General features: G+C 39.6%; 94 protein-coding genes and 21 pseudogenes (2 of these 115 cut by a window edge). 48 read left to right on the forward strand and 67 right to left on the reverse strand.

Translation table 11 applies throughout. The features are described 5' to 3' along the window. Together CDG55_RS00445 and CDG55_RS00450 are read right to left on the reverse strand one after the other, a co-directional pair. A protein-coding gene (locus CDG55_RS00445; RefSeq protein WP_004201164.1) for a subclass B1 metallo-beta-lactamase NDM-1 crosses the window boundary here: on the reverse strand, nt 1–511 show its 5' portion. 302 nt of this gene lie to the left of the window's left edge; only the first 511 of its 813 coding nucleotides appear in the window; its start codon is at nt 509–511; the stop codon falls past the left edge of the window. Nucleotides 512–611: 100 nt separating this feature from the next. Next, nucleotides 612–1,580 carry an IS30 family transposase gene (locus tag CDG55_RS00450; RefSeq protein ID WP_005804963.1) on the reverse strand — a complete coding sequence of 323 codons (969 nt, stop codon included), beginning with the start codon at nt 1,578–1,580 and terminating at the stop codon, nt 612–614. A gap of 219 nt (nt 1,581–1,799) precedes the next feature. On the opposite strand from CDG55_RS00450, the gene CDG55_RS00455 reads away from it, so the two are divergent. After that, complete coding sequence (locus CDG55_RS00455) at nt 1,800–2,330, forward strand: hypothetical protein (protein ID WP_000172759.1); 531 nt, start codon at nt 1,800–1,802, stop codon at nt 2,328–2,330. A gap of 88 nt (nt 2,331–2,418) precedes the next feature. Here CDG55_RS00455 and CDG55_RS00460 read toward each other — a convergent pair whose 3' ends face one another. The 3 genes from CDG55_RS00460 to CDG55_RS00470 form a co-directional block, all read right to left on the reverse strand. Next, nucleotides 2,419–2,733, reverse strand: coding sequence for a BrnA antitoxin family protein (locus tag CDG55_RS00460; protein WP_004728120.1), 315 nt, complete (start codon nt 2,731–2,733; stop codon nt 2,419–2,421). Continuing rightward, the gene (locus tag CDG55_RS00465; protein WP_000438825.1) at nt 2,720–3,007 is read right to left on the reverse strand and encodes a BrnT family toxin; all 288 of its coding nucleotides are present in this window, start codon (nt 3,005–3,007) and stop codon (nt 2,720–2,722) included. Before CDG55_RS00465 ends, CDG55_RS00460 begins: the two co-directional genes overlap by 14 nt. 240 nt (nt 3,008–3,247) lie before the next feature. Beyond that, nucleotides 3,248–4,018, reverse strand: a complete 771-nt coding sequence (locus tag CDG55_RS00470; RefSeq protein ID WP_032073134.1) for a hypothetical protein — start codon at nt 4,016–4,018, stop codon at nt 3,248–3,250. A 58-nt stretch (nt 4,019–4,076) separates the two neighbouring features. Here CDG55_RS00470 and CDG55_RS00475 point away from each other — a divergent pair, with 58 nt between their 5' ends. Further along, entirely contained in the window at nt 4,077–4,415 is a 339-nt protein-coding gene (locus CDG55_RS00475; RefSeq protein ID WP_032073153.1) for a hypothetical protein, read from the forward strand. Between the two features lie 127 nt (nt 4,416–4,542). On the opposite strand, the gene CDG55_RS00480 is transcribed toward CDG55_RS00475, so the two are convergent. Then, nucleotides 4,543–5,247: an IS6-like element IS1006 family transposase gene (locus CDG55_RS00480; protein ID WP_001067784.1), complete on the reverse strand. Its 705-nt coding sequence runs from the start codon at nt 5,245–5,247 to the stop codon at nt 4,543–4,545. A gap of 63 nt (nt 5,248–5,310) precedes the next feature. Here CDG55_RS00480 and CDG55_RS00485 point away from each other — a divergent pair. Beyond that, nucleotides 5,311–6,141 (forward strand): annotated as a pseudogene (locus CDG55_RS00485) (IS91-like element ISVsa3 family transposase); the annotation flags it as partial. A gap of 235 nt (nt 6,142–6,376) precedes the next feature. Here the strand turns inward: CDG55_RS00485 and glmM are convergent. Together glmM and sul2 are read right to left on the reverse strand one after the other, a co-directional pair. Next, nucleotides 6,377–6,619: pseudogene (glmM, locus tag CDG55_RS00495) on the reverse strand (phosphoglucosamine mutase); the annotation flags it as partial. A gap of 86 nt (nt 6,620–6,705) precedes the next feature. After that, the gene (sul2, locus tag CDG55_RS00500) at nt 6,706–7,521 is read right to left on the reverse strand and encodes a sulfonamide-resistant dihydropteroate synthase Sul2 (RefSeq protein ID WP_001043260.1); all 816 of its coding nucleotides are present in this window, start codon (nt 7,519–7,521) and stop codon (nt 6,706–6,708) included. Between the two features lie 89 nt (nt 7,522–7,610). On the opposite strand from sul2, the pseudogene CDG55_RS00505 reads away from it, so the two are divergent. Further along, a pseudogene (locus CDG55_RS00505) lies at nt 7,611–7,958 on the forward strand (IS4 family transposase); the annotation flags it as partial. 78 nt (nt 7,959–8,036) lie between these two features. On the opposite strand, the gene CDG55_RS00515 reads toward CDG55_RS00505, so the two are convergent. Next, nucleotides 8,037–8,741, reverse strand: coding sequence for an IS6-like element IS1008 family transposase (locus tag CDG55_RS00515; protein ID WP_001067790.1), 705 nt, complete (start codon nt 8,739–8,741; stop codon nt 8,037–8,039). Nucleotides 8,742–8,803: 62 nt separating this feature from the next. Here CDG55_RS00515 and floR point away from each other — a divergent pair. Then, nucleotides 8,804–9,796: pseudogene (gene floR, locus CDG55_RS00520) on the forward strand (chloramphenicol/florfenicol efflux MFS transporter FloR); the annotation flags it as partial. A 27-nt stretch (nt 9,797–9,823) separates the two neighbouring features. Continuing rightward, the gene (locus CDG55_RS00525) at nt 9,824–10,090 is read left to right on the forward strand and encodes a LysR family transcriptional regulator (RefSeq protein ID WP_077170324.1); all 267 of its coding nucleotides are present in this window, start codon (nt 9,824–9,826) and stop codon (nt 10,088–10,090) included. A gap of 35 nt (nt 10,091–10,125) precedes the next feature. Here CDG55_RS00525 and CDG55_RS00530 read toward each other — a convergent pair whose 3' ends face one another. Then, complete coding sequence (locus tag CDG55_RS00530; RefSeq protein ID WP_005028420.1) at nt 10,126–10,830, reverse strand: IS6 family transposase; 705 nt, start codon at nt 10,828–10,830, stop codon at nt 10,126–10,128. 242 nt (nt 10,831–11,072) lie between these two features. Between CDG55_RS00530 and CDG55_RS00540 the strand changes: the two are divergent. Further along, nucleotides 11,073–12,164: pseudogene (locus CDG55_RS00540) on the forward strand (IS4 family transposase). 78 nt (nt 12,165–12,242) lie between these two features. Here CDG55_RS00540 and CDG55_RS00545 read toward each other — a convergent pair. Beyond that, nucleotides 12,243–12,554, reverse strand: coding sequence for a BrnA antitoxin family protein (locus tag CDG55_RS00545; protein WP_005155677.1), 312 nt, complete (start codon nt 12,552–12,554; stop codon nt 12,243–12,245). Continuing rightward, nucleotides 12,541–12,828: a BrnT family toxin gene (locus CDG55_RS00550; protein WP_005155676.1), complete on the reverse strand. Its 288-nt coding sequence runs from the start codon at nt 12,826–12,828 to the stop codon at nt 12,541–12,543. Before CDG55_RS00550 ends, CDG55_RS00545 begins: the two co-directional genes overlap by 14 nt. 302 nt (nt 12,829–13,130) lie before the next feature. Between CDG55_RS00550 and CDG55_RS00555 the strand changes: the two are divergent. Then, nucleotides 13,131–14,170 (forward strand): annotated as a pseudogene (locus CDG55_RS00555) (ISNCY family transposase); the annotation flags it as partial. On the opposite strand, the pseudogene CDG55_RS00560 reads toward CDG55_RS00555, so the two are convergent. The 5 genes and pseudogenes from CDG55_RS00560 to CDG55_RS00580 all read right to left on the reverse strand — a co-directional run. After that, nucleotides 14,167–14,361, reverse strand: a pseudogene (locus tag CDG55_RS00560) (IS4 family transposase); the annotation flags it as partial. The pseudogenes CDG55_RS00555 and CDG55_RS00560 overlap by 4 nt on opposite strands. A 28-nt stretch (nt 14,362–14,389) precedes the next feature. Beyond that, nucleotides 14,390–15,090, reverse strand: a protein-coding gene (locus CDG55_RS00565; RefSeq protein WP_416332994.1) for an IS1 family transposase whose coding sequence is annotated in 2 segments (ribosomal slippage) — nt 14,390–14,418 and nt 14,418–15,090 — 702 coding nt in all. Because the reading frame shifts where the segments join, the coding sequence is not laid out codon by codon here. Nucleotides 15,091–15,150: 60 nt separating this feature from the next. Then, nucleotides 15,151–15,387 (reverse strand): annotated as a pseudogene (locus CDG55_RS00570) (IS4 family transposase); the annotation flags it as partial. Nucleotides 15,388–15,513: 126 nt separating this feature from the next. After that, nucleotides 15,514–16,413: a ParB/RepB/Spo0J family partition protein gene (locus CDG55_RS00575; protein WP_005166156.1), complete on the reverse strand. Its 900-nt coding sequence runs from the start codon at nt 16,411–16,413 to the stop codon at nt 15,514–15,516. A gap of 18 nt (nt 16,414–16,431) precedes the next feature. After that, nucleotides 16,432–17,208: a ParA family protein gene (locus CDG55_RS00580; protein WP_005166158.1), complete on the reverse strand. Its 777-nt coding sequence runs from the start codon at nt 17,206–17,208 to the stop codon at nt 16,432–16,434. A 913-nt stretch (nt 17,209–18,121) separates the two neighbouring features. On the opposite strand from CDG55_RS00580, the gene CDG55_RS00585 reads away from it, so the two are divergent. The 7 genes and pseudogenes from CDG55_RS00585 (at nt 18,122) to CDG55_RS00610 (ending at nt 27,077) form a co-directional block, all read left to right on the forward strand. Next, a complete protein-coding gene (locus CDG55_RS00585; protein WP_005155758.1) occupies nt 18,122–19,294 on the forward strand; it encodes a replication initiation protein in 1,173 nt (390 codons plus the stop codon). A gap of 40 nt (nt 19,295–19,334) precedes the next feature. Next, a pseudogene (locus CDG55_RS15325) lies at nt 19,335–19,457 on the forward strand (type II toxin-antitoxin system RelE family toxin); the annotation flags it as partial. Nucleotides 19,458–19,725: 268 nt separating this feature from the next. After that, nucleotides 19,726–21,273 carry a type I restriction-modification system subunit M gene (locus CDG55_RS00590; RefSeq protein ID WP_074163985.1) on the forward strand — a complete coding sequence of 516 codons (1,548 nt, stop codon included), beginning with the start codon at nt 19,726–19,728 and terminating at the stop codon, nt 21,271–21,273. Next, nucleotides 21,270–22,481 (forward strand): restriction endonuclease subunit S, encoded by a 1,212-nt coding sequence (locus CDG55_RS00595; protein WP_074163986.1) that lies wholly within the window; start codon nt 21,270–21,272, stop codon nt 22,479–22,481. The genes CDG55_RS00590 and CDG55_RS00595 overlap by 4 nt, the downstream gene beginning before the upstream one ends. 53 nt (nt 22,482–22,534) lie before the next feature. Further along, nucleotides 22,535–23,563 (forward strand): DUF2939 domain-containing protein, encoded by a 1,029-nt coding sequence (locus tag CDG55_RS00600; RefSeq protein ID WP_074163987.1) that lies wholly within the window; start codon nt 22,535–22,537, stop codon nt 23,561–23,563. Between the two features lie 37 nt (nt 23,564–23,600). Continuing rightward, the gene (locus CDG55_RS00605; RefSeq protein ID WP_074163988.1) at nt 23,601–26,837 is read left to right on the forward strand and encodes a type I restriction endonuclease subunit R; all 3,237 of its coding nucleotides are present in this window, start codon (nt 23,601–23,603) and stop codon (nt 26,835–26,837) included. 48 nt (nt 26,838–26,885) lie between these two features. After that, entirely contained in the window at nt 26,886–27,077 is a 192-nt protein-coding gene (locus CDG55_RS00610; RefSeq protein WP_074163989.1) for a hypothetical protein, read from the forward strand. Between the two features lie 541 nt (nt 27,078–27,618). Here the strand turns inward: CDG55_RS00610 and CDG55_RS00615 are convergent. From CDG55_RS00615 to CDG55_RS00630, 4 genes and pseudogenes are all read right to left on the reverse strand, one after another. Next, nucleotides 27,619–28,572, reverse strand: a pseudogene (locus tag CDG55_RS00615) (type II toxin-antitoxin system HipA family toxin); the annotation flags it as partial. Between the two features lie 464 nt (nt 28,573–29,036). Further along, nucleotides 29,037–29,294 carry a hypothetical protein gene (locus tag CDG55_RS00620; RefSeq protein WP_004726728.1) on the reverse strand — a complete coding sequence of 86 codons (258 nt, stop codon included), beginning with the start codon at nt 29,292–29,294 and terminating at the stop codon, nt 29,037–29,039. A 349-nt stretch (nt 29,295–29,643) separates the two neighbouring features. Continuing rightward, nucleotides 29,644–30,240, reverse strand: a complete 597-nt coding sequence (locus tag CDG55_RS00625; protein WP_004826955.1) for a putative adenosine monophosphate-protein transferase Fic — start codon at nt 30,238–30,240, stop codon at nt 29,644–29,646. A 12-nt stretch (nt 30,241–30,252) separates the two neighbouring features. Further along, nucleotides 30,253–30,420: a YhfG family protein gene (locus tag CDG55_RS00630; protein ID WP_002125865.1), complete on the reverse strand. Its 168-nt coding sequence runs from the start codon at nt 30,418–30,420 to the stop codon at nt 30,253–30,255. Nucleotides 30,421–30,694: 274 nt separating this feature from the next. Here CDG55_RS00630 and CDG55_RS00635 point away from each other — a divergent pair, with 274 nt between their 5' ends. The 3 genes from CDG55_RS00635 to CDG55_RS00645 are packed head-to-tail and all read left to right on the forward strand — an operon-like array spanning nt 30,695 to nt 36,716. Then, nucleotides 30,695–31,159, forward strand: coding sequence for a hypothetical protein (locus CDG55_RS00635; RefSeq protein WP_032073110.1), 465 nt, complete (start codon nt 30,695–30,697; stop codon nt 31,157–31,159). Nucleotides 31,160–31,171: 12 nt separating this feature from the next. Further along, complete coding sequence (locus CDG55_RS00640; RefSeq protein ID WP_171287503.1) at nt 31,172–33,511, forward strand: hypothetical protein; 2,340 nt, start codon at nt 31,172–31,174, stop codon at nt 33,509–33,511. Nucleotides 33,512–33,515: 4 nt separating this feature from the next. Next, complete coding sequence (locus CDG55_RS00645) at nt 33,516–36,716, forward strand: site-specific integrase (RefSeq protein ID WP_111313892.1); 3,201 nt, start codon at nt 33,516–33,518, stop codon at nt 36,714–36,716. 327 nt (nt 36,717–37,043) lie between these two features. Here the strand turns inward: CDG55_RS00645 and CDG55_RS00650 are convergent, their stop codons facing one another. From CDG55_RS00650 to CDG55_RS15220, 5 genes are all read right to left on the reverse strand, one after another. Then, nucleotides 37,044–37,262, reverse strand: a complete 219-nt coding sequence (locus CDG55_RS00650) for a hypothetical protein (RefSeq protein WP_000550047.1) — start codon at nt 37,260–37,262, stop codon at nt 37,044–37,046. Nucleotides 37,263–37,266: 4 nt separating this feature from the next. Continuing rightward, nucleotides 37,267–38,562: a Y-family DNA polymerase gene (locus tag CDG55_RS00655; RefSeq protein WP_001190352.1), complete on the reverse strand. Its 1,296-nt coding sequence runs from the start codon at nt 38,560–38,562 to the stop codon at nt 37,267–37,269. A 14-nt stretch (nt 38,563–38,576) separates the two neighbouring features. Then, nucleotides 38,577–39,203 (reverse strand): LexA family protein, encoded by a 627-nt coding sequence (locus tag CDG55_RS00660; RefSeq protein ID WP_000038641.1) that lies wholly within the window; start codon nt 39,201–39,203, stop codon nt 38,577–38,579. Between the two features lie 111 nt (nt 39,204–39,314). Further along, nucleotides 39,315–39,956 (reverse strand): SOS response-associated peptidase, encoded by a 642-nt coding sequence (locus CDG55_RS00665; RefSeq protein ID WP_002046584.1) that lies wholly within the window; start codon nt 39,954–39,956, stop codon nt 39,315–39,317. Between the two features lie 246 nt (nt 39,957–40,202). Next, entirely contained in the window at nt 40,203–40,355 is a 153-nt protein-coding gene (locus CDG55_RS15220; protein WP_162620818.1) for a hypothetical protein, read from the reverse strand. A 100-nt stretch (nt 40,356–40,455) separates the two neighbouring features. Between CDG55_RS15220 and CDG55_RS00670 the strand changes: the two are divergent. Continuing rightward, nucleotides 40,456–40,866, forward strand: a pseudogene (locus tag CDG55_RS00670) (phosphoribosyltransferase); the annotation flags it as partial. A gap of 115 nt (nt 40,867–40,981) precedes the next feature. Then, entirely contained in the window at nt 40,982–41,728 is a 747-nt protein-coding gene (locus tag CDG55_RS00675) for an IS5-like element ISAba31 family transposase (protein ID WP_087662167.1), read from the forward strand. A 318-nt stretch (nt 41,729–42,046) separates the two neighbouring features. Here CDG55_RS00675 and CDG55_RS00680 read toward each other — a convergent pair whose 3' ends face one another. After that, nucleotides 42,047–43,765, reverse strand: a complete 1,719-nt coding sequence (locus CDG55_RS00680; RefSeq protein ID WP_061403634.1) for a GMC oxidoreductase — start codon at nt 43,763–43,765, stop codon at nt 42,047–42,049. A 114-nt stretch (nt 43,766–43,879) separates the two neighbouring features. Further along, nucleotides 43,880–45,325: a coniferyl aldehyde dehydrogenase gene (locus CDG55_RS00685; protein WP_061403633.1), complete on the reverse strand. Its 1,446-nt coding sequence runs from the start codon at nt 45,323–45,325 to the stop codon at nt 43,880–43,882. A 153-nt stretch (nt 45,326–45,478) separates the two neighbouring features. Between CDG55_RS00685 and CDG55_RS00690 the strand changes: the two genes are divergently transcribed. Further along, nucleotides 45,479–46,498: an AraC family transcriptional regulator gene (locus CDG55_RS00690; RefSeq protein ID WP_045796736.1), complete on the forward strand. Its 1,020-nt coding sequence runs from the start codon at nt 45,479–45,481 to the stop codon at nt 46,496–46,498. A gap of 101 nt (nt 46,499–46,599) precedes the next feature. Here the strand turns inward: CDG55_RS00690 and CDG55_RS00695 are convergent, their stop codons facing one another. The 3 genes from CDG55_RS00695 to CDG55_RS00705 form a co-directional block, all read right to left on the reverse strand. Then, entirely contained in the window at nt 46,600–46,845 is a 246-nt protein-coding gene (locus tag CDG55_RS00695) for a hypothetical protein (protein WP_052690212.1), read from the reverse strand. Between the two features lie 19 nt (nt 46,846–46,864). After that, nucleotides 46,865–47,611, reverse strand: coding sequence for an IS5-like element ISAba31 family transposase (locus CDG55_RS00700; protein ID WP_004645384.1), 747 nt, complete (start codon nt 47,609–47,611; stop codon nt 46,865–46,867). Between the two features lie 101 nt (nt 47,612–47,712). Continuing rightward, nucleotides 47,713–48,857 (reverse strand): IS3-like element ISAba14 family transposase gene (locus tag CDG55_RS00705; protein ID WP_099046175.1). Its coding sequence is split into 2 segments (ribosomal slippage): nt 47,713–48,593 and nt 48,593–48,857, totalling 1,146 coding nucleotides; the frame shifts between segments, so codons are not numbered across the junction. Between the two features lie 475 nt (nt 48,858–49,332). Here CDG55_RS00705 and CDG55_RS00710 point away from each other — a divergent pair. Both CDG55_RS00710 and CDG55_RS15365 read left to right on the forward strand, forming a co-directional pair. Continuing rightward, the gene (locus CDG55_RS00710) at nt 49,333–50,532 is read left to right on the forward strand and encodes a tyrosine-type recombinase/integrase (RefSeq protein ID WP_111313893.1); all 1,200 of its coding nucleotides are present in this window, start codon (nt 49,333–49,335) and stop codon (nt 50,530–50,532) included. Nucleotides 50,533–50,577: 45 nt separating this feature from the next. Continuing rightward, a pseudogene (locus tag CDG55_RS15365) lies at nt 50,578–50,897 on the forward strand (toxin-antitoxin system HicB family antitoxin). 159 nt (nt 50,898–51,056) lie between these two features. Here CDG55_RS15365 and CDG55_RS00720 read toward each other — a convergent pair. Continuing rightward, a complete protein-coding gene (locus CDG55_RS00720) occupies nt 51,057–51,308 on the reverse strand; it encodes a hypothetical protein (protein ID WP_004758991.1) in 252 nt (83 codons plus the stop codon). A 194-nt stretch (nt 51,309–51,502) separates the two neighbouring features. On the opposite strand from CDG55_RS00720, the gene CDG55_RS00725 reads away from it, so the two are divergent. Next, the gene (locus tag CDG55_RS00725) at nt 51,503–51,724 is read left to right on the forward strand and encodes a helix-turn-helix domain-containing protein (RefSeq protein WP_004658364.1); all 222 of its coding nucleotides are present in this window, start codon (nt 51,503–51,505) and stop codon (nt 51,722–51,724) included. Nucleotides 51,725–52,034: 310 nt separating this feature from the next. Here CDG55_RS00725 and CDG55_RS00730 read toward each other — a convergent pair whose 3' ends face one another. From CDG55_RS00730 to CDG55_RS00745, 4 genes are all read right to left on the reverse strand, one after another. Beyond that, nucleotides 52,035–52,364, reverse strand: coding sequence for a hypothetical protein (locus tag CDG55_RS00730; RefSeq protein WP_016165192.1), 330 nt, complete (start codon nt 52,362–52,364; stop codon nt 52,035–52,037). 69 nt (nt 52,365–52,433) lie between these two features. After that, nucleotides 52,434–53,598, reverse strand: a protein-coding gene (locus tag CDG55_RS00735) for an IS3-like element ISAba22 family transposase (protein ID WP_087537534.1) whose coding sequence is annotated in 2 segments (ribosomal slippage) — nt 52,434–53,337 and nt 53,336–53,598 — 1,167 coding nt in all. Because the reading frame shifts where the segments join, the coding sequence is not laid out codon by codon here. Between the two features lie 141 nt (nt 53,599–53,739). Beyond that, the gene (locus CDG55_RS00740; protein ID WP_001067783.1) at nt 53,740–54,444 is read right to left on the reverse strand and encodes an IS6-like element IS1008 family transposase; all 705 of its coding nucleotides are present in this window, start codon (nt 54,442–54,444) and stop codon (nt 53,740–53,742) included. A gap of 81 nt (nt 54,445–54,525) precedes the next feature. Next, nucleotides 54,526–55,593: a YeiH family protein gene (locus CDG55_RS00745; protein ID WP_087537533.1), complete on the reverse strand. Its 1,068-nt coding sequence runs from the start codon at nt 55,591–55,593 to the stop codon at nt 54,526–54,528. A 137-nt stretch (nt 55,594–55,730) separates the two neighbouring features. Between CDG55_RS00745 and CDG55_RS00750 the strand changes: the two genes are divergently transcribed. Beyond that, nucleotides 55,731–56,609 (forward strand): LysR family transcriptional regulator, encoded by an 879-nt coding sequence (locus tag CDG55_RS00750; protein WP_087537532.1) that lies wholly within the window; start codon nt 55,731–55,733, stop codon nt 56,607–56,609. Nucleotides 56,610–56,904: 295 nt separating this feature from the next. Here the strand turns inward: CDG55_RS00750 and CDG55_RS00755 are convergent, their stop codons facing one another. Then, nucleotides 56,905–57,138 (reverse strand): hypothetical protein, encoded by a 234-nt coding sequence (locus CDG55_RS00755; RefSeq protein ID WP_032882585.1) that lies wholly within the window; start codon nt 57,136–57,138, stop codon nt 56,905–56,907. Between the two features lie 238 nt (nt 57,139–57,376). Between CDG55_RS00755 and CDG55_RS00760 the strand changes: the two are divergent. Both CDG55_RS00760 and CDG55_RS00770 read left to right on the forward strand, forming a co-directional pair. Further along, nucleotides 57,377–58,309: pseudogene (locus CDG55_RS00760) on the forward strand (IS5 family transposase). A 385-nt stretch (nt 58,310–58,694) separates the two neighbouring features. Further along, nucleotides 58,695–59,474, forward strand: a complete 780-nt coding sequence (locus CDG55_RS00770) for a substrate-binding domain-containing protein (protein ID WP_004758163.1) — start codon at nt 58,695–58,697, stop codon at nt 59,472–59,474. A 302-nt stretch (nt 59,475–59,776) separates the two neighbouring features. On the opposite strand, the gene CDG55_RS00775 is transcribed toward CDG55_RS00770, so the two are convergent. After that, nucleotides 59,777–60,805, reverse strand: coding sequence for a transposase (locus CDG55_RS00775; protein ID WP_080632264.1), 1,029 nt, complete (start codon nt 60,803–60,805; stop codon nt 59,777–59,779). Between the two features lie 101 nt (nt 60,806–60,906). On the opposite strand from CDG55_RS00775, the gene CDG55_RS00780 reads away from it, so the two are divergent. After that, complete coding sequence (locus CDG55_RS00780) at nt 60,907–61,446, forward strand: DUF411 domain-containing protein (protein WP_228252550.1); 540 nt, start codon at nt 60,907–60,909, stop codon at nt 61,444–61,446. 443 nt (nt 61,447–61,889) lie between these two features. Then, nucleotides 61,890–62,237: a hypothetical protein gene (locus tag CDG55_RS00785; RefSeq protein WP_016165163.1), complete on the forward strand. Its 348-nt coding sequence runs from the start codon at nt 61,890–61,892 to the stop codon at nt 62,235–62,237. Between the two features lie 267 nt (nt 62,238–62,504). On the opposite strand, the gene CDG55_RS00795 is transcribed toward CDG55_RS00785, so the two are convergent. Both CDG55_RS00795 and CDG55_RS00805 read right to left on the reverse strand, forming a co-directional pair. After that, complete coding sequence (locus CDG55_RS00795; RefSeq protein WP_087537514.1) at nt 62,505–63,830, reverse strand: ISNCY family transposase; 1,326 nt, start codon at nt 63,828–63,830, stop codon at nt 62,505–62,507. Between the two features lie 267 nt (nt 63,831–64,097). Next, nucleotides 64,098–65,378, reverse strand: coding sequence for a cation transporter (locus tag CDG55_RS00805; protein WP_087537516.1), 1,281 nt, complete (start codon nt 65,376–65,378; stop codon nt 64,098–64,100). Between the two features lie 89 nt (nt 65,379–65,467). Between CDG55_RS00805 and cadR the strand changes: the two genes are divergently transcribed. From cadR to CDG55_RS00820, 3 genes and pseudogenes are all read left to right on the forward strand, one after another. Further along, on the forward strand, nt 65,468–65,860 hold the full coding sequence (cadR, locus tag CDG55_RS00810) for a Cd(II)/Pb(II)-responsive transcriptional regulator (protein ID WP_000550240.1): 393 nt from the start codon (nt 65,468–65,470) through the stop codon (nt 65,858–65,860). Nucleotides 65,861–65,953: 93 nt separating this feature from the next. Beyond that, nucleotides 65,954–66,115, forward strand: a pseudogene (locus CDG55_RS00815) (IS6 family transposase); the annotation flags it as partial. 125 nt (nt 66,116–66,240) lie between these two features. Beyond that, the gene (locus CDG55_RS00820) at nt 66,241–67,395 is read left to right on the forward strand and encodes an IS4 family transposase (protein WP_005003123.1); all 1,155 of its coding nucleotides are present in this window, start codon (nt 66,241–66,243) and stop codon (nt 67,393–67,395) included. A gap of 42 nt (nt 67,396–67,437) precedes the next feature. Here CDG55_RS00820 and CDG55_RS00825 read toward each other — a convergent pair whose 3' ends face one another. Then, the gene (locus CDG55_RS00825; protein ID WP_001140620.1) at nt 67,438–67,740 is read right to left on the reverse strand and encodes a helix-turn-helix domain-containing protein; all 303 of its coding nucleotides are present in this window, start codon (nt 67,738–67,740) and stop codon (nt 67,438–67,440) included. Further along, entirely contained in the window at nt 67,733–68,089 is a 357-nt protein-coding gene (locus tag CDG55_RS00830) for a type II toxin-antitoxin system RelE/ParE family toxin (protein WP_087537454.1), read from the reverse strand. Before CDG55_RS00830 ends, CDG55_RS00825 begins: the two co-directional genes overlap by 8 nt. A gap of 755 nt (nt 68,090–68,844) precedes the next feature. On the opposite strand from CDG55_RS00830, the gene CDG55_RS00835 reads away from it, so the two are divergent. Continuing rightward, entirely contained in the window at nt 68,845–70,500 is a 1,656-nt protein-coding gene (locus CDG55_RS00835; protein WP_087537455.1) for an HNH endonuclease signature motif containing protein, read from the forward strand. Between the two features lie 551 nt (nt 70,501–71,051). Beyond that, nucleotides 71,052–72,284, forward strand: coding sequence for an ATP-binding protein (locus CDG55_RS00840; protein ID WP_087537456.1), 1,233 nt, complete (start codon nt 71,052–71,054; stop codon nt 72,282–72,284). Between the two features lie 271 nt (nt 72,285–72,555). Here the strand turns inward: CDG55_RS00840 and CDG55_RS00845 are convergent, their stop codons facing one another. Then, on the reverse strand, nt 72,556–72,885 hold the full coding sequence (locus CDG55_RS00845) for a DUF4236 domain-containing protein (protein WP_000506885.1): 330 nt from the start codon (nt 72,883–72,885) through the stop codon (nt 72,556–72,558). A 208-nt stretch (nt 72,886–73,093) separates the two neighbouring features. On the opposite strand from CDG55_RS00845, the gene CDG55_RS00850 reads away from it, so the two are divergent. Genes CDG55_RS00850 through brxL form a run of 7 tightly spaced genes read left to right on the forward strand, consistent with a single transcriptional unit; the run spans nt 73,094 to nt 87,138 of the window. Beyond that, nucleotides 73,094–73,960: a WYL domain-containing protein gene (locus CDG55_RS00850; RefSeq protein ID WP_087537457.1), complete on the forward strand. Its 867-nt coding sequence runs from the start codon at nt 73,094–73,096 to the stop codon at nt 73,958–73,960. A gap of 10 nt (nt 73,961–73,970) precedes the next feature. Next, on the forward strand, nt 73,971–74,582 hold the full coding sequence (locus tag CDG55_RS00855) for a DUF1819 family protein (protein WP_087537458.1): 612 nt from the start codon (nt 73,971–73,973) through the stop codon (nt 74,580–74,582). A 16-nt stretch (nt 74,583–74,598) separates the two neighbouring features. Beyond that, on the forward strand, nt 74,599–75,174 hold the full coding sequence (locus CDG55_RS00860) for a DUF1788 domain-containing protein (RefSeq protein WP_002010699.1): 576 nt from the start codon (nt 74,599–74,601) through the stop codon (nt 75,172–75,174). A 41-nt stretch (nt 75,175–75,215) separates the two neighbouring features. Further along, on the forward strand, nt 75,216–78,896 hold the full coding sequence (gene brxC, locus CDG55_RS00865; RefSeq protein ID WP_087537459.1) for a BREX system P-loop protein BrxC: 3,681 nt from the start codon (nt 75,216–75,218) through the stop codon (nt 78,894–78,896). 46 nt (nt 78,897–78,942) lie between these two features. Continuing rightward, nucleotides 78,943–82,401 carry a BREX-1 system adenine-specific DNA-methyltransferase PglX gene (pglX, locus tag CDG55_RS00870; protein WP_087537460.1) on the forward strand — a complete coding sequence of 1,153 codons (3,459 nt, stop codon included), beginning with the start codon at nt 78,943–78,945 and terminating at the stop codon, nt 82,399–82,401. A 43-nt stretch (nt 82,402–82,444) separates the two neighbouring features. Further along, nucleotides 82,445–85,069, forward strand: a complete 2,625-nt coding sequence (gene pglZ / locus CDG55_RS00875; RefSeq protein ID WP_087537461.1) for a BREX-1 system phosphatase PglZ type A — start codon at nt 82,445–82,447, stop codon at nt 85,067–85,069. A gap of 29 nt (nt 85,070–85,098) precedes the next feature. Continuing rightward, nucleotides 85,099–87,138 carry a protease Lon-related BREX system protein BrxL gene (gene brxL / locus CDG55_RS00880; RefSeq protein WP_087537462.1) on the forward strand — a complete coding sequence of 680 codons (2,040 nt, stop codon included), beginning with the start codon at nt 85,099–85,101 and terminating at the stop codon, nt 87,136–87,138. Nucleotides 87,139–87,257: 119 nt separating this feature from the next. Here the strand turns inward: brxL and CDG55_RS00885 are convergent, their stop codons facing one another. From CDG55_RS00885 to CDG55_RS00910, 6 genes and pseudogenes are all read right to left on the reverse strand, one after another. After that, the gene (locus CDG55_RS00885) at nt 87,258–87,680 is read right to left on the reverse strand and encodes a hypothetical protein (protein WP_041922162.1); all 423 of its coding nucleotides are present in this window, start codon (nt 87,678–87,680) and stop codon (nt 87,258–87,260) included. Then, on the reverse strand, nt 87,652–88,380 hold the full coding sequence (locus CDG55_RS00890; protein WP_020753579.1) for a DUF6602 domain-containing protein: 729 nt from the start codon (nt 88,378–88,380) through the stop codon (nt 87,652–87,654). The genes CDG55_RS00885 and CDG55_RS00890 overlap by 29 nt, the downstream gene beginning before the upstream one ends. After that, on the reverse strand, nt 88,377–89,318 hold the full coding sequence (locus tag CDG55_RS00895; RefSeq protein WP_020753578.1) for an AAA family ATPase: 942 nt from the start codon (nt 89,316–89,318) through the stop codon (nt 88,377–88,379). Before CDG55_RS00895 ends, CDG55_RS00890 begins: the two co-directional genes overlap by 4 nt. Continuing rightward, the gene (locus CDG55_RS00900) at nt 89,315–89,830 is read right to left on the reverse strand and encodes a hypothetical protein (RefSeq protein ID WP_020753577.1); all 516 of its coding nucleotides are present in this window, start codon (nt 89,828–89,830) and stop codon (nt 89,315–89,317) included. Before CDG55_RS00900 ends, CDG55_RS00895 begins: the two co-directional genes overlap by 4 nt. 7 nt (nt 89,831–89,837) lie before the next feature. After that, a complete protein-coding gene (locus tag CDG55_RS00905) occupies nt 89,838–90,803 on the reverse strand; it encodes a CBASS oligonucleotide cyclase (protein WP_020753576.1) in 966 nt (321 codons plus the stop codon). Nucleotides 90,804–91,128: 325 nt separating this feature from the next. Next, a pseudogene (locus tag CDG55_RS00910) lies at nt 91,129–91,884 on the reverse strand (IS3-like element ISAba19 family transposase); the annotation flags it as partial. A 522-nt stretch (nt 91,885–92,406) separates the two neighbouring features. On the opposite strand from CDG55_RS00910, the gene CDG55_RS00915 reads away from it, so the two are divergent. Next, the gene (locus CDG55_RS00915; protein WP_000678311.1) at nt 92,407–92,973 is read left to right on the forward strand and encodes a recombinase family protein; all 567 of its coding nucleotides are present in this window, start codon (nt 92,407–92,409) and stop codon (nt 92,971–92,973) included. Nucleotides 92,974–93,190: 217 nt separating this feature from the next. On the opposite strand, the pseudogene CDG55_RS00920 reads toward CDG55_RS00915, so the two are convergent. Next, nucleotides 93,191–93,970: pseudogene (locus tag CDG55_RS00920) on the reverse strand (ISNCY family transposase); the annotation flags it as partial. Between the two features lie 63 nt (nt 93,971–94,033). Beyond that, a protein-coding gene (locus CDG55_RS00925; protein ID WP_099046175.1) for an IS3-like element ISAba14 family transposase occupies nt 94,034–95,178 on the reverse strand; the annotation gives its coding sequence in 2 pieces (ribosomal slippage) (nt 94,034–94,914 and nt 94,914–95,178; 1,146 coding nt in all). A gap of 421 nt (nt 95,179–95,599) precedes the next feature. Between CDG55_RS00925 and CDG55_RS00930 the strand changes: the two genes are divergently transcribed. From CDG55_RS00930 to CDG55_RS00940, 3 genes are all read left to right on the forward strand, one after another. After that, a complete protein-coding gene (locus tag CDG55_RS00930) occupies nt 95,600–96,280 on the forward strand; it encodes a DUF305 domain-containing protein (RefSeq protein WP_000680279.1) in 681 nt (226 codons plus the stop codon). 90 nt (nt 96,281–96,370) lie between these two features. Further along, on the forward strand, nt 96,371–96,709 hold the full coding sequence (fdx, locus tag CDG55_RS00935; protein WP_001124186.1) for an ISC system 2Fe-2S type ferredoxin: 339 nt from the start codon (nt 96,371–96,373) through the stop codon (nt 96,707–96,709). An 80-nt stretch (nt 96,710–96,789) separates the two neighbouring features. Continuing rightward, complete coding sequence (locus tag CDG55_RS00940; protein ID WP_000394310.1) at nt 96,790–96,978, forward strand: heavy-metal-associated domain-containing protein; 189 nt, start codon at nt 96,790–96,792, stop codon at nt 96,976–96,978. A 212-nt stretch (nt 96,979–97,190) separates the two neighbouring features. On the opposite strand, the gene cueR is transcribed toward CDG55_RS00940, so the two are convergent. Both cueR and CDG55_RS00950 read right to left on the reverse strand, forming a co-directional pair. Then, nucleotides 97,191–97,649 (reverse strand): Cu(I)-responsive transcriptional regulator, encoded by a 459-nt coding sequence (cueR, locus tag CDG55_RS00945; RefSeq protein ID WP_061403561.1) that lies wholly within the window; start codon nt 97,647–97,649, stop codon nt 97,191–97,193. 10 nt (nt 97,650–97,659) lie between these two features. Further along, entirely contained in the window at nt 97,660–100,146 is a 2,487-nt protein-coding gene (locus CDG55_RS00950) for a heavy metal translocating P-type ATPase (RefSeq protein WP_023187989.1), read from the reverse strand. A gap of 120 nt (nt 100,147–100,266) precedes the next feature. Here CDG55_RS00950 and CDG55_RS00955 point away from each other — a divergent pair, with 120 nt between their 5' ends. After that, on the forward strand, nt 100,267–100,581 hold the full coding sequence (locus CDG55_RS00955) for an ArsR/SmtB family transcription factor (RefSeq protein ID WP_023187988.1): 315 nt from the start codon (nt 100,267–100,269) through the stop codon (nt 100,579–100,581). A gap of 224 nt (nt 100,582–100,805) precedes the next feature. Here CDG55_RS00955 and CDG55_RS00960 read toward each other — a convergent pair whose 3' ends face one another. The 10 genes and pseudogenes from CDG55_RS00960 to CDG55_RS01015 all read right to left on the reverse strand — a co-directional run bounded on the left by CDG55_RS00960 (nt 100,806) and on the right by CDG55_RS01015 (nt 111,024). Next, complete coding sequence (locus tag CDG55_RS00960) at nt 100,806–102,494, reverse strand: hypothetical protein (RefSeq protein WP_023187987.1); 1,689 nt, start codon at nt 102,492–102,494, stop codon at nt 100,806–100,808. A gap of 40 nt (nt 102,495–102,534) precedes the next feature. Then, nucleotides 102,535–103,539, reverse strand: a complete 1,005-nt coding sequence (locus CDG55_RS00965; protein ID WP_023187986.1) for a cation diffusion facilitator family transporter — start codon at nt 103,537–103,539, stop codon at nt 102,535–102,537. 356 nt (nt 103,540–103,895) lie between these two features. After that, nucleotides 103,896–104,533: pseudogene (locus tag CDG55_RS00970) on the reverse strand (IS3 family transposase); the annotation flags it as partial. Nucleotides 104,534–104,611: 78 nt separating this feature from the next. Then, nucleotides 104,612–105,157, reverse strand: a pseudogene (locus CDG55_RS00975) (helix-turn-helix domain-containing protein); the annotation flags it as partial. 251 nt (nt 105,158–105,408) lie between these two features. Continuing rightward, nucleotides 105,409–106,293 carry an Mph(E) family macrolide 2'-phosphotransferase gene (locus CDG55_RS00985; RefSeq protein WP_000155092.1) on the reverse strand — a complete coding sequence of 295 codons (885 nt, stop codon included), beginning with the start codon at nt 106,291–106,293 and terminating at the stop codon, nt 105,409–105,411. Nucleotides 106,294–106,348: 55 nt separating this feature from the next. Next, entirely contained in the window at nt 106,349–107,824 is a 1,476-nt protein-coding gene (gene msr(E), locus CDG55_RS00990) for an ABC-F type ribosomal protection protein Msr(E) (protein WP_000052512.1), read from the reverse strand. Between the two features lie 493 nt (nt 107,825–108,317). Continuing rightward, nucleotides 108,318–108,590: a NadS family protein gene (nadS, locus tag CDG55_RS00995; protein WP_000369781.1), complete on the reverse strand. Its 273-nt coding sequence runs from the start codon at nt 108,588–108,590 to the stop codon at nt 108,318–108,320. Next, the gene (locus CDG55_RS01000) at nt 108,583–108,903 is read right to left on the reverse strand and encodes a type II toxin-antitoxin system RelE/ParE family toxin (protein WP_000897307.1); all 321 of its coding nucleotides are present in this window, start codon (nt 108,901–108,903) and stop codon (nt 108,583–108,585) included. The genes nadS and CDG55_RS01000 overlap by 8 nt, the downstream gene beginning before the upstream one ends. Nucleotides 108,904–109,029: 126 nt before the next feature. Continuing rightward, nucleotides 109,030–110,355 (reverse strand): ISNCY family transposase, encoded by a 1,326-nt coding sequence (locus CDG55_RS01005; protein ID WP_001280601.1) that lies wholly within the window; start codon nt 110,353–110,355, stop codon nt 109,030–109,032. Nucleotides 110,356–110,490: 135 nt separating this feature from the next. Then, nucleotides 110,491–111,024, reverse strand: a complete 534-nt coding sequence (locus CDG55_RS01015) for a LysE family translocator (protein ID WP_228252551.1) — start codon at nt 111,022–111,024, stop codon at nt 110,491–110,493. Between the two features lie 41 nt (nt 111,025–111,065). Between CDG55_RS01015 and CDG55_RS01020 the strand changes: the two genes are divergently transcribed. Next, nucleotides 111,066–112,156 (forward strand): IS4-like element ISAba33 family transposase gene (locus CDG55_RS01020; RefSeq protein ID WP_108565324.1). Its coding sequence is split into 2 segments (ribosomal slippage): nt 111,066–111,606 and nt 111,606–112,156, totalling 1,092 coding nucleotides; the frame shifts between segments, so codons are not numbered across the junction. A 15-nt stretch (nt 112,157–112,171) separates the two neighbouring features. On the opposite strand, the pseudogene CDG55_RS15430 reads toward CDG55_RS01020, so the two are convergent. From CDG55_RS15430 to CDG55_RS01040, 4 genes and pseudogenes are all read right to left on the reverse strand, one after another. Then, nucleotides 112,172–112,285: pseudogene (locus tag CDG55_RS15430) on the reverse strand (LysE family translocator); the annotation flags it as partial. Nucleotides 112,286–112,334: 49 nt separating this feature from the next. Beyond that, nucleotides 112,335–113,162 (reverse strand): AraC family transcriptional regulator, encoded by an 828-nt coding sequence (locus CDG55_RS01030; RefSeq protein ID WP_000073658.1) that lies wholly within the window; start codon nt 113,160–113,162, stop codon nt 112,335–112,337. A 173-nt stretch (nt 113,163–113,335) separates the two neighbouring features. Then, nucleotides 113,336–114,042 (reverse strand): annotated as a pseudogene (locus tag CDG55_RS01035) (IS1 family transposase). A gap of 90 nt (nt 114,043–114,132) precedes the next feature. Beyond that, nucleotides 114,133–114,975: a carbapenem-hydrolyzing class D beta-lactamase OXA-58 gene (locus CDG55_RS01040; RefSeq protein WP_002002480.1), complete on the reverse strand. Its 843-nt coding sequence runs from the start codon at nt 114,973–114,975 to the stop codon at nt 114,133–114,135. Between the two features lie 80 nt (nt 114,976–115,055). On the opposite strand from CDG55_RS01040, the pseudogene CDG55_RS01045 reads away from it, so the two are divergent. Next, nucleotides 115,056–115,343: pseudogene (locus CDG55_RS01045) on the forward strand (IS1-like element ISAba3 family transposase); its annotated part runs 81 nt beyond the window's last position; the annotation flags it as partial.

Consider the following 115,343-nt stretch of genomic DNA (forward strand, 5'->3'; position numbering starts at 1 on the left):
GTTCGACCCAGCCATTGGCGGCGAAAGTCAGGCTGTGTTGCGCCGCAACCATCCCCTCTTGCGGGGCAAGCTGGTTCGACAACGCATTGGCATAAGTCGCAATCCCCGCCGCATGCAGCGCGTCCATACCGCCCATCTTGTCCTGATGCGCGTGAGTCACCACCGCCAGCGCGACCGGCAGGTTGATCTCCTGCTTGATCCAGTTGAGGATCTGGGCGGTCTGGTCATCGGTCCAGGCGGTATCGACCACCAGCACGCGGCCGCCATCCCTGACGATCAAACCGTTGGAAGCGACTGCCCCGAAACCCGGCATGTCGAGATAGGAAGTGTGCTGCCAGACATTCGGTGCGAGCTGGCGGAAAACCAGATCGCCAAACCGTTGGTCGCCAGTTTCCATTTGCTGGCCAATCGTCGGGCGGATTTCACCGGGCATGCACCCGCTCAGCATCAATGCAGCGGCTAATGCGGTGCTCAGCTTCGCGACCGGGTGCATAATATTGGGCAATTCCATCAAGTTTTCCTTTTATTCAGCATTAAAAACCCCGCAAATGCGAGGCCTAGTAAATAGATGATCTTAATTTGGTTCACTGTAGCAAAAATATGGGGCGAATTCAAACATGAGGTGCGACAGTTTCAAAAGCCATATGATAATCAACAAGCTGAGCAAATTTCTCTAATGGTGTAAGCCAATCTAACGCCTTTCTAGGACGAGTATTCAGTGACATGGCAACTTGATTTAAATAATGCTGATCTGCCTGATTTAAATCAATCCCTTTAGGTAAATATTGCCTAATTAAACCATTCATATTTTCGCATGTGCCTTTTTGCCAGGGTGAATGTGGGTCACAGAAATATACATCTATGCCTAAATCTTCTTCGAGTATTTTATGTTCTGACATCTCACGTCCACGGTCATAGGTCAACGTTTTACGCAGTTCTGCAGGTAAATATTTCAGAGCTTCAGTTAAAGCCTTGCGCACTGATTCTGCCTTTGCATCAGGTAATGTTGCCAAGATACAGAGCCGTGTATTTCGTTCAATAAGTGTTGCTATCGAACTTTTATTGTCTTTACCTTTAATTAAATCAGCTTCCCAATGACCCGGTATTTTTCTTTCTTGAACTTCGGCTGGGCGCTCATGAATAGTTTTAATATCCTGTAATATAGAATCTTTTTTAGGTTCACCGTTAGCTTTTCGCTTTTTATTTTCATGACGTAGACAGGATAATAAGTCTTTTTTCAACTCACCCTTTGGTAATGCTCGTATCGTTGAATAAATCGTTGTATGGCTTACATTCATTGTTTGATCCAAATCAGGAAATGTCTTTAAACGCTTTGCTATTTGCTGAGGAGACCATAAACAACGGATCGCTTCAACAATAAATTTCCAGAGGATTGAATCGATTTTGAGTTTTCTGTGACCACGTCTACGTCTAGCGAAGGTGTTATCAGAAGCATATCGAGCTTGATAAACGTCATTGATGCTATTTCTTTTAAGCTCACGATAGATCGTACTAGGATGTCTTTTAATGAGTTCAGCAAATTTTCTGGCTGAAAAGCCTTCTTTTCTTGACTCAAGCATTAATGCAGTACGATCTTCAAAGTTAAGATGATGGTATGACAATTTTATATACTCCATAAACCCTTTAAATTAATTAGGTGGTTTATGTCGCACTTCAAGTTTTACTCTGCCAAACTTGATATTTGGGGCTCGAAACGGTGAATTTCGTATAACCGCCATTATGTTAAGTTAATCAAAATTCTTAATGCACCAAAACCTAAAAATTTAAATGGAGTAAAAATGACTTTAAAGGGGTTAGATATTCAAGAAGATTGTATCAAAGCTATTTCTAATGAATCTTTAATATTTGATATTAAGAATAAAGAGTTTTTAGAGGATATAGAAAATCTTTTATTACAGTATTTTCAAAATTTTAGTAATGATTTAAATGGAATTGAGTTTGATAATTTTTCTGTGGAGTTTTGGTTCGATGCAGGACAATTGATTATTTATCCTGAAAAAGATTTATTAGATCGTAAACCCTTTGAATCTGAATATGATTTAGATAGATTAGACCCTTATTTTTATCTAGTTTGTGAAGAATATAGGATATATTTTGATGACTTAATATCTCGAAAAGTAAGCGATCAAGTATCTGAAAAAGAAGCTATTTCTAAAACTAATGACGTAATTGATTGTGTAAGCAAAGCTATAAAAAATATAAATGATGAAAACAATCTTTTAAAGATGTTAGGCAGGCCTAAATTAGAAATAAGATATTTCGGTGTAACGAAAGAAGAACTTTTAGCAAAAGAAATTCTCGTGAAATGAAGTAGATATTTTTGTCGTATTAAGGAAAACTAAAATTAACATAATGGGCGTTATGCGAAGTCAAAAATGGGAGCTTAAGCTCCCATTTTTATTGATGATTTTTTAATTCTTTCAGCATAGCATCCCGTAAAATTTCATTCATTCGTGTTTGATAACCTTTGCCTTGTGCTTTGAACCAAGCAAGTACATCAGCATCTAACCGAATTGAAGTTTGTTGCTTCACTGGGCGGTAAAATTGATTTTGGCGTACAGCACTGCTCCAATCGGTAATTTCAGGAATATCTGATAGATCTAGCTGATCATCAGGAACCGTGCCTTTAGCAAGCAAGCGTTGAATTTCAGCATCTTGCTTCTCACCAAATTTCTCATTCAGCTCTTTGCGTGAGTATCTAACCATGCTCATATTTGTTTCGCTCCGCTTTAGTCACTTGCCTTGCACTAATGATTCGTATGATTTCACAGTCATCTTCATCAAAAATGGTGTGAGCCACCAATAACATTAGTACGCCTTTAACTCGTCCAATGGTTTGCCAACGTTCTTCACCATCGGTATGTCTGTCTTGGATTGAGATCCGTAATGGATCTTCAAAAACAAGGCTTGCAGTTTCGAAAGAGATATCATGCTTTTTCTGATTCTTTCGATTCTTAGCCTCATCCCATTCAAAATACTGTTCCATAAAAAACATTCAAATTTGTATATACAATAATGTATCACAAAATTGTATAACTCAAGTTGAGAAGCGTAATTTTTAGTCAAATTTATTGGCAAGAACTATCAAAACTGCTCATAAAAAAGCCGACTTGTTTCCAAGTCGGCTTTTGAACATCATCGAGCAAATAATTTATATCATAAGTTTTTGATTTTTATATTTTTCAATTTGTGCATTTCGTATAACGCCCATTATGTTAAATATATTTTAGTTAAGTAATTTATCTCTTATCAATTCTTTAAATTTTTCAGGATTTTGCTCCGCTTGATTATTAAAAATATCAAAGTAAGTTAAAGCTTGTTGTTGAATTTTTCCTTTATTTGGAACACGAGAAGCAGGATGAGGGAGTCGAATTACTAAAGTCTTTTTATTCCAGAATCTTACGCTAAATCCTTCTATAGATTCTTTGAAGTTAAGAATATCTTCGTCATTAACATAATTGAGTTTCAACTGTTCCCAATTTCCATGATATGCACCTAAGAAAAAAATATTTTTAGGTTCTAATCTATCAAGTTGATTTACTAAGTTTTCTATTGATATATCTTTAAGATGCTCATACAAATCTATACTTTTATTTTTTGAATTCAATAAGTTAAAAGATTTTTTATTATAATCAAAGAAGTAGAAGTTTAACCATTGTATATACTCGTTATTATTTTTTTCTTTGACTTTACCTAAGAATTTTAAGAATTGTGATCTCACAGGTGGCTTTTCATAAAGATTACGGTATCTAATTTTACTTTCAGAAATTAATTCATTTGTACTTAAATTTCCTAATATAAAGCTATCTAATTTCAATTTCCCCCATCCAGAAGTTTCTTGGCCAACAATTACTACTTTATTTTTGGATTGGTCAAAAGAACTATCTAAAAAATCTGGAATGAAAGGTAAGCTGATTTTTTGTAAAAGAGGGTGATAATCCTTATGTGTAATAAGGTTATTTTTTAATTTATTTAAATTTTCTGAGTATTCAATCATAGTATGTTTACTTGCTTAATTTTTTTTAAGTTATATATGAAAACTTAGGAGAATAACATTGAAAATAGGTATATTTTGGTTTTATAAAAATCAAGTTCTTGGTATTTCTCATGAGTTTGATATTAATAGCTCAGATTCTTTAGGTATGATTGATAGTGCCTACAACCATGTATCTTATTGGGATGAATTACGAAATAAATTTTCTGAGCTAAGGGAAATTGAATATGACGATGTACCTCGGGGAAGAGTAATATTCGATAAAAATAAAAATAAATTGATCATCTATCTAGATAAGAAATTATTAATTAAAGGTAAGGTATCAAAAATTTGTGATTTTTTTGATGCTGAATATGATGTGAATACAGTATTACGCTTAGATCCGCACTATAGAACTTAATAGAAAACTAAATTTCTGATTAGAAAGATTTTCTAAAATTAACATAATACACCTTATACGTAATGCGTTATAATTGGCACTGTTGCAAATAGAGATTTGAGTCGATGATGTTCCCTTTAAAAAGTACTTAGAGACCGAAAACCCTGTTGATTAGACACACTTCACCCTGAGGCTGACCATAATAAAATGACGATGCTTGTCCTTTACGTAGTGCACGCATGACTTCAATACCTTTAATTGTGGCATAAGCCGTCTTCATAGATTTGAATCCTAATGTGGCCCTGATGATCCGCTTTAGCTTGCCATGATCACATTCAATCACGTTATTTTTATACTTAATCTGCCTGTGCTCAAGGTCTGGTGGACATTTACCTTCCCGTTTTAACCGTGATAAAGCACGTCCATATGTGGGTGCTTTATCCGTGTTGATCACTTGTGGAATTTGCCACTTCTTCACATTATTTAAAATTTTTCCAAGAAAACAATATGCTGATTTGGTATTACGTCTAGAAGAAAGATAAAAATCAATGGTATCGCCACGTTGATCGACTGCACGATACAGATAAGACCATCGTCCATTCACTTTTACATAGGTTTCATCAATATGCCACGAGCTCAGATCTGTAGGATTACGCCAATACCAGCGTAAACGTTTTTCTATTTCAGGAGCATAACGTTGAACCCAACGGTAAATAGTCGTGTGATCAACATTCACACCCCGTTCGGCCAGCATTTCCTGCAGTTCACGATAGCTAATGCCATATTTACAATACCAGCGCACAGCCCAAAGAATGATTTCGCCCTGAAAATGCCGACCATGGAAAGGATTCATATGCTGCACCTTTAGCTAAAACAGTCTTCAGCTTACCATTCGTGGTTATTTGCAACAGTGCCGCTGACGCACACCATCGCCCACCGGGTGGGTCGCTATCTGGAACGGCAAGGCCTGCTGGAACGGGATGTCGAAAACAGCTATCTGGCCTCGGATGCGGTGGATGACGACCCGATGACACCCCTGCTGGGGCACTCGATCACTTACCGTATCGCTGTCGGTTCACAGGCGGGGCGAAAGGTGTTCACTTTGCAAACTCTGCCGACCAGTGGTGATCCGTTCGGTGACGGGATTGGCAAGGTAGCCGGGTCCAGCCTGCACGCCGGCGTGGCGGCCAGGGCCGATGAACGCAAGAAGCTCGAACGGCTGTGCCGGTACATCAGCCGCCCGGCGGTATCCGAGAAGCGGCTGTCGTTAACACGAGGCGGCAACGTGCGCTACCAGCTCAAGACGCCGTACCGGGACGGCACCACGCACGTCATTTTCGAACCATTGGATTTCATTGCAAGGCTGGCCGCCCTGGTACCGAAGCCCAGAGTCAACCTAACCCGCTTCCACGGGGTGTTCGCACCCAACAGTCGGCACCGGGCGTTGGTCACGCCGGCAAAACGGGGCAGGGGCAACAAGGTCAGGGTGGCTGATGAACCGGCAACACCAGCACAACGGCGAGCGTCGATGACATGGGCGCAACGGCTCAAGCGTGTTTTCAATATCGACATCGAGACCTGCAGCGGCTGCGGCGGCGCCATGAAAGTCATCGCCTGCATTGAAGACCCTATAGTGATCAAGCAGATCCTTGATCACCTGAAGCACAAAGCCGAAACCAGCGGGACCAGGGCGTTACCCGAAAGCCGGGCGCCACCGGCTGAGCTGCTCCTGGGTCTGTTTGACTGACGAGCCTGAAGGCCAACGATACCAATCAAAATGCTGCGTTCACAGCGCCGCGGCAGGGATCCGCCGTGCTGGTTGTCGGAAAAGGAGCCGCTAGTGGGAAAGAGGAGGGTAAATTTTCAGCGTTGCTGGCTCCCCGTCAGCCGGATTGGGTTGCATCGCAGGGGTGTCGAAAGAGTCAACTGCGGTCCAAAGCTGTTGGACTTGGGTGAAAAGGGCGTTTATTCTTCCTATACGTTGTCGGCAGCGGGCCAAAAAGGAATACGTCCATGCCCATCGAGGTGAAACCGGCTGTGAGCGCGGGTTCAAGCATATAGCCCGACAGGCGCGTATCCTTGCCGATCACGACACGATGGCGGTGGTCACCGCGACGAAAGACACGGCCAGCCGCCATGCCGACGCGCAAGGCGGTTTCCGCCGTCATCGCGCCTTCGTTGGCTTTGCCACGAATACCGTCTGTGCCGAAATATTTGCGCACCATAAGGTCGATTATCCTGTCGTCGGGTCGCCCTCAAAGGGGACATGCCTGCTGAACCGCGAATATAGAGAAATATCCCGAATGTGCAGTTAACGAATTCTTGCGGTTTCTTTCAGCGCCGCCAATACCGCCAGCCCGTCGCGCAAGGGGCGCGGCTCGTGTGTGCGGATGAAGTCAGCTCCACCTGCGGCGGCGGCAAGCTCTGCAGCGAGTGTCGCGGCCCCGACATCCCCCGGACCACGGCCTGTGAGCGCGCGCAGAAAGGATTTGCGCGAAACAGACAGAAGCACCGGCAAATCGAAGCGCAGCCGCAATTCATCGAACCGCGCCAGCACCGAGAGCGAGGTTTCGGGAGCAGCCCCCAGAAAAAACCCCATGCCGGGATCAAGGACAAGGCGGTTGCGTTTGATACCGGCACCCGTCAGCGCCGCGATGCGCGCGTCAAAGAACGCCGCAATGTGATCCATGATGTCGCCAGCGGGTGCCTCGCGCCGATCTGCCTGCCCGTCTTGCACCGAATGCATAACGACGAGTTTGGCAGATGATTTCGCCAATTGCGGATAGAACGCAGCGTCTGGAAAACCGCGAATATCATTGAGATAGGCCACACCACGCGACAAGGCATAGGCTTGCGTCGCGGGTTGATAACTGTCGAGCGAGACGGGAATGCCATCTGCCTTGAGCGCGTCCAGCACCGGCGCGATACGCGCGATTTCTGTGTCGGACGAAACAGGCGCGGCGTCGGGATTGCTGGATGCCGGACCGAGGTCGATCACATCTGCCCCCTCGGCCATCAGCTTACGCGCCTGCGCAATGGCTGCGTCTGGCGCCAGATACCGGCCTCCATCGGAGAAACTGTCCGAGGTTATGTTGACGATGCCGAAAATGATGAGCGATTTATTCATGGGGGCTTCTATAATAATCTCTGTACACGACAAAAATAGATAACTCATTGAAATAATGTCACAATAATTGTTTTCTAACGACGAATACTATGACACATCTCAATGAGTTATATCTTATCTTAAACAAATCTCTAAAATGGAACAAGTCACATTTAAAGTGCTTTGCGCTCATCATGCTTGTGATTATTTTAAAGCAAACATGTAATCTTTCTTCTGCATCTAAAGCCTTGCCCATCAAGTGTTTACCACAATCATTTTATCGACGTATGCAGCGCTTCTTTGCAGGTCAGTATTTTGATTATCGTCAAATTTCTCAGTTGATTTTCAATATGTTTTCATTCGACCAAGTGCAACTGACTTTAGATAGAACCAATTGGAAATGGGGAAAACGAAATATTAATATCCTGATGCTCGCAATCGTTTATCGTGGAATAGCGGGCACTGTTGCAAATAGAGATTTGAGGGCACTGTTGCAAATAGAGATTTGAGTCGATGAAGTTCCTTTTTAAAAGTGCTTAGAGACCGAAAACCCTGTTGATTAGACACACTTCACCTTGAGGCTGACCATAATAAAATGACGATGCTTGTCCTTTACGTAGTGCACGCATGACTTCAATACCTTTAATTGTGGCATAAGCCGTCTTCATAGATTTGAATCCTAATGTGGCCCTGATGATCCGCTTTAACTTACCATGATCACATTCAATGACATTATTTTTATACTTAATCTGCCTGTGCTCAATATCTACTGGACATTTTCCTTCTCGCTTTAACCGTGATAAAGCATGGCCATAGGTCGCTGCTTTATCTGTATTGATGACCCGTGGAATTTGCCATTTTTTCACCGTATTGAAGATTTTTCCTAAAAAACAATAGGCTGATTTACTGTTCCGTCTAGCGGAAAGGTAAAAGTCAATCGTATGACCACGTTGATCAACTGCACGATACAGGTAAGTCCATCGCCCCTTCACTTTGATATAAGTCTCATCCATATGCCATGAATGTAAATCTGTAGGATTACGCCAATACCAGCGTAAGCGTTTTTCCATTTCTGGAGCATAACGCTGAACCCAACGATAAATTGTGGTGTGGTCAACATTCACACCCCGTTCAGCGAGCATTTCTTGAAGTTCACGATAGCTGATGCCATATTTACAATACCAACGAACAGCCCAAAGAATGATTTCACCTTGAAAGTGCCGACCATGGAAGGGATTCATCTGCTGTATCTCGAAATAAATAAGATATTTAGCTTATCATGTCAGCCTATTTGCAACAGTGCCGAATCGGGCGACGGCCAATTCTACTTGCGGGCGCAACGGCTTTCGTCATTGCGTCTCTGGGAGCAGCTTGGTCTTCAACTGCACCGGCCTTTGTCGCTTTCCGTCTACTTCAAGCAGTGGGCGCGTCGGCCATGCTGGTGGCGACGTTCGCGACGGTTCGCGACGTTTATGCCAACCGTCCTGAGGGTGTCGTCATCTACGGCCTTTTCAGTTCGATGCTGGCGTTCGTGCCTGCGCTCGGCCCTATCGCCGGAGCATTGATCGGCGAGTTCTTGGGATGGCAGGCGATATTCATTACTTTGGCTATACTGGCGATGCTCGCACTCCTAAATGCGGGTTTCAGGTGGCACGAAACCCGCCCTCTGGATCAAGTCAAGACGCGCCGATCTGTCTTGCCGATCTTCGCGAGTCCGGCTTTTTGGGTTTACACTGTCGGCTTTAGCGCCGGTATGGGCACCTTCTTCGTCTTCTTCTCGACGGCTCCCCGTGTGCTCATAGGCCAAGCGGAATATTCCGAGATCGGATTCAGCTTTGCCTTCGCCACTGTCGCGCTTGTAATGATCGTGACAACCCGTTTCGCGAAGTCCTTTGTCGCCAGATGGGGCATCGCAGGATGCGTGGCGCGTGGGATGGCGTTGCTTGTTTGCGGAGCGGTCCTGTTGGGGATCGGCGAACTTTACGGCTCGCCGTCATTCCTCACCTTCATCCTACCGATGTGGGTTGTCGCGGTCGGTATTGTCTTCACGGTGTCCGTTACCGCGAACGGCGCTTTGGCAGAGTTCGACGACATCGCGGGATCAGCGGTCGCGTTCTACTTCTGCGTTCAAAGCCTGATAGTCAGCATTGTCGGGACATTGGCGGTGGCACTTTTAAACGGTGACACAGCGTGGCCCGTGATCTGTTACGCCACGGCGATGGCGGTACTGGTTTCGTTGGGGCTGGTGCTCCTTCGGCTCCGTGGGGCTGCCACCGAGAAGTCGCCAGTCGTCTAACCGACGACTGGTAGCAGGCCCGCTCCGATGCGGCGCACTAACCATCGAAACCTCGTGAATGTCGGTATCCTGTCTGGCAGGATACCGCTCATTTCCCTTGTTCAGTTCATCGCCGTCGCCGAGCATCTGAATTTTCGGCATGCGGCCAAGGCACTTGGTATCAGCCAGTCGAGCGTCAGCGCGCGTGTGAAAGCGCTGGAGGATAACCTTGGTGTCCTGCTATTTGAGCGCCATGCGCGGGGCGTTCGGCTAACAGACGCAGGCAGGCACTTCATGGGGCACTGTTGCAAATAGAGATTTGAGTCGATGATGTTCCCTTTAAAAAGTACTTAGAGACCGAAAACCCTGTTGATTAGACACACTTCACCCTGAGGCTGACCATAATAAAATGACGATGCTTGTCCTTTACGTAGTGCACGCATGACTTCAATACCTTTAATTGTGGCATAAGCCGTCTTCATAGATTTGAATCCTAATGTGGCCCTGATGATCCGCTTTAGCTTGCCATGATCACATTCAATCACGTTATTTTTATACTTAATCTGCCTGTGCTCAAGGTCTGGTGGACATTTACCTTCCCGTTTTAACCGTGATAAAGCACGTCCATATGTGGGTGCTTTATCCGTGTTGATCACTTGTGGAATTTGCCACTTCTTCACATTATTTAAAATTTTTCCAAGAAAACAATAAGCTGAATGGGTATTTCGTCTAGCAGAAAGATAGAAATCAAGAGTATGGCCACGTTGGTCAACTGCACGGTATAGATATGCCCATTTGCCATTCACTTTTACGTAAGTTTCATCCAGATGCCATAAATGTCGATCTGTAGGATTACGCCAATACCAACGTAAACGTTTTTCCATTTCTGGAGCATAACGCTGAACCCAGCGATAAATTGTGGTGTGATCAACATTCACTCCACGTTCGGCCAGCATTTCCTGAAGTTCACGATAGCTGATGCCATATTTACAATACCAACGAACAGCCCAAAGAATGATTTCACCTTGAAAGTGCCGACCGTGGAAGGGATTCATCTGCTGTATCTCGAAATAAATAAGATATTTAGCTTATCATGTCAGCCTATTTGCAACAGTGCCCTCGTGATTACCTTAGAGTGAGAAAATGAAACATTCCAGAAAACTAACTTTACTCAAAATTACAAAAAAAGTCTTAATATCTCCTGCAATTGATTAATTAATAAACATCTTTGTACACGACAAAAAAAGATAACTCATTGAAATAATGGCATAATACTTGTTTTCTGACGACGAATATGATGACACATTTCAATGAGTTACATCTCATCTTAAACAAATATCTAAAGTGGAACAAGTCACATGCAAAATGTTTTACACTGATTATGCTTGCATTAATTGTAAAACAGACATGTAATCTTTCTTCTGCATCTAAAGCCTTACCCATCAAGTGCTTACCATAATCATTTTATCGACGTATACAACGCTTCTTTGCAGATCAGTATTTCAATTATCGTCAAATTTCTCAGTTAATTTTCAATATATTTTCATTCGATAAAGTCCAATTAACTTTGGATAGAACCAACTGGAAATGGGGAAAACGAGACATCAATATCTTGATGTTAGCCATCGTCTATCGTGGAATAGCGATACCTATTGTTTGGACATTGCTCAATAAACGTGGAAATTCAGATACAAAAGAGCGTATTGCTTTGATTCAACGCTTTATCTCCATTTTTGGTAAAGATCATATTGTAAATGTGTTTGCAGACAGAGAATTTATCGGTGAGAAATGGTTTACATGGTTAATTGAAAATGACATTAGCTTCTGTATACGTGTTAAAAAAACTTTATTGTGACCAATCACTTAGCCAAGAATCATAAAATTAGTGATTTATTTCATCATCTTCAAGTTGGTCAAACTGAATGTCGTAAACGACGTATTTGGGTTGGTCGAGTGAAACTGTATATTAGTGCGCTACGATTAGAAGATCGAGAACTTTTACTTGTTGTTTCTCCTATGTTTAATGCTTCTGCTATTCGTGATTATGCATTACGCTGGGAAATCGAAACCTTATTTAGTTGTCTCAAAGGACGTGGATTCAATCTTGAAAATACTCGTTTAACAGACCCTAGACGAGTCAAGAAATTGATAGCAGTGCGAGCGATCGGTTTCTGTTGGTGCTATTTAACAGGTGAATGGCAACATGATCAAAAAAAAAGCGATAAAACGAAAGAAGCATGGACGACTTTCAGTAAGTTTATTTCGCTACGGTTTGGACTATGTTCAAATGGCTATTCTACGTTTGATTGGTTTTGGAAAAAAAGAAAAATTTAAGAAAGTGCTCGCAATTTTAAGGAAGAAAAAGCCTGATAGGACAAGGTCCCTATGAAATTTGTCGTTTACAGAGAAAATTAGCATAATACACGTTATACTAAATTAAAAATGGGAGCCTAAGCTCCCATTTTTATTAATGATTTTTTAAATCTTTTAGCATTGCTTCACGCAGAATTTTATTCATACGTGTTTGATAACCTTTTCCTTGTGCTTTTAACCATGCTAATACATCCGCATCAAGACGAACTGACGTTTGTTGCTTCACTGGACGAAAAAATTGCCCATGACGAATAGCATTACTCCAGTCTGTAATTTCAGGAATATCTGATAGATCTAGCTGATCGTCAGGAACCGTTCCCTTAGCAAGCAAGTGTTCAACTTCAGCATCTTGCTTGTTGCTGAAATTTTCATTCAGCTCTTCGCGTGTATATCTAACCATGCTCATATTGATTGCGCTCCGCTTTGGTTACTTGTCTTGCACTAATGATTCGTATGATTTCACAGTCATCTTCATCAAAGATGGTATGAGCGACTAATAACATCAGTACGCCTTTAACCTTACCAATGGTTTGCCAACGCTCTTCCCCATTGGTATGTCTGTCTTGGATTGAGATCCGTAGAGGATCTTCAAAAACAAGGCTTGCAGTTTCAAAAGAGATATCATGCTTTTTCTGATTCTTTCGATTCTTTGCCTCATCCCATTCGAAATACTGTTCCATAAAAAACATTCAAATTTGTATATACAATAATGTATCACATAATTGTATCGCTCAAGCTGAATAGAGTTTTTTTTGGTCAATTTTATTGGCTGAAAGTGACAATTTCGCTGAATAAAAAGCCGACTTGTTTCAAAATCGGCCTTTTGCTGTTTTTTAGGGTGGTTGAAATTTTTTAACTATATGAAAAACAATAATTTTTTAAAGAACTGTAACTCCAAAATAGAAATGTCCGGTTTCTCCAAAGTAAAAATGTCCGCTTTTAGAATATGCACTTCTGCAATTTCCTTAGCGGACGGTTTGATATGTTGGTGTCTATATCAGATAAAGAACTTAAACGATTGTCGGTCTTGCAGGAAATCTGCGATCAACGCATAACTCAATCCCAGGCTGCCTAGCTACTTCATATTTCAGAACGTCAGATCAGACGCTTACTGCAGAAATACAAAGCTCAAGGTCCATCTGCATTAGCCCATGCCGGTCGTGGCCAAATCAGCAATTCCAAACTTCCTGAAGAACTCAGACTCAAGTGCCTTAATATTGTTTCTGACCAACTCCATGGTTTCGGACCCACTTTAGCGCATGAAAAGCTCACCACCGTACATGGATTCGATCTTTCAGTAGAAACCCTGCGTTCTTGAATGATTGCAGCTGACTTATGGATTCCTCGATCCAAGCGCCTGAAACGCCCGTATCAGCCTCGTTACAACCGGGATTGCTTTGGTGAACTGATCCAAATTGATGGCTCACACCATGACTGGTTTGAAGGACGCGCTGCTAAATGCTGTCTGCTGGTGTTTATCGATGATGCTACAGGAAAATTGCAGCATTTACGCTTCTGTGAGTCAGAATCAACCTTTGACTATATGATTTCAACACGCTTATATGTCGAACAGCACGGTAAGCCTTTAGCATTTTACAGCGACAAACATTCAGTCTTTAGAGTGAATCAAAGCAGCAAGAAAGACACTAAGATTACCCAGTTTGGACGTGTACTCAGCACCCTGAAATCGATATCATCTTCGCTAATTCACCGCAGGCCAAAGGCCGTGTGGAACGTGCTAACAGAACCCTTCAGGATCGTCTGATCAAGGAGATGCACCTGAAATGTATCTGTTCGATTGAGCAAGCTAATGCCTGGCTACCCTGCTTCATTGAGCAGTTCAATCAGAAGTTCGCCAAGCTGGCTTTTAATCCTAAGAATCCACATCGGCCTATCACTGAAACAGCCGAAGAATTAGATGATATTTTTACTTGGCGTGAACCCCGCAGAGTCACGAATAGCCTGACGATTACTTATGATAAATGCGTATATCTCCTGGAAAACACCGAAGAAAATCAAAAGCGTTGAATCAAAGCAATACGCTCTTTTGTATCTGAATTTCCACGTTTATTGAGCAATGTCCAAACAATAGGTATCGCTATTCCACGATAGACGATGGCTAACATCAAGATATTGATGTCTCGTTTTCCCCATTTCCAGTTGGTTCTATCCAAAGTTAATTGGACTTTATCGAATGAAAATATATTGAAAATTGGTGGTGTTTCAAAAAGTATGCTGACATTAAATGAAGCCATTATTGATGTAAAAAAGGTTAAGTCGAAAGCTTTAAAATGGTTTTCAATCTTTTTTGAAAAATTACGATTCCTTCTAAAACCGCGCCTAATTCGATGCCTTATTTTGCAATTATTACCTTCAATGCCTACAGTAAAAAATTTACCAATACTTTGCTTGCAGTTTTTAAAAGCAGTTATGAAACTGTCCCAATGATCACTTGCAATTCGGGTGTAGTGAATACCTAATTGTTTAAGCTTTGTCTTCAATCGTTGAACTGTAGCTAAGTCTCTTTTACCCCAAACATAAGCAACAATCTCACCTGTTTCTCGATGGAAGGCGTAAATAAGCCATTGTTTATTATTCTTATTTCCCACAAAAGTCCAAAACTCATCAACTTCAAGAGACTCATAATGACTTTGTTTAGGCTGAATTTGGTAGGTCGATTCGGTTAAAGTACGTAAAACTTTACCGATACTGATTCGCTCAACTTCAGCGATATCTCGTATACCACTACCTCTGACCATCAACTGTAATATTTTTCGAGTAATGCCTGAATTACATCCTAGATAGCTCAGAGCATGGTCGCCAATAAACTGACGTTTACAGTCTTTACACTGATAGTTTTGTTTCCCATCTACTTTGATGCCATTTTTCTTTATACTGTCACTGAGGCAGGTTGGACATTTGATTTCTAGAGTTATTCGCATTTCTCTATTTTATTAAAATTCAACCTGCTTTGTTTCAGCATACTTTTTGAAACACCACCTGAAAATTAACTGAGAAATTTGACGATAATCGAAATACTGATCTGCAAAGAAACGTTGTACACGTCGATAAAATGATTGTGGTAAGCACGTGATGGGTAAGGCTTTAGATGCAGAAGAAAGGTTACATGTCTGTTTTACAATTAATGCCAGCATAATCAGTGTAAAACATTTTAGATGTGACTTGTTCCACTTTAGATATTTGTTTAAGATGAGATGTAACTCATTGAAATGAGTCATCATATTCGTCGTCAGAAAACAAGTATTATGCCATTATTTCAATGAGTTATCTTTTTTTGTCATGTACAAAGATAAATTTACTCAATTAAAAAAATAGTGTAGCAAGTTGCTACACTATTTTTTACTTTATTTCTCTAACATTCGTTTTAGGAAAGTTTCTAATTCTTGTAAATTTTGATCATCAAATTGTCCGATTTTTAAAGATACCTTTAATGTATTATGGTCAAATTTGATATTACCAGCAACTTTCCCACCATATTCAATTTTATGTACAATTGAGGTTTGAATAACTTCTTTGGTTTCTCTTGACTTAAAGATTTTTTCAGCTAGTGATGCCAATTTTGTCTGTTCAACTTCTTTGTTAAGCAATTTTGACCATGCTTCGAATAATGCTGCTTTAGCATATTCATGGTTTTCTTCATGATCTGATAGAAACTTTTTCACTGCTGTAGCAGCGGTCCTTGCTAATAATGACGGTTGTTTTTCCAAATCTTCAATCAACTCTCCAGGTAATTTTTCAAAAGATAAATATTTATACATATCTTCACGATTCATACCTAATGACTTTGCTAACTTCTGCTTATTTTTTTTTAATTCTTCATCCAAAGAAGTTAATCCAACATATATTTCATAATCTGTCAGATCTTCTCGCTTTAAATTTTCAGCTAATGTTAATAAAGCAACTTCTTCATCTGATGCATCAATAATGATTACTTCAATGGTGTTCTTATTGAGAAATTGGTGGGCTTTCAATCGTCTTTCACCAGCAATCAACTCATATTTATCATTTATTCTACGAACTGCAATTGGTTGTAATAGTCCAATTTCCTCAATTGATGCTGCTAAATCTTCAATATCTTGTTGATTAAAGAGTTTTCGAGGCTGGTTAGGGCTAGCCTGAATATCTGTAATTTGTACATTACGTCTTAGCTCTTTGACATCGTTAATATGCTCTTTTTGGGCATGTTGATGCTTTTGAGTATTTTGCTGAAGACGTTTAGCCAATAGCTCTTTATTACTTACCATAGTATTTCCAGAATTATATTATCCGACACGCCGAACAATTTCTTGTGCTAAAGTTTCAAAAGCTTTTCGAACTTTTGAGTTTTTATCAACAGATAATAAAGGTTGTTGCAAAATTGCAGCTTGATTAACCTTAGTGCTCATTGGAATTGTGGTATGCAATAATTCTCCAACTTGATTAAATGCTTCATCTTTTATTAATTTACATACATTCTGACGCTCATCATGTTTAATTAATAAAGCACCTAAGAGTTCTAATTCAGGGTTAACTCTTCTAATTTTACTTAAATGATTAATTAAATCAGTAACCCCATAGAGACCGTATTGTGAACCAGATTCAATTGGAACAATAACATGTGTCGAAGCGGCTAAAGCATTGCTGGTTAGTAATTTTAAGCTCGGAGGACAATCAATAAGAATGTAGTCATATAATCCTTCTAGAATTTCCAATTTATTTGAAAGTTCCTCGGATGGTCTTGGTGCATCATCTTTCAATTGATCTTCAGTTTTACCAAGAGTTAATGAGCCATATATTAAGGAAACATTTTTAAATTTTGTTTCTTCTTCTAATGCTTCCGATAATAGACTTATATCACCAATAAGTAATTCAGCTGATGTAGTTTCAACTTCGCTAGGGTGTCTTAATCCTATATGTAAACTTGCATTTGCTTGTGGATCTAGATCAATTACTAAGACTTTATTTCCTAATTCGGCAAGTTCTGAAGCGAGATGTACTACAGTAGTTGTTTTCCCGCAACCACCTTTATGATTAGCTACAGCAATGATTTTAGTTGACATATTTGTCTTAAGGAATTTACTTTGATTTCATTTAATATAAAGATATTTGTAGCAACTTGCTACAGTTCCTTTGTCATATTTTTATCTTTTAAATTCAGAAGATGTAGCAAAAACATTTCTTAACTTTTTTTAAAAATATAGCTAGCTAATTTTAATTAGTATTAATTAATATTAATTAGTTAATTATAATTAGACAGATTTTATTTGTTTAAAAACAAATATATAGAGTTTTTAAAGTGGAAGGCGTGTCACTAATAAGTGGAAAGCCTGTCATTGATAAGTGGAAGGCCTGTCACTGATAAGTGGAAGGTTTGTCACTAATAAGTGGAAGGTCTGTCACCGATAAGTGGAAGGTTTGTCACTATGGTGGAAGACTTGTCATTGTTATTTATTTTAACGTGGATTTTTTAGTTTAAAATAATATAATTCAATTACTTATAATGTTGATAAGTTTGTTTTTCTTAAAATAAAGGTGGAAGACTTGTCATTAGATGTTTTTTATTCTGTGGATAAACTATTTGTATAAAATTTAATTGATAACATGATGTTTGATAGTCAAGAATACCGGAATGGTGGAATGTTTGTCACTTTAATAGTGGAATATGTGTTTATTAATTCCACTTTAGTGGTGTTGTAGGCTATTTCTACTTTCAAATTGATTGCTTTAGCGGCACGGATGAATAATCAAAGGTGGAAGAATTGTCACTTAAAAGTGTTTAATTTCATATTTATTCCACCATAAGGCTGAATAGTATCAAAATTGCACTTTAATAGTGACACTTCTTCCACTCTTAAGGTGTTTGATGGGCATAAACTGAGTTAATTTAATGTAAGCAAGAGAAAATAGTGAGCAGTTTGCATCTTCTTCCACTTTTGTGTATAACATGTAGAAAATATTTTAATCTTTCCACTTATGAGCAATCACAACGAACCAGAAGAATTAGAACATCTACCTTATTGTATTGGTAATATTCGACATAATGGAGTAGTCAGCACTAGTAACCGTCTGATTAGACCAATTGAATTATCATCTAATGAGTATAAAGCTCTACTTTATGCAATGGCTGTTGCGAATTATGGTGAGAAGAATAATCAAGATCGTGAAATTACAGAGCAAACTTATATTTATTTGCATAAAGATGATTTAGGCGAACTATTAGGATTAGATAAAAAGAATTCCATTAATGTTGCTATTGATCGTATTTATAAAGAATTATCATCACGAGTAGCTCATTTTGTAATTGAAGAGCCCGTGGATGATAATAAGCGTAAAGTTAAAAAAGTACACTCAGTAGTACCAATTATTCGTGAACTCCGTTGGGAAGATGATGCTAAAAATGCTTTGCAGATACGTTTCACCAGTGAAGTACTTCCATATTTTACTCGTTTAGCAAATGGAAATTTTACGACCTATCAATTGAAAGATTTATTTGCTTTGGACTCTGTAACTAGTATGAGTTTGTATTCATACTTTATCAAAAATGAATTTAAGTATGCTAATCAAGATTCTTATGAGGTTGAACTTTCACTTGAGAATATCAAAGCACTAATTGATATTGGGGAGAAAAAATACGATCGTTGGGTTGATTTTAGACGATACGTTTTAGACAAAATTATTGAAGAAATTAATGAAAGGACTAGTCTTCAATTAGAGTACGATACCATCAAGAAAGGTCGACCTATTGTTGGAGTTCGATTTAAAATTCTTAATAGGCATGCCACTGAAGCTGTTGTATCTAATGCTAATGATAAGACTCAAATCTATTTAGATGTCAATTTTGATGATAATGCGCTTGTTAAAGAATTAGGTGCGAAGTTCGATATGACCGTAAGGTCTTGGTACATCTATGCAAACGACCCAAATTATAAACAGTTTAGTAAGTGGTTTAAGACAGAAGGGTGCTTAACTGAATCTCAAGCAAATGTGATAGTGAATGATATTATGTTCCAAATGGATTTTGCTGTCGCTGGCAGTTCAATGAGTGAATTTAAGAAAGAAATGAAATATAAATTAAAAAATAATCCAAATTTTGTAAAAGAAAATAGAAAACGATTGAATGAAATATTTGGAAAAGACGTTATATGACTGTGTAGCAACTTGCTACACTTTTTACTAGTAAATATTGATGACCTATAAGTTAGATTTTTTAGAAGAAGCATTAGCAGAATGGAACAAGCTGAATCCAAGTATTAAGCAGCCATTGAAGAGGAAGTTGATCAAGGTTTTGGAGAATCCTCGCATTCCCAAAAAAGGTGAGTTTCAGCAACATACTCATCTTATTTAGTAACGACAGCAAGTTTCCTGTCCAAGCTGAACCAAGTAAGAGTAAAGGTGGAGGCAATCCAAGTATCTCTGATCAATACAAAACCAATCTTTCAAGATTCAAGTACTACGATAAGTTCGGTATCTCAAAGATATACGACAAGTAATGTCATCTACATGCTTACGCATGCACAGATAATTGGTTACTATTCCCTTACTAAAACTAGATAAGCTATTCATTGCAGGTTGATTTTATGGCTCGTGCTCCAAAGCAAACCAAACAAGAACCCTTAGAAGTCGTTCTGTGGAAAACAGCAGACAAACTTCGTAAGAACATTGACGCTGCAGAGTACAAGCATGTTGTTCTTGGTTTGATCTTCCTCAAATACATCAGCGACACATTCGAAGCTCACTACAACTTACTCGTAGAAGGTGAGGGAGAGTTTGCCGGAGCTGACCCAGAAGACCGTGATGAATACACTGCATACAACGTTTTTTTTGTTCCAGAGAATGCACGTTGGTCATTCCTGTTAAACCAAGCAAAACAACCTAACATTGGCAAGTTAGTCGATGAAGCAATGGAAGCTATTGAGAATGACAACCCTCAGCTCAAAGGCGTACTTCCTAAGGTCTATGCACGTCAGAATCTCGATCCTACGAGCTTAGGAGAGCTGATTGACCTGATTGGTAACATTGCACTAGGCGATGCGAAATCTCGCTCTGCCGACGTGCTAGGGCATGTATTCGAGTACTTCCTTGGTGAGTTCGCTTTAGCTGAAGGCAAGCAAGGCGGGCAGTTCTACACGCCTAAATCCATTGTGAGCCTATTGGTTGAAATGTTGGAGCCATACAAAGGACGTGTATTCGATCCTTGCTGTGGTTCAGGGGGTATGTTTGTTCAGTCTGAGAAGTTTGTAGAGTCTCATCAAGGCTTAGTCGATGACATCTCGATCTATGGACAAGAGAGTAACCAAACCACTTGGCGACTCGCTAAGATGAACTTAGCCATTCGTGGCATCAACTCAGAGCATGTGAAGTGGAACTCTGAGGGTTCATTCCTCAACGATGCACACAAAGACCTAAAAGCGGATTACATCATTGCTAATCCACCATTCAACGTCTCTGACTGGAGTGGTGACTTACTTAAAGAAGATGCTCGTTGGTCATTGGGTGTACCACCTGCAGGTAATGCCAACTTCGCATGGATGCAACACTTCTTGTATCACATGAGTCCTAAAGGTCAGGCAGGTGTAGTCCTTGCGAAAGGTGCTTTAACCTCTAAAACCAGTGGTGAAGGTGAGATTCGTAAAGCCTTGGTTTCAGAAGCCAATGTCATTGACTGTATTGTGAACCTACCTGCAAAGCTGTTTCTGAATACCCAGATTCCTGCTGCTCTATGGTTTATGCGTCGTGACCGTGTTGGTTCAACCAAGTACAAAGACCGTAGCAATGAGATTCTGTTCATTGATGCTCGTAACTTAGGTCATCTGATTAACCGCAGAACCAAGGTGTTGTCGGATGAAGACATCAAGTTGATTACTGACACTTACCACAATTGGCGTAACAAAGACGGTGAGTACGAAGACGTTGCAGGCTTCTGTGCATCTGTACCGCTTGAGAAAGTGGCAGAGCTTGATTATGTACTCACCCCAGGTCGTTATGTTGGTTTAGCTGATGACGAAGATGAATTTGACTTTAAGGAACGCTTCACTAGCCTTAAGGCAGAGTTTGAAGCACAGCTTGTAGAGGAAGCGAAGTTGAACCAAGCTATTGCTGAGAACTTGGCAAAGGTGATTGTATGAGCGATTGGAAACAATGTTTGTTGGGCTCGATTGCAGAAGTGCAAACAGGTCCTTTTGGTAGCCAACTTAAGAATGAGCAATACATTACAGGAGGTACACCTGTAATTACTGTTGAGCACATTAATGCTTTTCGGATACAAAACATTGATTATCCTTCAGTTACTGAGGATGATAGACAACGCTTAGCAAGGTATTCTCTAAATGCAGGTGACATCGTCTTTACACGTGTGGGATCAGTTGATCTGAGTGCATATGTAAAACCCGAGAATCAAGGTTGGCTCTTCTCTTCTCGAATGCTGAGAGTACGCGTATCTACAGTAGAGGTTGACTCTCTTTTCTTGAGCTATTTTTTTAGGCAAGAAAAATTTAGAGAATACATTTTGAATATTGCTGTTGGTGCAACAATGCCATCTATCAATACGCAAATTCTTAAAGATATCCCTATTTCATATCCACCTCTCCCTGAACAAAAAGCCATAGCCTCAGTCCTTTCATCATTGGATGATAAGATTGACTTATTACATCGTCAGAACAAAACCTTGGAAGCCATGGCTGAAACACTGTTTCGTCAGTGGTTTATTGAGGAAGCGAAAGAGGATTGGGAAGTAACTCCTTTAAGTCGTATTTTTGACTTTTTAGAGGGTCCAGGGATTAGAAATTGGCAATATGTAGAGAATGGAGTGAACTTCATTAACATTCGTCTGATCGATGTGGGAGAGGTGAACGTAAATAGTGCTAATAAGATTTCTGAGGAAGAAGCATTCGGAAAGTATAAGCACTTCATGCTTGAAGAAGGTGATTTAATAGTCTCAACATCTGGAACCCTAGGAAAGAGTGCGATCATTAGAAAGTATCACCTACCTCTATGTCTCAATACTAGCGTCATACGTTTTCGCCCTAAGCAAGATATATACAGAGAATTTATGTACTCTTACTTAAAGTCAAGAGTTTTTCTTGAAGAGCTTGAGACCACTGCTAGTGGAAGTGTACAACTTAATTTTGGACCTACACATCTTAAGAAGATTGATATTAGATTACCTCCAACAGAGCTTATAATGTCTTATCACACAATAACTTCGGAAGTGTTCAATAAGATCAACTCAAATTTCGAACAAATCCAAACATTAGAAAAACTCCGCGACACCCTGCTTCCCAAACTGATGAGTGGTGAAGTACGCGTGCAATTTAAACAAGAATCAGCAGCTTAATTTTTGAGGTGAAGCCTATTGTGGCTTCACCTTTTTTACATCCAGGGGTAAACATGAACAAGAAGCTAATAGGGGCTTTAATTGCAATCGTAGTCGTGATCTGTGGCTATTTGTATGCTTCGCCATATCTCGCCATCAATAACATTAAGAAAGCAGCAGAAGCAGGTGATACTGAAAAGCTATCAACCTACATTGATTATCCAAGCGTTCGAGAAAGCTTTAAATCTCAGGTGAAAGCCAGTGTTATGAAGGACATGGCGAATAGCAATAGTGATGGTTGGGAAGCATTAGGTGAAATGTTGGCTGTTGCTATGGTGGATAAAGTCGTTGATGCCATGGTGACACCTGAGGGTGTAACACTCATGCTTCAAGGTAAGGATATTCGTGATGCAATTAAGCAAGATTTGGCAACTGAAGATGTCAAGCAAGAACAGAATGTAAAGTTTGAGTCGAGTACTCGATATTTAACTATTAATGATTTTGAGTTAACGCTTAAGCGATTGGATACAGACAAGAAGCTGAAAGTCATTATGCATCGTAATGGCTTAAGTTGGAAGGTAACCAAATTAGCTTTAGACCTAGATCAGAATTCAGTCGCTTTGGATCAAGAATCTAATCTTCAAGATACATCAAGCGAACAAGTACTTGAGGCAAAAGTACAAGATCGACCAACAATATCTCAAACGGTCTTTAATCACTCTGGTGCTCAAGTCGGTAAAGTCATGGAATTTTGCTATCGTGATCCATGTTCTGTTGCACAGGTCAAAGGATTTGAAATATTAAGCCAAACTCCAAATGACGTAGATATCGAATTGACCTTGTTGGGTGGAAGCAAAGGGTGGGAGGATGAGTCTACTGAGTGGAATGATGCTACTCATACAATCCAAATTACTTGCTCTATTGAGAAGCCGACAGTTCGTATGGAAGGACAAGTGACAGTAGTTCCATTGAACAAAGATCTAGGTGTACCAGGCGTTTTGATGTCGGATGCTGAAATTTATGCTCATGCGTGTCATGGCGATTTCAATGGAACACTAGAAGAAATGACAACGAATTACGGCTACAACGTACATACTGAATAAAGAAGAAGTGAGCAAGGGGGGGAGGATAGTGACTAAGATGACTGAATCAGACATTGAGCTGATGGCGATAGAGCAACTAGAGGGAATGGGTTATACCTATGTGTATGGACCAGAAATTGAATCCAAAGGAAATAACCCTCTACGAAGCTATAAGCAGGTCATCCTAGAAGCCAAGGTACTTGAAGCATTACAACGTCTGAATCCTCATTTGAGCGAAGACAAATGCATTGAAGCACTGAAGCAAGTCACCAATCTGCACTCCCCGGATATGCTCAGCAACAACCAGGCATTCCACCGCTTACTTACTGAAGGCATCAACATTGAAGTGAGCAAGGATGGTAACACCCAAGGTGAATATGCTTGGCTTGTTGACTTCAATAATCCAAGCAATAACCAATTCCTTGTCGTAAACCAAGTCACCATCAAAGAAGATCGTTGGACAAGACGACCTGACATTATCATCTATGTGAATGGCTTACCTTTAGTGGTCATTGAGCTTAAAAATGCCACAGACGAGAATGCCACTATAGAAGGCGCATATAAGCAGATACAGACCTACCAAAGCCAAATCCCTAGTCTGTTTACCTACAATGCCTTCAACGTCATCTCTGATGGTTTAGAGGCGAAAGCAGGCACTGTATCAGCAGACCTGAGTCGTTACATGGCATGGAAGACCAGTAATGGTCAAACCAAAGCCAAAAGTACTCAAGCACAGCTTGAAGTCTTGCTACATGGTTTGCTCAATCCAGTCACATTACTCGACATGATCAGACACTTCATTGTATTTGAATCCAGCAAACAAGAAGATGCCAATGGTTTGATCACCATCAAAACTATTAAGAAGATGGCTGCTTACCACCAGTACTATGCAGTGAATGCAGCAGTCCTCTCTACTATTCGTGCATCTGCAGTAAACTCGGACTCGAAGTCTGCAGAAGTCGCAATGCAGCAGCAAGGCAGAAGCAAACTGGAACTGGTTCAACAGCAGGCAGTAGGTGACAAAAAGGCAGGTGTAGTATGGCATACCCAAGGTTCGGGTAAATCTCTGTCTATGGTCTTCTACACAGGCAAGATTGTCTTGGCTTTGGATAACCCAACAGTGGTCGTGATCACAGACCGGAACGATCTGGATGACCAACTGTTTGGAACCTTTGCTGCATCCAGCCAATTACTGCGCCAGACACCAAAGCAAGCAGAGAATCGAGAAGAACTCAAAGAGCTACTCAAGGTTGGTTCAGGTGGGGTGATCTTCACCACTATCCAGAAGTTCCAACCTGATGATGGTGGCAGTGTCTATGAGCAACTCTCAGACCGAACCAATATTGTCGTAATAGCAGACGAAGCACATCGTTCGCAGTATGGCTTCAATGCAAAAGAGGTCGATGTCAAAGATGATGATGGTAAGGTGGTAGGTAAACGTACAGTCTATGGTTTTGCCAAGTACATGCGTGATGCTTTACCGAATGCCACTTATCTTGGCTTCACTGGTACACCAATTGAGAAAACGGATGTCAACACACCTGCAGTGTTTGGTAACTATGTCGACATCTATGACATCTCGCAAGCTGTTGAAGATGGTGCAACGGTTCGGATCTTCTATGAAAGCCGACTTGCTAAGATTGCCATCAGTGAGGAAGGCAAAGAGCTGATTGAAGACTTCGACGAACAGTTCAGTGAAGACGACTTAAACCAAACACAAAAAGAGCGTGCGAAGTGGGCAAGGGTCGAAGGACTGATCGGCAGTAAAGAGCGTATCAAGGCGATTGCCAAAGACATCGTAGAACACTTTGAACAACGTCTGAAAGCTAATGCAAACCAAGGTAAAGGCATGATCGTCAGCATGTCCCGCAGGATTGCTGTCGACCTCTACAACGAAATTGTAGCGATCAAACCAGAATGGCATAGCGATGATCTAAACGATGGTGTGATCAAGGTGGTGATGACCTCATCTGCTTCTGATGGTAAGGAGATTGCTAAACACCATACGACCAAGCAACAACGCCAAATCCTGGCCAATCGTATGAAGGACAATGATGACAAGCTGAAACTGGTGATTGTTCGTGATATGTGGCTGACTGGCTTCGATGCACCGAGTATGCACACGCTATACATCGACAAGCCAATGAAAGGCCATAACCTCATGCAAGCGATTGCACGAGTGAACCGAGTCTACAAAGACAAGATTGGTGGCTTAGTTGTCGATTACCTTGGTATCGCATCTGACCTGAAAGAAGCACTTTCATTTTACTCTGAAGCAGGTGGTAAGGGTGATCCTGCACTGGTTCAAGACGAAGCTGCAACCATTCTACAAGAGAAGCTCGAAGTGATTGATGGCATCATGCATGGCTTCAATTACCAAGAATACTTCACAGCCAATACTTCTCGTAAGCTCAATATTATCCTTGAAGCAGAAGAACACATCTTAGGTGTAGACCAAGGAGAAGGTAAGACTCGCTTCCTGACAGCAGTTGCAGCGATGTCACAGGCGTTTGCTTTAGCGGTGCCTCATCCTCATGCGATGGAAGCAGCACCAGTGGTTGCCTTCTTCCAAGCAGTGAAAGCGCGACTTGCGAAGTTCAGTGATGGCTCAGGCAACGTCTCAGGCATGAGTAATGCTGAGCTTGAAGCCAAAGTGAAGCAAACCATTGACCAAGCACTTGTTACTGAACAAGTGGTCGACATCTTCGATGCAGCAGGAATCCAGAAGCCAGACATCTCAATTCTCTCAGATGAGTTTTTGCAGGAGATGAAAGGCTATCAGCATAAGAACATTGCACTTGAAACATTGAAGAAGCTCCTTGGTGATGAGATCAAGGTAAGAGAACAGCGCAGTGTCACCCAAGGTAAAAAGCTCATGGATATGCTGAGTTCTGCAATCAAGGGCTATCAGAACAAGGTACTGACTGCAGCCGAAGTGATTGATGAACTCATCAAGTTGGCTAAAGCCATCCAAGAATCAGACAAGCTGGCAGAAGAACTCAACCTGACTGAATACGAATATGCGTTCTACTCAGCAGTCGCAGACAATGACAGTGCTAGAGAGTTGATGCAAAAGGATATTCTTAGAGAGCTTGCAGTTGTCCTCACAGACTCGATTCGTAAGAATGTAACCTTGGATTGGACTGTTAAGGAATCTGCGAGAGCGAAACTCAGAGTCATCGTGAAACGCTTGCTGAAGAAGTACGGTTATCCACCTGATATGGCTTTACTGGCGACAGAGACTGTCTTGGAACAAGCAGAGCAATTGGCTGAAGAATTAGGAACGGCAGCTTAGTTGTCACCACTAAATTACAACTAAAACACAACAAGGGGGCAGTTTTAAATGTCATTAGAGGGTCATTTTTACACTGCCGCTAACAAGCTTTTAGATCAGGATAAACTGGTTGAAAATTTCATATCTGGAGCAGATAAAAGAGTTAAGAATCTAGAAGTTTCACAAAAGAAATTCGTTCGTTGTCCCTTTTCTTTAAACCAAGAATTAATAACACTAAATATAAAAAAAATGGAAGAATAATTTACTAAGTTATTGTTTTTAAGTTGATCCTTGTTTTATATGGGGGTGATAATAACTTCTGATTACTAGTTTTTACCTTAAATATACCGATTGAAAGATTCATTTAAAGGCTATGAATACATGAGTTTTACAGTTTGGCTAGGTCAGCATGAGTACTTTTCACAAGATTTAAGATCGACCATGAACGTGATTAAGTTATAGGGGATTGATGAAATAGTTTTTATGAATTTCTGGCTTTCTGGGCTGATTTTATCAAATTCATGTCTATGCAAAATTGCGACATATTTCTCGTGCTGGTAGTTATCCAGAGTTTGGTCTGCATCTATCCATAGTGCAGACCTTTTTTTGGTGACAGTTTTTTCTTAGTGATTTTCGATCTGGATGTAGTGATTTCACGTTTGCAGAATATATCTTGGCGGTGATCCATCTAATATTCGTGATTATAAAGAGAGCTAATTCACAGGTTCTACAGATTATGTAGCGACTAACTATATCAAAGTCTATTTGCAGTTGATGGTTGGCGCTTAGTTTATATTTACGCTTAGGTTTCAGTTAAAAAATCAATATTCTGTTGAATCCGTGATTGAATCATCTGTAGGGTAGATTCTCGAATTTGATGGGGATACAGGCGCTGCGCAATTTGACTAAATTGAAGTGCAATTTCACGCATGGTCAAGATGATCTCATCGACTTCTAGAGTAGTCAGATTAGCTTCTGAAGTACCGAGTTTATGTATGTCATTTCGGGAAATATTGAGCGCTTCTCCCATAATGTCCATTTGATGATAACCACCTGGACCCTCGCAGAAGGTCACATCATAGGCTGGAGCCAATTTCCATTGACCATTTTTCTCCATGAGAAATGAAAAGTTCTTAGTATGGTCATCCCGATTATTGAAAAGCACATTAAACACAGCACGTTTAAAAGCATGCAATCTTTCTCGTACATCTTGCGTACACATCAAGGTTGCCCGGAGAAAATTGCGATAGTCTAGGCTACCTGGAACTTTATAGTCTGCTCCTGTATATGCAGCCAAACTCTGCATTGGAATCCGCATACCATTTTGACGATCGAATCGTTTAGAAGCAAAAGCCGTTAAACCATTGGGCAAATTAAAGAAATGGGTATCTGGAGTCTCAATTGCACAAAGTCGCAAACATTCTGCATAGACGGCTTCAATGGCGCAGACTTCAGGATGCTCTTGCTGAGCAGGGAACTTAATCAGCCAGGCTTCATGTTGATCAGAATCTTGAGTCGAAAACTCTAAATTGACAGGATCTCGGTAAACCAACGCTTTTGGTCTGGCACCTTGAGGGGAGCCACCCATGACCAATAAATGCTGTAGAAATTCACCACCTTCACCTTTGAGTACTTCTTGAACTTCCTGGGCCAGTTGTTGTAAAGGGATATTTTCTGAGGTTTGCATGTCAGCAACACAAGGTTCAAAGGAGAGGGCACCCATTGCGTGACTACTAATATAGGTCAGACGCTCCAATAACACTAAATATAAAAAAATTGGAAGAATAATTTATTAAATTATTGTTTTTATGTGGTTATTGGTGATGTTATGAATAATAATAACTTTTTTCTTGATGAATTTTACCTAAAAAAATTGATCAGATAATTTTCTTTAAATGTCATGCATACATAAATTTGACAGTTTGAAGGGATCGGTATGTGCATTTTTCACAAGGTTAAAGATCGACCATAAATGTGATAAACGGCAGAGGATCATTGAAAAATGAATGGATTTAAACACTACATGTATGCACGAAAAAAAGTATCGCTGCGGTTCTGCTGACAGGCTGTATTGAGCATTGAATGCAAATGATGTAGTAATTGTCTACAGGCTATAGGACCAGCATGAAGAAGAATGAAATGTAGTTGCCAATTTATAACCTTGGTTGAAAAGCATAGCATTGTTATTCGGAGAAGTGAGGTAAGCCATCCTTCTCTTATTCATTTAAAATGATTCTTACTCAACTGATCTCGACTCATGGGCTGGTTCCAATTAGACGGATAATAACTTCCATCCCCTATCTTTTTCTTACCACATTTCTTGCATTTAATCCCTTCTTTGGAGATTTGATTCAGCATCACTGTTGTCGGTTGAATCAAATCAATGACATAGTTCGTTGGTTCAGGAAAAGCAGAAGAGGCTGCTTTATTGCAAAAGAGAACATTCGGATCAAATGGATTGGATTGCACAAAAGCCATGATACAGCCACAGAGTAATTCACCTGCATGTAATCTGTAACATCCATTCAGGTCATCAGACGAAGATTAATCTGAAATTTAAGCACTAAACGCCATAAATCTATGTATGGGCAGACTTTTTTGAGACATATGTTGATAAACATGCGGCAAGTTACATTGCTTAAAAGTCTATCTAAGTTAACGATCTATTCAATTCTGGATAAGTAATCTGAATATTACGATCCTAAATTACCCGAAGAGTATTAAGATTTCTAAGAATCGTGATTGTTGGTTTATTTGGGAAATTAATCAGTGGATTGAAGCAAAGATGATGGCTCATTAAGGATTGTGGGCTTCGACTACTTAAATTTTAGGTATTTTGAATAAAGCATATTTCAAAAATCTTAATTAATGGATTTAAATTACCATAAAAACCTTCAATATTGGCTTGAATCCATTGTTGTTGAGAGTCAATGCGAGACCAATCAATACCATAACCACAATGAGCAATCAGATGCTCAAAGAAAATCCGTTGTGTACGTCCATTACCTTCACGGAATGGGTGTATGACATTAAGCTCACAATACAAGTCGGCAAGTTGAGGAATCAGTTGTTGTGGTGCTAAGCCTTGAAAGTATTTTTTTTCTTGAAGCGTTTTGAGTAGTTTATTGGTTTCAATTTCAATACGGGAAAAATTACAAAAACGGGTGTCACCTTTGGAAATATCGATTTGTCTTAACTTTCCTGCCCAGTCGTATAAGTCGCCAAAGAGCTGCGCATGAATTGATTTTAAGTATTGTAAGTCGTAAGGTGGTTCAGCATATTCAATTAAGTTACTTGCCAATCCAGACAGTTCTAGTTCAGCTTGTTCTAAAATTTGTTCATCATGAATATTGAGTTTGTTCTTTAGGATATTTGTGCCAGGGTAACAATACAGGCTGTCACCCATTTCCCCATATTTATCCATACATGCACCTGACTAAGTTTCGGGTTGCGAATACTTCTTATATTTTTGCAAGATTTCAGCTTTACTTTGTTGAGTTGTTTGAGCTGTCGTTGTAATGCCTTCAAGCTTTAGGCTGGCTTGATAGTTTTGCGCACGTGTCGCTTGAATATATTTTTTTTTCTGTTCAGTGGTTCTGAGCATTTCGAAACTCCATTGATGCTACACGTGAAGTAAGTATAGCAGAGAATCTTTTTGATCAATGCTGCATACACAGCATTTCAAAATGTAATACAACGGTATTGTTTCATGTAATAACAGAAAACTAAAAAAAAGTGGAAGAATTTTTAAAATTTAGACCACCCATGATAAGTAAACCATATGTATTTGTTGATAATTGTAATTTTGAGAAAATTTAGTTGATAAATTAAATGAATTTTAATATACAAAGATATGCTCATTTTTTATATCGATAAAAATGTTAAAATTTGACTATTTAGTAAAAAATATAGAGATATTTATGGGGCAATTTATCATGCCCTTTTGCTTTGATCGGCCAGATATTCAGATTGAGATGGTGAAAATCAATTCAGAATTATTGAAAATCAAAAAGATTAAACAGAGTCAGAAAGTCGTAGTACAAGCAAAGTTCAAAGTAATCTACGTCAAAATTTGGCAAAAAATTTTGCTATTGATGCAAACGGAGCGAGGATTACGTGTGCATTCTAATTATGTTGCAATCATACAGTTGATACAAAATCTGGATTATTTTATCGAAAAATCACAGCAACATTCATGCTTTGAGAGAAAAGCCCAAAAAGAGTTAGATGCAAAATTTTTTGCTCGATTTTTTAAGCTGACAAAAAATTCAATAAAAGATCAACTCATACCAAATTGTGCGGATTTAAATGAATTTTACACATACAACTCGATAAAAATTTAATTGAAAATGAATATGCAAATGACTGAACGAGAAAAGCGATTTTTAGAGTTAGCAGAAGAATTTCAACAAGATTATTGTCTGCTACGTGATGAAGTTGTGAATACACAATTTCTCGATCTATCAGATGATTTGTATGAAAAAGTTCATGCGCTATATGAGAAGGCGCAACAGATATACGGCTATATATCTAGTACGAGGCAAATTGGTAATTATTATTTGCTAGCTTGTTTAAGTTATTTTGCATCTCCTGATACTAGTAATACGCAAAATTTAACGTCTCAACGTTATCTGATTCTGCAAGCAAGTTTTTTAACTTATCGACATTACCAAGATTTTTCAAAAATTCCTAAAGGTGAGAATAAGAAAAAACAGGTCTGTGATCTCTTGCGTTATGTATCACGATATGTGCTGCATTCTAGTAATGCTGAATTATTTGAAGAATGCAGTAAGCTATTAAATCGTTATGTCATGTACGAACGTAGCTTGAAAAACGAGGATCGTAATCAACTTTTTAATATTAATGATTTTCAAGAAATAAAAGTAATTGAATATTTATCGGCACTATTGATCATATTTATACGACTAGATGATCGTAGTGTTGTTCATCGTCAACGTAAGTCAAAAGAACGGAAAGCTTTACAATGGCCAACTAAAAACGAAGTCAGAATATTTCGTGAAATAAAATCAGGTAAGCAAGAAGATGTCGGATATAACGCAAAAATCAGTTTTCATGATGCCTCTCTTCACAAAGATGAAGATGGTGAAATTGAGCTTGCAGACGCTGAAGTAGAGTTATATTCAGAAGATGAAAAGACTAAACAATTTAATCATATAATTAGTGATTATGTTGCGCATTACACGCGTCATCGCCAACGCCGGCATGCTCCATTTATTACAAATCCTCATTATTTAGCGCCGGACGTACTGAAGCAAGTTGTATATGTACTAAGAGCCGAATTATTTGGAAACTGGAAAGATGCTGCAATAGCTGCTGCATGTTTATTATCACTGTTGACAGGATTATCACCCGTTGCACTGATGAATTTTAACGAGCTTATTCAAGATGGAATTTTGATCCAGAATGGTTCAAGTAGACGTCGCGAATATTTACTCAAATTAAATCTTAAAATTACAGAGCAGAAGATTAAGAGCTTAAATCATGTGCGATGGAATGAAGAGATGTCGCATCAACTACATCTACCTGCGGCATGGTTTGACTACATCGAGCAAGGAGATAATCCATCTATATCTTCAGCTTATATTAATACCAAGCTTAAGAAATGGCTTGATAATCAGTTTGTAGGTTCGATCACCGTTGAAAAACTTCAAGCACAATTATATTTTCATATATGTTATGAAACATTTAATGAATATCTTGCACATGTGATCGCGGGCCGGGATAGTCAGCATCATATGCCCGGTATTTTTTATGGCGGGCTTCCAAAGGCTCAACTGGATACTACATATCTTTGCTATTTAGAAACAGTGCTTACACCGCATTCTGCTCAATTTGATGAAGACACAGCAGAACTTAATATATTGCAACAAAAATTTAAAATTAGATCTGCTTTATCTATAGGTCGGATAGGGAGCCAACTTGCACTTGCACCAAATTTCGTACAAGAGCAATTTAATTACTTACATAAGCACTGTGAAGAGAATATTCAAAAACATAAACATATCATTAATCAACTGAATGCATATGCCTGCTGGATGTGGCATGTTAGTTTGTTGTGTTTAACAAATCGACCTAAAGAAAGTCTGTTGGGTCAATTGGATGATTACTGTTTTGAACTCAAGCTTTTATATGTGAATGATAAGAAAAATAGTAAGGCAAGAAAGGATGGTCGCTTTATCCCATTATCTGATTTTTTCATAAAAACACTGCAAAATTACACTGCCTTTTTAGAACAAATTATTGAAGCGTACGGTTCATTTTTTAGACAAGTCTTTGCAAAGAAGAAGATAACTGTAAATGATCTTTTTGGTAAGGTCATTTTTAGTAAAGATATCTTGCCGATAACTGTCAAAGAATGGCAGAGCAGGAAAATTAAGTTAATCCCTTTATCGAGAAAATGGGTGAATTCATATATGCAAGGAGTCTTTCCAAAGAATATGTATTCGAATTGGTTACGTCATTTTGACATGAACTTTTTGATGCATGAGCAGCAAGAGGGTAAACCAGCATTAGCTTTTCACTTAATTCAGGCCCTGTATGGTCATGACCAACGTGACCGAGAGGCTTTTCATCCGCATTCTTCACTTATCCCGAATGTCTATGTACAGCAAGCCCGCCAGCAATTGCAAGATAATGTCAAATCTTTATCGATTAAACACTTAGAGCGAAAATAGTTGTATGCAAAAAATCAAAGAACTAATAAAACCACAACTAGATGATCTATTTGTTGATATTCATAAAATGGTGAAAAAGTCGCTAGATAGACAGCCTTCTCCACCTGAAGTATTGACGAAAGAAATGCAGCAAAAACTTGATCAGCAGATCGCTGAAAAATGGCATGACATTAAAGATAGTGTTGATTGTTTGAGTCAAAAGTTGAGCCGAGACGAACAATCAAAACTGATGCAATTTACTGAAGATGAATTTAATAAAAGAAGGAAGCAATTCAACCAGAATGTAGATAAAAAATCATACAGAATTAAGCTAAATCCACATACTAAACGGATCGTACTGCCTAGAAAAATTGAGAGTACAGAGTCACGGTTAGAACAGGGGCATCTACATATCCATGTACTTAAGGAATTAAGGCAGTATTGGCAAGATTCATTTGAATATTGGAATGAACCAAAGTACTTATGGGGAAATTTATGCTTAAGTTTTATATATATTTCAGGCTGTGCAGATGAACAGCATTTGATTGCTATTCAGAAGCAATTGCAGGAGGCCATTGAGCTTGGTACAGATCTGAATTGTTTTCGGTTATACCATTCGGACTACAAAAAAATCACTAATCCATTGTTACTACATTATCGTGTTGAAAACTCTCAATATGGCAACGATGTAGAACAGGGAAAGTTGTACCAATGGAAACATGTTTTTTTTAACCCATATGCGCAGTTCATTTTGCAATATTTAAAAAAGTTGAAAGCTACTCAGAAAGAATTTTGTCTGCAACATTCAGTTGAAGATTGTATTTTAGAAAGCTTGAGTAAGATAGGCAGGAAAAAAAGTCTTGGGGATCTGCAATATCAAATTAAACGCCGTGGATTTCGTGCATTTAATGATGTGCAAATGGTACTCGAATTTAATCCAAACCTCAGCATAGATATATTTTTGAGTAATGTGCTTCAGCAAGAGATTAATACTGTTGCTTTAAGGCCATCCGAATTTAGATTGCTGTGGAATAATGATTACAATCAAGTCACAGAACCAGATAATCGCCCTATTCATTTTGAACAAGAGCAGTTACTTCCTGAAGTTCCGACTGTTCAAAGCAAATTACAAACGATTCCGTATGAGTTGATGTTGTTTGGTCAAAAGAAACGTAAAGGTCAAAAAGTTGAGCGTTTAGATAAAAAGAGGAATAAAGAAGAACGCACGCTACGTTTTTGGCAAGAAACTAGAAGGGTGTTAGAGGAGAAGATAGTTGATGCTAATACGGAGGAAAAGTCTTTAATTGATGCTCAACTACGCTTAATTCACTGGTTAATGCATTTAAAAAAACGAGGGCTTCAATTATCAACTATTGAAAGCTACTTAGGATCGTTTGGCAAAGAATTTATATTTGAGATTTGGCTCAATAAATTAGATTTAAAGCAACAATCCATAGATGACTATGAGGATTTATATCGGCAGCTATTGAAATACAGCAGTGAACGTGATGAAAAAGCAGTTCAACGAGATTCGGTGAAAGGAAAAACCTCTCGTAAGATGCACCAAAGCGCAGAATACCGTTTTGGTCGCCTAAAAGATTTTCATCAATTCTGTATAGAGAATTATGATGCTCCAGGGGTATTGGTGTTACAGAATTCAAGTTTTAAGCATTTACAAATTTGCAATGCACGGCTAGTGAGTCCTTTGCTATTTGGCAAATTATTGGAAAAACTAGAAAATTTAAGTCAAGAGCCAACGGCATCAGAGTGGGTCGATCATCTGAGTTGTTTAAAGCTGATGTATTTACTAAGTTATAGAACTGGACTTCGATTAAATGAAGTTCGTTGTCTTAAAATACAAGATATTATTTGCCCAGAGCTACTTTATAAAGAAAAAGAAAATACAGTTTTTAATAATATCACGCTTCATATCCAAGACAATTCATATCGCCGTCTGAAAACGCGAAGTGCGAATCGTCAAATACCATTGAAAATTGCATTGTCAGAACATGAGTTTTTAGTAGTACAACGTTACATACAACATCGTTATGAGCAATATTTGGTTAATCAGCAGGATGATCAACTTTTTAGTGTGAATCATCGTGTATTAACTGATCAATGTATCAGCAAAATTACAGTAGATTTGTTTAGTCAAATATTAGGTATGCATCATGGCTTTAGTTTTCATACATTACGCCACAGTGCTGCTAACTATCTAGCAATAACTTTGCTCGGTTCAAAAGAAATGATCAAGACCTACACAGATTGTCCTTGGGTAAAAGCAAAAAAGATGAGGGATTTATTGTTTGGTATGAAAGCACGTGCTCAAGAAGAGATTATTCAACATAAATGGCAGGTGCTCGCCTCTTGGATGGGGCATAGCAGTATTGAGCAAACGGCTTCAAATTACCTTCATGTTTTGGATTTATTAGCAGTCGATCGAATTTATAATTCGCCGTGTATCATTTCAAAAAAAGTATTAGAACAGTGTTTTAGTCCAGTGAAGTCAAGTACAGACTACATAAACCTAAATCGTTATACTCAGCAGCAGAAATGGTTTAATTCTTATCAGCAAACACAGCCAGTTACGATGGCTGGCCGACAAGAAAAGAAGTTTAGTATAGAGAAGAGTACTCTGACACCTTTTCAACGTTTGATAAGTTTTAGAGAAGGTCGTTTAAGCGAAGATACCCAAGCTCAAGAATGGATGCAACGATGTCAATGGATGAGCACTAAATGGATGGATCGCCAAAAATTTAATTTAAAAACGAATTATGTTTATAGTAAGAATTTAGAAGAGAGTTGGTTTGATGAACTTTACGAAAAGGCTAAAAAACTGACTCGTCAAGATGAAATAATTCCTCTCCTTGATTTTCATTATAAAGATGATAGGCAGCAAGATGCACTGAAAGAAAAGAACATGGTTAAGGCGCTTAAAATATTATTATTATTTGGAAAACTGCGTAAGAATTTTCTACATTTTCAATGCCGAATGAAAGGTGATGAGCAACAAATTGTTAATTTTATTACTGGTATAGAGCCAATGTTAGGAGATCATCTGTATTTAGAAAAACAAAACTACCCAGTTAATTTGGATGCTCCTGAGCGAACCGTTAAATTTAGTTTTCAAAGAGTTGTCGGCTCTAACAAAAAAAATGTTACTCCGCTGGTTATATTTAATTTAATGTTAAAAATCATGCTAGAAGATGAACTCTGGTTGAAATAGCCTAAGCAAACTGAAAAGGGGGAATTGTTTAAAAATCTCTCTGGTTATAAGTAAACTGTCTTTATGAAAAGCATCATACTAACTTTGATTCATAATAAAGGGAATTTAAAAGCTTTAGCATCACAATTTGGTCACTGGATTTTAGACAATAGTGTAAAGATTAGCACTTTGGTAAATCGATGAGCTAAAGTGTTGTAGTCCAAACTCGATCTGACAATTACCCATTTTTTAGTGTGCCCGTCAGGTTAAATTTGAACTGAATTTTTCTCAGCCCAAATTCATTTCCAATCAAGTTATGTTTCAAGTGGCGTGCGAACACTGCACAATTTAATTCACGGTGCCTAAGACAGGTATCAACTTCGGACCAGCCATTCTAGCTTTGCTAATGATTTCCACCAGCTCATCATAAGTCAGTTCAAACTTATCCTCACTATCAAATACATAGACCATATTCTTGCCTTCATGTTCAGGTGGAGTAGGTGGTACAAATCGTTTCGGGATAAGAATTTGTGCGAGTTGTTCGTCAGTTAATTTAAATAAGTGCATGTTTTTATCCTACTCTTGGTAAGTCAGACCATTTGGTTAAATACGAAGGTGATCTAAGGTTTTGATTCATGTGCCATGTGGCTTCTTTATTGTTGGCAATGCCTAGCGTGACGAGATTCTTCCCAAACCGTTCACTGATTGCTTCGATGGCATCTGAAAGCCTTTCTCGCTCTTGCTTATGTGAATAGTCCGTGAATAGATCGGGCACAAACTTGGATTGATCTGTAATTTCGAGCAGCACGATTCCCGCCTTTTTATACTTAAAGCCTTTCTTAAATATCTGATCGATGCCTTTCATCGCGGCCTTGGTGATGAGCAGTAGATCATCCGTATGCTCATGCATTTGAACGACGATGTAAGGCGAGTAGCGCTCTGTCTTATCAAAGCGACTGGTTTGGATATACACGCCGATCATCTTGCAGATTGAGCCATCTTCCCGCATTCGTTTCACGGCTCTGGCCACATAAAGCCGAACCGAAGCTTTAATGTCATCCATTTCATACACTGGGTTGCCATATGAACGGCTGCTGATGATTTGCTTCTTCGCTACAGTATCATCACTAAGGTCAATACAAGAAAGGCCCTGTAGCTCAAGCACCGTCTTTTCCATCACGATACTAAACTGCTTTTTGATTTCTTTAGGATTGGCATTGATCAGATCCAGCACAGATTGAACACCCATAGTATTGAGCTTCTTACAGTTCTGTCTGCCTACGCCCCAAACCTCAGACACATCAACCTGCGCGAGTAGCGTTTCTGTAGAGCATGGGTCCATATGGGCCAGATTACAGACCCCATTGAAGAACTTGTTTTTCTTGGCGAGATGATTGGCAATCTTGGCTTCGGTTTTAGAGCGACCAATTCCAATACAGCAGGGTAGGCCTAACCAACGCCAAGCCTTAGCCCTCATGTCTTGAGCATATACAGTCAGGTCAAATAGATGCTCGTAAGCTGTGAGCTTCAGAAAGCATTCATCAATGGAATAGACCTCTTGATCTCCTGGTGCAACATAGTCCCCAAGCAGCTCCATAAAGCGCTTGGACATTTCGCCATATAAGGAGAAATTACTGGATAGCACCTGAATGTTATGTTGTTTGATCAGCTCTTTAATTTGGAATACAGGAACACCCATCTTGATGCCTAAGTCTTTCGCTTCCTGGCTTCTGGCCACGGCACAGCCGTCATTGTTGCTGAGCACAATGGTTGGGCGATCATTCAAGGCAGGATTAAACACACGCTCACACGAGACGTAGCAATTATTCACGTCGACTAACGCGAATATTTCATTTTCACTTTGCATGGTTATTCTTCTTTTTATGAGCGGTGATAAATACGCTTTAAATTAAAAGTCACCACACCCCAGATTGATATGGTCTGACTATCATCAGGAATGATGTGATTGTAATTCGAATTTTCAGCCTTCAACCAAAGTTCTGGAAGCGGATAATCTTCATCTCCAAATATTTCTTTGATTTCAGACTTGGACATCTTATTGGTGATCATCAGCCGCTTAATGGTCGAGGCATTGTCATCAATCAGGGCAACCACGATATCGTAATGCTTGGCTTCAATACTGCGATCAATAATGATTGGATCATTAATCTCTAGGCCAGCATCGAGCATGGATTCACTGTCTACATAGGCAATAAAAGTAGAAATAGGGTTGTGAATCAGGAACTCATTCAGATCGAGTGCTTTGTCTTGCTCATCCTTGGTGCTGAAGGCCGGACCTGCAGGAATACGCTCTAAAGAGACGGGAATAGATACTTTGGATTTGGGTAGGACAGCAGTAAGCCCTAATTTTTCAACAAGCTCATTTTGAACAGCGATTTGTTCAAGCACGGTGTTGATGGTAGGACTTGGTTTACCCTCTGGACCCATGAGCTCTTGTAAAGATGACCATGCGTCGTCAGAGAAGTAAATAGGCAACTTCTTAGACATGAGATACTCCTACGCTACGAGGCGTGTTTGGAAGTAGAATTTGTTTAAATAGGATATTACTAACAGCGTTTAAAATTCAAATTTAAAAAGTTGTGGATAAACAAGGATGCGTCAGAATAAGACGTTTTGTTTCTGCTCATCGCGTGGAAATGTGACGAATTCATCGGGCATTTGAAAGAAATATTCATGCGCATGTTCATGATCGGCTGTTAGCCAGTCTTTTCTGTACTGTTCTGGAATAACGATGATGGATCGCTTCTCATCCTTCGGTGCATGGAATTGTTTCATAAAAGGGTGATGGTCCGAATTGATGGTCAACATTGAAAAGGAACGTACCTTATTGCCATTAATCACTGCATCATCATAGATCCCTGCAACAGTAAAAGGCTGATCATCTTTACGCTTGATGGTGTACCAGTGTGGCTTGCCATTGATGTATTTCGGCTCATAAAATTCTTGTACTGGGACTAGGCAGAACTTGCTGTACTTCCAAGCATGTCGAAAGCTAGGCTTATCTGCTACAGACTCAGTTCTGGCGTTATAAGTATGACTGCTGAACTTCAATTCTTTCGCCCAGCTCGGTAGTAATCCAAACTTTGCAATATCAAGCTCTAAGTGATCTGAGCCGTTCAGAATGATTGGAGCATGATAGGAAGGGAATACATGATCCTTAAGCTCAAGATCAAACTGGCTTGTATCGACACCTAAGAGTGTCAAATTTCTTTTATTTGGAAATAGGTAATTTGAGCACATAGCCTGATCACATAACTAAAGAATTTATCTGAAATTGTATACGATGCTTTATGGAACACATGGGATTTATGGTGTCAGTTCAAGTAGGCTATATGAAAAAAGTCATGATGGGGCAAGTTACATTTTCAGTTAAAGTATGACTTATGGGATGCAAAACTACGTTGGGCGTGAAGTCATAAAAAAATTAATCAGGATTTTGCATAAATAGTGCGCCGTAAGGCGCATTATTTTTAAGGAAGGTTTGTATTACTCGACAATATATAACTTATGTTTTTTTTTCGGGGGCTCAACTTTAGCTAAAGCATCAAATGTTAATTGATTAAAATCTTCTTCAGAGATTCCAATTTCATCAAGCATTTTATTTTTATCAAAAGATGGTTGTGAGGGGTTTTGTTGCATAAATATGTAAGCATCTGATTTAAATAAATTTAATTTTGGATCAAAAAATAATCAAAACTTTTAAAATCATATAGTTATGAAATCTTTGTGCAACAAAGCCGTTCAAGCTATAAAAGTATCAAGAACTGGCGGTGATGGGTGGCATAGATTAGCCAACCCACCAGCATTTGATGGGACAATAAACAATGATAAATGTGTTATTATTGTTGATGATACCCAGACCCAAGGTGGTACTTTTGCAGCATTAAAAGGTCATATTGAAACAACTGGGACGAATAAAGTTATTGGAGCATATGCACTGACGGGTAAACAATACTCATCACAATTAGCTCTAAGTAAAGAAACTCTTCAGCAATTGAGGGATGTATATGGTAATCTTGAAGCATGGTGGAAATCGATTTACGGGTACGATTTCGAAAGGCTCACAGAGTGGGAAGCAAAGTATATCCTCAACTCTCGTAAAACAGCTGACGAAGTCCGAGATAGAATCATTGCGTCAAAACAAACGTGATGCTTATGCACTTATGATGAAAATGAATTAATTATTAGGGTGTGTTGACACTTTTAGCTTAAAAAAATAGCGAAGTAGTAAAATCAAATCGCCAAACCCAATTTTACTATTCGCTATGCCTCGTACCATGCTGACAGATCAACACTGGCAAAAGTTGAAAGTTATTCTGCGTAATTTATCCATTCACCACAACTCAAATTTACGCAATTTTATTGAAGCTATTCTCTATAGAATTAGAACAGGCTGTCCGTGGCGAGATATTCCTTCTTGTTTTGGTCATTCAAACTCTATTTTCAAACGTTTTAATCGTTGGTCAAGCAGCGGTAAGTTACTTAGATTATTCAAATTGCTAGCCTCATGCCCCGATATGGAGTGGATTTTTATTGATGGCTCTCATGTACGTGCTCATCAACATTCTGCCGGCATAGCGAATCAATCTATTTCTAAAAGTGTAGGAGGAAACTCCTCAAAAATACATTTGATTGTTGATGCACATGGCAATCCTATTGATTTCATAATTACCGATGGGACCACACATGATGTTAAAGTTGCACCTGATTTAATATCAACATTAGATTTAAAAGAGACAAAAGTGGTATGCGCAGATAAAGGCTATGATTCAGAACCACTGCGTGAACAGATCAGGAAAACAGGGACTAAAGCGAATATACCAAAGAAAACGAATAGCCAATCTAACAATGACCATATGGACTGGTATTTATATAAAATCAGGCATTTAGTTGAAAATATGTTTTGTAGATTAAAGCAATTTAGAGGAATAGCTACTCGATATGACAAGCTCAAAAGAAATTATCAAAGTTCTGTTGCTTTAGCCTGTATATTTTTATGGCTACCTTTATAGGGTTAATTATGAACAGTAAATGTCAACAGACCCTAGTCATATTTTATAACAAGAAAAAATAAACCATGGCTTTTGGGTTTATGAATAGACTCAATAATGCCCCCCAATTACTCATTGATCGGTAAAAAAGGTAAGACAGCTTTTCGCTCTCTTCTTAGCTTAGGAATTTCTGAATTATAGCCCATAAAATCAGCAACGCCCTCTAACGCTGTCATACAGCGTTAGAGGGATAATGATCTCAAGATTGTATTGCTTGGGCTGTCTAATTTGCCGTATTAGACACCATCACCATCACCAGCCCAAACCATATCCACTTTTTTAAGCATTGCTTAATGCACTGGCTAAATCACCAGTACCCTTCAAGTCAGACACCTGTCCCTCCAAAGGCTGACTAAATTCAATACGCTGAATCTTTGCTGCCCGCTCTGCGGAGAACACTGGGATTTGACTCATCGCAAATTCAGACAGTGCGGTAATGGTTAGTGAGGGATTCACACCTAAATTCCCAGGTACAATCGAACCATCTAATACGCGTAAATTTTGATAACCAAAGACTTGACCAGTGAAGTCCACAACGCCATTCGACTTGTCATTGCCCATCGCGACACCACTCATAATATGTGCTGTCGTTGGCGTTCCCAGTAGAATTTCAGTAAGTGCAGAACCAGGTTCTCCACCTAACTTTTGTGCAATCATTTTAGTGGCTTCTTCAGCCGCAGGGAATGAAACGGTGAGTGGCGTGTCCCCTTCTTTTTGCACAGCAGTGATACTATTTTTGAACAGTCGATACCACTTTCTACGCCATTCAAAATGAATGAATGCTTCAGACTTTTGCATCACCAATAAAATGATAGAGTCTTTGGCTTTACCCTTATAACGCAGTACTTTAAAGGTTTTTAAGGGATGTAACAGTGTATTGAACACAAACTTCATAAAGCGCATAAAGCCCTGACCAGTCACCATAGGCACGTATGGAATATAAATCCATGAAGCATCCGCACCTTCAGGGAAACGTGTGACCTCGATATTGGTATCTGCATCGACTGAAATAAAGGAGCTGATAGCCACACCATCATCCAGTTTTTTACCAGTATTGTTCACTGTGGTCAGGGTTTCCGAGTTCGTCCGAACTTCCTGTCCCAGCAATGAAGAAATATTGGGTAAAGTTTTATGCTGATCACGCATTTTTAACAACATCGGTACCGTACCCATTACACCCGCAGATAACACCACCCCACGACTGCGCAAACTATACTGACGAACATTCTTTCCTAAAGTTTCTTTGACTATTACTTCGTAACCTGCGCTACCATCTTCATTCAGTGGTGTAATTTTCACCACTTCAGAACTTGGACGAATTTCAACGCCATTACGCTCAGAAAAATACAGGTAATTTTTCATCAGGGTATTTTTGGCATTATTACGACAGCCCAACATACAAGCGCCACAATAAATACAGGAGTTACGATCTGGCCCCTCTCCATTGAAATACGGATCTTTCGCTAATTGTCCTTCTTGACCAGCTACTTGCGAAAAGAAGACCCCCGTATTCACCGTTTTAAATGAATTTGCATATCCAATTTCACTCGCAACTTCTTTTAACGTTTCGTCTGCAATATTGGTATAAGTATTATTCGCTGTACCCAACATACGTTGAGCGAGACCATAAAACGGCTTTAAGGTTTCTTTCCAGTCTTTACGAATCTTGGTCCATGCCTCAGACTCAAAAACAGCATCAGGTGGAATTAAATGTACATTGGCATAAATTTGTGAGCCCCCACCGACGCCCACCCCATGCAAAATGGTGGTTTTACTGGTGAAAGTAAATTGCATCGTACCTCTGAATCCCAGTTCAGGCCGCCACAAATAGTTTTTGGTGTCTAAATTTGTAGTTGGAAAATCCTTGTCTTCACGGCGTAATCCTTTCTCCAAAATCAGGACTTTATAGCCCTTTTCACTAAGGCGTAAAGCACTGACCGATCCACCAAAGCCTGAGCCAATCACGATTTGATCAAAATCAAAATCTTTATTATTCATCCTATTAACTCCTTTAAAAGTTTTATTTTTCTGTTTTTAAATACACTAATTCCTTCACTTCAAAATATCCATCTTGAAGTGAAAAGTGATGTTGAGGTTTTTAAATTTAAGCGCTTATGACTTCATCCGAATCAATAAATTCAACAGCCAATTGGCAAATTTTCCGTAAGGCGGCGCGAGAAACTTCAAGCTCGAAAAACCCGCCTGATAAAACACAGGACGCATTTTGGAAAAAGTCAAAAAGCCTTCATAGCCATGATAATGCCCCATCCCGCTGGCACCGACCCCACCAAATGGCAAGTCATGCTGCCCGACATGAAATAAGGCATCATTGACCGAAACCCCGCCCGACATAACTCGGCTGATATAAAATTCGACTGAGCTTTTATTATTGCTAAATGGATAAAAGGCCAATGGACGATCACGCTGCACAATATAGTCCACTACCTCTTCAGGCTTCTGGTAGGTTTTGACCATCAAGATCGGACCAAAGGTTTCACGCGTATCAATTTCCATCTCATCATTGCTGTTCAACACCAAAGTCAGTGGAAATTTTCGTGTCGCAGCATCTGGCTCTTGCTGATTTAAATTAATCAAACTTGCCCCTTTGGCTTCAGCATCTGCCAAGCTATGCACTAAGCGCTGAAATGCGCGCTCATCAATCACAGAAGTATAATCTTTGCTATGAATATCAGGCACATGTTCCTGAACCCACGCTGCCGCGGCTTGAATAAATGCTTGTAACTTCGACTCATGCACAAATAAATAATCGACATTGGTACAAATTTGTCCCGCATTAAACTGTTTCACAAACATAATGCGTTCTACAGCTTTATCGATGGGGTATTCAGGGTCAATCACCGCAGGAGATTTACCACCCAGCTCCAAAGTCACTGGCGTCAAGTTTGGTGCAGCAGCAGCCATGACTTTACGCCCTGTCGCACCAGAGCCAGTAAACATCAGGTGGTCAAACGGCAATTTTGAAAATGCGATGCCTACTTCACCCGTCTCATCGAAAATCTGTAATTTTTCCGCTTTAAAGTATTTGGGGCTTAACTCCATCAGCAATTCGGCCAAATGTCTTGAATTTTCAGACATTTTAACCATAGCGGTATTTCCCGCAGCAAACACGGCCGACAACTGTGAAAACATCAAATTGATGGGGAAATTCCACGGCACAATAATTCCAATCACGCCCAGTGGCTGAGGAATCACACGGTTCTTCGCACCAAAATACAGGCTATGATCGACATGTCGTTTTTGTACTTTCGTCCATTGCTTCAAATGTTTGATGCTGCCGTTAATGTCATCCGTGACAGTAATAATTTCTGCCAATAAGGTTTCATGGCGTGAACGATTTCCATAATCACGATTCAAGGCGTCAATAATTGCTTCACGGTGATTGTTAATCAATGCTTTTAAATTCAGTAAATGTTGCTTGCGTTGTTCAATCGTTTCAATGCCTTGCTGATGAAAGCTTTTGCGCTGTAATTGAAAACAATCGTGCAATGTCTGTTCTATCACTGTTTGCTCGATATGAGACTGAACCGTAAGTTGCATATGCTTTTCCTTTCACGGCTAAAAATGGTGATTCAATACTTCTTTTCTATGTTGGTTGAGATAATCTCTTATCCTACTTTAACAAATGACTTGAATTATGCTTGACTTTTTAGGACACTAAATTGATCTTTTAGGACAACACGGAATGTTGTAATGGGAAGTTATATTCGTGCAGCCAGCCTCGGCGGTTTTGAAGACTTAGTCCGTAGTTATGGCATAAACCCTATAGGAATCTTGAAAGAGATCGGGATTTTACCTGCTTTACTCCGCGATCCAGATTCATTTATTCATTATGATCATTATTTAAATTTATTGGAAAAAGCGGCCTTAGCCTGTCAGGATGACTGCTTCGGTTTAAAACTCGGCGCACTCCAAAATATTAGCACAATCGGTTTGATTGGCGTCTATATGTCCCGACAAACGAGCATACTTGAAGCCTTAAGCGTGGCGCAAAAGTATGTCTATTTACATGCTGAAGGCGTTGTCTTTCACGTCTCGCAACATAATGCTCTGTTCTGTAAGCTGAACTTTGTGCGTTTAAGTGAATACAACACCGATGTACCACAAAAATCACAACTGGCCATTTGCCTTGTCGCGAATATTTTAAAAGATTTGATTGGCCCACAGTGGCATGCAGAAAAAATTTGCTTCAAGCAAAAAGCACCACAAAAAGGAGCTCAAACTTTCCAAGCACATTTTTCCTGTCCAGTGGAATTTGAAACCGATGAGGATGCGCTTTATTTTCCCGCAAGCTTTTTAAGCTATAAACCCTATAATTTTAATGAAGATGCCATTAATCAACTAATCGTACAGCAGCTTGAAACACAAAGCAGCACCAAAACTGAAGACAATACCGCACTGATAGAGAGTTCAGTCCGCATGCTGATGGCGACAGGAGACTGCAGCATTGAAAATATCGCACTCTGTATGGGAATGCATCCGAAAAAGCTTCAGCGCGCTTTAAAAATGCAAGGAACAACCTATCGAGATATACTCGAAAATGTCCGAAAAAAAGAAGCGCTTCGTATGCTTGATGCAGGCAATGTGAATTTGACAGATATTGCTCTACAGTTGGGCTATGCAGAATTATCTATTTTCAGTCGCAACTTTAAAAGCTGGTTTGGCGTTCCTCCAACCGAGTTAAGAGACAAAAGTCGAAGCCATATTGTATGACTTCTGGTTTTGCTACTTCGTTAAATAAAAAGTACCCAACGAATTCAAGCATATAGTTTAAATCCATTGAATGTCACTCTAATCAATACAGACTCAATTGATTATTTCGGGAAAACAAAGGATGCGACCAAACGTGCCCCCCAACCTTTCGGGCTGCCGTCAGTATCATCAACCCAATATCGAGCACCACCGCCCACACTAATGGCCTGACCATTTAGGCGAATCACTTTGGTCACAGTCAAGTTGACAGGAACTGTGGCTTCTTCTGCATTCCAGTCATATGTCGTTTCAGTATTCAATGCCACCGTCGTACTATTTGGATAAGTGTAACTAGGGTCTGTTGACATTTACTGTTCATAATTAACCCTATAAAGGTAGCCATAAAAATATACAGGCTAAAGCAACAGAACTTTGATAATTTCTTTTGAGCTTGTCATATCGAGTAGCTATTCCTCTAAATTGCTTTAATCTACAAAACATATTTTCAACTAAATGCCTGATTTTATATAAATACCAGTCCATATGGTCATTGTTCGATTGGCTATTTGTTTTCTTTGGTATATTCGCTTTAGTCCCTGTTTTCCTGATCTGTTCACGCAGTGGTTCTGAATCATAGCCTTTATCTGCACATACCACTTTTGTCTCTTTTAAATCTAATGTTGATATTAAATCAGGTGCAACTTTAACATCATGTGTGGTTCCATCGGTAATCATGAAATCAATAGGATTGCCATGTGCATCAACAATCAAATGTATTTTTGAGGAGTTTCCTCCTACACTTTTAGAAATAGATTGATTCGCTATGCCAGCAGAATGTTGATGAGCACGTACATGAGAGCCATCAATAAAAATCCACTCCATATCGGGGCATGAGGCTAGTAATTTGAATAATCTAAGTAACTTACCGCTGCTTGACCAACGATTAAAACGTTTGAAAATAGAGTTTGAATGACCAAAACAACAAGGAATATCTCGCCACGGACAGCCTGTTCTAATTCTATAGAGAATAGCTTCAATAAAATTGCGTAAATTTGAGTTGTGGTGAATGGATAAATTACGCAGAATAACTTTCAACTTTTGCCAGTGTTGATCTGTCAGCATGGTACGAGGCATAGCGAATAGTAAAATTGGGTTCGGCGATTTGATTTTACTAAGAGGTGGTTCCACTTGTTTGAACAACTAAAAGCGTATTTATAAGTGATATTCCGCTCTAGTTAAGCCACCTTGTTTTGTTGGGGTAGCTGATCATAGTAAAACTCATTTGGTGTCATTTTGTCTAGACTCGAATGAGGTCGTTTCAGATTATAAAACTCAAAATATGCACTCAATTGCTTTTTCGCATCTGTGACACTGCTATAAGCTTTGAGATACACCTCTTCATATTTAACGCTCCGCCATAATCGTTCAACCATCACATTATCTACCCATCGACCTTTACCATCCATACTGATTTGAATGCCATTTGATTTCAATACATCAATAAATGCATCACTGGTGAACTGACTGCCTTGGTCTGTATTCAATATTTCAGGTGATCCATATTTTTCAATCGCTTCATTTAAAGCCGAAATACAAAAATCCACCTCCATACTAATCGATACCCTATGCGCAAGTACCTTGCGGCTATGCCAATCAATCACAGCACATAAATAAACAAAGCCTTTTGCCATAGGGATATACGTTATATCAGTAGACCACACTTGATTACTGCGCTGAATAGCCAATCCTTTGAGCAGATATGGATATTTACGGTGAGCTTGATTAGCCTGGCTTAAATTTGGTTTGCAATATAACGCCTGAATACCCATTTTCTTCATTAAAGTACGTGTATGACGTCGTCCTATATGATGCCCTTGACGATTCAACAAATCACGCATCATACGACTGCCTGCAAAAGGATATTGCATATGTAATTCATCAATACATCGCATCAGCTTCAGATCTGATGAGCTAACAGGTTTTGGGCGATAATAATAACAACCACGAGAGACTTTCAGTAACTTAGCTTGTTTAGATACTGAAATCTGAAGTGAGTGATCGATTAACTTTTGTGGTTGAAGCGGCCCAGTTTCTTCAACACACCTTCTAAAAAATCAATTTCTAATGCCTGCTCACCGATTTTTGCATGTAACTTTTTAAGATCAATGGGAGGTTCTGATGGAGCTTTTGATTGATCGAAAGCTTGTGAGGAAGCTGAGATCAATTGATTTTTCCAGTCAATAATTTGGTTTTGATGAACATCAAACTCAGAACTCAATTCAGCAAGTGTTTTTTCTGCTTTGATCGCAGCAAGTGCTACCTTAGCCTTAAAGTCGTTTGAATGATTTCTTCTTGGTCTACGTGCCATAAAATACTCCATATATTGATGTTTATAACATCATTTGAGGAGCAGAGTATCACTTATAGGAGTTGTTCAAATTTCCGGATCCATCTCTCTACTTCGCTATTTTTTTAAGCTAAAAGTGTCAACACACCCTATTTAATTAAGTTAAAAGACTGCTATATAGCGGTCTTTTTTGTTTTTGAGCTCTACAAATTTTAATGAGTACATATAGTTACTTTTATAAAAATGATAATAAAGGGTAGAGGAGGTCATCTAAGAATTTAAAGCACAAGACTTATTTAACATTGATGACAGAAAAAGTGAGTTGTTGGGAACTTAAAGAAGAGGTGGTACTTATAATGGTTACTAAAATACAAATACTTAAAATATTAAATATATAAAACAATATATTACAAATATATATGATGCGTAGTGTACGCATCATATATATTTTCTTCTATTTTGATATAATGGATCTCGTCAATCCGCTGATAGGTTTCATTTAAATTTCATGAGTCTTACTGAAATTAAAGTTCGCCAAGCTCATTGCAAGGAAAAAACTTGTTTTTTATCCGATGAAGATGGACTTAGCCTGAAGATTGAGCCGACTGGAAGAAAATCTTGGTGCTATCGCTATACAGATCCACAAACAAAAAAACGTCGCCGCATTCAGTTGGGGCTTTATCCTGATTTATCGCTGAAAAAGGCACGACAAGTCAAAGATGACTTTAAAGACAATAATTATTGTTTTGAGCATGATACTGTCTCTAATGTCATCACCTTTCGTAAGGTAGGGGAGGAGTGGCTGCAGTTCAAACTGAAAAATGCATTTAATGATTCACCCCGCTGCGGTGTACTACAGTTAGCAGAAAGATGTTTACAGCAAGATATTTATCCAGACCTTCAGGATTTACCTTTTCAAAACATCAAGCGTTATGACCTGGTTTCAGTAATCAAAAAAATAGAGGGACGCCAAGTAAAAGAACCTGTCAAGAAAGCTTGTAGTTATTTGAACCAAATTTATGACTACGCTGTAGCGATGGGTTATTGTGAATTCAACATCGCGCATGGTTTAAATAAAATCGCCATTAACAGTAAAATCAAGAAGAATTATCCGTATTTGAAAGCGGAGGATATATCAGATTTTAAGAAAAATTTATTAAAATTGGATGCCCATCCGATTATTAAAAAAGCACTGCTGTTCAAATTACATACTGGCGTGCGAGGGGCTGAATTGTTATTGGCTGAGCCTCATCATTTTGATTTAAATGAAAAAATCTGGAAAATACCTGCCTTGCATATTAAACAGTTTCGACGAAAAGTCATATTAGGCCATGAGATTCCCGACTTCTTAGTTCCACTTTCAGATCAGGCTTTAGATATTTTAAAAGACGTCATGCAATGGTCATACGGTGAAAAGTACATTTTTGCTAGCCCACGGAAACATAATCAACCGATTCATTTTAATACATTAAATATGGCTATACGTAAGATGGGCTATGGAAAACATCAATTATCCTCTCATGGACTACGTTCCACTTTTAGTACCATTTTGAATGACTCAGGTTTGTTCCAGGATAACTGGATTGAGGCACAACTTTCACATATTGATAAGAACCGTACCCGTGCCAGCTATAATCACGCTGACTATTTAGCTCAACGGACTGAAATGATGCAGTGGTGGGGTGATTATTTAGGTACTGATAAGTGAAAATCGTATTTTTATACATAAACTTAAAACATTATGGGGGTTCAAATGGATAGTAACCAATATACTTACCGTGTTACATGGTCAGCAGAAGATAATGAGTATGTTGGGTCGTGTGCTGAGTTTCCATCATTGTCTTGACTTGATGCGGATCAGTCTAAAGCATTCTCAGGAATAGAGAAGCTCGTTGCTGATGTTGTCGCTGATATGATTAGCAATAATGAAAAAGTTCCTACACCACTCTCCGGAAAAATATAGTGCTCAGTTTATTGTCATTGTTCTCAGTGGTTTAACAAAAACTAGCCCTCGAAGCCGCAGAACGTAGTGTGGACATGAATCGTTTAGTATCAGTAAAAAGAGCTATGTAATTTTAGTCTGTACTAATGTCTAGTAGGAGTGAGTGATAGAGCAGGAACAAGAATTTATGCTTCATATATTCTGTAAATCGTATGAATTAATAGGTATTTTTAAAGAAAGTTTCTTTGATTTAGTGCTTTTTATTTAAAAAATTAATTTTTAAATACAACTTAGGCTAATTGATAAACACTATCTGGAAAGATTAAAAGAAAATATTTTTTAATTTCTGCTAATTCATTTAAGGCAGGTTCCCTTTCAAGCAGTTGAAATGTCCAAATAAGTACAGCCTGATGATTATCATAGCAAGTATTTACTCCAAGAAAATTAGCCATTCCATAACTTCTATTGATGTTCATTTCTTTAATTAATTGATTTCCTAAGTCACGAGCTTGCTGGCTGATCAATAACTCATTTGTTAACACGGCGGTCATCTCCACAAAATAATCTAATGCAGGTTCAATCCTTATACTTAAAAAGTTATAATTTAGTTGAAATGGATAAAATATACTTTCTATAAGTTTTAATAACCTGCTGTAGGTTAATTTTAGCAAAGTATTACTCAGGCAACAACTTTAAATAACCCGCAGCAAGTTATTTTTTGTAAATTAATTTAAATATGATTACTTGTAAGTTATCTAGCCTCATGGGCGATAGAAAAATTTTAAAATTAAGTGAAGTGGTGCATGCAACAGGTATCAATCGCAATACGCTCACAAGTATGTATTATGACCGTGCTGTACGTATTGAATTACCAGTCGCCGATAAGTTGTGTAAGTACTTTAACTGTACGATGAATGATTTGTTTGAGTTTAAGGAAGAAGTTGAAGAAAAGGATTAACTAATACTTCGTTTGATAAGTTTTCCCTACAGGTCTAATACTGAATTTTATAAAGCTTCATCGAAAACATATATTTACTTTATTATTTATATAAAGGAATCAATCGAATGATAGAGGTATTTTTCTTATAACTTAGTTAAGAAGAGGGGCTAATGACCCACAATAGCGGTAACTATTGTGGGTTTGTTCCATGTAATGCAAATTGCCGTACAAGGAATTTAAAATGACTTCACTCCTCATCTTACGTTGCCCTTGTACTTATTGCAAGATTTTGAGTCTTTTTACAGGATTTTTCATTACACCATTTAAATTACTTCTTTTTATCATGTCGATAATGTTGGGTGCCAAGGCCTGTCGCCATAACATTTGAAATTGAAAGTTCTATAGATGTCCGCAATCCATCGAATAATTGAACCTCATTTGATGCACGAAGATAGTCCAATATATTTTCGCTCAAGGACTCTATGATTGCTTTGGGATTTCTAATTCTAAATTGATCACTTTCAGCCAATTTAATGAGATGTGACAGGTCTGGAAATGCTTTACTACCCGCCAGTTTGAGTGCAATTTTATGATCAATGGATTCATAAATGAGTGTATGCGTAATATCGAAAGGTGGCGAAACAAAAATGTTCTTCATATCTGAGGAATATTGCAGAGCAAAGTTTGATATACGCTGAATTATCAGGAGACTTTCCCTTGGGAGATTCTAGGCAGCCAACTTATAAAAGTCTTCGGCCATTTGATTTGGTGTCTTAAAACCCAAACCCTTTTGAATTCTTCGATGATTATAAAATAACTCAATGTATTTTATAATATCTGCTTTGGCTTCTTCTCTGGTTTGATAGTTGTAATGATGCACTAACTCATTTTTCAGTATTCCCCAAAAGCTTTCAATCGGTGCATTATCGTAACAGTCTCCGCGCTTGCTCATTGAACCTTGAAAACCATATTGCTCAAGTATATTTCGATATTCATGGCTGCAATATTGACTTCCTCTGTCTGAATGCACAATCAGTTCTTTGGTTGGTTTTTGATTGTGAATAGCCATATTTAGCGCATTACAAACAAGCTGTGCTGTCATGCGCTCATTTAAGCTATAGCCAACCACTTGCTTCGTGTAAAGGTCTTTTACCGCTGCTAAGTACAGCCATCCTTCAACAGTCCATATGTACGTAATATCACTTGACCATGCTTGATTTGGTCTAGTCATTGAGAATTGTTGCTCCAGCAGGTTTTCATAGATCGCTCGATTATGGTCACTATTCGTAGTCCTTTTAAAACGCTTGTGTCGCTTACAATACAGGTGGTTCAGCGCTTTTATCTGACGTACAGCGTACATACTCATTTTTATGCCCTGAGCTTGTAAGTATTTGGTTAATCGAATATAACCATAGCTCTGCCTTGTCTCCTCATGGGCTATTTTCACCAATATCGTCTGTTGATTTCGTTGAATCGTTCTTTTGCTCACGCCTCTCTTGAGCCAATCATAAAAACATGAAACTGAAACATGAAGTAATCGAGCCATTAAGGTAATTGGAAAAGAATATCTTTTTTGTTTCATATAGGCGTACCTTACTGACTTTCTTTGGCAAAGTACGCTGCTGCCTTTTTAAAAATTCACGTTCCATTTCAGCTATTTTGAGCTGTTGTTTGAGTTTTTTATTTTCTTCGAGTAGAGCGTTTAGATCAGGTGAATACTGTTTTGTACCTGCTAAAGTTCCAGCCTTTGCTTTGGTATTCCAATTTGAAAGAGTTTGCATTGAAATGCTAAGTTGTCTAGCTGTTTCCGAGACATTGCCTTGATTGGCTTCAATTAATTTGATGGCTTCAGCTTTAAATTCTGTGGTGTAAGTCTTGTGTTTCTTGCTCATGGTAAACTCCTGATGAGTGTGTTTAGTTTACCAAGTTAAAACCTCCTGTTTTTTCAGCACACATCAGTCTTTACGTATGGTCACTGGCTGGCACTGTTGCAAATAGTGATTTGAGTCGATGATGTTCCCTTTAAAAAGTGCTTAGAGACCGAAAACCCTGTTGATTAGACACACTTCACCCTGAGGCTGACCATAATAAAATGACGATGCTTGTCCTTTACGTAGTGCACGCATGACTTCAATACCTTTAATTGTGGCATAAGCAGTCTTCATAGATTTGAATCCTAATGTGGCCCTGATGATTCGCTTTAACTTACCATGATCACATTCAATGACATTATTTTTATACTTAATCTGCCTGTGCTCAATATCTACTGGACATTTTCCTTCTCGCTTTAATCGTGATAAAGCATGGCCATAGGTCGCTGCTTTATCTGTATTGATGACCCGTGGAATTTGCCATTTTTTCACCGTATTGAAGATCTTTCCTAGAAAACTATAGGCTGATTTACTGTTCCGTCTAGCGGAAAGGTAAAAGTCAATCGTATGACCCCGTTGATCAACTGCACGATACAGGTAAGTCCATCGCCCCTTCACTTTGATATAAGTCTCATCCATATGCCATGAATGTAAATCTGTAGGATTACGCCAATACCAGCGTAACCGTTTTTCCATTTCTGGAGCATAACGCTGAACCCAACGATAAATTGTACTGTGATCCACATTTATGCCTCGTTCAGCGAGCATTTCTTGAAGTTCACGATAGCTGATGCCATATTTACAATACCAACGAACAGCCCAAAGAATGATTTCACCTTGAAAGTGCCGACCGTGGAAGGGATTCATCTGCTGTATCTCGAAATAAATAAGATATTTAGCTTATCATGTCAGCCTATTTGCAACAGTGCCCCCTCGACCAGGTTATATTTAAAACAGCTGTGCAATGCCTACATTAATGGCAAAGCCAGCTAAGGTTAAAAACAAAAATAAACAGCCTGCTAATAACAGTGGTTTTATTCCCGCTTGGCGAATAGCGCCAACATGTGTACGCAGCCCAAGTGCGACCATGGCAATGGTAAGTAGTATATTATCAAACCATATAATAGCGTTTGTAGTTCCTTGCGGAATAACCGATAACGAATGCACGCCACTTGCCACTATAAATAACACTGCAAACCAAGGGATTGAAATACTCGCTTTTTGCTCGCCGCCATGTGCGTTTATGTTTGCATGCTTTTTACTTTGCCAAAACGATAAGCCTACTAAAAATGGCGCAAGCATCATTACGCGTAGCATTTTTTCTATCACGGCGGTGTCAGCCGCATTGGCACTTACCGTAGTCCCTGCTGCTACCACTTGCGCAACTTCATGAATGGTTGAACCAACAAAAATACCGTACGCATGCTCACTCACACCCATATATTCAAACATAATTGGGTAGGCAAACATACTTAACGTGCCAAACACCACAACCGTTGCCACCGCTACAGATACTTTATGCGCTTGTGCTTTTATTACTGGCTCTGTTGCCATTACCGCTGCGGCGCCACAAATAGAGCTACCCGCACCTATTAGTATGGTTGTTTGTTCATCAAGCTTAAAAACGCGCTTACCTAGCTGTACTGCTAATATAAACGTACCAAGCAGCATTACCACATCGGTTAATAGGCCATGCCAGCCTACACCCGCTACTTGTGCAAAAGTAATCCTAAACCCAAATAAAATAATGCCCGCTTTGAGTAATATACTTTTAGCGTAATCAACGCCTACATCTGTACGCGTAGCAATGCGCGCAAACACACTGTTACCCACAATAATGCCAAGCACAATACCAATTGTTAAGGAGCTAAATTGCGCACTTTGCATTATAGGTAACTTACTTAATGCAACAGATGCCCCCGCTAACACAACCACCAGCAGCATACCTAACCACCAGCGCGTATCGCCGTATTGCTTAGTCAAAGGCTGAAAACTACTTTTAATAGCGCTAAGCATAATATTCCCTCACTTAAACCAAGTTGATGTGTTGACTTAATTGTAAGAAAGCTCAAAATATAACTCCAATATATTAAAATCATGATTTGATAACTTAAAGTTATACAATTTAGAGTTATGCAATTTAAGGTTGTTCAATGAACTTACATTCACTTAGGGTGTTTTATACAGTGGCTAAATTGGGTAGTTTTTCAGGCGCAGCCGAAGCGCTTTTTATAAGCCAGCCCGCTGTTTCTAAAGCGCTAAAAGAGCTAGAGCATCAGTTAAACATTCAACTTATTGAACGTGCATCTAAGGGTAGAAAGCTCACCCTAAGCGAGGGCGGCCAAGCTTTGTATGATCACGCCCGCAGTATTTTTGCTATCGAAAAAGCCGCCATTGAAGATATTAAATCGCGAACAGGGCTTAAGCGCGGTACATTAGTTATAGGCACCAGCACCACCATTGCCAGTTATTGGCTACCGCCTTATTTAGCCAAATTTTGTGCGCAGTACCCGCATATAAAAGTAGAAGTACAAGTGGCTAATACCACGCAAATTGAGCATGCCTTACTTGAATGCACTATCGATTTAGCACTGGTTGAAGGCACACCTACCGAGCCGCACATTATTAGTAAGCACTGGCAAAGTGATTTAATGAGTGTGGTTATACCGAGCAACTTTAAGCCCACTAAAGACTTAAAAGCATGGTTAAACGAGCAGTTTTGGTTATTACGCGAGCCAGGCTCTGGCACGTTAGAAATGTCTGTAAAGTTATTAGCAGAGCATGGCGTACAAGCAGAGCAAAGTATGCAATTAGGCAGCAACGAAGCTATAGCAAGAGCTGTTGCTCAAGGTATGGGGGTCGCTTTATTGCCAAACGTAGTCACAGAAGATTTAGTGCAGTTAGGCAAATTAGCGCGCCTGAGCCAAAAAAATAACGAGCAACTCTCTCGGCCGCTATACCAACTGCATTATAAAGACAGACCGTCTTCGCATGCTGCACAAGCATTTGAAAAAAGCCTGTTTAGTGAATAGAGGTTATGTGAGTAAAATTAGAATTGAGCTGTAAGTCGTGTATATATAAGAAGCTGAAGGTCGAAGCATTATTGTTTGTTCTGCTTTGACTACAAATGCTTCTTAGCATATGAGCTCAGTGCTCTGCTTGACTCATATAAATCGAGGGCAATTTGAAACCAATGTGTCCAATGAATATTGTTACTCTTTTTGAGCAAGGAGATCATTTCTTTAAGCGTATCTGAGTAAAAACCTTAGATTACTCATAAATCATAATGCAAAAGCTGGTGCAAACTGTTAAGCGCTGGCTGATTTTTTATGTTTTTTTGAATCTTATTTTTTCCCATAAAGCCCTCAGATTAATACCGATTCCCATAAAATTTGGTTTCAATTCTACTATTTTTTCTTCACTTTTCGGTTCTTTGGAATTAACTCCAGCCTCATTACCTTTGGCTTTAAAACCTTCAACATTTTTGACTTTAGCTAAGGTTTCTTTTGAGGTCTTATTGTTCTTTAAATCAACATCTTTTGAATCTTCTATATCGAACATTGGCATATCCTATCCTTTGCTATTCAAGTACCCTATATACCATCTAACTATTTGTGCAATAGCTGAAAGACGGAACGATGTATTTGCTTGACTAACATCATCTGTACGGTTGGAGGCTTTTAATCCTCTGACCTGCCTTGCCTTTACCCCCGTATTAACATTTAAAAATTTTGCGCCAGTAATTGGCTTTGTTGCACAAACCTATCTGTAAAGGGTTTTTCAGCGATATAATTTTCAAATGAAGAAGCCTACACACAAAATCTACCGCACAACCAATTGGCCCGCATATAACCGAGCACTCATGAGTCGCGGAAATATTGCCATTTGGTTTGATCCTGCTACGTAATGGTATGCGCCATCAAAAGGCAAACAAGGGCGAAATCAAACCTACTCCGACGCAGCCATCCAATGCTGCTTAATGATTAAATCCTTATTTCGTCTGTCTTTACGTATGGTCACTGGCTTTGTGCAAAGTCTGATTAAACTTTGCGGATTAAATTGGATAGCTCCAGATTACACCACGCTTTGTAGAAGACAAAAGCATATTGATATTGTAATCAGCTACCAAAAAAGTAGCGATGGGCTGCATCTACTCATGGACTCTACAGGCATGAAGTTTCTAGGTGAGGGCGAATGAAAACGCAAGAAACATGGACCTGAATATCGTCGCCAATGGCGTAAACTTCATATTGGTATAGATGCTAAAACCCTACAAATACGAGCAGTTCAGCTTACAACCAATAATGTCAGTGATTCACAGGTGCTTGGTGATTTACTTAATCAGATTCCACAAGATGAGCAGATTAACTGTGTTTATACCGATGGAGCTTATGACACCAAGCAATGCCGTCAGGTCATTGCAGATCGGCAAGCGCATGCGGTGATTCCACCTAGAAAAAATGCGAAACCATGGAAAGATACAAAGAGTAGCTCGCTAGAGCGAAATGAATTACTTCGAACAATTAAACGTTTAGGCAGGACACTATGGAAAAAATGGTCAGGCTATCATCGTCGAAGTTTGGTTGAAACTAAGATGCATTGCATTAAATTATTAGGAGATAAACTCAGTGCAAGGAGTTTTGATAGCCAAGTGAATGAGATCCATGCACGTGTAGCAGTCCTTAACAGATTTACGGAATTAGGTCGACCACTTACCCAAGTTACGCCTTAAATTTGGCTCAATTAGGGACGCTTTGCATTTCAAATCTTTGTGCAACAAAGCCCCGCCAATGTAAAAATGACCCACTAGGGGATGCGGACAAAATTCAACCGGCGTTGACAGCTCGCGCACTTCGGGGGTAAATTTGGTTCGGATTTTGCTCATGATGACTCCATTGTCTCAAATAACGGAGCCTCCTCAAAATCCGGGGCGGTTCACTTCTATAGAAAGGAGAGAACTTTCCTCGACAAGTTGATGTCTGAGACAGGTATTGAGTACTTCGTGAAATAGATTAATCAAGATCACTCAACAGTATGCTTCGGTTGCACGACAAGACACTTAAAAATGTCCTTTCAGCAATATTGTTATCAAAAGAATTCTTTTTAGGATAGTAACCATGAAATCGCTAAAGCATCTAATTCCCGTACTTACATCATGTCTGTTAGGCATGTCCGCTGTCATTCCAGCAATTTCTCATGCGGCTCAAGAGGTACGAGTTTATGGCCCGGGCGGCCCAGCTCCCGCGATGAAAGAAGCCGCGAAGACATTTGAGGAAAAAACTGGCACACCAGTAATAGTTACCGCTGGCCCCACACCAAAATGGATTCAAAACGCAAAAGACGATGCTCACATTATCTACAGCGGATCTGAAACGATGATGACCGACTTCGCCCAGGCTATGGAGGGCGGATTTGATGAAACCAAGGTTAAGCCGCTCTACCTGAGGCCATTGGCAATACTTGTACGCCCGGGCAATCCTAAAAATATCAAGGGACTTTCCGATTTGTTCAAACCTGGACACAGAATTTTGGTGGTCAATGGTGCTGGACAAAATGGTGTATGGGAGGACGCAGCGGGCCGTAAAGGAAGTATTGAGTCGGTGAAAGCGTTCCGAAAAAATATTGCCAAATACGCCAAAAACAGCGCCATCGCAAAACAGGAATGGACTGATGACACTTCTTTGGATGCCTGGCTAATCTGGAACATTTGGCAAGTTGCGAACCCCACCTTGGCGGAAGTTGTGCCCATTGAAAAAGATTATGTTATCTATCGTGATACCGGTGTGGTGCTAACCAACAAAGGTGAACAGATCACAGCAGCGAAACAATTCGTTTCGTTCTTACAATCCGACGACGGTGCGGCTATCTTCAAAAAATGGGGATGGATTACTCAATAAAATAAGCTTAAGAACAGTGGTGCTTGCATGAGCAAGCTCACGTGTGCGCCACTGCCCTTGCATAATGATGTGGTTCTAGGATTTTAGACCACGCCTATAAGTGATAATCTACTCCCCAATAAGCATGGGAAATGCTTGTTTTTGGAGTCAACCATGACACGAAGAAAACGTCGTAATCATTCAGCAGAGTTTAAAGTTACAGATTAACCAGTGATTTTAGCGTTACCCGTCACGTTTGAGCTGAAACCAACTTATCAATAGAGATTATCATGTCAAATAAATATTCTAGGACTTACGCACTATTATTTATAGATTCTCTGTGGTAGCAGATGATTTTTATCGAGAATAAAGTCATCAATGAAGTTTTTGATCATTGGTCTAAATAATTTCTTCTGCCAACGATATATATTTTCAAAGATCCGCTCAAAATGGTTCTTTTGTATCTCAACGTAGGCCATCAAGGCTGAAAAAATATGATTCAAAATCAGTTTAGATCGTCTTACTTGAAACTTTTCAATATGACAAACCTGTTTAATCACCCGGTGATATTGCTCTATTTTCCAATGACTTGAATGTAATTCATGAAATCCCTCAAAGGACAATAAATCATCTTCATCTTGATGCACAATATAAAACCTCTGCTGTTCTTTTAACTGAGTCTTAAATAATTGTACAAAGCCAAAATCTTTGAGCCAGACTACTTGACCCTGATGGAAATCTGGCAATAAACGCAGTTGAAACCATTGTCCTTTTTCTGGGGAAACCTTACGGTTACAGTCGATACCAAACATAAATCGAATACCATATTTTCTTATGGTTTTTAGATTTCCAGTCGATGAATACCAACTATCACCTGTAATAAATTGAATCTTTGCACCCCAACTGAGTACTTCACTTAACATATCCATAAAGTAATCATTCTTGGTTTTACTTTCAGATTTGTCATAAATTCGGAAATTAATTGGAATATTTTGACCATTTTGATCTGTCGCATACAAGGTAATCAGATTAATACCCTTGACGGATCGGTGGTGTTTGCCTGACCAAAAATAGCTAACTAAGTCCATATGTTGACTATATGGTTTATCTAAAACAGTATCATCAATACTGACTATAAGTTTGTTATTATCAATATGTTGAATTGATTCTTGATATAGGTCGTGAGGTGTGTAATCTTCACGCTCTAGAAAGCGATTTACACTATCATGCGAGATATTATAAGTCTCGGCAAGTTGTGTGCAGCTAATAGAGTTCGGTTCTGTCATGAGAAAGCCCATATAAATGGGTAGAGTACAAGTTGCTGTAGAAGCATGTTTAATTCGTCTGATCACAGATACTTTATAAAGTATTTTAGTACTTTTTTGAATCCGTCAATGCGTAAGTCCTATATTCTATTAAATTTTCAATCCTCGTCAGCTTATCAGCGTTATCTTTGGTCGCTTGTGGCAATCAAGTCGAGAAAAATAGTCAAACAGATACCATCGCCTCAACGCCTCAAACAACTCAGCAGCGTCAGGCGATAACCACCATTCCTAACGTTCAAACTCAAATCTCAGATACATTGAAAAACAATACGTTAACGGTACATCGCGACCCGAACTGTGGCTGTTGTCATAGTTGGATTGAGCATGCTAAATCCTACGGTGTGATGATTGTTGACAAAGTCACCAGTAATGAGGCAGTTACAGCGATCAAAGCGCAGCATCAATTACCAACGTCAATGTACTCTTGCCATACCATCATAAGCCAAGACGGTTATGTGTTTGAGGGTCATGTGCCGGTCAAGTATATGGATAAGTTCCTACAAAACCCGCCCAAAGACGCTATTGGTCTAGCCACACCGGGTATGCCAATGGGTAGTCCAGGCATGGAAAAGGGTGATCAATTCAGTCCTTATACTATTATGCTGATAAAAAAAGACGGTAGTACCGCGCCTTATGCTAGTATTAAACAAGCAAACGAACAATATTGAAGATATTAGCCAGTACAGCGCTAGGTAACACTGATTGGGTCACGTCCGGCTATAGGACGTGGCTCTCATATAATATTACAGCAGATTGAGTAAGTTATTGACTGAAGTTACGCAGCCCTTTAAAAAAGCGCTATCATAACAAAAAAAGTAGTTTTTATAAGAACTACTGATTAGGACCTTGACACCCTGCTTTTTACTGGATAATCTTATTTCAACGCAGCAAAATCTGTGTGCAGGCGTGAGAACCTGATAAAATATCTAGGTGCAATTAAATGTCGCACTTGCGGCTATTTTTTTGCCTACTGTTAAGCAGTCCCTATGGTAGCTTAGCAGGGCAGCTTCGTGCTGGCTGATCCTAGATTCAGTATTCTCACCCCTGTTAAGTTGCCTCCATTGCCGTGAGAAGCGATGGAGATAATTAAACTCTTATCTAGGAAACTGCTATGCATACTAAATTCAATGATGCAAACCCATGCATGCCAAAAAACCTCGCTAAACAACTGATTGTCGAAAGCGCTAAACTTCTGAATCATCAACAACGCCAAGCCTTGCTCGATATTTTCATGACTTTAGATCAGGCGGAAAAAACAGCTGAAAAGACACTTCAGCAACATGCTGTAGCGCAACAAAGCACCCACAACTTTTCTCAAGATCACGAATGCCAAGAAGACAATCAGGAATATTGGTCAGGTCATTACTATGATTCTTACAGTCAAGAATATCCGGAAGATTGGGTAAAACGGACTCAGTCCACCCCACATCGTCATAAGTTCCCTAGAACTGCTTACTGATCGTGGGGGGGCCTCTTTAAAAGTAGGCATCATAATCCGAGCTACTCGACTGAGTTGGCTCGGATGAGGATGAATACCGGGGAAACTGAGGGATTTGAGAACCTGATGACAGTCGTTGATTTACATTTCAAAATCCAGTCCATGATGTTTAAGCCATCATAAACTAGACATTTTTATTGGTGAGAATATAGACATTTTGAATGGGTTCTAACACGTGCTGTTATTCCCAAGTAGAAATGTCCTACCTAATAACCAAATAGAAATGTCCTATATGGACATTTCCAAGTCAAACACAGGATTGAGATTTCGTTGTTCAATCGCTGTTTTCTGTGCTTGTCTACGTGGCATCTTTTGAGAACGATTGCGTTTGTTTTGGTGTTCCAGTTGTTCATGCTGTTGTTGAATATGTGCCAGCACAGAACCCAAACGTTTATTCTCAACGATCTCTCTCTGGTTGAGCTGACTTAATTTATCAAAGATGCTGTAATTGATTTTTCTTCCCTGATATTCAATGGCTACAGTACCATCCGGATATTCCAGGAACTCAAGATACTTGCCGCCCAATCTTTGATTTTCTTCGCTGTTTTCCAAGATATATACGCATTTATCATAAGTAATCGTCAAGCTGTTCGTGACCCTGCGGGGTTCACGCCAGGTAAAAACATCATCTAATTCTTCGGCTGTTTCAGCGATAGGCCGATGTAGATCCTTGGGATTAAAAGCCATCTTGGCGAATTTACGATTAAATTGCTCAATAAAGCACGGCAGCCACTTATTGGCATCTGCAATTGAACTGATGCCTTCTAGACGCATCTCCTTAATCAGACGATCCTGAAGCGTTCTATTGGCTCGTTCTACACGGCCTTTAGCTTGTGGTGAATTGGCGAAGATGATATCGATATTGAGGGTGCTGAGCACGCGTCCAAACTGGGTAATCTTGGTGTCTTTCTTACTGCTTTGATTGACCCTGAAGACTGAATGTTTGTCGCTGTAAAACGCTAAAGGCTTACCGTGCTGTTCGACATATAAACGTGTTGAAATCATATAGTCAAATGCTGATTCCGACTCACAGAAGCGTAAATGCTGCAATTTTCCTGTGGCATCATCGATGAATACTAGCAGACAGCATTTAGGTGCTCGACCTTCAAACCAATCATGGTGTGAGCCATCAATTTGGATCAATTCACCATAACAATCTCGGTTATAACGAGGCTGATATGGTCGTTTCAGGCGCTTGCAGCGAGGGATCCATAAATCGGCTGCAATCATCCAGGAACGCAGGGTTTCTACTGAAAGATCGAATCCATGCACGGTGGTGAGCTTTTCATGCGCTAAAGTGGGTCCGAAACCATAAAGTTGATCTGAAACAATATTGAGACACTTAAGTCTGAGTTCTTCAGGAAGTTTAGAATTGCTGATTTGGCCACGACCGGCATGGGCTAATGCAGCTGGACCTTGAGCTTTGTATTTTTGCAGTAAGCGTCTTATCTGACGTTCTGAAATATGAAGTAGCTGAGCAGCCTGGGACTGGGTGATGCGTTGATCGCAGATTTCTTGCAAGACCGACAATCGTTTAAGTTCTTTATCCGACATAGATACCAACATATCAAACCGTCCGCTAAGAAAATCGCAAAAGTGCGTATTCTAAAAGCGGACATTTTTACTTTGGAGAAACCGGACATTTCTACTTTGGGCTTACACGTGCATTTCGTAGAAGAGATTTTATGTTAAATAGCCCTCAACAGAGGGCTATTTTTAATACTAAAAATTACATGCTTTTAAGACATAAGGATTCATATGCTGCACCTTTAGCTAAAACAGTCTTCAGCTTACCATTCGTGGTTATTTGCAACAGTGCCCTTACTTCAAAGCCAAAATTTTTCGGGCACCATTAAGTACGAATAAAGAAACCAGTATGCCAATGATTAAGTCTGGATAAGCTGATCCCGTCCACGCCACGAGTACACCGGCAAATATAACGCCCATATTTACGACAACGTCATTCGCCGAGAAAATCCAACTGGCTTTCATATGTGCGCCATCTTCTCGATGACCAGAAATAAGATATAAGCATGTCACGTTAGCTATAAGTGCGAGCAGGCCAATAACAATCATGAGCGTTGATTCTGGCTCGCTTCCAAACATGAATCGTCTAATGACATCAACAATCACGATAACAGCAAGTAATAACTGAATCCAACCTGCGAAATGGGCTGCTTTTATTTGATATTTCGCAGCTTTTCCGACGGCATATAGCGCAATACCATAAACGGCTGCATCGGCAAACATATCTAGAGAATCAGCAATCAATCCTGTAGACGCAGCAATAATTCCGCTGATGAATTCTATAAAGAAAAGTAGAGCATTAATACCTAATAACAGTTTAAGTACTTTAGCTTGTCTCACAGGATCAGGTTCATTAGGTATATCGCCTGAAGAAAGCTGTGTTTCATCAAGTTTCGCCCCAAAACCCAGTCCTTCGAGTTTAGCCGTAATTTGCTGAATCCCTTCATTATGGAAGACTTTCAGTTTTCGATTGGGAAGATCAAAAGTAAGACCTTTAACTGCTTCAATATCTGCAAGAGCCATACGGACCATTTGCTCTTCAGCAGAGCAATCCATTTTAGGAATGGTATAGGTACTTGTTTGCTTAGCCTGTTGATTGCTTATATAAGTTTCAGTCTTCACAAGCTTTGCACCAAGACCCAAAGCTTCAAGTTTGGTGGTTATATTTTCATCTTTTTGATTATGTAGAACCTTTAAAGAACGGTTAGGTAAATCAAAGATGAGTTTTTGAACACCATCAATTGAAGATAGCGCCATACGAACCATCTGTTCTTCCGCAGAACAATCCATTTTGGGAACTAAGTATTCACTCATGTAGTGCGAATCTTTTAAAATGTCTTCAGTGCTTAAATTTTCTTTGGGATCAGAACCATAACAGGATTGAGCGGTATCTTCACAACTGTTTGAAGTGTTACAGCAAGGAGATGAAGATTTTTTTTCTTCCTCTTCACCACAACAGCTAAGCGTATTATCACAATTCTTTGAATTGTTTGCTTCTGCAATTGATGGATGATTTTCTTGTTGAGATTTCTTATCTTCGCATGGTGTTTCTTTACTACATCCACAACCACTCATAATTATACCCATTAAAAAAATTATAAACTTTGAATATTAGAATCCCTATAGTTACTATAGAGTCAAGAATCTTTGGAAATACTAACTCAATGCATTTAAAAATTGGTGAACTCTCTAAAAAAACCTCATGTTCAGTATTAACAATTAGGTTTTATGAAAAGGAAGGTTTAATTCCGGAACCGGAAAGAACGGAAGGAAATTACCGCCTTTACGATGTAGGCTATGTTGAGCGAATTAAATTTATTTTGAATTGCCGAACTTTAAATATGAGTTTGAATGAAATTCGTCAATTACTTACCTATAAAGACAAACCTGAGAAAAATTGTTCAGATGTGAATGAATTAATTGACTTACATGTCAGTGCTATCAGAGAAAATATAATCAAGCAACAAAAGCTTATTGAACAACTATCTGATTTAAGAGGTACTTGTGATGGTTTATGTACAATTGACCAATGTGGAGTTTTAAAAAATCTAGCTTGATTATCTAGACCTATGCTTTTTTCAAAAAATCGGCACTGTTGCAAATAACCACGAATGGTAAGCTGAAGACTGTTTTAGCTAAAGGTGCAGCATATGAATCCTTTCCATGGTCGGCATTTTCAGGGCGAAATCATTCTTTGGGCTGTGCGCTGGTATTGTAAATATGGCATTAGCTATCGTGAACTGCAGGAAATGCTGGCCGAACGGGGTGCGAATGTTGATCACACGAATATTTACCGTTGGGTTCAACGTTATACGAATCTAAAAATGGGAGCCTATAGCCACTGCTGTCCCATAGTTTGCTCTAAATAAAAAAACCTGAGTCTAAATAGTTAAAATATGAGTGCAAACAAACACTTTAACTATAAAGGACTCAGGTTTTGTCACATCAGAATACCGTATTTCATCAATTACTCAAACCCATTCTAAGACAAGATTTTGAACGTCTGGCTAAACTGCATCACTCTGGGCAAAAATTAAGATCAGCCACCCGCTGGGATCAGTTTGTTGCCATATTGATGTCCCAACTTTCTTGTCGGCAAAGCTTAAGAGACATTCAATCCAATCTCGAATCCCAGCAGGAAAAGCTTTATCATCTTGGCGCGAAGAGAATTGCGCGAAGCACCTTAGCAAGACTCAACGAAGAACAGCCCGCCAGCCTGTATCAGCAATTGTTCACACAGCTGCTTCAGCGCTGTGAAAACTCTAAAACTGCACATAAATTTAGATTCAAAAATCCGCTGTATTCACTAGATGCCAGTCATATTGATCTTTCACTGTCATTGTGCGCATGGGCAAAAGTGCATGAATCCAAAGCCAGTATTAAACTCAGTGTTGGCTTAAATCACAGCAATACCATTCCTGAATTTGTAGCGCTTGGGGATGGTATTGAAAATGATATGGTGCAAGGCAGAGCATTTAAATTTCCTGCTGGCAGCATTATCGTCTTTGATAAAGGATATGTTGATTATCAATGGTTTGCTCAGTTGACACTTCAGAACGTCAGCTTTGTAACCCGGCTACGCCCAAAGACAGTTTATCAAGTTAAATCAAGCCGCAGCGTATTAGAGACTAAAGGGATTATTGCGGATGAATGTATTGAATTGAGCAGTGCGCATGCCAAGAAAAGAGGCGCACCTGAATTATTAAGACGTATAGAGTTTTATGATACAGATAAGAAAAGAACATTCGAATTTCTGAGCAACAACTTTCATCTGGCAGCATCCACCATTGCTGCAATTTATAAAGATCGCTGGAAGATTGAGTTATTCTTTAAAGCCATCAAGCAGAATTTAAAACTGAAGTCATTTCTAGGTCGAAGCCGCAATGCGATACAAACGCAAATATGGATTGCATTAATTGCCTATTTGCTGGTGAACTTCGCTAAACACATGGCACAAGAAGGATGGAGTGTTCAGCGTTTACTGAGAATTATTCAGGTCAATTTATTTGAAAGGAAACTTTTAAGGTCACTCTTTGTGCCTGATAAAAAATGGCGAAAACAAGAAGAACCTCAATTGAGGTTCTTCTTGTGATATTTGTGGGACAGCAGTGGCCTATAGCTCCCATTTTTATTGTTAAACGTTGAATCCTATATGTTTTCCTGTTGGAAGCTCTACATCAATACGGAGCTTCCCACCCATTGCCTCAACATACTTTTTCATGGTTGAAATCTTAAGATCATTGCCACGATTTTCTATTGCTGAAAGCGATGGCTGTTTTATTCCCAAAGTTTCAGCAAGCTCTTTTTGAGAAATTTCGAGTTCTTCACGAATAAGATGAAGCTGATTTTCTAGCAGTAATTCATCAGCCATTTTTTGAATACGGGCTTGGCTCTCTGGAGAGCGGCTAGCTAACAATTCTTGCAGAGTCTTAGCCATTAGATTTATCTCCTAAAGTTGAAAGATGAAGTTCGTACTGCTGATCGGCAATATCTAACATCTCTTTATAAAAACGCTTTTTACCGCCTTTATCAGCAATACATAGAACAATAGCCTGTCGTAAGGGATCAAATGCGAAGAAAGCTCTTAAGGGTCTACCGCGATGTTGAACACGCAGTTCTTTCATATTGGTAAATTTAGACTCATACACAGTATCTACTAAAGGACGGCCTAAACTCGGTACCTGCTGCTGTAGAACAACCAGGGCAGCTAGGACCTTCTCTTGTGTAGGTTCATCTTGCTGTTCAAGCCACTGATTAAATAGATCTGTCGTAATGACTGTCCACATACCACAACCAAAATATAGATTATAGTCTATATTTTAGGGGCATTATGTTTGTTTTGCAAATGAGAAAGGATAGGCAATAAAAAACCCCGACATCCTGTCGGGATTTTTTCGTATTTGGTATTAGGGTCAACTCCTGTCATCCCTCGCGTCCTGTCGTTGATCTTCTTATTTTTATCTGGAACATCCTGTTCTCAATGAAGCCATGATATGCAATCTGGTGGTGTCTGCCTATTGGTGATTTTCTTGAAAGCCTGTACGCCAGAACGTACATGCAGATATCCTCAAATTATCCCAAGAATTGTCCGCAGAAAATGGGGATAAAAGTGGGTTATTGAGGCATTGAGAAATCAGGAAAAACTGAAATTTTGAGCATTTTTTAACCTATTTTATTGGCAGAATATGACAAAGTTGCTTAAAAATCAGCCGACTTGTTTCGGAGTCGGCTTTTTACCTATTTTTTAGTCATGACTATTTTTTTAAATAATTGAAAAACAATAACTTTTTATAATTCTTATATTTTTTTCTTTATTTTTCAATGGTATAATACAATCTTTAAAGCCCCTTTTCTCCAATCGGGGCTTTTTTATGATTTATTACGTTCTCTAATCCCCCCATTTCTCTTAGGTCTCTTTTGTTAGCGCTGACTGGATATTGACGGTCATTTAATTCACAGCTTTAACCAAATCGAACTATATACATTTTCAAATTTCGTACTTGAGCGAAAGTAGGAAAGTGTTGCCTGGAGAGAATAAGAAATGGGTTCTACACGACTATTGACCAATATTATTCAGCGTAAAGTCATGTTGCCAGAAGAAATGTCACCTTCAATGCAGCGTGACAATTTTGAAGTGACACTGACTGATTTTGAAAAGCATCCAATCATCAAATGTTTATTTAAGGCGGATAACCAGCGTTCTACGGAATGTTGGAGCGTGCAAGAAATTGCAAACTTTATTGAGGATTGCACAGAAGATCAAAACATCAATTTATGCATTTTGTATTGGAAAGATATACACAGCAATATTTACATTATTGATGGAGCACATCGTCTTTCCTGTATCTATGCGTGGATCAATAGATATTTTGCGGATGAGCAAGTCCCTCAAGCACCTAATTTCAATGATCAACAAAAACAAGATATTCGTTACCTCCGCAATTATTTAGGAGATCTTGCTGATTTTCAAAAAATTTGTACTGATGCCGAATTTGCAGAAAAAAAATCGAAATTAGGCGATATTAAAATCAGTTTCCGGCAGGTACTGGGGACCCCGGAAGATGCGCGACGGGTATTTCAATCGATTAACTCAGATACTAAACGTCTAGATAAATATGAGGAATATCATCTCAGAAGTCGCGGTAGTGACGCGTATTATGCGATCTATGCCTGTTGTTATATCAATGACAATAAATCTAACTTGGAAGAGCTCCAATATACACGTTTAAATGAGCTGATTGAGTTAGGGGAGAGGATCCATCAGCTCCTTTTTTCGACCATTTTATTAGACAATGAAATGAGTCATGGCAAAAAAATTGGCCTGGTCAATGAGCTGATGAATATCATTGCGGGTGATCAGATTCATAATATTATGAGTCTGAATCAGGGGGAGCGCGTTGAAAACCTAATGTCGCATCTGTTGACCATTCTTTGCAGAATAGCGACGCCTGTAAAAAATGCTGGGGTTCCGAGTTTGGGCTTACATCCATACTTATATTTTTATAAGGATCAGCGTTTTCAGATTACTTCTTTTCTTGCATGGTTTTCAATTGTGTATGAAATTCATGAAAGCCGCATGCAGATTCATCATCGAAAGATTAGTTTCAAGGACTTCACCCGGGTACGCCGTAGTATTGAGTTCTTGATCGCCAATTTCCCCGTGGCGACCACCGAAACGGTCGGCAAGTTCGGCAGTGGTATCAAGGGCTATGATCGGCTACAAATTGTCTATAAAGCCTTTATTTGCTTAAGCTTGGAAATGGAGGTTGATTTTGATGATGAGGAATGCCTGAATACCTTTATTCTGTCCATGTCTAAGGCCTTCAAGTACATAAACTTTAACGAGTTTTATGTCGAAAGATTTTTGGGTGGTTATGATGATGCAGTCGTCAAGCATGTGGTGGGATATGTGGAGTCGATTAGTCCAATTTCTCGGTCAAAGCCCAAGGCCTTTTCGGCATTAACCAAGAGTCTGCTTAAGCACAATTTTCTGGTGGGTAATCATAACTTTTGCCTCATTTGTGATGGATTGATCTATCTTGATTCTACTGAATCGGATCATCGGATTGCCAAAGCCGTAGGTGGGCAAGGTGTTCTAGAGAATGGTCTGCTGGTTCATCCCATCTGTAATAGAATGAAATCAGATCTGAGTCTGGAAGAGATTAGAGCGGATTTGTTTGGTGAATTACTGTATTAATCAACAGAGCGATGAGCTCATTTTTGCAGATGTATCAATGATTAATCACATGATTTAACTTTTGATACATTCAGCCAATGTGGTTATTTTTAATTCAGTCCAGAATCACAACCAGAAACTAGCTGTAGTTTCTGAATGACCGTCAAGGTCCTTAGTTTCGCCCATAGATTCCCTCTGTGGGCTTTTTTTTGATCAAAAATTGTATAGATGCTCTAAAATAAACCTTTTAGCATTTCATAAGCAATTAGGATTAAGGCTGAGACCATCAGCACAACAAAAATGAGTTCCACTCTAGTTAACATCTTAGTTCCATTTACTTTTCACTTAATTTATATAGCAGTTAACTCGTAGCATCAATGAAATAACATGACATGGAAAATAATCAAAAAGACAGAATTTGGATTTTGATCAGATCTGCATGTTTACATGCTTCTACAGCAGCTTTGAATGTTTCACTTAACCTTTAAACTTTTCTTAAAACTAAATATATTTACATATACATTCTAAAATTTGATAGAATTTATTAAAACTTTAGATTCTAAGTGTAAATAATGAGAAGCGCTAATATTCGACGTGATGGCTACTTAAAATTTCTGAATACATGGCAAGACCGTGATGTCATTAAAGTACTTTCAGGTGTGCGTCGCTCTGGAAAATCCACCTTATTGGCGATGTTTCAACAAGACCTAAAAGCACAGGGTGTACAAGCCGAAAACATCATTGCCATCAACTTCGAATTTATGGAATTTGAAGAACTCACCGATTACCGTAAACTACATGATTATGTATTGTCCAAAGTTGATAAAAGTAAAAAAAACTATGTTTTTTTAGATGAAATACAACATGTTACAAATTTTGAGAAAGTAGTCGACTCTTTATATGTTCGGGATTATATCGATTTATATATTACAGGCTCAAATGCATTCTTTCTAAGTGGAGAACTTGCGACTTTACTTACAGGACGCTATATAGAGCAACATGTTTTACCCCTTTCATTCCAAGAATTTAAACAGTGGCATATTGAAAATAATCCGATCATCCAACAATTATCAAATCGTGATTTGTATGCCATGTATACGCGCAGTAGTTTCCCTTATACGCTTGCCATGACTAGCCAGCAGGAAACTTATGATTACTTGCAAGCGGTCTATGCCAGTGTAATGTTTAAAGATGTTATTCCACGTTTGAATACTGCCGATATTAACTCTCTCGAGCGTGTCACAAGATATTTGGCAAGCGTGACAGGCTCAGCTATTTCCATCAATAAAATTAAAAATACCTTTGTTTCAAGCGGGGTTAAAATCTCATTTGAAACAGTAAAACGCTATATTCAGGGCTTACAGGACAGTTTGTTATTTTATAGTGCCGCACAATTTAAAGTACGCGGGCGTGAGTTATTACAATCCTCTGAAAAATACTATTTAGTTGATGTCGGATTGCGCCGGATTATGTTGCCTGATGCTAATGCTGATCAAGGTCATATCTTAGAAAATGTGATTTATCTTGAGCTTGTCAGACGAGGTTATACGGTCTATGTAGGGCGGGTTGATGAATATGAAATTGATTTTGTTGCTGTCGATACTTTACAGAATTTAACTTATTATCAGGTGGCATTAGAAACGCTCAATGAGGAGACACTCAGCCGAGAGTTACGTCCATTACAGAAAATTTCTGATTCGTATCCCAAATATTTACTTACCTTAGACACGATAGGGGCTGAAGCAAATTATAATGGTATTGTAAAAATGAGTGCTCTCGATTGGTTGCTATCTGAAAATAAGTAAAGTTGAGGGTAGACATGAATACTCTTATTTATTGATTAAAACTCAAAGACTTTTCAGCATCATCCAAGAATGTATTCAAGCATAATTTCTGCTCCAATTGTGATGGATCGATTTACCTCGATTCGATTGAGTCAGATTATCATGATTGAGCCAGAGTCGCTTACTGAAAGTAGCGAGAATTGCGCTGGAGTTTCTGAAGGATATTAATTCCTTAGTTTGCCCATTCATCCATCTGGGCATTTTTTTTGATTAAAATACAATGCGGTTCTTGCTAAAAAATGACGGCACCCACCATAAAACACAATATTCCAAAAATAATCCAAGGCCAGATCTTTGTCTTCGGTTGTTCTAAATTCTGAGGATTATATTCCGTGTGTTCTAGCGATGTCGGTTGTGGAACACGGGTCTTTTTAGAGTAAGGTTGGTGTTTAGAGTAAGATAGTCCCGTACCTGGAATGCCGACACTGGTTCGCGTACCTTTTTTTCCAATATTTAGAGAAGCACCAGGTTTGCCAATGCTGGCACTGCTGATGCCTTTATGGGTCAGATTAATTTTAAAACCCGGGAATAATTTAATACTTTTACGAAATCTAAAACCCATATTGCTCTCATTCTAAAACTTAGCTCAATTCACGCGCTATACCAGGATCCATGATCTGCTAGAGATCGTACTTTGACGGCTATCATCAGGATACTAGTATATTTTTTATCTGGTGATTGCAATACTACCTTTAAATACCGTCAAAAATCTTTACTGTATATTTGCTGTAGGGTAATCTTAAAACTACTATTTATTGACTGATTGGTATATGACGACAGATAAGCATGAAGTCCTTCTCAGAATGAGAGCCATTGAACTCCTTGCATACTGGGAAGGTCGTTTGGTTACCAATCGTTTGATGAGCTGGTTTGGACTTAGTCGACAGCAGGCTTCTGCGGATATCAAGCGCTATAATACGCTGTATAACCCCGATGCCTTGATTCATGACCCCTCCGTCAAGGGTTATGTGCCTAAAGCCAGCTTCCAGCCTGTACTGACTACAGCGCATATCAATGAATATCTCAATATGCTCTCGGGCTTGGTCAGTGAATCGCATGCCCTGATTGCGATGCCAGAACCGAATCTTGCAGCAGTTCAATTACCTGATCGCAGTGTACGTCCTGAAGTGATTCGGGAAGTTTTGCGTGCCTGCCGAAACCAAAACACTTTAAAAATGATTTATGCCTCGATGCAGAATCCGCAGTGGCATGAACGCATCATTTCCCCACACACCCTGGTGTATACCGGTTTTCGCTGGCATGTCCGTGCCTATTGCCATCAGAGCAAGCAGTTTAAGGACTTTTTACTCTCCAGAATTGATCGCACACCTGTTGTGGTGGCGATTGAGTCAGTAGACCCTGCTCAGGATCAGCAATGGCATGAAGAAATTGTACTGACGCTGATCCCTAATCCAAAATTGAATGAAGCTCAAAAAGCGCTGGTCGAAAAAGACTTCGGCATGCCTGATGGCAGATTACAGATTCCGGTGAAAAAAGCCTTGGCTCACTACACCTTGCAGCGCTATCAGGCCGCGATCACGCTGGCTGAGGCGGAAGATGCCTTGAAATATACCTTAGTGTTACAAGGTTCAGATATCGAAAAGCTGTCGTCTTACCTGTTTGATCAAGCTTCATAGGAGATTGGCTATGTTAGAACAATTTCATTATGACAGTGACCTAATTGGTGGCTCACTGATGGTACGTGAAAGCCGGCTGATCGCGGATCTGTTATTACGAGAGGCGACTCCAGAACAATGGTATCAGGCAATTCAGGTTGACAATATTCTGCAAAAAAGAACGCCTGCTTCAGCTCAACGCAATGCCACCGCTATTCGTAAGCGTCTGGAGCGCTTGGAGCCTGATTTCTGGAAAGCACTACGTGATGGGGATGATGAGCTGGCGACCCAGGTGGCTTTTTGTGGCGCACTGGAACGCAACCTGTTGCTGCTTGAGTTTATGGAAACGGTGATGAGGGATGCCTATATCTCTCAGGCGCAATACTTGGACAGTTATATCTGGTCAGATTTTTTGGATGAACGCTCACAACGTGATCCGGATATCTGTGATTGGAAAGAGTCCAGCAAGAAAAAAATGGGGCAGGTGGTGTTTCGCATGCTGGCAGAAGCCGGTTACTTAAAAAGTACCCGTAAGCTGGAGTTGCAGCGCGTGATCGTCAGAGCAGAGCTGCGTAGCCTGTTGGAAGAACATTATAAACAACGCATTAAAAGATCTATGGAAGTGTCGGTATGGACGCGTTAGTTGTAGAGGGGCAGCAATGAGTCAAACAATACATGAGCGTCTGAACCAGATTCCAGAGCGAATTCTTTCCACTGAGTTTCTCACTGGACAAGGATTGGGCAATGAAATTGGCTTCTGGATTTTTGATTATGCACCTGAAGATGAGTTGAAGGTGCGCGAATATCTGCATTTTCTAGACGGGATGCTGGAGAAAAAACACAGTCAGCTGAAGGTGGTGAATATCAACCTGCTGCAAGCCGTGGTGGATTATCTGGCTGAGCGTAACTTCATCGATAAAGCCATTCAAATGCAAAAAGCCAAAGGCGATGAAGCGCTGCTCAAAGCCTTAAAGGGCCCACTGCATATGGATAAGTTCGCGCCCTATCTGGTGAGTAAATATGCCACCAATGCGCAAGATATTGTGTTGATGACTGGGGTAGGGTCGGTTTGGCCACTGTTACGTGCCCATCACTTATTGAATAGTTTGCATTCGTTACTGGGACATAAGCCAGTGGTGCTGTTTTATCCAGGCTATTACGACGGTCAAGCTATGAGTTTATTTGGAAAGATTCCAAGCAACAATTACTACAGAGCATTCAGATTAGTGCCTTAAACACGGCAAATAGAAATAAGAATTCGGGGGAATGGATTGAGATGAACATTAAAGAACTTTTTTACAAGCCATTAGATCGTGCGATAAACGGGGTGGTCAAGGCAGATCAGAATGACAATACCACGGTATATCAGGAACTCGATGAATACGTGGTCACCAATGAGCTGGAAAAGCATTTTCGGGACTTTTTCCAGTCTTATGGTACAGACCTAAGCGATCCTTCGATTGCCAACCGAGTCGGTGTGTGGATTTCAGGCTTCTTTGGTTCAGGTAAATCACACTTCCTGAAAACCTTGTCGTATATTCTGGCCAATAAAGTGGTACGCGATGCGGAAGGTAACGAACGCAGTGCTGCAGAATTCTTTGATGAAACTAAAATCCGCGATGCATTTATCCGTGCCGATATTGGCAAGGCCGTTAGCCATCATGCCGATGTCATCCTGTTTAACATCGACAGTAAAGCCAGTTCCAATGACGATGGCAATCCGATCCTGAATGTGTTTTTACGTGTGTTTAACGAGTATCAGGGTTTTAGTGCTGACCATCCACATATTGCCCATATGGAACGTCACCTGAGCCAGAAAGGTGTCTATGAACGCTTTAAACAGGCGTTTGAGGAATCCAGCGGCATGTCCTGGCTAGAAGAACGTGACGGCTATCAGTTCTATCAGGATGATGTCGAAACCGCAATTTCCCAAGCCCTCAACTTATCAGCAGAAGCTGCGCATAAATGGTTTGAGGATTCTGAGCAGACCTTTAGTGTTTCGGTGGAAAACTTCTGTCAGTGGGTGAAAGAATACCTGGACAGCAAAGGACCCCAGCAACGCATGTTGTTCTTGGTCGATGAAGTGGGGCAGTTTATTGGCAGCGATACCCGCTTGATGCTGACACTGCAAACCATTACTGAAAACTTGGGTACGATCTGTAAAGGCCGCGCTTGGATTATCGTCACCTCGCAGGCAGACATCGATGCTGTTTTAGGTGAGATGTCTTCTTCCAAAGCCAATGACTTCTCCAAGATTGCTGGACGTTTTAAAACCCGTTTATCACTGTCCAGTTCCAATACCGATGAAGTCATCCAGAAACGTTTATTACGTAAAACCCCGGAAGCTGAAGCACTGCTCAGATCAGTGTTTGAGCAAAAGGGCGATATCTTAAAAAACCAGATCACCTTTGACCGTTCAGGCCCAACACTCAAGAACTATGAGGGTCCAGACAGCTTTATCCATAACTATCCTTTTGCGCCGTACCATTTCCAGCTGGTGCAGAAAGTTTTTGAAGAAATCCGTAAGGTCGGTGCGACCGGTGCACACCTGGCCTATGGTGAACGGTCCATGTTGGATGCGTTCCAGATGGCCGCGAATGCGATTGCTACAGATGAAGTCGGTGCCCTGGTTCCTTTCCACCGCTTCTATACTTCAGTGGAAGGATTTCTGGATACAGCAGTGAAGCGTACCATCGACCAGGCAGGGCAAAATAAAACCCTGGATGGTTTTGATGTGCAGATGCTGCGTACCCTGTTCATGATCCGCTATGTCGATATCATCAAAGGTACGCTGGATAACCTGGTGACTTTGTCGATTGAGAAAATTGATGAAGATAAGCTGGCATTGCGCAAGCGGATTGAAGAGAGCCTGCAGCGTCTGGAAAAAGAGAGCCTGATTACGAGGAATGGCGATGAGTTCCTGTTCCTGACTAATGAAGAACGCGATATCACCCGTAAAATTAAAGCCACAGACTTAGCGGCTTCAGAAGAAAATAAAGAGTTAGCTAATCTAATCTTTAAAGATTTACTGCGCGATCAGAACAAATACCGCCATCAAGCCAACAAGATGGACTATCAGATTGGTCGTTTTCTGGATGGTCATAGCCTGGATGGCAAGTATGAGAGCGATTTGAAAGTTGAAATCATTTCTCCGCTGGATACGGAATACAACCTCTACACAGAAGCTTTCTGCATTGGTAAGAGCGCCGAGGCCGAAGGGCAGGTGCTATTTAAACTGGCAGACGATAAACAGTTCTTTAATGAACTGCGCACCTGGCTGAAAACCAATAAATTCATCCGCTTAAATGATGATGGCACTCAGTCCGATATCACCCGTATCCTGGCAGACCGTGGCCGTGAGAACCAGGAGCGAAAAAAACGCCTGCGTGCCCGGGTCGAAGAAATGTTGCTGGACGCGGAAAGTTATGCCTTGGGTCAACATTTACAACTTTCATCTTCAAGTCCAACCACCAAGCTGGATGAGGCTTGTCGTTATTTGCTGGAAAACACTTATACCAAACTGAGCTATCTGCAAGTCTATCAGCAGGATGCCTGGCGTGAACTGAACGCCGTCTTGACTGTCGATGATATGGCGCAGCTCGGATTGTCTCTGGATGGCGGGCAGAGTAATCCGAAAGCCCTACAGGAAGTAGAGCAGTACATTGCACTACGGGCCACTGGTACAGAGCGTATTCTGGTCTCAGATGTGATAGATCGTTTTGTCAAACGCCCTTATGGCTGGCCAGATACCGAGATTTTACTGTTGGTGGGTCAGCTGGCTGCGATGGGGTGGATTTCTCTGCAGTTAAATGGCGGCAGCTTACAGTTAAAAGATGCCTTTGAGCCTTTACAAAACAGCCGCCGTCGCCGTGATGTGTCGATCATTAAAAAACGCCAGACTGATGATCAGGTGTTGAAACAGGCACGCCAACTCACCCAAGACCTATTCTCGGCTATGGGACCAGCGACAGAAAAAGAGCTGTTTGAATTCTATACCCAACATTTTAAAAACTGGTTAGCCAACTTTAAGTCGTATCAGAGTAAAACTGATGTTGGGCAGTTCCCGGGCAAGAAAGTGATTGAAAAGTCGATTCTGACTTTGGAACGTCTGCTGGCCAATAGCGACAGCTTTGATTTCTTTAAGGCCGTGGTTGAGAACAAGGACGACTATCTGGATCTGGAAGAAGACTACCGTGATATTCATGAGTTCTTCAGCAATCAGATGCCAAGCTGGCAGCAACTGCAGCAGGCTCTACGTCATTTTGAGAAAAATAAACAGGCATTGGGCAGTGATGAGGTGGCAAAGAAAGCCCTCTCTGAATTACATCGTATATCCACCCTTGAATCGCCCTACGGCCTGTTAAATAAAATCGCTGATTTGGTTCGCACCGTGGAAAGTGTCAATCAACGCTTACTAACTGAAAAACGCAGTCAGGCGCTAGAGCAGCTGGATGACAAGATCAAACAGCTGGAAGCTGAAATCAAGAACAGCGGCATTGCTACAGCTGAGCTGAGTAACAAGCTACTGCGTCCGCTGCAATTGCTCAAAGCGGATATTGAAGTGGAAAGCAGCCTGTCCACCATCTATATGCTGCAAACCCAAACCGCCGTCGAGCGTTTTGATGAAGCCTTGTATGAGTTGGAAAGCGAAGTTCAGACTGAAATTCAACGTCAGGCCAAAGCGGCACAACTGGCTCAGAGCAAAGCAGAGAGTGTAACCAACACTGCAACCACCTCCAGCCCAGTTACATCAACACCTGCTGCGAGTCCGGTACAGCCTGCGACAGCCGTAGTGCCACCGAAACCTGTTGTCGAAGTCGATGTCGCCAGCATTTACAGCAAAAGCTCCAGCAGTGTCTATCTGGAAACAGAAGAATCAGTGGATCAGTTTGTAGACGCACTCAAAGCTGAATTGAAAAAAATCGTGAGTGATAAAAAGCGTGTGCGTATCCGCTAACTCGGGTTAGGGATATCGGCATCAGTCATTAATTAAAGGTTTAAAGATGAATACCAGTCATATTAAAAAATACGCACCGCAAGCACGAAATGATTTTATCGCAGCGATGCGCAAGCAAGCCGCCAAATATGGCATCACCGCAGACAGCATTTTACCGGCTGAACAGAAAGGCGACTTGCTGCTGATTGGCGATCAGGTTTTTCCGCTATCAGTCATGAAACCACGTGACAAGCTGATCAAACGCATTCAAACCAGCAGTTTTGAGCAGACGATTGATTATATCGCTTATAGTTGGTTTAACCGTCTCTGTGCCATTCGCTATATGGAATGCAAAGGCTTACTAGATCATGGTCGCCGTGTACTCAGCAGTGCAGATGGCAGTGCAGGCTTGCCGCAGATTCTGGAAGAATGTCTGGATATTGACCTACCAGGTTTAGATGCCAGTCGTGTGGCCGAACTCAAACTGGATGGCAATAAAGACGAAGAACTCTATCGTGAATTGTTACTGGCGCAGTGTCATGCGTTGAATCAGGTGATGCCACTCCTGTTTGAACAGGTGTCTGATGAATCTGAACTACTATTACCTGATAATTTGACCAAAACCGATTCTTTGATTCGTGATCTGGTCAGCAGCATTCCAGAAGAAGACTGGTCGGATGTGCAGATTATTGGCTGGCTGTATCAGTTCTATATTTCTGAAAAGAAAGACCAGGTGATTGGTAAAGTCGTCAAGAGTGAAGATATCCCTGCCGCGACACAATTATTCACTCCAAACTGGATTGTAAAATATCTGGTACAGAATAGTGTTGGTCGTTTATGGCTGATGGCACAGCCTGATAGTACGCTGGCCAGTGAATGGGAATACTATATTCAGCCAGCGGAACAAACTGATGAAGTCAATGCCCAGTTAAAACAGCTGATTAATGTCCGTATCAGTGAAGATGGCGATACCTTAAACCCTGAAAGTATTAGTGTGCTGGATCCGGCCTGTGGTTCGGGGCATATTCTGGTGGAAGCTTATGACTGCTTAAAAGCGATTTATTTAGAACGTGGTTACCGCAGTCGTGATATTCCACGTTTGATTCTGGAAAATAACCTGTACGGCATTGATATTGATACTCGTGCGGCACAGTTGGCGAGTTTTGCGCTGTTGATGAAAGCACGTGAGGATGACCGCCGTTTATTTAGCAATCCACCAAAGCTGAATATCATTGCGTTACAGGATAGTCAGCCAGAACGTTTAGATGCATTCAGTCAGGATCTGGCAAGTACTGATATTGCACAGACAGATTTAAAGGAACTGTTGGACCTATTTGAACATGCTTCAACCTTTGGTTCTTTAATTCAAATCCCTGAAGCATTTGCGAAGAAACTACCTGATTTAGAAAGCAAGCTGAATAAAGCATTAGAATCAGGCGATATTTTTTCGCAGCAGTCAGCCCAAGAACTGTTACCTTTAGTAAAGCAAGCCAAGTTATTGGCCAAACAATATGATGCCGTGATCGCTAACCCGCCATATATGGGGGGGAATGGTATGAATATAGTACTTAAAGACTTTACCAAAAAGAAATTTCCAGACAGCAAGTCAGACCTATTTGCCATGTTTATTGAGCGTGGCTTTGTATGGAGTAAGGACAGTGGCTTTAACAGTATGGTGACCATGCAAAGCTGGATGTTTCTATCTTCTTATCAAGCGATGCGTGAAAAAGTCCTTGCAGATAGAACTATTCAAACAATGGCGCATTTGGGTGCAAGAGCATTTCCTGAAATCACAGGTGAAGTAGTACAGACAACCGCTTTTGTGATGCAAGGTAAACATCTAAACGGATTTAAACCAGTATTTTTCCGTCTTGTAGATACTGAGCAGGATCAAAAAGAGATTGAATTAAAATCAGGGCTAAATCGCTTTGATTCGACTGTTCAAGATGATTTTAAAAAAATACCGGGTAGCCCTTTGGCTTATTGGGTAAATAATAATTTCATTGATATCTTTTCAACATGCAATAAATTATTAGAGAATTATCCGAACATTTCAAAAGGAATCTTTACAGGTGATAACAACCGTTTTTTAAGGTTTTGGTTTGAAGTTTCTAATAATGTATTAGGTTGGAAAAAATACTCTAAAGGTGGCAAAAGAAGAAAGTGGTACGGAAATACAGAGCATGTCTTAAATTGGAAAGATAACGGTAATGAGTTGAAATCCTTTTCAGGTTCTGGTTTAGGTGCTAGTAAGTACTATGGTAGAGAACATTTAACATGGTCCGGCCTTACTGGTGGAGATATTTCATTCAGATATGAGAAAGCAGATATATGGTTTGATGATGTTTCACCGTCTATTATTTTAGATGAAAAAAATAATTATCTACTAGGTTTACTTAATTCTAAACCTATTCAATATATTTTAGATATGCTTAATCCAACACTTCATTATCAAATAGGTGATATTAAGAAAATCCCATATATAGAACGTGATAAGGAGATGGTTACTAAATTAGCTGATGAATTGGTGGGTTATGCTAAAGTTGATTGGGATTCCTACGAAACATCATGGGACTTTACTCAAAACCCAGTTATCCGTACGGGGCAGCCAAACTTAGAACTAGCCTTTAACACATGGCAACAGCAAAATGCTGATGCCGTCGCTGAAATGAAACGTCTGGAAGAAGAAAACAACAAACTGTTTATTGATGCTTATGGTTTACAGGATGAACTCACACCAGAGGTTCCTGATGAACAGATCACTTTAACTCGTGCCGACCGTGAAAAAGACAGCCAGCGTTTAGTCTCTTATGCTATTGGTTGCATGATGGGACGTTATAGCTTGGACGAACCAGGTCTGATCTATGCCCATGCAGGCAATCAAGACTTTGGTGCCAGCCGTTATCAAAAATTCCCAGCCGATGCTGACGGTATTATTCCATTGACCGAAATGCACTGGTTTGAAGATGATGCTACACATCGTATTCGAGAGTTCTTAACTGCGGTTTGGGGTAAAGACACGCTGGATGCCAATATGCAGTGGCTTGCAGAAAGCTTGGATAAAAAAGCCAACGAAACTGCTGAAGATACGATTCGCCGTTACCTAGCGAGTAAGTTCTATAAAGACCACATGCAAACCTATAAAAAGCGCCCGATTTACTGGTTATTTAGCAGTGGTAAACAGGGGGCTTTCCAGGCGTTGGTGTACTTGCACCGCTATAACGAAAGCACCTTGGCACGTATGCGTACCGAATATGTCATGCCACTGATTTCAAAAATGGCGGCTATGGTTAATTCTTTGCAAAGTGAAATCGAAAACAGTGATTCAGCTGCTGAAATCAAACGCAAAGAGAAAGAGCTACAAAACTTGCATAAGCAACAGGCTGAGCTGAGTACTTTTGAAGAAAAACTACGTCATTATGCCGATCAGCGTATTGCACTGGATCTGGATGATGGGGTGAAAGTGAACTATGGTAGGTTTGGGGACTTGTTGGCTGAAGTTAAAGCAGTGACGGGGGAGAAATAATGAATAGCTTTTCTTCCACACTAGATCATGCAGAGGTGGTTGCATGAACTTAAGTCAACTTCAACAAGGCCTGGAACAAGCCTTTTATACTGAACAGCATCGAATTGTCTTTTGGTACGATGCAGAACAGTCATTTACTGAAGAAATCAAAGCCCTAGAGCTAAATGATGTCCAGATTCTGAATATGGCAGAAGAATCCAGCCTTGCGATTAAGCTTAAACTGGAACTTGAGGATCAGCAGGGCAAATACTTGCTGTATTTTCCAAGTCCTGAGCCTGAAACTGAAAAAGACTGGTTACTGGACATCAAGCTCTATTCACGCATCTTCTATGCCGATCGTTTCTCGATTATTTTCAATGAGCTGGGTTTACAGCAGCAGAGTCTAAGAGAACATCTGGCCAAACGTGAAGAATTCCTTAAAGCCAAAGCCCGTCTGAGCACCTTAAAACGTTATATCCAGCCTGATGCAGATGCACAGGATCTAGATATGGCCATGATTGCAGCTGTGGTCAAGGCTGACAGTGCCGAACTCATGCATATCGTTCTGGCGCTAGCAGATGAAATGGTACAGCAGAATCTGGATCTGGAAGTCAATCCAGACTCCTTTGCTGAGCTGGAAAAATTCCAACTGGTGCCAGCTTTGGTCACCGCATTACAGGCGGAAATTGGTTATCCAGCATCGGTTGAAGAATTGAATGGGGAAGTACCATTCAAGCTCGGTACGTTCTTTATCCGTTTGATGACTACAGGTTTCTGTGAAAGCTTGGGCGATATACCGCTATGGGCTCAAGAACTGGTAATGTCTTCTGTCAGCTCCCGTGCAACAGCCAGAGCCTTTTTGTCGCGCTGGAGAGACAGTTCCAAATACTACCCAACCTTCGATACACTCTCCCAGACCGTGGCAAATGCACTGCGGATCCAGGAGAAGGTCGGGGCCTTTGATCTGGAGCAGCTGCTGGATGTCATGACTTTTGAAGTGATTGAACAAAAGATCATTGTCGATCTGGCCAGCCAGATCCCTGCAGCAACCAAAGCTGAACTGGAACATTTCAGAACGATTATTTCTACCCGTCTGGATGGCTATTGGGCTTCCAAACATAAGGATGATGCAACACGCCGTAAATACCGTACCGTCTATACAGCGTTGCAGGCAGCGATTGAGCTGTTCAGTCTGCGACTACAGTTTGATGCCGGTTTCTATTTCGACTCCAGCGAAGCCTTGTATAAAGCCTATGAACAGGAGCTGTATCGCTTTGATATGGCCTATCGTCATTACAGTGCAGCTTCTCAACGCGCTCATGTCGATATCCTGAAAAAACTCGATGAAGAAGTCGAAAATTGCTATTCCTACTGGTTTATTGACCACTTGGCACGCAACTGGGGCGAGCGTGTAGAAGCTGAGCAACGCTTGAATGTTTGGAAAATGACGGATATCCCAAATCAGCAGAATTTCTATGATACCCATGTCAGACCCTTGCTGAATTCTGCAACGAAACGCCGTATTGTGGTGATCATCAGTGATGCTTTTCGCTATGAAGCTGCGGTAGAGCTGCGTGATCGTATCAATGAAAAGCGATATTCTGAAGCGACATTGTCTTCACAGCTGGGCGTTGTCCCAAGTTACACCACACTTGGCATGGCCTCGTTGTTGCCGCATCAGACTTTGGAGTACAAAGAGGCCGCAGGTGATGATGTTTTAGTAGATGGGCAGTCCAGCAAAGGGACTGCAGCACGATCCAAAATTCTGGCTGCCTATAATGGATTGGCGGTTACCGCTGAAACGGTAAAAGGTTGGTCGCGTGATGAAGGCCGTGAAGCACTTAAAGACCATGATTTGATTTACGTTTATCACAACGTGATTGATGCACGCGGTGACAGTGCCTCGACAGAATCAGAAACCTTTATGGCGGTGGAACATGCCATTGAAGAGCTGACTGAACTTAGCCGCAAAATCTTGATGCATTTCAATATTTCTACCCTGTTGATCACAGCCGACCATGGCTTCTTGTTCCAGCAAAGTAAACTGGAATCTGCTGATCGTTCAAGCTTGACTGAAAAACCTGCCAATACATTGAAAAGCAAAAAACGCTATGTGATTGGGCATGGTTTACCAGAGAGCAAGGAAGCATGGAAAGGCTCAACCCAAGCTACGGCAGGCACACGATCTGCGACTGATTTCTGGATTCCAAAAGGGGCGAACCGCTTCCATTTTGTAGGAGGCTCACGTTTCGTGCATGGTGGCATCATGCCTCAGGAAATCGTAGTGCCTGTACTAACGGTAAAACAGCTGCGTGGTGAAAAGGCTGGACAACGAACCAAGCGTAAAGTTGAGGTTATTTCTACCAAATCCACGCTGAAGATGGTCAATAACATCCAGAAGTTTGATTTGATGCAAACTGAAGCTGTCAGTGAGCTGGTCATGCCAGTGACTTTATCCATTGCCATTTATGATGGGGATCTCAAAGTTTCCAGTGAAGAAACTCTGACCTTTGATAGCAGTACCGACTCTGTTGCAGAACGGGTAAAACAGGTCAGGCTGTCATTGTCCGGTACTGATTTTGACCGTAAGAAAGATTACTTCCTGGTACTGAAGGACAAAGACCTGAATATCGAGATGCAACGCTATAAGGTCACCATTGATTTGGCATTTACCGATGACTTCTTCTAATAACGAATTAACGATAGAGCGTAGCCTACATGGAATCTGCTAACGATAAAGAACTGGATCAGCTGCTGAATGAACACTTTGCTGGGCGGGTGGTACGTAAGGATCTAACCAAACTGATCAAAGAAGGGGCCAATGTCCCGGTCTATGTACTCGAATACCTGCTAGGGATGTACTGTGCTTCGGATGATCCAGAGATCATTGAACAGGGACTACGTAACGTAAAGACCGTACTGGCTGAGAACTACGTCCGACCGGATGAAGCCGAGAAGGTGAAATCCCTGGTCCGTGAACGGGGCAGTTATAAGGTCATTGATCGGGTGACTGTAAAGCTGAATGAGCGTAAAGACAAATACGAAGCATCATTTAGTAATCTGGGCATCAAAGATGCCGAAATCTCGGCAGGCATCGTCAAAGAGTATGAAAAATTACTTGTTGGTGGTATCTGGGTCATTGCTACGCTCAGTTACTATTTTGAAGAAGGACAAACCAATTCTCCATTTGGGGTGAGTTTACTCAAGCCGATTCAAATGCCGAATATGAATATGGATGAACTTTTCAGTGGCAGAGCAGCATTAAGCACTGATCAGTGGCGCGAGAGTTTAATCCGTTCGATCGGCATGGAACCGGCTTCGTTAAAAGAGGACGTGCAATGGCACCTATTAGCGCGTATGGTTCCGTTCGTTGAAAATAACTATAACGTCTGTGAACTTGGACCACGCGGTACCGGGAAAAGCCATATTTACAAAGAGTGTTCACCGAATAGTATTCTAGTTTCAGGTGGGCAAACCACTGTCGCCAATCTGTTCTATAACATGAGTAGCCGCCGTATTGGTCTGGTGGGGTTGTGGGATGTGGTGGCCTTTGATGAAGTTGCCGGTATTTCCTTTAAGGACAAAGATGGCGTTCAGATCATGAAAGACTACATGGCCTCAGGATCTTTTGCCCGTGGTCGTGAACAGATGGAAGCCTCTGCTTCGATGGTTTTTGTGGGTAATATTAACCAAAGTGTTGAATCCTTGGTGAAGACTAGCCACTTATTGGCTCCTTTTCCTGAAGCAATGATCGATTCAGCATTCTTTGATCGCTTTCATGCCTATATCCCGGGTTGGGAAATTCCAAAAATGCGTCCGGAATTCTTTACTAACCGTTATGGTCTAATCGTTGATTATCTGGCTGAATTCTTCCGGGAAATGCGTAAGCGTAGTTTTGCGGATGCCATTGAGAAGTACTTCAAGCTAGGGAATAACCTGAATCAGCGCGATGTGATTGCCGTTCGCAAGACGGTTTCTGGATTGATGAAGCTGCTCTACCCACATGGTCAATTTAACAAAGAAGATGTACGGCAATGCCTGGAATATGCACTGCAGGTGCGCCGTCGGGTCAAAGAACAGCTGAAGAAAATTGGTGGTATGGAATTCTATGATGTTCATTTCAGCTACATTGATAATGAGACGCTCGAAGAACATTTTGTATCAGTCAAAGAGCAGGGTGGTGGCGGACTGATTCCCGAAGGTCCAGCCAAGCCAGGTTTCTTATATACCATCGGGCTCAGTAATAAAGGCATGCCGGGGTTATACCGGTTAGAACTTCAAGTGACCAAAGGTTCAGGAAAATTGGCGACATCAGGCTTATGGAATTCAAGCAGTGCCAAGGAGCAGGTCAAGATCGCATTTGACTACTTCAAGGCCAATGCATCCAGAATATCGGGTGGCAGTAAGGTGTTGGAACATGACTTCCACTTACATGTGGTTGAATTACAGAATACCGGACCGCTCAGCCATCTTGCCTTACCAAGTTTAGTGGCTTTCGCTTCTGGCCTGTTAGGACGATCGGTACAGAGTCAGATGGTGGTACTGGGTGATATGAGCTTGGGTGGCTCTGTGACTCCGGTGGAAAGTATTGCCGAATGTCTGCAAGTTGCTTTTGATGCTGGTGCCAAGAAGGTTGCTTTGCCAATGAGTAGTGCGGCAGATATCCCAACGATTCCTGTGGAACTGTTTACCAAGTTCCAGACCAGCTTTTATGCAGATCCGGTGGATGCTGTGTTTAAGGGGCTAGGGGTGGATTAATTTCATATCTGTCTGGAAGAGTTACAGTAGATTGTTTTAAATTCAGTTTCTCAAGTTAAACACCATGTTGTAAAAGCATAATACTGCCTCTTTTAAAGAGCTAGTATTTTAGGGGGGGATTACCCTGTAGAATCATTTTTACCATCACTTTCCGAAGTACAAATTGCTTCCAAATAAAACTGATTTCCGTCTGGGCATGTGACCAAGAAATCTGGGCGTTTAGCTGAATCATTTGCTAATTCCGGGTGAGGAGACAGTGTAAAATTTTGATTTATTAAATATTGATGTAGCAGAAGTTCAAAAGTAGTTGAAGTAAATTGTCTCGGATCGCCTGATTTTAAACGAGCTATTATTTCGGGTTGCTCGATTACAGGATAATTATTCAAACATTGCTCTAAAAGTGATCGCATGTGCTGGGCTTTTGGCCAAGCACAACGATCTAAGAAATCAAATTCTGACTCATTTGCCTGAATAATATCGTGATTTGTACGAATAAAATTTTGGAATAACATACTAATCTGATAACCATTCGGCATATGCATTCACATCGATCATTGGCACAGTACCGCTAAACTGCAACATTGAAATAAGCTGGAATAGAAACGCAGTTGCTGGTTTTCTTTCTGATACAAATGTATAAGCTTTACTAGTAGAATCCCAAATAAAGTGTCCGTGTGCTGCTACACATCCGATATCTATATGATCTATCTCTGTGCTTCCATCCCCTAAAGCGTTCCTTAATGGTTCACCATCACATGGTGACCAATCACTTTCTAGCGTTAGAATTCCACCTAAGATAGGAATTAATGGTTTTGCTGGATAAGTTCCCTTAGCATAAGGTATTGGTAAGCTGGTGCGATGCAACGCTCTTACTGAAGCTATTTTTTGTCGAGCATATGCAACATGTGAAGCATTAATTGTTTGTTTTGCTTCGAAAACAGCATAAACACTTTCAGCTGGGATGATTGTTTGTCCTTCATATTTGAAAATGAAAGGAGAATACTGTCTATCATAAACTACGATATCAATTTGCTCACTGAAAATGCCATTACTATCTACAATGAAAGCTTTATCCGCAGAGTAGCGTTGCGGAAGATAAGTATTAAGCATCTCAAGCCATACTGACTCACTAGCATCACCTTTTGTTCCAGGATGGGAAAATGATTGTCGTGCAATTTCAAGGCGAAGTTGGATATCTTTATGGAAATTACTAAATAATGTTGATAACGACCACTCACTCATATTTTTCTCTCTTCAAATGGTGGCGTTGGATTCATTTGATTAGTGATTTCCAATGCTCGTTCAAACTTAACGCTATGCGCTGGATAGGCATCAAGAACAATTGTTGGGAGAAGTCGCTGAGTTAAATCGGAAAAAGTAAAACCACAACTATCTGCTTTCTCGCCTGTTGCGGCCACAAAGTGATTAATTTCATCATCATTAAAACCTAGAGCCTGAAGAGATTTACTGAGAACAGCATAACGTTGTATTTCATTAGGTCGTTCAAAAGTTAGAATATCTGCTGCTCTGCGTTTAACCGCGGGATCAAGTGCTCCAATCCGATTTGTACACATAATAACGGCAGCTGGCAATTGACCATTAGCAATTCGATCAATACCCCGTATAAATGCGTTAACTCCTGCACGGTCTTCATGATGCATTTGAGCTGATTCTCGAGATTGGGCAAGAGCATCTGCTTCATCTACTAAAAGAATGACAGCTCCACGTGCTGTACCGTCTGCATTTTTAAGTCTAGTGGCGGCTTCTACTGTATAGTCAAATGCGGCTGATAAAAGTTGAGTCATTTCTCCAACACGACCTTGTCCTCTACTTGATAAACTAAGAGGATACAAGGTGATATCAATATTGTCCTGTCGTGCAACAGCATCACCGATAGTTTCCGCGAGTTCTGTTTTTCCTGAACCAACATCTCCTGCTAATACCACAAGTGGTGGACGACGAAGTACATACTTCAATAAATCTTCAGCATCAGGATGGAATTGTTGTGCCCAAGTTCTTAAACCTGAAGGGTTAACTAGAAGGCTAAGTATCTTAGTAAGACGAGCTTTTTGATCATCAAGCCCAACCAGTTTTGCTAATCTTTCTTGAGGCTCGAAATCTGGGAAATTAAGTCTTTTCTCGAAAAGTTGATCAAGTGATGGTGTATTATGTGAAGTCATTTATTGCTCCTTACGCTTGCTCTACTCAATGCTTTCCCTCCAGCTGAGTAATTTTTATCAGTTTCCAAATATCCGTTTACTGTTGGTTCTTGAGCACCAGTACGCTGATATGGCATCCGTGCTTCAAAAGCATCTTTTTGGGCTTGGTTGAGGGCATTCCATGTAGATGAATAAGTATGGTAATTATAGAATGATGCTCCTGAAGTATCGGCCCCTGGCCTTACGCGACCAGGGTCATCATCAGTAGCTCCCGTTCCAGAAAGATCAAGTGCCGTGTATCTCAGCGTGGGTTCAATCCATTGATCGTTGCGTTTAAATCCCAAAGTGAGAGTACCAAAATAGCCGGCCTTTAGAAGCTCAATCACTTCTGTTTCAATATTTGCAATATGATCGTCTGTAGGTCGCTCATAAAATCGTTGCATACGCTTCAAGTCTGCCGCAACCTTTGCTGCCATATGACGTGCATGAGTAACAGTAAAAGTCGTTGACTCGGTGCTAGTAAAGCTAGACATATTTCATTTACCCCTGGAATGATGCACCAAAAACTTTTTGCCAGTAGTACACAGTCTCTTGCTTGGTCGGTGCGGATAAAGCTGCGTCAATAGCATCACCTGCATCAAGTGCAGCCTCGTAAATTGCGCTAGCATTGGAGTCTGTATACAACTGACTGACATTGTTAGAAGCGTTCACAGGATCAATGATTTGAACACGAGTATTAAAGTTTTCAACCGTAGATGCTGGATAATAATCAGTAAATAAAACCTTTTCTTTGAGGTCAGTCTTTGCAAGATAGGTGAAAAAATGCTGAAGAGCTTCAGGATAGTCGGCTAATGACAAGCCTCGATCACACAAGTGTGCGAGTATCAACTCTATCATGAATGATTTAAATCTGAACCCTTCATTAGCAGCTTTCATTCGGGCTGCCCAAAATTTTATTAATCGAACTACTTGAGAAAAATGTTCAGGCTGAGCTTGTTTACGTTTCCTTATAAATTCAAGATGATAAGGAATATTCGTCATCAGAAATGAACCGTTGTCTTGGCTTACTAAATTCCCATACCAATTCGGATTTCCATCATACAATATTGGTACTACATCAACATCCAATCCAGAACCACGAAAAGAAACCGTTACACAGAAAGTTTTTGGCTGAACCTGATCTGGAGAAAAGTTTGGGAATGCTTTACGCAACCGCTCTGCAAGATACTCCATGAGTGTATTTACATCACGTGGTGCATCAGCCCCACTGATATAACATGCCACATCAATGTCGTTAAGAGAGCGTAGTGCCGTACCTTTAGCTAGACTTCCAGCCAACATCATTTTTTTGAGAGTGAAATCTGGATGTTCACTTAAATAATTCTCAAGTCTATCGCGCAGACGTTTTGCTTGTGCTCGAAATTCATTTGCTTTTTCTTTTGGTAGATTGACCCTTTCTTGAGCAAAACGGGCAATATCTTGATGACTTACGTGTTCTCGGGTCATGGGTATTTTCCATAAGTTACATATCAAAATCGACATGATATAAAACTATTTTTTTAATTTATGTTGAAAAACTAATCAACTGTTTTATGACGAATTAGATTGAATAATGAGCTTTCAGCTTTAAGGCTTTTTTTAGGACGGTTAAAAGCTACTAGGTAATTATATAAATGGAGTCTGGGTGAGTTAGCTTGCCGCCAAGTTCTATCGACTATTTTTAGTCGCTGGCTCACGTAAATCGTCATTTGATACACTTCGATGCCTTGCGAATGTATTAATAGTAACTGCAGTGAACCGTACCGGGTTTGTCGGAGACTTTTTATTTAAGTTAAGCCACCTGACCTAACGGGTTAATCTTATCATAGTACATTGCTTCAAACTCAAAAGGCGACACATAACCCAGTGCACTGTGTACACGCTTTTTATTGAACCAATCTACCCAGTTTAGTGTCGCAAGTTGTACATCTGCTAAACCTTGCCAATCTGCTTTTAAATATTCAATCACCTCTGTTTTGTATAAGCCATTCACCGTTTCAGCCAAAGCATTATCGTATGAATCACCAGTTGTACCGACTGATGCTCGTAAATTTGCTGCTTCTAAACGATTGGTATAGCGAATCGAAAGATATTGCACACCCCTGTCGGAATGATGAATCACATTCTTTGGCATGCCTCGATCGTGCAATGCTTGCTCCAATGCATCGAGCACCATATCTGTATTCATCCGTGTAGATACTTTCCATCCAACAATTGCTCGTGAGAACACATCAATAACAAATGCGGTATATACCCAGCCTGAATGAGTTTGAATATAGGTAAAGTCACCCACCCATAGTTGGTTTGGATGATCAGCATTAAAATTACGTTTCACTAAATCATCTGCCCGTTTTTGGTCATCTCGGTTACGGGTGGTTTGTTTATTCTTACCACGCCAAACACCTTGTATACCTAGCTTTTGCATCAATCGAGCAACTGTACAACGTGCAATAACATAACCCTCACGTTTCAATTTTTGCCAAACTTTACGTACACCATATCGACCTTAACTTTCTTTCCAAATACGTTTCATTTGCTCTGCATGATTATAAAGACTAAAAAATAGAGCCTAATGGCTCTATTTTTTTGATTTCGTGAAATTAATGAAATTTGTAACAATCTCGAAATATGTGCCAAAAATCTCACATCAATTGTCTTTCAGCGCTGTCATTTAGCGAAAGTTCTTGTAGAACACCATTTAATTTTATTTTAGAAATCCAAATTTAAATGACACCTGTCATGTCGTTCAACGGTCGTTATTGGGTTTTGAATCATATAATTTATTATTGATAGTAAAAAAGGCTGCGAATTGCAGCCTTTTCATTTGGTCGTCTATGACAACTTATGTGTCGTTCTTTGCCAACTTATGTGTCACGTGACGGCAAGAGTCACTTATCGTATTTTATAAGCTTTAATGTATCTTTAAAGTATACCCTAAAGTTACAATCTGAAAGTTCATGAAATTATGTATCATTTAAATGATTTTTAATCATACGTAACATGTAACTTTAGTGTTAAAGAATTATAATTTACGAAATTATTCATTTTTATCCAATTGGGGCGTGAAAAAGTGAAAGGCCAAAAAGTAGGGTATGTCCGGGTAAGTTCTGTCGAGCAAAACACTGGACGTCAACTTGAAGGAATTGAGGTCGACCGGATTTTTGTTGACCGTGCTTCAGGTAAAAATACTGACCGACCTAAATTTCAGGAAATGTTGAACTATGTCCGGGAAGGGGACAGGGTGATTGTACATTCAATGGATCGTTTTGCGCGAAGCCTAAAAGATTTGGTCACTGAAGTAGATAAACTGGTCAAACGAGGGATCGCCATCCAGTTTGTAAAAGAAAATATTACTTTTACAGCCGAATCCACCCCGATGGATAATTTGATGCTTCAAATGATGGGTGCTTTTGCACAGTTCGAACGTGAGATCATTTTAGAGCGGCAAAAGGAAGGAATAAAACTCGCCTCTGCTCAGGGGAAGTACAAAGGTCGGGTGCATAAACTAAAGCCTGACCAAGCTGAAGCTTTACGACAAGCATGGAAGGAGGGGAAGTATCCATCGAAAATGGCATTAGGGAAAGCTTTTGGGATTAGTCGTCAGGCGGTATACCGATATTTACAAGTTAGTGAATAGCTTATTGGGATTAGCAACTAAATTTAGTTTAACTTATAAAAATCATGAAACACTGTTCGAATTTTAAGCGTGGAACATGAATAATCAATAAAAAGCCGCTCTGGTGCCCTATATTCCAGAACGGCTTGCTTTAATATAATGATATTTAAAGAGAAATATCAAGCTGTTTGTTATTCCTAAGTAGAAATGTCCTACCTAATAACCAAATAGAAATGTCCTATATGGACAATTCCAAGTCAAGCACAGGATTTAGATTTCGTTCTTTGATTGCTATTTTCTGTGCACGTCTGCTTGGCATCTTTTGAGAACGATTGCGTTTGTTTTGTTGTTCCAGTTCTTCATGCTGTTGTTGGATATGATTCAGAACAGCACCCAACCGTTTATTCTCAACAATCTCTCGCTGATTCAGCTGACTTAATTTATCGAAGAGGCTGTAATTGATCTTTCGGCCATCATGCATGAGGGCTACAGTACCATCCGGGTATTCCAGGAACTCAAGATACTTACCGATCAACCTTTGATTTTCTTCGGTGTTTTCCAGGAGATATACGCATTTATCATAAGTAATCGTCAGGCTATTCGTGACTCTGCGGGGTTCACGCCAAGTAAAAATATCATCTAATTCTTCGGCTGTTTCAGTGATAGGCCGATGTAGATCCTTAGGATTAAAAGCCATCTTGGCGAACTTCTGATTGAACTGCTCAATGAAGCAGGGTAGCCAGGCATTAGCTTGCTCAATCGAGCTGATACCTTCCAGACGCATCTCCTTGATCAGACGGTCCTGAAGGGTTCTGTTGGCACGTTCCACACGGCCTTTGGCCTGTGGTGAATTGGCGAAGATGATATCGATATTCAGGGTACTGAGTACGCGTCCAAACTGGGTAATCTTGGTGTCTTTCTTGCTGCTTTGATTCACCCTGAAGACTGAATGTTTGTCGCTGTAAAATGCCAACGGCTTACCATGCTGCTCAACATACAAGCGTGTTGAAATCATATAATAGAGGTGGTTCCACTTGTTTGAACAACTAAAAGCGTATTTATAAGTGATATTCCGCTCTAGTTAAGCCACCTTGTTTTGTTGGGGTAGCTGATCATAGTAAAACTCATTTGGTGTCATTTTGTCTAGACTCGAATGAGGTCGTTTCAGATTATAAAACTCAAAATATGCACTCAATTGCTTTTTCGCATCTGTGACACTGCTATAAGCTTTGAGATACACCTCTTCATATTTAACGCTCCGCCATAATCGTTCAACCATCACATTATCTACCCATCGACCTTTACCATCCATACTGATTTGAATGCCATTTGATTTCAATACATCAATAAATGCATCACTGGTGAACTGACTGCCTTGGTCTGTATTCAATATTTCAGGTGATCCATATTTTTCAATCGCTTCATTTAAAGCCGAAATACAAAAATCCACCTCCATACTAATCGATACCCTATGCGCAAGTACCTTGCGGCTATGCCAATCAATCACAGCACATAAATAAACAAAGCCTTTTGCCATAGGGATATACGTTATATCAGTAGACCACACTTGATTACTGCGCTGAATAGCCAATCCTTTGAGCAGATATGGATATTTACGGTGAGCTTGATTAGCCTGGCTTAAATTTGGTTTGCAATATAACGCCTGAATACCCATTTTCTTCATTAAAGTACGTGTATGACGTCGTCCTATATGATGCCCTTGACGATTCAACAAATCACGCATCATACGACTGCCTGCAAAAGGATATTGCATATGTAATTCATCAATACATCGCATCAGCTTCAGATCTGATGAGCTAACAGGTTTTGGGCGATAATAATAACAACCACGAGAGACTTTCAGTAACTTAGCTTGTTTAGATACTGAAATCTGAAGTGAGTGATCGATTAACTTTTGTGGTTGAAGCGGCCCAGTTTCTTCAACACACCTTCTAAAAAATCAATTTCTAATGCCTGCTCACCGATTTTTGCATGTAACTTTTTAAGATCAATGGGAGGTTCTGATGGAGCTTTTGATTGATCGAAAGCTTGTGAGGAAGCTGAGATCAATTGATTTTTCCAGTCAATAATTTGGTTTTGATGAACATCAAACTCAGAACTCAATTCAGCAAGTGTTTTTTCTGCTTTGATCGCAGCAAGTGCTACCTTAGCCTTAAAGTCGTTTGAATGATTTCTTCTTGGTCTACGTGCCATAAAATACTCCATATATTGATGTTTATAACATCATTTGAGGAGCAGAGTATCACTTATAGGAGTTGTTCAAATTTCCGGATCCATCTCTAATGTTTGTAGTCTTTTGTAGTGCATCCAATAGTCAAATAAATAATTGTGAAACCATGAAGACACATATCACATTGATATTTATATAAAAATATTATTTGTGATTGGAGGTGATTTTTTTAATTCTATTGATTATTGTGACTCACTACGGAGTTAATTGTCTTTAAGTATTTGTTTTTAATTGTTTTATTCTTTTAATTATTTTTATTTGATTAGGTGTTGACCTTACCATAATTGGAAAGAATAGAGTTGCTACATCAAGGGTAATGATGTACCTGATATGAAAGAATAACTTCCGAGCTTATTACCCATTATTTTTTCATAATTGTAGTAAGAGGATAACTCCATGAAACACTTTGTTCCAATGTTAATGATCGGTGCGATTGTATTTAGTGCGGGGTGTTCCTCTTCTGACGCTCCAAAGGAAAATTCAATGAGTGAGAATAAACATGAAAGCCATTCAATGCACCATGATATGAATGGTTCAGCTAAAACAGATAATCCATCTACAAATGCCTATATGGAAGTAAATACTCGTATGCACAGCGGAATGGGTATTGATTTCACGGGAAATGCAGATACTGACTTTATGTTGGGTATGATTCCTCACCATCAGGGTGCGGTTGATATGGCAAAAGTAGTTCTTCAATACGGTTCTGATCCAGAAGTGCGTCAGCTTGCCGAGAACGTTATCTCTGCCCAAGAGTCAGAAATCAAGATGATGAATGAATGGTTGGCAAAAAACAAAAATCATTCTGGCAGCAAAAATGAAGATAGCCCATCAACTCAAGCATATATTAAGATCAATGATGAAATGCACGCAGATATGATGGTTCCATTTACAGGAAATGCTGATGTTGATTTCATGAGAGGCATGATCCCCCATCATCAAGGTGCAATTGATATGGCAAAAGTAGTTCTTCAATATGGTTCTGATCCAGAAGTACGCCAGCTTGCTGAAGATGTTATCTCTGCCCAGGAATCAGAAATCAAGATGATGAATGAATGGTTAAGTAAACATAAGTAGATACTTCTCTATTCGATATTCTTTTAAATGAGGGGCTTTTTAAAGCCCCTTGTTTTATCTATAAATTTGATGAATTGAGGATTATGTTATATGCCAAAAATTATAGTTATTCCGCATGAAAAGATTTGTCCAGAGGGTGCGGAACTTGAAATTGAAAGCGGAAGTAATTTATGTCGAAGTTTATTGGATCATGGCATTCCCATAGAACATGCCTGCGATTTATCAGGTGCATGTACAACATGCCATGTTGTTCTGAAAAAAGGGTTCGACAGTTTAGAAGAAATGGATGATGTAGAGGCGGACTTACTGGATCGTGCCTGGGGGCTTACGGCCCAATCAAGACTATCTTGCCAGGTTAAGGTCCAAGATGAAAACTTGGAGGTAGAAATACCTAAGTACACAGTCAATTATATATCTGAGGGACATTAATTTTACTTTTAATGCTTGACCTTACAATTATGGCAAGGTTTATATTAAACACATCCTGAATAGTAATAGTGGAGTTAAATATGGAATTTCATGTTGAAGATATGACTTGTGGTGGCTGTGCCCGTGGTGTAACCAGAGCAATTCAAGCAATAGATGCCAATGCAAAGGTCATCACCGAACCACCCAATCGTAGTGTAAAAGTTGAAACAACTGCAACACAGCAGCAAATCGTTGAGGCTTTAACCGAGGCTGGTTTTCCTCCTCGTTAAAAACGGACGAAATGATAAAGCGACTCTCTATTGAGTCGCTTTTTTGTGGGCAATGAATTATAAGCTCAATATTTAGGAATGTTTGTGATGTTAAATTAGCAGTTATTTGACAATGTAAGTATCTAAAAGAAATGACATATTTTAGTTCATAGTTATAAATATAAAAAATAGGGAGAAGTAAAATTAATTTTACTTCTCCCTATATCCTATTGCTATTTCTTTCGGGTTAAAGGTGAAACGGAAAGCAGGTCGTTATGATGGTGAACGTCCTTTATTTCATTGTGAGGTTCTTGCAAGCCTTCAAGAATCGGACAGTCGGGTCTATTATCACCAGCACAACAGTCGATTAAGTCCTTGAGAGTATTCGCCATTTGCTGTAGGTCATTGATACGTTCTTCCAGCTTTTCAATATGACCCTGAGCCAGGCGTTTGACATCAGCACTCTGTCTACTGCGGTTATTCCATAAATCGAGTAGGTCTGATATTTCCGCTACTGAAAAACCGAGTTCACGACTTCGTTTGATAAACTTTAAACGTTCAACATCATTTACTGAGTAAGAGCGATATCCTGCATTATTACGTCCAGCAGCGGGAATCAGGCCAATCTGCTCGTAATAACGAATCATCTTGGCGGTAACTCCTGAAGCTTTAGAGACTTTACCAATGTTCATCATATCCTCCTTAGCCTTGACTGACGGATGGTGACTGGAATCGACGTAAACGTAATGCATTACCGAGTACAAATACACTGGACAAAGCCATTGCACCTGCTGCAAAGATTGGGGACATCAGTATTCCATAGGCTGGGTACAATATACCAGCAGCAACAGGAATCAACATGGTGTTATAGGCAAATGCCCAGAATAAGTTCTGATGAATATTACCAATCGTTGCTTTGGACAAGGCAATCGCATTGGCAACACCTTGTAAGTTCCCTGACATTAACACGACATCGGCAGATTCAATTGCAACATCTGTACCTGTACCAATCGCAAGTCCCACATCAGCTTCAGCCAAAGCTGGCGCATCGTTAATACCATCACCCACAAAAGCGATATGGCCATATTTTGCTTTCAGCTCTTTAACCGCACTAACTTTACCCTCTGGTAAAACTTCAGCAATCACTTCATCAATACCCAATTGTTTGGCAATCGCTTGAGCAGTACGAACATTGTCACCAGTAACCATTGCCACCTTAAGCCCTAATTGGTGTAGAGCCTTAATCGCTGCTGGCGTTGTGGATTTGATTGGGTCGGCAACTGCAATAATTCCTGCTAGTTCGCCATCGACAGCAACATAAAGAGGGGATTTACCCTCATCACCAAGACGCTGAGCTGTAACAGCAAATGGAGCAACATCAATACCAAGTTGAACCATATAACGGTCTGCACCAATATTGATTTTTTCATTACCATTGATGGTTGCATAGACACCCATACCAGTGACTGAATCAAAGGTATCGACTTTAGGTAGAGCTAGGTTTTCACTTTTTGCCGCATCAACAATTGCTTTAGCAATCGGATGTTCAGAACGGGATTCGACAGCCGCAACCATGCCTAGAACATAATCACGCTCAAACAATTGGGTTACTTCAAAGTCAGTCAGCACAGGATGACCCTCTGTCAACGTCCCTGTTTTATCAACTGCAACAACTTTAGCATCTTTTAATAGTTGTAAGGCTTCACCTTTACGGAACAACACTCCTAACTCTGCACCACGACCTGTACCCACCATAATTGAGGTTGGTGTCGCTAATCCCATTGCACACGGGCAGGCAATGATCAGCACTGCCACAGCATTAACCAACGCAAAGGTTAAGGCTGGTGATGGACCAAAAATAAGCCAGACTAGGAATGTAAGTACTGCGGCAATCATCACCGCAGGGACAAACCATAAGGTAACTTTATCCACCACAGCTTGAATCGGCATTTTAGAACCCTGTGCTTGCTCAACCAAACGAATGATTTGAGCCAGCATAGTTTCGCCACCCACCGCCACAGCGGTAAAGGTCAACGTGCCATTCTGGTTAATGGTGCCGCCTACCACATCACTGCCGATGCCTTTCTCAACAGGGATTGGTTCACCCGTAATCATGGATTCATCAACAAAACTTTTTCCATCAGTGACTTGACCATCGACAGGGATTCTTTCACCTGGTTTCACAATGATAATGTCATCTGCAACCACTTGGTCTAGTGCAATATCTACCATTTGGCCATCGCGTAAAACATGGGCAGTTTTGGCCTGTAAGCTGACTAAACGCTGGATTGCTTCAGATGTTCGCCCTTTGGCTTTTGCTTCAAGAAAACGACCCAGTAAGATTAATGCCACAATCACCGCAGCAGCTTCGTAATATACATTTACCGTTCCTGTGGGAAGGATGTTGGGTATGAATGTGGCAACAATAGAAAATAGGTAAGCTGCTAATGTACCAACCGCAACCAGCGAGTTCATATCAGGTGCTAAACGGAGTAATGCAGGCAAACCTTTTAGATAGAATCTTCGTCCTGGAATAACTAAAACCAACGTGGTCAGGATGAATTGTAAATACCAGCTATTCTGCATCCCAATAGTTTGATCAATCAGTTGATGAACACCAGGGATAAGGTGAGATCCCATTTCCAAAATAAATACAGGCAAAGCCAATAGGGTTGCAAGAATCAAATCACGCTTAAGTTCAGCACGTTCTTGATCTTTTTTCTCAAGCAGCTCTGTCTGGTCAGGAATAGAAGCTTGAATTTCTGTGGCATCGTAACCAGCTTTATCAATTGCGGTAATCAAGTCATCGACATTTGCTGAACCACTGACCGTTGCACGCTCAGTCGCAAGATTGACATTGGCCTCTTTTACACCTGCAACGGCTTTAAGGGCTTTTTCGACACGACCTACACAACTAGCACAGGTCATGCCTTTAATTGATAATTCAATATTATTTGCGGGCACGTCATAACCTGATTGTTCAATGGCATGAACCAGTACCTGACGATCCACAGGCTGATCAAGTACAATATCTGCACGTTCTGTCGCTAGATTGACCGAGGCAGACTGTACACCATCAACTTTTTTGAGTGCTGTTTCAACACGCCCAACACAGCTGGCACATGTCATCCCTTCAATTTTTAATGTAACTTTCATATTATTAGAAAGCTTATCTGTTGCCTTTCCCATAAGATATACCTATAGTGCTTACCCAATTATTAAGAGCATAAACCTTGCCATTATGGGAAGGTCAAGGGTAGAATATGTAAACATATATATTTTCTAAATAATAGGAATTTAAGTATTAGTATGAATTTTAATAATCACCCGATACCATTATCTCAAGATGAGATTATGTCTTTAGCTGAAACATTTCGGCTATTAGGTGATGCTTCACGACTTAAAATTCTACTTTTTTGTATGCGGGGGCCTAGTTCAGTAGGTGAAATCAGTGATGCTCTTGATTTATCCCAATCTTTAGTCAGTCATAATCTTCGTTTATTGCGTTCAGCTCGTTTAGTCAAAGGCGAAAGACAATCTAAACAAGTATTTTATGAGATTGATGATTTACATGTTAGTCAGGTTTTATTAGATATGGCAAGTCATATTAGTGAGGAGCACTAATTTATAGTAGTACGTAATGTATTGCAAAAATATCTAAATTAAATAACTTTAAGGGGAAAGAGGGTTATAGGAATTCTTTATTTTTATTACTCTAAACAAGAAATATATCATGCATTTATTTAAGTTATCAGTATCATCTACAAAAAGTTAAGATCAAGGGCATATAATTAAGAAATGTCTAGCTATATGCCTTGATATCTATTTGAGGAAAGTGCTATCTGTTTTTAACAGCAACTTGTAGTGTTATCTTCAAATGCACTTAATCGGCAGAAACAGGATGCTTCAATATTAATATCAGCCGAGGCAAGTGCTATATCACGTTGCAGCGAAATATCTCGAGCTTCTTTCTCTAGACCTAGTTTTGCTAAACACTCATAAAGTCCATGAAGACTCCATACATTGTTAGGGCGAATTCGGCGACGTCCAAGGTCACCTTCTAGCCCCAGTTCAATCCGATATTCTTGGGCTGCTACTTCAAAGTTTCCTTGTTCCATATTAAGTGCGCAGAATGCATGCCGAACTGGTTGTAACCAAGCTGGAGGATCACAATAAGGAAGAGCATCTTCTAATTTAATGCCTTCTCGCAAGATTGCGAATGCTTCTTTCGTATTACCTTTACGATACTCAATTTCGCCATGAATCATTTTGGCAGCAATTTTTAAAGCTTCGACCTCTTTAACAGGTATAGAGTTAAAGCGCTCTTCTGATACATTAGCTACTGCTTTTATAAAAGACTCTCTTTCTTTTTCGGCCTCTTTAACTCTTCTTAATGAAGCAAATGCTATGCCTTTTGCGTAGTGAATCATTGCGGTTGTGGAACTATATAGACCTTTATCTTTAGGTAGCTCAAGTTTCAGAATATCTTCCCACATGCCAAATCTAATCATAACATGTGGTAGTGTTGTGCAATGGCTTTCAGTTAAATTAGCCATTGGCGGTGTAGTGATATGTAGTACTTCGGGTGTTAAAATGTCATTGATACGATGAGCCATAAATAACGCTTCCTGTGATTTACCTGCCATCATTGCACCATAAGCACCTACCATTAAATTATGAACGCGATACAAGATATTCCAACCACCTGGATTCTTTTCTCTAGAAAAATATCTTTCATCGGCTGCGATTGCATCAAGATTAGAATAAACCACTCGACGCCAATCTCCGCATGCATTATCAATATGTGTGGACATATGGGCTAAATGTGACCCATCAGGTGATAAATTACGAAGGTTATCAGCAGCTGGCAATGCAACTTCAGGATAAGGTGACATTTCCATTAAATGTATATAGAGATGATTAATTACAGGATGACGATTTGCCCCAGGTTTAGTGAAAGCAACTTCAAGCACGTTTCTAGCTTCAACTGTACCTAAACCTATGGCTTCACCGGTATCTAAATCCCACAATTTACGAGGGCTCAAGCACATGAGTGCATCTGCAAACATTGCAGCTGCATCAAGATCATTAGAATATTTTTCATAAAATGATCTCATAGCTTGAGCATATGCAAAATTCAGCTCATGAAAGTCTTGTTCATCTATAGTCACGTGTTTTGGAAAGCGTGGAGCAAGGGCATCAATTAAATCTTTCTCAAATTGTGTCGCATTATGAGTCGCTGCTAACTTTGCTTGTTCCATAATTTCATTAATATATGGAATGGTATTCTGTAAGTCTGAAGGATCAAATAAATGCCAAGCTTTATTGTAATTTGGACCAGATGCAAAGGCGATGCCCCAATAAGCCATTGCGCATTTTGCATCATGTTCTAGAGCTTTCTTAAAACAATTTATGGCTTCACTCGGATTGAAACAATATGTCCATAATAAGCCACGATCAAACCAAAGTTGAGTATCAGGAGATGACGTAGTTATTTGACGCTGGTAATCTCCTAAATTGTAGTATTTATCAGACATTAAAGTCTCCTCATCAGTGAATAACAATAAAGATTTAAGGTTAGTGATTATGTCCAGCGTGTGGATCAATTTGAGTTGGGTTTTCTAAGCTACAAGTACTATTGCCTTGCCAATCAATGGCTATAGTTGGATGTTCAATAGAAAATTTGGATTTTAGCTCATTCTCAATGTTGAGAGTTAATGTCGCGAGGTCAACTCCATCTTTGGGTTTGACATGCAACGTTGCCATAGATCTACCTGATGTAATCATCCAAATATGTATATGGGTAATTTTTTCAATACCACTTACATTTTTCAAAAGATATTCAGTGATCTCTTGGGCATTAGCATTCTCAGGAGCACCCTCAAGTAAAATATGAAGAGTACGTTTAAATAAAGACCATGCGCTGCGTAGTACAAGTAAAGAAACTAGAACAGATAAAATTGGATCGATAGGAGTCCAGCCTGTGTACCAAATCACTATGGCAGCAATAATTGCTCCAACAGAGCCGAGTAAATCGCCCATTACATGGAGAATAGCTCCTTTAACATTGACATGTTCTGTATCGCCTCTTGTTAAGTACCATAAAACAAATAAGTTAACGAGCATACCTATAATAGCAACGATAAACATCGGTCCTGCCATGACAGGTTGAGGTGATTGAAAGCGTTCAATAGCCTCATAAATAATCCATCCAACGATTGCGAATAATGTAAGAGAATTCATTAAGCCAGCAATAACTTCGAATCGCATGTATCCAAATGTTTTTGAATTATCTGCAATGCGGCGACCGAAACGAAAGGCAGCATAAGCTAAACCTAAGGCAACGGCATCTGTAAGCATATGCCCTGCATCAGCCAGAAGTGCGAGTGAACCAGAGATGATTCCTCCAGTGGCTTCTACAAGCATGAACCCGAAAATGATAAAAAACGAAATCAGAATTTTTCTTTCGTTTCCGTTACTCACATCAGGAACATGTGAATGATCATGACCTTCATGCGAATGATCATGACCTTCATGCGAATGATCATGACATTTATGATTGTGATCGCGTTGATTACTCATGTATAAAAACCTAACATGTATATATTTTTACATATGAATATATGTTCATATGTAAAAATTGTCAAATTTAATTTATTAATTTTAATATAATCAATGGCATGTGCCATTTTTGAGCTAATAGGGAATCAAATTTTCTAAAGTAATACTGTTTTTACTTATTCTAAGAGAAATTTCTACTTAGGATAAAATGAATAATTTGACAGTCTAATACTGGAGGGATATTGCATGAATTTAATTTCCATAGACGGAGGTATGTTTTATAAAGCTGAAAAAACGGACTATTAAACTTATAGAAATTCACTTTTTAATAATTCATATAAATATATGTTCATTTGTATAATCTATTCAGATCACCCCAATCCTTTGAGCAGATATGGATATTTACGGTGAGCTTGATTAGCCTGGCTTAAATTTGGTTTGCAATATAACGCCTGAATACCCATTTTCTTCATTAAAGTACGTGTATGACGTCGTCCTATATGATGCCCTTGACGATTCAACAAATCACGCATCATACGACTGCCTGCAAAAGGATATTGCATATGTAATTCATCAATACATCGCATCAGCTTCAGATCTGATGAGCTAACAGGTTTTGGGCGATAATAATAACAACCACGAGAGACTTTCAGTAACTTAGCTTGTTTAGATACTGAAATCTGAAGTGAGTGATCGATTAACTTTTGTGGTTGAAGCGGCCCAGTTTCTTCAACACACCTTCTAAAAAATCAATTTCTAATGCCTGCTCACCGATTTTTGCATGTAACTTTTTAAGATCAATGGGAGGTTCTGATGGAGCTTTTGATTGATCGAAAGCTTGTGAGGAAGCTGAGATCAATTGATTTTTCCAGTCAATAATTTGGTTTTGATGAACATCAAACTCAGAACTCAATTCAGCAAGTGTTTTTTCTGCTTTGATCGCAGCAAGTGCTACCTTAGCCTTAAAGTCGTTTGAATGATTTCTTCTTGGTCTACGTGCCATAAAATACTCCATATATTGATGTTTATAACATCATTTGAGGAGCAGAGTATCACTTATAGGAGTTGTTCAAATTTCCGGATCCATCTCTTAATCAAAGGCTGATTCTGATTCACAGAAGCGTAAATGCTGCAATTTTCCTGTAGCATCATCGATAAACACCAGCAGACAGCATTTAGCAGCGCGTCCTTCAAACCAGTCATGATATGAGCCATCAATTTGGATCAGTTCACCAAAGCAATCCCGGTTGTAACGAGGCTGATACGGGCGTTTCAGGCGCTTGGATCGAGGAATCCATAAGTCAGCTGCAATCATCCAGGAACGCAGGGTTTCTACTGAAAGATCGAATCCATGTACGGTGGTGAGCTTTTCATGCGCTAAAGTGGGTCCGAAACCATGGAGTTGGTCAGAAACAATATTGAGGCACTTGAGTCTGAGTTCTTCAGGAAGTTTGGAATTGCTGATTTGGCCACGACCGGCATGGGCTAATGCAGCGGGACCTTGAGCTTTGTATTTCTGCAGTAAGCGTCTGATCTGACGTTCTGAAATATGAAGTAGCTGAGCAGCCTGGGATTGAGTTATGCGTTGATCACAGATTTCTTGCAAGACCGACAATCGTTTAAGTTCTTTATCCGACATAGACACCAACATATCAAACCGTCCGCTAACGAAATTGCAAAAGTGCATATTCTAAAAGCGGACATTTTTACTTTGGAGAAACCGGACATTTCTATTTTGGAGTTACACTGTTACTTCACATAAGAAATTTTATGTTAAATGATTGTTAGAAATGCCCCTTGATCGAGGCATTTTCTATAAAGAATACTAAAAACTAATTAAAGCCAACCAAGTTTCAAAACAAGGCAGTTCTCAGCAATCATATTTTTAAATTATATAACTCCCAACTGAGCTTTTGCTCCAACGATAAGGCTTTCATTTTGAGTTTCTAAGGCAAATAAACCATACATCAAAGGAGAGGCCGCTGCTCTTTCTAAAGTCTGTTCATATAGTTTATTCCAAACTTTACCCCCTAGTTTTTCATACTCGATGATTAGAGTTTTGAGGCTTTCTTCTCCAAACAAAGTTACATGCCCAGCAAAATCAATCGCTGGGTCATCTATATGGGCTGTTGACCAATCAATAACGCCTGAAACAGCTCCATCCTTTGAAGCTAGTACATGCCCAGCATATAAATCGCCATGTATAAATTGGGTGAAATCTGCCCATAGAACATCATTATCCAACCATTTTCTGTAGCGGGTTTCCAATTGCTCACTTATACCAATTTCAGATTTTACTAACTGCAAATTGTTTGCTATTTCAGGTCTTAAATCTGAAGGTTTCATAATTTTCAAATCATTTTCCCGAACTTCTTTTTCAGGAATACTATGGATTTCAAATAAGGTTTTTGCCAAAGATGTTATGTATTTCGGGCTATCTTTGTCCATATTCCAAATTATTTCATAGGTTTCAGCATCCAAATTTAAAACAGGATTATCTTTAAGTATGGGATAAGCCACTAATTCTGTAGATGAAATTCTCCAATCAGGAACCTCTACAGAAAGATGTTTTTTTACCAATTCTAAAATGCGTTTTTCTTTCTTGATTTGTTCCCTCATGCCATCACGACGAGGAATACGCAGCAACCATTGTTGCCCCTTTGTATCAAGAGCAAAAACGACCTTAAAATCAATGCCCATTTCATTGAAATTCATTTTGTCCGTAAGCAACAAGCCGTGTGCTTCAGCAAGTGATTGAATATCTTGAATTGTCATTTTTAATTTCCTTTAAAGAGTTCAATAATTAATGTTCGGATTAGATTGGCTATCATTAACAATCTCTCTCAAAAGTCTTGATGATTTTGTGGTCTTTGATCTCGTAGATAATGTCAGCAATATTATCGACCAATTGCTTGTCATGAGATACGAAGATAATAGTTCCTGCATAGGACTTCATCATTGTTTCTAATGCGGCAATACTTTTTAGGTCAAGATAGTTTCCTGGTTCATCCATAAGCAAAATATTATATTTTCCTAAAAGCATTTTGGATAAAAGCAGTTTGATGATTTCACCTCCCGATAAGTCGGATAAGTTTTTTTGAATATCATTCGCTCCGATCCCCATTGAAGCCAATACTGCACGAATTTCCGCAACTGTGTACTCGCACTCTTCCTGCATAAAGGAGAGCACAGATTTATGCGTGTTAAATTTATATCCTGTTTGTGTAAAGTAGCCAATTTCAGCTTTTGGAGATATGGTTAATCCATCAGCACGTTCTGATATCATTTTTAACAAGGACGTTTTCCCTGTTCCATTCGATCCAGTTATAGCGACTTTAGCGCCAAGCGGTATTATAAAGTTAGCGTCATCAAAGATAGTACGGCTACCAAATTTTAAGCTCAGACCATCTGCCGTAATCGGGAACTTATTGTGCAGTTCTAGGGCTGAACTTTGACGAAAACGAATAGAACGCAAATGCTCTGGTGCTTGAATATCTTCTAATGCAGCCAAACGCTTTTCCATACTCTTAGCTGCCTGATACAGTTTTCTTTGCTTGGTGCCAGTCATTTTTGCATGCCCAAGTCGTCCAGCACTTTCGGTAGAGTTTTTGGATTTTTCTCCTTTTTTCTTATTGTCTAATCGATTAGCTTGCTGGCGTTTTTCTTGCACAGCAGATTCTAATCGCTCCCGTTCCTTCATCATCAGCTCATATTCTACGGCTTGGTGTTGTCGCTCTTCTTCTTTTTGACGCAAGTAATCCGAGTAACCACCCCAATATTCCGTAATTTTACCGTCTTTTAACTCCCATATCTTGTCTACAACCATATCAAGAAAATATCGGTCATGACTGATAACAAGTAATGCTCCATCAAATGCTTTAAGTTGACCAATAAGTAGATCTATTCCATTGAGATCAAGGTGGCTGGTTGGTTCATCCGCTAGAATGCCATGTACTTGTTGGGAAAATGCGGCAGCAATTTTTGCACGAGTTTCCTCTCCGCCACTCATTGTGTCGTTTTGTACATTGGAAACACCAAGGCGAGATAACATTGCCCGGTCTTCGACCGTTTCTATTTCGATTCCGCCCAGTTGGCTGATATGTGCAAAATCACCAAAACGCTGTAATGTCGCTTCGGCTAAAACAATTTCGCCATTAAGTACTTTGAGTAAACTACTCTTTCCTGCTCCGTTATCACCCACAAGACCAATACGGTCATAAGAGTGAATTTCCAATTCATCAATATCCAAAACATCACGCCCAGCATAATCCAAGCGTATGTTTCTCGCTTTAATAATTAAACTCATTTTTATTTACTCCTGTTTAGCTCTTGAAATTTTTTATGCAGCAAACAGGATTTAGGTGAAAACAAAAGCTAGCATCACAGTGTCCTCCCAAAAAAAAAGCTATTCATCCACAGGGTGGACAAATAGCTAGTCAATTAAGTTATAACTGGAAACTATGCACTAAAAGCATACTTATAAATTAAGCATACTTTTACTTTATATATCCGCATATATTCTTAAAGACACAACAAAAGCCCACCATTATAAAATAGTGTCACTATGCAAATAGTTGTGTCTTAACGAATGCGGATAGAATGCATAAACTTACCTAAAAAATAAAATTCAGTTTTATGATAACTTTACTGTTAAAAGAAGTCTAGACAACCTTGTTTTATGCTTGGATATAAGGCTTATTTTAAAATAATAGTAGTGAAGATTTTCTAAAATTAACATAATACACCTTATACGAATAAAAAAATGGGAGCCTTAAGCTCCCATTTTTTAAGTAATTTTTTCAAATAAGGCTTGGGTGAGCATCTAAAATTCGAATCAATGTAGCTGCTGGTCCAGTTGGATAGCGTCGTCCCTGTTCCCAATTTTGCAGGGTACGGGGGCTAATATGTAGACGTGCAGCAAATTCATTTTGGCTCAAGCCAGTTTTTTCACGTACTTCTTTAATATCAGGCAATTCGAGTTCTGTAACTCGGCTTGCTTTAACTTCTTTACGTTTGATAGCTCCAGCTTCTTTGATTGAAGCAACCAAGTCATCAAATAAGTTGTTATCCATGAAATTGCTCCTTCACGAGTTGGTGCAGAATGGCGGTTTCCTTATCTGTTAAATTATCTTTTACTGATTTTGGATAAGCCACTAAGAAAAAGATCTGATCATCCTCGGTGACCCAATAATAAATCACCCGTATCCCACCACTTTTCCCTTTGTTACCTTGAGCACAACGTACTTTGCGAATACCACCGCCATTCTTGATTAGGTCACCTCTATCAGGCTGTACCAAAAGATCTTGCTGAAGTTGACGATATTCCTCATCAGATACAAGGTCTTTAATTTGCTTGGTAAAGATGCTGGTTTCAATAAATAACATGGACTCTTTATACGTCAATGGCGTATTTGAATTTTAGCAGTTTCCATAACAAAAAACGAGAGCTGGTAGATCTCTCTTGTTATTCCTAAGTAGAAATGTCCTACCTAATAACCAAATAGAAATGTCCTATATGGACAATTCCAAGTCAAGCACAGGATTTAGATTTCGTTCTTTGATTGCTATTTTCTGTGCACGTCTGCTTGGCATCTTTTGAGAACGATTGCGTTTGTTTTGTTGTTCCAGTTCTTCATGCTGTTGTTGGATATGATTCAGAACAGCACCCAACCGTTTATTCTCAACAATCTCTCGCTGATTCAGCTGACTTAATTTATCGAAGAGGCTGTAATTGATCTTTCGGCCATCATGCATGAGGGCTACAGTACCATCCGGGTATTCCAGGAACTCAAGATACTTACCGATCAACCTTTGATTTTCTTCGGTGTTTTCCAGGAGATATACGCATTTATCATAAGTAATCGTCAGGCTATTCGTGACTCTGCGGGGTTCACGCCAAGTAAAAATATCATCTAATTCTTCGGCTGTTTCAGTGATAGGCCGATGTAGATCCTTAGGATTAAAAGCCATCTTGGCGAACTTCTGATTGAACTGCTCAATGAAGCAGGGTAGCCAGGCATTAGCTTGCTCAATCGAGCTGATACCTTCCAGACGCATCTCCTTGATCAGACGGTCCTGAAGGGTTCTGTTGGCACGTTCCACACGGCCTTTGGCCTGTGGTGAATTGGCGAAGATGATATCGATATTCAGGGTACTGAGTACGCGTCCAAACTGGGTAATCTTGGTGTCTTTCTTGCTGCTTTGATTCACCCTGAAGACTGAATGTTTGTCGCTGTAAAATGCCAACGGCTTACCATGCTGCTCAACATACAAGCGTGTTGAAATCATATAATCAAAGGCTGATTCTGATTCACAGAAGCGTAAATGCTGCAATTTTCCTGTAGCATCATCGATAAACACCAGCAGACAGCATTTAGCAGCGCGTCCTTCAAACCAGTCATGATATGAGCCATCAATTTGGATCAGTTCACCAAAGCAATCCCGGTTGTAACGAGGCTGATACGGGCGTTTCAGGCGCTTGGATCGAGGAATCCATAAGTCAGCTGCAATCATCCAGGAACGCAGGGTTTCTACTGAAAGATCGAATCCATGTACGGTGGTGAGCTTTTCATGCGCTAAAGTGGGTCCGAAACCATGGAGTTGGTCAGAAACAATATTGAGGCACTTGAGTCTGAGTTCTTCAGGAAGTTTGGAATTGCTGATTTGGCCACGACCGGCATGGGCTAATGCAGCGGGACCTTGAGCTTTGTATTTCTGCAGTAAGCGTCTGATCTGACGTTCTGAAATATGAAGTAGCTGAGCAGCCTGGGATTGAGTTATGCGTTGATCACAGATTTCTTGCAAGACCGACAATCGTTTAAGTTCTTTATCCGACATAGACACCAACATATCAAACCGTCCGCTAACGAAATTGCAAAAGTGCATATTCTAAAAGCGGACATTTTTACTTTGGAGAAACCGGACATTTCTATTTTGGAGTTACACTCTCTGTTTCGCATAACAGCCATTATGTTAAATAGCATGCAATATTGGATACCATACTGAAATAAGTAAAACAGTACCTAATACTCGATTAAAGAGCACCATATGATGAGCTGTAGAAAGTATTTTTTTTGTGATTTTTCCTAAATAAGCCCAAATAAATAAACAAGGTAGAGAAATCAGCATAAAGATGAATGAAAATAGAATGAGTGACTGATAGTAGTTAGCTAGTTGTGCTGTATAAACAGTAATAACAGCAATAGCCATCAACCAGCTTTTAGGGTTGATAAACTGTAAAAAGAAGCCTGTAAAAAAACCATTTTTCTTATTTTGATTTTGGATTTTAGATTCTAGATCAGGTCTATAATTAAAAATTTTCCATCCAATATAGCTTAACCAAATGCCGCCAGTGAAACTTAATATTAATTGAATCTTGGGGTATTCATTGAGTGTTGTACCAATTCCAAGTCCTGTAATTAAGACTAATGATGCAGCACCAATACTTCCACCGAAGATTAAGCCTAATGTTTTTTTCTTTGTACACGACAAAAAAAGATAACTCATTGAAATAATGGCATAATACTTGTTTTCTGACGACGAATATGATGACACATTTCAATGAGTTACATCTCATCTTAAACAAATATCTAAAGTGGAACAAGTCACATGCAAAATGTTTTACACTGATTATGCTTGCATTAATTGTAAAACAGACATGTAATCTTTCTTCTGCATCTAAAGCCTTACCCATCAAGTGCTTACCACAATCATTTTATCGACGTATACAACGCTTCTTTGCAGATCAGTATTTCGATTATCGTCAAATTTCTCAGTTAATTTTCAATATATTTTCATTCGATAAAGTCCAATTAACTTTGGATAGAACCAACTGGAAATGGGGAAAACGAGATATCAATATCTTGATGTTAGCCATCGTCTATCGTGGAATAGCGATACCTATTGTTTGGACATTGCTCAATAAACGTGGCAATTCAGATACAAAAGAGCGTATTGCTTTGATTCAACGCTTTATCTCCATTTTTGGTAAAGATCGTATTGTGAATGTGTTCGCAGACAGAGAATTTATCGGTGAGAAATGGTTTACATGGTTAATTGAAAATGACATTCACTTCTGTATACGTGTTAAAAAAACTTTATTGTGACCAATCACTTAGCCAAGAATCATAAAATTAGTGATTTATTTCGTCATCTTCAAGTTGGTCAAACAGAATGTCGTAAACGACGTATTTGGGTTGGTCGAGTGAAACTGTATATTAGTGCGCTACGATTAGAAGATGGAGAACTTTTACTTGTTGTTTCTCCTATGTTTAATGCTTCTGCTATTCGTGATTATGCATTACGCTGGGAAATCGAAACCTTATTTAGTTGTCTCAAAGGACGTGGATTCAATCTTGAAAATACTCGTTTAACAGACCCTAGACGAGTTAAGAAATTGATAGCAGTGCTAGCTATCGGTTTCTGTTGGTGCTATTTAACAGGTGAATGGCAACATGATCGAAAAAAAGCGATAAAAATAAAGAAGCATGGACGACTTTCAATAAGTTTATTTCGCTACGGTTTGGACTATGTTCAAATGGTTATTCTACGTTTGATTGGTTTTGGAAAAAAAGAAGAATTTAAGAAAGTGCTCGCAATTTTAAGAAAGAAAAAGCCTGATAGAACAAGGGCCCTATGAAATTTGTCGTGTACAGAGTGTTTTTTTAATACTAAATTGATGACTTGTACTAAGAATAAGGAAATTGGTTGGTCCAGGAGTAATTGATGCAACAAAAGAAAAGGCACAAAAAGCTAAAATCGTTTCCAAAATAAAATCCAAAAATTAATAAACTATTTGGCTAGTTTGATAAATATCTTCAAGATATATCTAGAACATTTGTGCACGCTTTTTGATATTGATTCAATGTTATGCCATAACAACGTTTAAACCATCGACCTAGATGACTTTGATCAGAAAAACAAAGATATGAAGCAACAGTTGTTGCTGATAATCCTTTTCTTAACAATTCTTTTGCCTTATTTAAACGGAGTTGGATCAGATATTGATGTGGAGAACAGTTAAAGTTTTTTTTAAATACACGGTTAATATAAAAACGATCTGTTTTCACCAATGTTGAGAGTGTTTGTAAGTCTAAATCATGAAAGAGACTTTCATGTAAAATTTCTTTTAGCTTTAATGCAATATTAGGTAATGTCTGGATAGACTTTTCACGTTTATATAAAATTTTTTTATTTACTAAGTTTTCTAATAAAAGATCTAAATACGTATCTTTCATCAATTGAGATTCATTGTTATTCAATATATTGTAGGTTGAAAGTATCAAATGTGAAAGTTGAGGATCAGAACGTAGGGTTGATTCGATAGCAAGTTCGATAGGCTCATTAAATATTCCTTCATAGCTTTTTTTTAACCATGCTGGATCTAAATGCATCATTTTATAAGTGAAGCCGAGAGGATCTGGTGCATTACCATCATGAACTTCTTCAGGTTCAAGCATGAAAGTTTGACCTTGATAGCTATCAATAATTTTTTTTCTACAATTGAATTGTTGATGTCCTAACTCTGTTACCCCTATAAGATAACTTGAGTGTAGATGAGGATCGTATGCAAAGCCTTTGAAGTGGGCATGAATTAGTTCTATACCTGTAGACTTATCCTGTGTGACATTGACCCAATTGCTCATATTTACTTAATTAGTCCTAATGGATTTAGCTTATCAAAAATTATCTAATGAAGAAATTCTAAAATTAACATAATACACCTTATACAAAATGCCCTTGTAAGCCCTTAATCAAGGGCATTTTTAGTCTCTACTTAACATAAAATTTTGGTGGTGCTTCAAAAAGTATGCTGCCTTTAAATGAAGCCATTATTGATGTAAAAGAAAAGAAGGCTAAATCAAAAGCTTTAAAATGGTTTTCAAGCTTTTTTGAAAAATTACAGCTTCTTCTGAAACTACGCCTAATTCTATGCCTTATTTTGCAATTATTGCCTTCAATACCTACAGTAAAAAATTTACCAATACTTTGCTTACCATTTTTAAAAGCAGTGATGAAACTGTCCCAATGATCACTTGCAATTCGGGTGTAGTGAATATCTAATTGTTTAAGCTTTGTCTTCAATTGTTAGACTGTAGCTAAATCTCGTTTACCCCAAACATAAGCAACAATTTCACCTGTTTCTCGATGATAGGCGTAAATAAGCCATTGTTTATTCTTTTTATTTCCAACAAAATTCCAGAACTCATCTACTTCGAGAGATTCATAATGACTTTGCTGAGGCTGAATTTCATAGGTTGATTCAGTTAAAGTACGTAAAACTTTACCGATACTGATGCGCTCAACTTCAGCAATATCTCGTATACCGCTGCCTCTGACCATCAACTGTAATATTTTACGAGTAATACCTGACTTACATCCTAGATAGCTCAGTGCATGATCACCAATAAACTGACGTTTACAGTCTTTGCACTGATAGTTTTGTTTCCCATCTACTTTGATACCATTTTTCTTTATACTATCACTGAGGCAGGTTGGACATTTGATTGCTAGAGTTATTTGCATTTCTCTATTTTATCAAAATCCAATCGGCTTTTTCTTCAGCATACTTTTTGAAACACTACCAAAAATAGATTAACCTCAAACTTCTAATTCTTATAAATAATGAAAAACACCCAACTTATCTAGCACATCTAAAGACAATTGTTTACGTAGAGCAATATCATCACCAGCTTTCATTTGCATATTTAAAGCAAATGCCACCACTTGCCCATCTGCCTTTTCAACAAAACCCACATACCAACCCACTTGCGGGTCTACAGCCATTCCCCAGCCACTTTTAGCATATAGACGATTCTCCCCTCTGCGCTCTACATACAACATCTCTTTCACTTGTTGCTGAACTTCAGGTTTAAAAGGCAATTGCCCTTGGGCTAAATCATACACAAACTTTACTTCTTGTATAGGTGTAATTGTCAAAGGCCCTTTCAACCAAAATTGATCAACTTCCGTGCCTATTTGCATATTGCCATAACCAATACGTTGCAATTCACTTTGCATTAAGCTTGGACCAATACGACGTGCCAATTCTTGATATACAGGCACTGTAGATGCTTGCATGGCTTCGCCCAAAGTAAAATCTTTGTCCCATGCTTTAAAAAAACGTGGCTTTCCATCCCACTTAAATATTTCTGTAGATGTTGCTTTATGATTTTCTAAACCAATTAGTGCATTGGCAATTTTAAATGTAGATGCAGGAATATAAGCTGTTTTTGCTCGGTCTAAATGCGTGCCATATTTTTTAATATTTTGACCATCATATGTGACAAACACAGCATCAGCTGAGATTTCATTAAAAAGCGCTTGAACATTCTGATCGATGATTGAGTTATTCACTTGTGGAATTGTACTTGTTTTTGCTCGACTCATACTATGCTCAGCACAAGCCCCAATACTTATGCTTAAGCAAACTAAACTCAATATTTTTAATAATTTCATGATATACAACTTTAAAATTTGGTAGTGTTTCAAAAAGTATGCTGAAGAAAAAGCCGATTGGATTTTGATAAAATAGAGAAATGCAAATAACTCTAGCAATCAAATGTCCAACCTGCCTCAGTGATAGTATAAAGAAAAATGGTATCAAAGTAGATGGGAAACAAAACTATCAGTGCAAAGACTGTAAACGTCAGTTTATTGGTGATCATGCACTGAGCTATCTAGGATGTAAGTCAGGTATTACTCGTAAAATATTACAGTTGATGGTCAGAGGCAGCGGTATACGAGATATTGCTGAAGTTGAGCGCATCAGTATCGGTAAAGTTTTACGTACTTTAACTGAATCAACCTATGAAATTCAGCCTCAG

This window comes from Acinetobacter sp. WCHA45 (assembly GCF_002165255.2).
Classification (GTDB): Bacteria; Pseudomonadota; Gammaproteobacteria; order Pseudomonadales; family Moraxellaceae; genus Acinetobacter.

Coding starts and splice junctions, on each gene's coding strand:
- nadS (WP_000369781.1), bottom strand. CDS start 108,590: ATGGATAACAACTTATTTGATGACTTGGTTGCTTCAATCAAAGAAGCT.
- CDG55_RS00795 (WP_087537514.1), bottom strand. CDS start 63,830: ATGTCGGATAAAGAACTTAAACGATTGTCGGTCTTGCAAGAAATCTGC.
- CDG55_RS00685 (WP_061403633.1), bottom strand. CDS start 45,325: ATGCAACTTACGGTTCAGTCTCATATCGAGCAAACAGTGATAGAACAG.
- CDG55_RS00840 (WP_087537456.1), top strand. CDS start 71,052: ATGAGAAGCGCTAATATTCGACGTGATGGCTACTTAAAATTTCTGAAT.
- CDG55_RS00600 (WP_074163987.1), top strand. CDS start 22,535: ATGAACAAGAAGCTAATAGGGGCTTTAATTGCAATCGTAGTCGTGATC.
- CDG55_RS01040 (WP_002002480.1), bottom strand. CDS start 114,975: ATGAAATTATTAAAAATATTGAGTTTAGTTTGCTTAAGCATAAGTATT.
- CDG55_RS00650 (WP_000550047.1), bottom strand. CDS start 37,262: ATGCACTTATTTAAATTAACTGACGAACAACTCGCACAAATTCTTATC.
- CDG55_RS00620 (WP_004726728.1), bottom strand. CDS start 29,294: ATGGCTTTTGTGCAATCCAATCCATTTGATCCGAATGTTCTCTTTTGC.
- CDG55_RS00755 (WP_032882585.1), bottom strand. CDS start 57,138: ATGTTCGATATAGAAGATTCAAAAGATGTTGATTTAAAGAACAATAAG.
- pglX (WP_087537460.1), top strand. CDS start 78,943: ATGAATACCAGTCATATTAAAAAATACGCACCGCAAGCACGAAATGAT.
- CDG55_RS00605 (WP_074163988.1), top strand. CDS start 23,601: ATGACTGAATCAGACATTGAGCTGATGGCGATAGAGCAACTAGAGGGA.
- CDG55_RS00665 (WP_002046584.1), bottom strand. CDS start 39,956: ATGTGCTCAAATTACCTATTTCCAAATAAAAGAAATTTGACACTCTTA.
- CDG55_RS00750 (WP_087537532.1), top strand. CDS start 55,731: ATGAACTTACATTCACTTAGGGTGTTTTATACAGTGGCTAAATTGGGT.
- CDG55_RS00525 (WP_077170324.1), top strand. CDS start 9,824: ATGCGGCGCACTAACCATCGAAACCTCGTGAATGTCGGTATCCTGTCT.
- CDG55_RS00895 (WP_020753578.1), bottom strand. CDS start 89,318: ATGACTTCACATAATACACCATCACTTGATCAACTTTTCGAGAAAAGA.
- CDG55_RS00595 (WP_074163986.1), top strand. CDS start 21,270: ATGAGCGATTGGAAACAATGTTTGTTGGGCTCGATTGCAGAAGTGCAA.
- CDG55_RS00890 (WP_020753579.1), bottom strand. CDS start 88,380: ATGAGTGAGTGGTCGTTATCAACATTATTTAGTAATTTCCATAAAGAT.
- CDG55_RS00625 (WP_004826955.1), bottom strand. CDS start 30,240: ATGGATAAATATGGGGAAATGGGTGACAGCCTGTATTGTTACCCTGGC.
- CDG55_RS00645 (WP_111313892.1), top strand. CDS start 33,516: ATGCAAAAAATCAAAGAACTAATAAAACCACAACTAGATGATCTATTT.
- CDG55_RS00550 (WP_005155676.1), bottom strand. CDS start 12,828: ATGGAACAGTATTTCGAATGGGATGAGGCAAAGAATCGAAAGAATCAG.
- fdx (WP_001124186.1), top strand. CDS start 96,371: ATGCCAAAAATTATAGTTATTCCGCATGAAAAGATTTGTCCAGAGGGT.
- CDG55_RS00690 (WP_045796736.1), top strand. CDS start 45,479: ATGGGAAGTTATATTCGTGCAGCCAGCCTCGGCGGTTTTGAAGACTTA.
- CDG55_RS00590 (WP_074163985.1), top strand. CDS start 19,726: ATGGCTCGTGCTCCAAAGCAAACCAAACAAGAACCCTTAGAAGTCGTT.
- CDG55_RS00965 (WP_023187986.1), bottom strand. CDS start 103,539: ATGAGTAATCAACGCGATCACAATCATAAATGTCATGATCATTCGCAT.
- CDG55_RS00905 (WP_020753576.1), bottom strand. CDS start 90,803: ATGACCCGAGAACACGTAAGTCATCAAGATATTGCCCGTTTTGCTCAA.
- cueR (WP_061403561.1), bottom strand. CDS start 97,649: ATGAACATTGGTAAAGTCTCTAAAGCTTCAGGAGTTACCGCCAAGATG.
- CDG55_RS00660 (WP_000038641.1), bottom strand. CDS start 39,203: ATGTCTAAGAAGTTGCCTATTTACTTCTCTGACGACGCATGGTCATCT.
- CDG55_RS00950 (WP_023187989.1), bottom strand. CDS start 100,146: ATGGGAAAGGCAACAGATAAGCTTTCTAATAATATGAAAGTTACATTA.
- CDG55_RS00630 (WP_002125865.1), bottom strand. CDS start 30,420: ATGCTCAGAACCACTGAACAGAAAAAAAAATATATTCAAGCGACACGT.
- CDG55_RS00830 (WP_087537454.1), bottom strand. CDS start 68,089: ATGTGGACAGTCATTACGACAGATCTATTTAATCAGTGGCTTGAACAG.
- CDG55_RS01015 (WP_228252551.1), bottom strand. CDS start 111,024: ATGAGTTATCTTTTTTTGTCGTGTACAAAGAAAAAAACATTAGGCTTA.
- CDG55_RS00480 (WP_001067784.1), bottom strand. CDS start 5,247: ATGAATCCTTTCCATGGTCGGCATTTTCAGGGCGAAATCATTCTTTGG.
- CDG55_RS00545 (WP_005155677.1), bottom strand. CDS start 12,554: ATGAGCATGGTTAGATATACACGCGAAGAGCTGAATGAAAATTTCAGC.
- CDG55_RS00860 (WP_002010699.1), top strand. CDS start 74,599: ATGAGTCAAACAATACATGAGCGTCTGAACCAGATTCCAGAGCGAATT.
- CDG55_RS00855 (WP_087537458.1), top strand. CDS start 73,971: ATGTTAGAACAATTTCATTATGACAGTGACCTAATTGGTGGCTCACTG.
- CDG55_RS00695 (WP_052690212.1), bottom strand. CDS start 46,845: ATGTCAACAGACCCTAGTTACACTTATCCAAATAGTACGACGGTGGCA.
- CDG55_RS00455 (WP_000172759.1), top strand. CDS start 1,800: ATGACTTTAAAGGGGTTAGATATTCAAGAAGATTGTATCAAAGCTATT.
- CDG55_RS00710 (WP_111313893.1), top strand. CDS start 49,333: ATGAGTCTTACTGAAATTAAAGTTCGCCAAGCTCATTGCAAGGAAAAA.
- CDG55_RS00640 (WP_171287503.1), top strand. CDS start 31,172: ATGCAAATGACTGAACGAGAAAAGCGATTTTTAGAGTTAGCAGAAGAA.
- CDG55_RS00955 (WP_023187988.1), top strand. CDS start 100,267: ATGAATTTTAATAATCACCCGATACCATTATCTCAAGATGAGATTATG.
- CDG55_RS00835 (WP_087537455.1), top strand. CDS start 68,845: ATGGGTTCTACACGACTATTGACCAATATTATTCAGCGTAAAGTCATG.
- CDG55_RS00460 (WP_004728120.1), bottom strand. CDS start 2,733: ATGAGCATGGTTAGATACTCACGCAAAGAGCTGAATGAGAAATTTGGT.
- CDG55_RS00575 (WP_005166156.1), bottom strand. CDS start 16,413: ATGGTAAGTAATAAAGAGCTATTGGCTAAACGTCTTCAGCAAAATACT.
- CDG55_RS00470 (WP_032073134.1), bottom strand. CDS start 4,018: ATGATTGAATACTCAGAAAATTTAAATAAATTAAAAAATAACCTTATT.
- CDG55_RS00515 (WP_001067790.1), bottom strand. CDS start 8,741: ATGAATCCCTTCCATGGTCGGCACTTTCAAGGTGAAATCATTCTTTGG.
- CDG55_RS00805 (WP_087537516.1), bottom strand. CDS start 65,378: ATGAGTGGTTGTGGATGTAGTAAAGAAACACCATGCGAAGATAAGAAA.
- CDG55_RS00675 (WP_087662167.1), top strand. CDS start 40,982: ATGCCTCGTACCATGCTGACAGATCAACACTGGCAAAAGTTGAAAGTT.
- CDG55_RS00785 (WP_016165163.1), top strand. CDS start 61,890: ATGCATACTAAATTCAATGATGCAAACCCATGCATGCCAAAAAACCTC.
- CDG55_RS00655 (WP_001190352.1), bottom strand. CDS start 38,562: ATGCAAAGTGAAAATGAAATATTCGCGTTAGTCGACGTGAATAATTGC.
- CDG55_RS15220 (WP_162620818.1), bottom strand. CDS start 40,355: ATGCAACAAAACCCCTCACAACCATCTTTTGATAAAAATAAAATGCTT.
- CDG55_RS00900 (WP_020753577.1), bottom strand. CDS start 89,830: ATGTCTAGCTTTACTAGCACCGAGTCAACGACTTTTACTGTTACTCAT.
- CDG55_RS00700 (WP_004645384.1), bottom strand. CDS start 47,611: ATGCCTCGTACCATGCTGACAGATCAACACTGGCAAAAGTTGAAAGTT.
- CDG55_RS00885 (WP_041922162.1), bottom strand. CDS start 87,680: ATGCATATGCCGAATGGTTATCAGATTAGTATGTTATTCCAAAATTTT.
- CDG55_RS00745 (WP_087537533.1), bottom strand. CDS start 55,593: ATGCTTAGCGCTATTAAAAGTAGTTTTCAGCCTTTGACTAAGCAATAC.
- CDG55_RS01005 (WP_001280601.1), bottom strand. CDS start 110,355: ATGTCGGATAAAGAACTTAAACGATTGTCGGTCTTGCAAGAAATCTGT.
- CDG55_RS00845 (WP_000506885.1), bottom strand. CDS start 72,885: ATGGGTTTTAGATTTCGTAAAAGTATTAAATTATTCCCGGGTTTTAAA.
- CDG55_RS00725 (WP_004658364.1), top strand. CDS start 51,503: ATGATTACTTGTAAGTTATCTAGCCTCATGGGCGATAGAAAAATTTTA.
- brxC (WP_087537459.1), top strand. CDS start 75,216: ATGAACATTAAAGAACTTTTTTACAAGCCATTAGATCGTGCGATAAAC.
- brxL (WP_087537462.1), top strand. CDS start 85,099: ATGGAATCTGCTAACGATAAAGAACTGGATCAGCTGCTGAATGAACAC.
- CDG55_RS00825 (WP_001140620.1), bottom strand. CDS start 67,740: ATGGCTAAGACTCTGCAAGAATTGTTAGCTAGCCGCTCTCCAGAGAGC.
- CDG55_RS00770 (WP_004758163.1), top strand. CDS start 58,695: ATGAAATCGCTAAAGCATCTAATTCCCGTACTTACATCATGTCTGTTA.
- CDG55_RS00450 (WP_005804963.1), bottom strand. CDS start 1,580: ATGCTTGAGTCAAGAAAAGAAGGCTTTTCAGCCAGAAAATTTGCTGAA.
- CDG55_RS00680 (WP_061403634.1), bottom strand. CDS start 43,765: ATGAATAATAAAGATTTTGATTTTGATCAAATCGTGATTGGCTCAGGC.
- CDG55_RS01030 (WP_000073658.1), bottom strand. CDS start 113,162: ATGAGCAATTGGGTCAATGTCACACAGGATAAGTCTACAGGTATAGAA.
- CDG55_RS00730 (WP_016165192.1), bottom strand. CDS start 52,364: ATGAAGAACATTTTTGTTTCGCCACCTTTCGATATTACGCATACACTC.
- CDG55_RS00960 (WP_023187987.1), bottom strand. CDS start 102,494: ATGTCTGATAAATACTACAATTTAGGAGATTACCAGCGTCAAATAACT.
- CDG55_RS00585 (WP_005155758.1), top strand. CDS start 18,122: ATGAGCAATCACAACGAACCAGAAGAATTAGAACATCTACCTTATTGT.
- CDG55_RS00580 (WP_005166158.1), bottom strand. CDS start 17,208: ATGTCAACTAAAATCATTGCTGTAGCTAATCATAAAGGTGGTTGCGGG.
- cadR (WP_000550240.1), top strand. CDS start 65,468: ATGCATTTAAAAATTGGTGAACTCTCTAAAAAAACCTCATGTTCAGTA.
- sul2 (WP_001043260.1), bottom strand. CDS start 7,521: ATGAATAAATCGCTCATCATTTTCGGCATCGTCAACATAACCTCGGAC.
- CDG55_RS00940 (WP_000394310.1), top strand. CDS start 96,790: ATGGAATTTCATGTTGAAGATATGACTTGTGGTGGCTGTGCCCGTGGT.
- CDG55_RS00610 (WP_074163989.1), top strand. CDS start 26,886: ATGTCATTAGAGGGTCATTTTTACACTGCCGCTAACAAGCTTTTAGAT.
- CDG55_RS01000 (WP_000897307.1), bottom strand. CDS start 108,903: ATGTTATTTATTGAAACCAGCATCTTTACCAAGCAAATTAAAGACCTT.
- CDG55_RS00465 (WP_000438825.1), bottom strand. CDS start 3,007: ATGGAACAGTATTTTGAATGGGATGAGGCTAAGAATCGAAAGAATCAG.
- CDG55_RS00930 (WP_000680279.1), top strand. CDS start 95,600: ATGAAACACTTTGTTCCAATGTTAATGATCGGTGCGATTGTATTTAGT.
- pglZ (WP_087537461.1), top strand. CDS start 82,445: ATGAACTTAAGTCAACTTCAACAAGGCCTGGAACAAGCCTTTTATACT.
- CDG55_RS00985 (WP_000155092.1), bottom strand. CDS start 106,293: ATGACAATTCAAGATATTCAATCACTTGCTGAAGCACACGGCTTGTTG.
- CDG55_RS00635 (WP_032073110.1), top strand. CDS start 30,695: ATGTTAAAATTTGACTATTTAGTAAAAAATATAGAGATATTTATGGGG.
- CDG55_RS00850 (WP_087537457.1), top strand. CDS start 73,094: ATGACGACAGATAAGCATGAAGTCCTTCTCAGAATGAGAGCCATTGAA.
- CDG55_RS00740 (WP_001067783.1), bottom strand. CDS start 54,444: ATGAATCCCTTCCACGGTCGGCACTTTCAAGGTGAAATCATTCTTTGG.
- CDG55_RS00530 (WP_005028420.1), bottom strand. CDS start 10,830: ATGAATCCCTTCCACGGTCGGCACTTTCAAGGTGAAATCATTCTTTGG.